General features: G+C 45.9%; 103 protein-coding genes, 2 tRNA genes, 2 pseudogenes and 1 riboswitch (2 of these 108 running past the window's edge). Of the genes and pseudogenes, 41 read left to right on the top strand and 66 right to left on the bottom strand.

Annotation, left to right across the window (positions count from 1 at the left end):
* From FE785_RS06560 to mutL, 8 genes are all read right to left on the bottom strand, one after another.
* Positions 1 to 219, bottom strand: partial view of an ATP phosphoribosyltransferase regulatory subunit gene (locus FE785_RS06560; RefSeq protein WP_138564988.1) — the 5' end (the start) only. The gene continues 951 nt to the left of window position 1, outside the view; 219 of the gene's 1,170 nt are visible here — the first part of the coding sequence; its start codon is at positions 217 to 219; its stop codon lies beyond the left edge, outside the window.
* Positions 220 to 281: 62 nt separating this feature from the next.
* Positions 282 to 473 (bottom strand): DUF2065 domain-containing protein, encoded by a 192-nt coding sequence (locus FE785_RS06565; RefSeq protein ID WP_138564989.1) that lies wholly within the window; start codon positions 471 to 473, stop codon positions 282 to 284.
* Positions 474 to 528: 55 nt separating this feature from the next.
* A complete protein-coding gene (gene hflC / locus FE785_RS06570) occupies positions 529 to 1,386 on the bottom strand; it encodes a protease modulator HflC (protein ID WP_138564990.1) in 858 nt (285 codons plus the stop codon).
* The gene (gene hflK / locus FE785_RS06575; RefSeq protein ID WP_138564991.1) at positions 1,386 to 2,630 is read right to left on the bottom strand and encodes an FtsH protease activity modulator HflK; all 1,245 of its coding nucleotides are present in this window, start codon (positions 2,628 to 2,630) and stop codon (positions 1,386 to 1,388) included. The genes hflC and hflK overlap by 1 nt, the downstream gene beginning before the upstream one ends.
* 255 nt (positions 2,631 to 2,885) lie before the next feature.
* Positions 2,886 to 4,196 carry a ribosome rescue GTPase HflX gene (gene hflX / locus FE785_RS06580; protein WP_138564992.1) on the bottom strand — a complete coding sequence of 437 codons (1,311 nt, stop codon included), beginning with the start codon at positions 4,194 to 4,196 and terminating at the stop codon, positions 2,886 to 2,888.
* A gap of 181 nt (positions 4,197 to 4,377) precedes the next feature.
* Positions 4,378 to 4,644 (bottom strand): RNA chaperone Hfq, encoded by a 267-nt coding sequence (hfq, locus tag FE785_RS06585; RefSeq protein WP_238696228.1) that lies wholly within the window; start codon positions 4,642 to 4,644, stop codon positions 4,378 to 4,380.
* A 321-nt stretch (positions 4,645 to 4,965) separates the two neighbouring features.
* Positions 4,966 to 5,931, bottom strand: a complete 966-nt coding sequence (gene miaA / locus FE785_RS06590; RefSeq protein ID WP_138564993.1) for a tRNA (adenosine(37)-N6)-dimethylallyltransferase MiaA — start codon at positions 5,929 to 5,931, stop codon at positions 4,966 to 4,968.
* Between the two features lie 47 nt (positions 5,932 to 5,978).
* The gene (gene mutL, locus FE785_RS06595) at positions 5,979 to 7,874 is read right to left on the bottom strand and encodes a DNA mismatch repair endonuclease MutL (protein WP_138564994.1); all 1,896 of its coding nucleotides are present in this window, start codon (positions 7,872 to 7,874) and stop codon (positions 5,979 to 5,981) included.
* Positions 7,875 to 8,149: 275 nt separating this feature from the next.
* Between mutL and apbC the strand changes: the two genes are divergently transcribed.
* The gene (gene apbC, locus FE785_RS06600; RefSeq protein ID WP_138564995.1) at positions 8,150 to 9,274 is read left to right on the top strand and encodes an iron-sulfur cluster carrier protein ApbC; all 1,125 of its coding nucleotides are present in this window, start codon (positions 8,150 to 8,152) and stop codon (positions 9,272 to 9,274) included.
* 111 nt (positions 9,275 to 9,385) lie between these two features.
* On the opposite strand, the gene FE785_RS06605 is transcribed toward apbC, so the two are convergent.
* Positions 9,386 to 9,703 (bottom strand): STAS domain-containing protein, encoded by a 318-nt coding sequence (locus tag FE785_RS06605; RefSeq protein ID WP_138564996.1) that lies wholly within the window; start codon positions 9,701 to 9,703, stop codon positions 9,386 to 9,388.
* A gap of 248 nt (positions 9,704 to 9,951) precedes the next feature.
* Between FE785_RS06605 and metG the strand changes: the two genes are divergently transcribed.
* The 10 genes from metG to FE785_RS06655 all read left to right on the top strand — a co-directional run bounded on the left by metG (position 9,952) and on the right by FE785_RS06655 (position 19,607).
* A complete protein-coding gene (metG, locus tag FE785_RS06610; RefSeq protein WP_138564997.1) occupies positions 9,952 to 12,033 on the top strand; it encodes a methionine--tRNA ligase in 2,082 nt (693 codons plus the stop codon).
* A gap of 103 nt (positions 12,034 to 12,136) precedes the next feature.
* A complete protein-coding gene (gene rsxA / locus FE785_RS06615; protein WP_138564998.1) occupies positions 12,137 to 12,712 on the top strand; it encodes an electron transport complex subunit RsxA in 576 nt (191 codons plus the stop codon).
* A 15-nt stretch (positions 12,713 to 12,727) separates the two neighbouring features.
* Positions 12,728 to 13,360 carry an electron transport complex subunit RsxB gene (rsxB, locus tag FE785_RS06620; RefSeq protein ID WP_138564999.1) on the top strand — a complete coding sequence of 211 codons (633 nt, stop codon included), beginning with the start codon at positions 12,728 to 12,730 and terminating at the stop codon, positions 13,358 to 13,360.
* The gene (gene rsxC, locus FE785_RS06625; RefSeq protein WP_138565000.1) at positions 13,357 to 15,459 is read left to right on the top strand and encodes an electron transport complex subunit RsxC; all 2,103 of its coding nucleotides are present in this window, start codon (positions 13,357 to 13,359) and stop codon (positions 15,457 to 15,459) included. Before rsxB ends, rsxC begins: the two co-directional genes overlap by 4 nt.
* Positions 15,452 to 16,480, top strand: coding sequence for an RnfABCDGE type electron transport complex subunit D (locus tag FE785_RS06630; RefSeq protein WP_138565001.1), 1,029 nt, complete (start codon positions 15,452 to 15,454; stop codon positions 16,478 to 16,480). The genes rsxC and FE785_RS06630 overlap by 8 nt, the downstream gene beginning before the upstream one ends.
* A 17-nt stretch (positions 16,481 to 16,497) precedes the next feature.
* Positions 16,498 to 17,133, top strand: a complete 636-nt coding sequence (rsxG, locus tag FE785_RS06635) for an electron transport complex subunit RsxG (RefSeq protein ID WP_138565002.1) — start codon at positions 16,498 to 16,500, stop codon at positions 17,131 to 17,133.
* Positions 17,126 to 17,881: an electron transport complex subunit E gene (locus FE785_RS06640; protein WP_138565003.1), complete on the top strand. Its 756-nt coding sequence runs from the start codon at positions 17,126 to 17,128 to the stop codon at positions 17,879 to 17,881. Before rsxG ends, FE785_RS06640 begins: the two co-directional genes overlap by 8 nt.
* Positions 17,882 to 17,893: 12 nt before the next feature.
* Positions 17,894 to 18,526, top strand: a complete 633-nt coding sequence (gene nth / locus FE785_RS06645; protein WP_138565004.1) for an endonuclease III — start codon at positions 17,894 to 17,896, stop codon at positions 18,524 to 18,526.
* A gap of 117 nt (positions 18,527 to 18,643) precedes the next feature.
* Positions 18,644 to 19,075, top strand: a complete 432-nt coding sequence (locus FE785_RS06650) for a DUF1841 family protein (RefSeq protein WP_138565005.1) — start codon at positions 18,644 to 18,646, stop codon at positions 19,073 to 19,075.
* A gap of 19 nt (positions 19,076 to 19,094) precedes the next feature.
* A complete protein-coding gene (locus tag FE785_RS06655) occupies positions 19,095 to 19,607 on the top strand; it encodes a ribonuclease H family protein (protein ID WP_138565006.1) in 513 nt (170 codons plus the stop codon).
* Positions 19,608 to 19,618: 11 nt separating this feature from the next.
* Here the strand turns inward: FE785_RS06655 and FE785_RS06660 are convergent, their stop codons facing one another.
* Positions 19,619 to 20,785 (bottom strand): fused response regulator/phosphatase, encoded by a 1,167-nt coding sequence (locus tag FE785_RS06660; RefSeq protein ID WP_138565007.1) that lies wholly within the window; start codon positions 20,783 to 20,785, stop codon positions 19,619 to 19,621.
* A 33-nt stretch (positions 20,786 to 20,818) separates the two neighbouring features.
* Positions 20,819 to 23,386, bottom strand: coding sequence for a sensor histidine kinase (locus FE785_RS06665; protein ID WP_138565008.1), 2,568 nt, complete (start codon positions 23,384 to 23,386; stop codon positions 20,819 to 20,821).
* 154 nt (positions 23,387 to 23,540) lie between these two features.
* Here FE785_RS06665 and FE785_RS06670 point away from each other — a divergent pair, with 154 nt between their 5' ends.
* Complete coding sequence (locus FE785_RS06670) at positions 23,541 to 24,008, top strand: peroxiredoxin (protein WP_138565009.1); 468 nt, start codon at positions 23,541 to 23,543, stop codon at positions 24,006 to 24,008.
* Positions 24,009 to 24,063: 55 nt separating this feature from the next.
* Here the strand turns inward: FE785_RS06670 and dbpA are convergent, their stop codons facing one another.
* The 3 genes and pseudogenes from dbpA to glnS form a co-directional block, all read right to left on the bottom strand.
* The gene (gene dbpA, locus FE785_RS06675; protein WP_138565010.1) at positions 24,064 to 25,455 is read right to left on the bottom strand and encodes an ATP-dependent RNA helicase DbpA; all 1,392 of its coding nucleotides are present in this window, start codon (positions 25,453 to 25,455) and stop codon (positions 24,064 to 24,066) included.
* 82 nt (positions 25,456 to 25,537) lie between these two features.
* Positions 25,538 to 25,972, bottom strand: a complete 435-nt coding sequence (locus FE785_RS06680; protein ID WP_138565011.1) for a DUF3010 family protein — start codon at positions 25,970 to 25,972, stop codon at positions 25,538 to 25,540.
* Between the two features lie 27 nt (positions 25,973 to 25,999).
* A pseudogene (glnS, locus tag FE785_RS06685) lies at positions 26,000 to 27,680 on the bottom strand (glutamine--tRNA ligase).
* Between the two features lie 311 nt (positions 27,681 to 27,991).
* Between glnS and FE785_RS06690 the strand changes: the two are divergent.
* Positions 27,992 to 28,270 (top strand): hypothetical protein, encoded by a 279-nt coding sequence (locus FE785_RS06690; RefSeq protein ID WP_138565012.1) that lies wholly within the window; start codon positions 27,992 to 27,994, stop codon positions 28,268 to 28,270.
* A 25-nt stretch (positions 28,271 to 28,295) separates the two neighbouring features.
* Here the strand turns inward: FE785_RS06690 and FE785_RS06695 are convergent, their stop codons facing one another.
* Positions 28,296 to 29,453, bottom strand: a complete 1,158-nt coding sequence (locus FE785_RS06695; protein ID WP_138565013.1) for a DUF3095 domain-containing protein — start codon at positions 29,451 to 29,453, stop codon at positions 28,296 to 28,298.
* A 35-nt stretch (positions 29,454 to 29,488) separates the two neighbouring features.
* The gene (locus tag FE785_RS06700; protein WP_138565014.1) at positions 29,489 to 31,924 is read right to left on the bottom strand and encodes an HD domain-containing phosphohydrolase; all 2,436 of its coding nucleotides are present in this window, start codon (positions 31,922 to 31,924) and stop codon (positions 29,489 to 29,491) included.
* Between the two features lie 306 nt (positions 31,925 to 32,230).
* Here FE785_RS06700 and FE785_RS06705 point away from each other — a divergent pair, with 306 nt between their 5' ends.
* From FE785_RS06705 to FE785_RS06735, 7 genes are all read left to right on the top strand, one after another.
* Positions 32,231 to 33,949, top strand: a complete 1,719-nt coding sequence (locus FE785_RS06705; protein ID WP_138565015.1) for a sensor domain-containing diguanylate cyclase — start codon at positions 32,231 to 32,233, stop codon at positions 33,947 to 33,949.
* A gap of 317 nt (positions 33,950 to 34,266) precedes the next feature.
* The gene (locus FE785_RS06710; RefSeq protein WP_138565016.1) at positions 34,267 to 34,737 is read left to right on the top strand and encodes a hypothetical protein; all 471 of its coding nucleotides are present in this window, start codon (positions 34,267 to 34,269) and stop codon (positions 34,735 to 34,737) included.
* A 165-nt stretch (positions 34,738 to 34,902) separates the two neighbouring features.
* Entirely contained in the window at positions 34,903 to 36,057 is a 1,155-nt protein-coding gene (locus FE785_RS06715; protein ID WP_138565017.1) for a GGDEF domain-containing protein, read from the top strand.
* Between the two features lie 59 nt (positions 36,058 to 36,116).
* A complete protein-coding gene (locus tag FE785_RS06720) occupies positions 36,117 to 36,827 on the top strand; it encodes a DUF3581 family protein (protein WP_138565018.1) in 711 nt (236 codons plus the stop codon).
* Between the two features lie 160 nt (positions 36,828 to 36,987).
* Positions 36,988 to 37,186, top strand: a riboswitch (cobalamin riboswitch).
* Positions 37,187 to 37,411: 225 nt separating this feature from the next.
* Positions 37,412 to 39,295 (top strand): TonB-dependent receptor plug domain-containing protein, encoded by a 1,884-nt coding sequence (locus FE785_RS06725; protein ID WP_168188924.1) that lies wholly within the window; start codon positions 37,412 to 37,414, stop codon positions 39,293 to 39,295.
* Positions 39,296 to 39,344: 49 nt separating this feature from the next.
* Positions 39,345 to 39,959 (top strand): cob(I)yrinic acid a,c-diamide adenosyltransferase, encoded by a 615-nt coding sequence (cobO, locus tag FE785_RS06730; RefSeq protein ID WP_138565020.1) that lies wholly within the window; start codon positions 39,345 to 39,347, stop codon positions 39,957 to 39,959.
* Positions 39,956 to 40,840, top strand: coding sequence for a cobalamin-binding protein (locus FE785_RS06735; RefSeq protein WP_168188925.1), 885 nt, complete (start codon positions 39,956 to 39,958; stop codon positions 40,838 to 40,840). The genes cobO and FE785_RS06735 overlap by 4 nt, the downstream gene beginning before the upstream one ends.
* Before the next feature lie 7 nt (positions 40,841 to 40,847).
* Here FE785_RS06735 and FE785_RS06740 read toward each other — a convergent pair whose 3' ends face one another.
* Genes FE785_RS06740 through FE785_RS06760 form a run of 5 tightly spaced genes read right to left on the bottom strand, consistent with a single transcriptional unit; the run spans position 40,848 to position 46,057 of the window.
* The gene (locus tag FE785_RS06740) at positions 40,848 to 41,048 is read right to left on the bottom strand and encodes a hypothetical protein (RefSeq protein WP_138565022.1); all 201 of its coding nucleotides are present in this window, start codon (positions 41,046 to 41,048) and stop codon (positions 40,848 to 40,850) included.
* A gap of 15 nt (positions 41,049 to 41,063) precedes the next feature.
* On the bottom strand, positions 41,064 to 41,849 hold the full coding sequence (kdsB, locus tag FE785_RS06745) for a 3-deoxy-manno-octulosonate cytidylyltransferase (RefSeq protein WP_138565023.1): 786 nt from the start codon (positions 41,847 to 41,849) through the stop codon (positions 41,064 to 41,066).
* Positions 41,850 to 41,898: 49 nt separating this feature from the next.
* Positions 41,899 to 42,099, bottom strand: coding sequence for a Trm112 family protein (locus tag FE785_RS06750; protein WP_138565024.1), 201 nt, complete (start codon positions 42,097 to 42,099; stop codon positions 41,899 to 41,901).
* 59 nt (positions 42,100 to 42,158) lie between these two features.
* A complete protein-coding gene (lpxK, locus tag FE785_RS06755) occupies positions 42,159 to 43,220 on the bottom strand; it encodes a tetraacyldisaccharide 4'-kinase (RefSeq protein WP_138565025.1) in 1,062 nt (353 codons plus the stop codon).
* Positions 43,217 to 46,057 carry a DNA internalization-related competence protein ComEC/Rec2 gene (locus FE785_RS06760; RefSeq protein ID WP_138565026.1) on the bottom strand — a complete coding sequence of 947 codons (2,841 nt, stop codon included), beginning with the start codon at positions 46,055 to 46,057 and terminating at the stop codon, positions 43,217 to 43,219. The genes lpxK and FE785_RS06760 overlap by 4 nt, the downstream gene beginning before the upstream one ends.
* Here FE785_RS06760 and FE785_RS06765 point away from each other — a divergent pair.
* On the top strand, positions 46,041 to 46,559 hold the full coding sequence (locus FE785_RS06765) for a DUF2062 domain-containing protein (RefSeq protein ID WP_138565027.1): 519 nt from the start codon (positions 46,041 to 46,043) through the stop codon (positions 46,557 to 46,559). The two genes, FE785_RS06760 and FE785_RS06765, sit on opposite strands and share 17 nt — an antisense overlap.
* Before the next feature lie 61 nt (positions 46,560 to 46,620).
* Here FE785_RS06765 and FE785_RS06770 read toward each other — a convergent pair whose 3' ends face one another.
* Together FE785_RS06770 and FE785_RS06775 are read right to left on the bottom strand one after the other, a co-directional pair.
* The gene (locus FE785_RS06770; protein WP_138565028.1) at positions 46,621 to 49,008 is read right to left on the bottom strand and encodes a Lon protease family protein; all 2,388 of its coding nucleotides are present in this window, start codon (positions 49,006 to 49,008) and stop codon (positions 46,621 to 46,623) included.
* A gap of 173 nt (positions 49,009 to 49,181) precedes the next feature.
* The gene (locus FE785_RS06775) at positions 49,182 to 50,393 is read right to left on the bottom strand and encodes an ammonium transporter (protein ID WP_138565029.1); all 1,212 of its coding nucleotides are present in this window, start codon (positions 50,391 to 50,393) and stop codon (positions 49,182 to 49,184) included.
* Positions 50,394 to 50,591: 198 nt separating this feature from the next.
* Here FE785_RS06775 and FE785_RS06780 point away from each other — a divergent pair, with 198 nt between their 5' ends.
* The 4 genes from FE785_RS06780 (at position 50,592) to greB (ending at position 54,112) form a co-directional block, all read left to right on the top strand.
* The gene (locus FE785_RS06780; protein WP_138565030.1) at positions 50,592 to 51,581 is read left to right on the top strand and encodes a 1-aminocyclopropane-1-carboxylate deaminase/D-cysteine desulfhydrase; all 990 of its coding nucleotides are present in this window, start codon (positions 50,592 to 50,594) and stop codon (positions 51,579 to 51,581) included.
* Between the two features lie 227 nt (positions 51,582 to 51,808).
* Positions 51,809 to 52,936: an NAD(P)/FAD-dependent oxidoreductase gene (locus FE785_RS06785; protein WP_138565031.1), complete on the top strand. Its 1,128-nt coding sequence runs from the start codon at positions 51,809 to 51,811 to the stop codon at positions 52,934 to 52,936.
* A 163-nt stretch (positions 52,937 to 53,099) separates the two neighbouring features.
* Entirely contained in the window at positions 53,100 to 53,579 is a 480-nt protein-coding gene (locus tag FE785_RS06790) for a hypothetical protein (RefSeq protein WP_138565032.1), read from the top strand.
* A 41-nt stretch (positions 53,580 to 53,620) separates the two neighbouring features.
* Positions 53,621 to 54,112: a transcription elongation factor GreB gene (greB, locus tag FE785_RS06795; protein ID WP_138565033.1), complete on the top strand. Its 492-nt coding sequence runs from the start codon at positions 53,621 to 53,623 to the stop codon at positions 54,110 to 54,112.
* Between the two features lie 98 nt (positions 54,113 to 54,210).
* Here the strand turns inward: greB and FE785_RS06800 are convergent, their stop codons facing one another.
* A complete protein-coding gene (locus FE785_RS06800; RefSeq protein WP_168188927.1) occupies positions 54,211 to 58,173 on the bottom strand; it encodes an EAL domain-containing protein in 3,963 nt (1,320 codons plus the stop codon).
* Between the two features lie 120 nt (positions 58,174 to 58,293).
* A complete protein-coding gene (locus FE785_RS06805) occupies positions 58,294 to 58,923 on the bottom strand; it encodes an arylesterase (protein ID WP_202978288.1) in 630 nt (209 codons plus the stop codon).
* A 179-nt stretch (positions 58,924 to 59,102) separates the two neighbouring features.
* Here FE785_RS06805 and FE785_RS06810 point away from each other — a divergent pair, with 179 nt between their 5' ends.
* Positions 59,103 to 59,624, top strand: a complete 522-nt coding sequence (locus tag FE785_RS06810) for a hypothetical protein (protein ID WP_138565035.1) — start codon at positions 59,103 to 59,105, stop codon at positions 59,622 to 59,624.
* A 115-nt stretch (positions 59,625 to 59,739) separates the two neighbouring features.
* On the opposite strand, the gene FE785_RS06815 is transcribed toward FE785_RS06810, so the two are convergent.
* The 3 genes from FE785_RS06815 to hrpA form a co-directional block, all read right to left on the bottom strand.
* A complete protein-coding gene (locus tag FE785_RS06815) occupies positions 59,740 to 60,681 on the bottom strand; it encodes a glutathione S-transferase family protein (protein WP_138565036.1) in 942 nt (313 codons plus the stop codon).
* 204 nt (positions 60,682 to 60,885) lie between these two features.
* Entirely contained in the window at positions 60,886 to 61,887 is a 1,002-nt protein-coding gene (locus FE785_RS06820) for a sensor domain-containing diguanylate cyclase (protein WP_138565037.1), read from the bottom strand.
* A 141-nt stretch (positions 61,888 to 62,028) separates the two neighbouring features.
* Complete coding sequence (gene hrpA, locus FE785_RS06825) at positions 62,029 to 66,048, bottom strand: ATP-dependent RNA helicase HrpA (RefSeq protein ID WP_238696230.1); 4,020 nt, start codon at positions 66,046 to 66,048, stop codon at positions 62,029 to 62,031.
* Positions 66,049 to 66,297: 249 nt separating this feature from the next.
* On the opposite strand from hrpA, the gene FE785_RS06830 reads away from it, so the two are divergent.
* Positions 66,298 to 67,002, top strand: a complete 705-nt coding sequence (locus FE785_RS06830; protein WP_138565039.1) for an MBL fold metallo-hydrolase — start codon at positions 66,298 to 66,300, stop codon at positions 67,000 to 67,002.
* Between the two features lie 166 nt (positions 67,003 to 67,168).
* Here the strand turns inward: FE785_RS06830 and FE785_RS06835 are convergent, their stop codons facing one another.
* The gene (locus FE785_RS06835) at positions 67,169 to 67,594 is read right to left on the bottom strand and encodes an FKBP-type peptidyl-prolyl cis-trans isomerase (protein WP_138565040.1); all 426 of its coding nucleotides are present in this window, start codon (positions 67,592 to 67,594) and stop codon (positions 67,169 to 67,171) included.
* Positions 67,595 to 67,680: 86 nt separating this feature from the next.
* Here FE785_RS06835 and dnaQ point away from each other — a divergent pair, with 86 nt between their 5' ends.
* The gene (gene dnaQ / locus FE785_RS06840) at positions 67,681 to 68,382 is read left to right on the top strand and encodes a DNA polymerase III subunit epsilon (RefSeq protein ID WP_138565041.1); all 702 of its coding nucleotides are present in this window, start codon (positions 67,681 to 67,683) and stop codon (positions 68,380 to 68,382) included.
* A 19-nt stretch (positions 68,383 to 68,401) separates the two neighbouring features.
* Here dnaQ and rnhA read toward each other — a convergent pair whose 3' ends face one another.
* On the bottom strand, positions 68,402 to 68,857 hold the full coding sequence (rnhA, locus tag FE785_RS06845; protein WP_138565042.1) for a ribonuclease HI: 456 nt from the start codon (positions 68,855 to 68,857) through the stop codon (positions 68,402 to 68,404).
* Positions 68,858 to 68,935: 78 nt separating this feature from the next.
* The gene (locus tag FE785_RS06850) at positions 68,936 to 69,724 is read right to left on the bottom strand and encodes a class I SAM-dependent methyltransferase (RefSeq protein WP_138565043.1); all 789 of its coding nucleotides are present in this window, start codon (positions 69,722 to 69,724) and stop codon (positions 68,936 to 68,938) included.
* Between the two features lie 87 nt (positions 69,725 to 69,811).
* On the opposite strand from FE785_RS06850, the gene gloB reads away from it, so the two are divergent.
* The 3 genes from gloB to FE785_RS06865 all read left to right on the top strand — a co-directional run bounded on the left by gloB (position 69,812) and on the right by FE785_RS06865 (position 74,473).
* Positions 69,812 to 70,597, top strand: a complete 786-nt coding sequence (gene gloB, locus FE785_RS06855; protein WP_168188928.1) for a hydroxyacylglutathione hydrolase — start codon at positions 69,812 to 69,814, stop codon at positions 70,595 to 70,597.
* On the top strand, positions 70,581 to 72,398 hold the full coding sequence (locus FE785_RS06860) for a LysM peptidoglycan-binding domain-containing protein (protein ID WP_138565045.1): 1,818 nt from the start codon (positions 70,581 to 70,583) through the stop codon (positions 72,396 to 72,398). The genes gloB and FE785_RS06860 overlap by 17 nt, the downstream gene beginning before the upstream one ends.
* Before the next feature lie 158 nt (positions 72,399 to 72,556).
* Complete coding sequence (locus FE785_RS06865; RefSeq protein WP_138565046.1) at positions 72,557 to 74,473, top strand: lytic transglycosylase domain-containing protein; 1,917 nt, start codon at positions 72,557 to 72,559, stop codon at positions 74,471 to 74,473.
* Between the two features lie 447 nt (positions 74,474 to 74,920).
* On the opposite strand, the gene cysS is transcribed toward FE785_RS06865, so the two are convergent.
* A complete protein-coding gene (gene cysS, locus FE785_RS06870; protein ID WP_138565047.1) occupies positions 74,921 to 76,297 on the bottom strand; it encodes a cysteine--tRNA ligase in 1,377 nt (458 codons plus the stop codon).
* Positions 76,298 to 76,524: 227 nt separating this feature from the next.
* Between cysS and FE785_RS06875 the strand changes: the two genes are divergently transcribed.
* From FE785_RS06875 to FE785_RS06885, 3 genes are all read left to right on the top strand, one after another.
* Complete coding sequence (locus FE785_RS06875) at positions 76,525 to 77,121, top strand: peptidylprolyl isomerase (protein WP_138565048.1); 597 nt, start codon at positions 76,525 to 76,527, stop codon at positions 77,119 to 77,121.
* 96 nt (positions 77,122 to 77,217) lie between these two features.
* A complete protein-coding gene (locus FE785_RS06880) occupies positions 77,218 to 77,721 on the top strand; it encodes a peptidylprolyl isomerase (protein ID WP_138565049.1) in 504 nt (167 codons plus the stop codon).
* A gap of 144 nt (positions 77,722 to 77,865) precedes the next feature.
* Positions 77,866 to 78,642: a UDP-2,3-diacylglucosamine diphosphatase gene (locus FE785_RS06885; RefSeq protein ID WP_138565050.1), complete on the top strand. Its 777-nt coding sequence runs from the start codon at positions 77,866 to 77,868 to the stop codon at positions 78,640 to 78,642.
* 80 nt (positions 78,643 to 78,722) lie between these two features.
* On the opposite strand, the gene FE785_RS06890 is transcribed toward FE785_RS06885, so the two are convergent.
* The 5 genes from FE785_RS06890 to FE785_RS06910 all read right to left on the bottom strand — a co-directional run bounded on the left by FE785_RS06890 (position 78,723) and on the right by FE785_RS06910 (position 82,713).
* Entirely contained in the window at positions 78,723 to 79,064 is a 342-nt protein-coding gene (locus tag FE785_RS06890) for a hypothetical protein (protein WP_138565051.1), read from the bottom strand.
* A 34-nt stretch (positions 79,065 to 79,098) separates the two neighbouring features.
* Positions 79,099 to 80,361 carry a dicarboxylate/amino acid:cation symporter gene (locus tag FE785_RS06895; protein ID WP_202978289.1) on the bottom strand — a complete coding sequence of 421 codons (1,263 nt, stop codon included), beginning with the start codon at positions 80,359 to 80,361 and terminating at the stop codon, positions 79,099 to 79,101.
* Positions 80,362 to 80,449: 88 nt separating this feature from the next.
* The gene (locus FE785_RS06900) at positions 80,450 to 80,746 is read right to left on the bottom strand and encodes a rhodanese-like domain-containing protein (RefSeq protein WP_138565052.1); all 297 of its coding nucleotides are present in this window, start codon (positions 80,744 to 80,746) and stop codon (positions 80,450 to 80,452) included.
* Between the two features lie 177 nt (positions 80,747 to 80,923).
* Positions 80,924 to 81,427, bottom strand: coding sequence for a phosphatidylglycerophosphatase A family protein (locus FE785_RS06905; RefSeq protein ID WP_138565053.1), 504 nt, complete (start codon positions 81,425 to 81,427; stop codon positions 80,924 to 80,926).
* Positions 81,428 to 81,501: 74 nt separating this feature from the next.
* Entirely contained in the window at positions 81,502 to 82,713 is a 1,212-nt protein-coding gene (locus tag FE785_RS06910) for an argininosuccinate synthase (RefSeq protein WP_138565054.1), read from the bottom strand.
* Between the two features lie 93 nt (positions 82,714 to 82,806).
* Here FE785_RS06910 and asd point away from each other — a divergent pair, with 93 nt between their 5' ends.
* Together asd and FE785_RS06920 are read left to right on the top strand one after the other, a co-directional pair.
* The gene (gene asd / locus FE785_RS06915; protein WP_138565055.1) at positions 82,807 to 83,703 is read left to right on the top strand and encodes an archaetidylserine decarboxylase; all 897 of its coding nucleotides are present in this window, start codon (positions 82,807 to 82,809) and stop codon (positions 83,701 to 83,703) included.
* 9 nt (positions 83,704 to 83,712) lie between these two features.
* Complete coding sequence (locus FE785_RS06920; protein WP_138565056.1) at positions 83,713 to 84,051, top strand: P-II family nitrogen regulator; 339 nt, start codon at positions 83,713 to 83,715, stop codon at positions 84,049 to 84,051.
* 73 nt (positions 84,052 to 84,124) lie between these two features.
* Here FE785_RS06920 and FE785_RS06925 read toward each other — a convergent pair whose 3' ends face one another.
* Genes FE785_RS06925 through FE785_RS06945 form a run of 5 tightly spaced genes read right to left on the bottom strand, consistent with a single transcriptional unit; the run spans position 84,125 to position 88,440 of the window.
* Complete coding sequence (locus FE785_RS06925) at positions 84,125 to 84,895, bottom strand: hypothetical protein (protein ID WP_138565057.1); 771 nt, start codon at positions 84,893 to 84,895, stop codon at positions 84,125 to 84,127.
* A gap of 28 nt (positions 84,896 to 84,923) precedes the next feature.
* The gene (locus FE785_RS06930; protein ID WP_138565058.1) at positions 84,924 to 86,393 is read right to left on the bottom strand and encodes a sigma 54-interacting transcriptional regulator; all 1,470 of its coding nucleotides are present in this window, start codon (positions 86,391 to 86,393) and stop codon (positions 84,924 to 84,926) included.
* Complete coding sequence (gene glnL, locus FE785_RS06935; protein ID WP_238696231.1) at positions 86,394 to 87,455, bottom strand: nitrogen regulation protein NR(II); 1,062 nt, start codon at positions 87,453 to 87,455, stop codon at positions 86,394 to 86,396.
* A gap of 17 nt (positions 87,456 to 87,472) precedes the next feature.
* Positions 87,473 to 88,144, bottom strand: a complete 672-nt coding sequence (locus FE785_RS06940; protein WP_138565059.1) for a metal-dependent transcriptional regulator — start codon at positions 88,142 to 88,144, stop codon at positions 87,473 to 87,475.
* A 38-nt stretch (positions 88,145 to 88,182) separates the two neighbouring features.
* Positions 88,183 to 88,440 carry a hypothetical protein gene (locus FE785_RS06945; RefSeq protein WP_138565060.1) on the bottom strand — a complete coding sequence of 86 codons (258 nt, stop codon included), beginning with the start codon at positions 88,438 to 88,440 and terminating at the stop codon, positions 88,183 to 88,185.
* A 136-nt stretch (positions 88,441 to 88,576) separates the two neighbouring features.
* Between FE785_RS06945 and FE785_RS06950 the strand changes: the two genes are divergently transcribed.
* Positions 88,577 to 89,344: a Rossmann-fold NAD(P)-binding domain-containing protein gene (locus FE785_RS06950; protein WP_138565061.1), complete on the top strand. Its 768-nt coding sequence runs from the start codon at positions 88,577 to 88,579 to the stop codon at positions 89,342 to 89,344.
* A 142-nt stretch (positions 89,345 to 89,486) separates the two neighbouring features.
* Complete coding sequence (gene upp, locus FE785_RS06955) at positions 89,487 to 90,122, top strand: uracil phosphoribosyltransferase (protein ID WP_138565062.1); 636 nt, start codon at positions 89,487 to 89,489, stop codon at positions 90,120 to 90,122.
* Between the two features lie 93 nt (positions 90,123 to 90,215).
* On the opposite strand, the gene FE785_RS06960 is transcribed toward upp, so the two are convergent.
* The 15 genes and pseudogenes from FE785_RS06960 to FE785_RS07030 form a co-directional block, all read right to left on the bottom strand.
* Positions 90,216 to 90,291, bottom strand: a tRNA-Lys gene (locus tag FE785_RS06960).
* A 35-nt stretch (positions 90,292 to 90,326) separates the two neighbouring features.
* Positions 90,327 to 90,402, bottom strand: a tRNA-Lys gene (locus tag FE785_RS06965).
* A 282-nt stretch (positions 90,403 to 90,684) separates the two neighbouring features.
* Positions 90,685 to 91,382 (bottom strand): annotated as a pseudogene (gene queC / locus FE785_RS06970) (7-cyano-7-deazaguanine synthase QueC).
* Complete coding sequence (gene ybgF, locus FE785_RS06975) at positions 91,383 to 92,342, bottom strand: tol-pal system protein YbgF (protein WP_168188929.1); 960 nt, start codon at positions 92,340 to 92,342, stop codon at positions 91,383 to 91,385.
* A gap of 23 nt (positions 92,343 to 92,365) precedes the next feature.
* Entirely contained in the window at positions 92,366 to 92,968 is a 603-nt protein-coding gene (pal, locus tag FE785_RS06980) for a peptidoglycan-associated lipoprotein Pal (RefSeq protein WP_138565064.1), read from the bottom strand.
* A 67-nt stretch (positions 92,969 to 93,035) separates the two neighbouring features.
* The gene (tolB, locus tag FE785_RS06985) at positions 93,036 to 94,442 is read right to left on the bottom strand and encodes a Tol-Pal system beta propeller repeat protein TolB (protein ID WP_238696408.1); all 1,407 of its coding nucleotides are present in this window, start codon (positions 94,440 to 94,442) and stop codon (positions 93,036 to 93,038) included.
* A gap of 109 nt (positions 94,443 to 94,551) precedes the next feature.
* Positions 94,552 to 95,601 (bottom strand): cell envelope integrity protein TolA, encoded by a 1,050-nt coding sequence (tolA, locus tag FE785_RS06990; protein ID WP_138565065.1) that lies wholly within the window; start codon positions 95,599 to 95,601, stop codon positions 94,552 to 94,554.
* A gap of 2 nt (positions 95,602 to 95,603) precedes the next feature.
* Positions 95,604 to 96,059, bottom strand: coding sequence for an ExbD/TolR family protein (locus FE785_RS06995; protein ID WP_138565066.1), 456 nt, complete (start codon positions 96,057 to 96,059; stop codon positions 95,604 to 95,606).
* A 25-nt stretch (positions 96,060 to 96,084) separates the two neighbouring features.
* The gene (gene tolQ / locus FE785_RS07000; protein ID WP_138565067.1) at positions 96,085 to 96,783 is read right to left on the bottom strand and encodes a protein TolQ; all 699 of its coding nucleotides are present in this window, start codon (positions 96,781 to 96,783) and stop codon (positions 96,085 to 96,087) included.
* A 183-nt stretch (positions 96,784 to 96,966) separates the two neighbouring features.
* Positions 96,967 to 97,977, bottom strand: a complete 1,011-nt coding sequence (ruvB, locus tag FE785_RS07005; protein WP_138565068.1) for a Holliday junction branch migration DNA helicase RuvB — start codon at positions 97,975 to 97,977, stop codon at positions 96,967 to 96,969.
* Positions 97,978 to 98,610 carry a Holliday junction branch migration protein RuvA gene (ruvA, locus tag FE785_RS07010; RefSeq protein ID WP_138565069.1) on the bottom strand — a complete coding sequence of 211 codons (633 nt, stop codon included), beginning with the start codon at positions 98,608 to 98,610 and terminating at the stop codon, positions 97,978 to 97,980.
* A gap of 74 nt (positions 98,611 to 98,684) precedes the next feature.
* A complete protein-coding gene (gene ruvC / locus FE785_RS07015) occupies positions 98,685 to 99,206 on the bottom strand; it encodes a crossover junction endodeoxyribonuclease RuvC (RefSeq protein WP_138565070.1) in 522 nt (173 codons plus the stop codon).
* Positions 99,207 to 99,278: 72 nt separating this feature from the next.
* A complete protein-coding gene (gene nadA, locus FE785_RS07020; protein ID WP_138565071.1) occupies positions 99,279 to 100,385 on the bottom strand; it encodes a quinolinate synthase NadA in 1,107 nt (368 codons plus the stop codon).
* Between the two features lie 12 nt (positions 100,386 to 100,397).
* Entirely contained in the window at positions 100,398 to 102,182 is a 1,785-nt protein-coding gene (gene aspS / locus FE785_RS07025) for an aspartate--tRNA ligase (protein WP_138565072.1), read from the bottom strand.
* A gap of 87 nt (positions 102,183 to 102,269) precedes the next feature.
* Entirely contained in the window at positions 102,270 to 102,977 is a 708-nt protein-coding gene (locus FE785_RS07030; RefSeq protein WP_138565073.1) for a DUF502 domain-containing protein, read from the bottom strand.
* A 270-nt stretch (positions 102,978 to 103,247) separates the two neighbouring features.
* Here FE785_RS07030 and FE785_RS07035 point away from each other — a divergent pair, with 270 nt between their 5' ends.
* Positions 103,248 to 104,048 (top strand): prepilin peptidase, encoded by an 801-nt coding sequence (locus tag FE785_RS07035; RefSeq protein ID WP_138565074.1) that lies wholly within the window; start codon positions 103,248 to 103,250, stop codon positions 104,046 to 104,048.
* Between the two features lie 129 nt (positions 104,049 to 104,177).
* Here FE785_RS07035 and FE785_RS07040 read toward each other — a convergent pair whose 3' ends face one another.
* The gene (locus tag FE785_RS07040) at positions 104,178 to 104,468 is read right to left on the bottom strand and encodes a DUF3579 domain-containing protein (RefSeq protein WP_138565075.1); all 291 of its coding nucleotides are present in this window, start codon (positions 104,466 to 104,468) and stop codon (positions 104,178 to 104,180) included.
* A 415-nt stretch (positions 104,469 to 104,883) separates the two neighbouring features.
* Between FE785_RS07040 and FE785_RS07045 the strand changes: the two genes are divergently transcribed.
* The gene (locus FE785_RS07045) at positions 104,884 to 105,969 is read left to right on the top strand and encodes a 3-deoxy-7-phosphoheptulonate synthase (RefSeq protein WP_138565076.1); all 1,086 of its coding nucleotides are present in this window, start codon (positions 104,884 to 104,886) and stop codon (positions 105,967 to 105,969) included.
* A 91-nt stretch (positions 105,970 to 106,060) separates the two neighbouring features.
* Here the strand turns inward: FE785_RS07045 and thiL are convergent, their stop codons facing one another.
* The 8 genes from thiL to glyA all read right to left on the bottom strand — a co-directional run bounded on the left by thiL (position 106,061) and on the right by glyA (position 113,319).
* Complete coding sequence (gene thiL, locus FE785_RS07050) at positions 106,061 to 107,077, bottom strand: thiamine-phosphate kinase (RefSeq protein ID WP_168188930.1); 1,017 nt, start codon at positions 107,075 to 107,077, stop codon at positions 106,061 to 106,063.
* Between the two features lie 111 nt (positions 107,078 to 107,188).
* A complete protein-coding gene (gene nusB, locus FE785_RS07055; protein WP_138565078.1) occupies positions 107,189 to 107,671 on the bottom strand; it encodes a transcription antitermination factor NusB in 483 nt (160 codons plus the stop codon).
* Positions 107,671 to 108,132, bottom strand: coding sequence for a 6,7-dimethyl-8-ribityllumazine synthase (gene ribH, locus FE785_RS07060; protein WP_138565079.1), 462 nt, complete (start codon positions 108,130 to 108,132; stop codon positions 107,671 to 107,673). Before ribH ends, nusB begins: the two co-directional genes overlap by 1 nt.
* A 139-nt stretch (positions 108,133 to 108,271) precedes the next feature.
* Complete coding sequence (gene ribBA / locus FE785_RS07065; protein WP_138565080.1) at positions 108,272 to 109,390, bottom strand: bifunctional 3,4-dihydroxy-2-butanone-4-phosphate synthase/GTP cyclohydrolase II; 1,119 nt, start codon at positions 109,388 to 109,390, stop codon at positions 108,272 to 108,274.
* Between the two features lie 60 nt (positions 109,391 to 109,450).
* A complete protein-coding gene (locus FE785_RS07070; protein ID WP_138565081.1) occupies positions 109,451 to 110,101 on the bottom strand; it encodes a riboflavin synthase in 651 nt (216 codons plus the stop codon).
* A gap of 54 nt (positions 110,102 to 110,155) precedes the next feature.
* A complete protein-coding gene (gene ribD, locus FE785_RS07075) occupies positions 110,156 to 111,358 on the bottom strand; it encodes a bifunctional diaminohydroxyphosphoribosylaminopyrimidine deaminase/5-amino-6-(5-phosphoribosylamino)uracil reductase RibD (RefSeq protein ID WP_138565082.1) in 1,203 nt (400 codons plus the stop codon).
* A 41-nt stretch (positions 111,359 to 111,399) separates the two neighbouring features.
* Positions 111,400 to 111,867, bottom strand: coding sequence for a transcriptional regulator NrdR (gene nrdR / locus FE785_RS07080; RefSeq protein ID WP_138565083.1), 468 nt, complete (start codon positions 111,865 to 111,867; stop codon positions 111,400 to 111,402).
* A 180-nt stretch (positions 111,868 to 112,047) separates the two neighbouring features.
* Complete coding sequence (gene glyA / locus FE785_RS07085) at positions 112,048 to 113,319, bottom strand: serine hydroxymethyltransferase (RefSeq protein ID WP_138565084.1); 1,272 nt, start codon at positions 113,317 to 113,319, stop codon at positions 112,048 to 112,050.
* Positions 113,320 to 113,800: 481 nt separating this feature from the next.
* Here glyA and ettA point away from each other — a divergent pair, with 481 nt between their 5' ends.
* Positions 113,801 to 115,343: the 5' portion of an energy-dependent translational throttle protein EttA gene (gene ettA, locus FE785_RS07090; RefSeq protein ID WP_138565085.1), read on the top strand. Its footprint extends 128 nt past the window's final position; only the first 1,543 of its 1,671 coding nucleotides appear in the window; its start codon is at positions 113,801 to 113,803; the stop codon falls past the right edge of the window.

Here is a 115,343-nt window from a genome sequence, read left to right on the forward strand (position 1 = left end):
ACTTTCCTGGTCGGTAAAACGACAAGTTTCCACGGCCATATGCCCAGCAGTACCGGTCAATAATGAGTCAGTGAATTCAGCGATTGGCGGTAAAACCAAATCAAAACCGGACAATTCAAAACCATCGATTAATTTACGACGATAAAGTTCCAATTTCTGGGCTTGTGGAGGAAGGAGGTCTTCTAAACCTTCGGGCGTAAACCACGTAGATTGTTGCATGTTAAAAGCTTCTTTTTGTTTATTGATATCAGTTGGACTCGTTATTATAAATCAACTTGCCGCTATTCACTAAAAAATAGCAGCAGAGCCAGACCAATCACAATGGAAATCAATCCCATTTTACGTAACTCGCGCTCCGACAGTAGAATGGCTTGCGCCATAATCTTGCGCCAAAGATCGGGAAACGCAAAGGGCAGCAACCCTTCGAGGATAAAAACCAGCGCGATGGCTGCGATCAAAGTTGATTCAAACATAGGCCACAAAAAAGGTGGGATGCCCCACCTTGATTAATTTAATTAAGTTAACGACTTATTTTGTCGAATCGTTGAAGTAGTGGAAGAAGTCAGACTTAGGATCCACCAATAAAACATCCGACTTATCTTTGAAGGCTGTCTGATAAGCGTTGATACTATGATAGAAACCATAGAACTCGGCATCTTTGTTATAAGCCTTAGCGTAGATATCAGCCGCTTGGGCATCACCTTTACCGCGCAAGATCTCAGCTTCGGAATAAGCCTCTGCCAAAATTACCACACGCTGACGGTCGGCATCGGCGCGAATCTTCTCAGCAGCCTCTGAACCTTTTGAACGCAAGTCCTTGGCAACACGATTACGCTCGGCTTCCATTCGACGATAAACCGATTCACTAACATCTTTGGCTAGATCGATACGCTTGATACGAACGTCTTCGATTTCAATACCGAAAGAATCCGCCGCTTTAGCGGTTGTGTTTTTGATTTTCTGTGCAATCTCAACACGCTCACCGGAAATAACTTCCTTAACGGTACGGTTACCGAATTCCGCACGCAGACCATCTTTAACAATCTGACCTAAACGCATACCCGCTAAACGATTATCCCCGTTCATAGTGGTATAGAACTTTTCAACATCCTTAATACGCCATTTAACAAACGAATCCACCTCAAGGTTTTTCTTTTCACTGGTCAAGAAACGCTCTGCCGCGGAATCCAATGTTTGTAGACGTGAATCGAATTTGCGTACATTGTTAATAAACGGTGTTTTAAAGTGAAGACCCGGTTCAACATCCGCCTTGACGATTTCACCAAGACGTAAAACCACACCGGTTTCCCACTGGTTCACCGTATAAACTGAGCTACTACCGATAAATAAAACGGCCGCCACAAAAATGGAAAGTAATGATTTCATTAACGTAGCTCCCTATTTCTTAAGTATTCACGAATATTCGGACGACTATTGCTTGAGCTATTGGTTGTCGAACTGTTGCTGGTTCCTGTTGCAGGATTTGACTGAGTATTGGCTTCAACCTTAAAAGGGACACTCACCTGGTTTTGATTAACCATTTTGTCCAATGGCAAATAAAGCAGGTTATTGCTGCTGTCAGAGCCGACAAATACTTTACTGGTCTTACCTAGCACTTCAGATACCGCATCGATATACAGACGTTTACGAGTTACTTCCGGTGCCTTTTGGTATTCCACCAAAATACTGCTGAAACGCGCCGCTTCGCCTCGCGCCTGAGCAATCACACGATCGTGATAAGCGCTGGCTTCTTCCAATTCACGGGCCGCTTTACCACGTGCCTTAGGCAAAATGTCATTCGCATAGGCTTCCGCTTCGTTAATCAAACGCTCGCGATCCTCACGCGCCTTAACGACATCAGCAAATGCAGACTGAACCTGTTCTGGTGGCTGAGCATCCTGCAAGTTCACACTGGTGATCATTAAACCGGTGCTGTAGGTATTTAGACGTTCTTGCGACAGCTCCTGAACACGAGCCACGACTTCGTTACGACCTTCGGTCAAGACAAAGTCCATCGTGCTCTGCCCAACCACTTCACGCAACGCACTTTCCACCACGGAACGCAATGTCTGATCTGGATCGGAAACATCGAACAGGTATTGGTTGGCACTCTCGATTTGATATTGCACCGCGATTTTCAAATCAACGATATTTTCGTCTTTGGTCAACATCAAAGATTCATTCGGCACATTACCAGCACGGTTACGCGTATCAGAACGGTAACCAATCTCCGCGGTACGGATCTGGTCTACGTTAACAACACGTACGGTTTCGATCGGGTAAGGCAAGTGCCAGTGCGGTCCGGCTTTGGTCTCTTCGACAAAAGCACCAAAGCGGGTAACAACACCACGCTCGGCAGGGTCGACGATATAGATACCGGAAAGCATCCAGACAACAAAAATGACTGCAAAAATTACCGTACCACCGATACCACCTAATCCGCCACCACTGTTATTACCGAACTTGCTGCCAGCACCACCTAAGATGCTTTGCGCTTTTTTCAGTAACTCATCAATATCGTCATTATTGGATTTTTTTGGTGGTTTAGGGTCATTACCATTACCACCGGAACCGCCACCTGAGTTACCCCAAGGATCTTGTCCCGACTTACCTGGTTCATTCCAAGCCATTAATCTTTACTCCATTGCTTTCACATTGGTTAGGATTAGAACATTTATTGATGCAATATTCTAATATTGAAAATCTTTCGCTTATTTTAGAGTTTAAAGAGGCAAAAGTCACCTATTAAACGGCTTTATAGCTCTGCTAATGCGTATTATGACCAACAAAGCCTTGCCCTATCAGGGATTGATGAGCTTTGCTCGATAAATAACCATTATTTTTAATTCTTTACAGAGCGCCATTAAGACTTGATAACCTTTATTTTAGTGGGCTAAATCAGCTTCAATCAACTGTGTTGAAAGCAGCTGCGGCCAATCGCGGATACTCTCCCACTCCTGATCACTCAAAATCATGGTAAAACAACTATTGCCTTGTTCATCAAAACCTTCTTCAACGATTGTGCCCAACTCATAAAGCTGAGCGCGCTGTTTTCCGGCGGCAACATCAAGCACCAACTTAACCTTAATAAACTGGCCTTTGAAAAAAGACCCGACCGCTTCCATCAACAGATCGACACCCAAACCTTGCTGAGCCGAAAGCCAAACCCGCTGAGCAACACCGTTTTCATCATAATCGATCTTTGGATCTACTGCCGGTTCAAGCAGATCGATTTTATTAAACACCACCAACTGCGGAACATCGGTGGCCCCGACCTCATCGATAACCTCATAAACGTCCGCCATTTTTTCATCGCGATGCACATCGGCCGCATCGACCAAATGGATCAATAGACTTGCTTCACTGGTTTCTTCCAAGGTAGAACGAAATGCGGTCACCAAATCATGCGGGATATGGCGGATAAAACCGACCGTATCGGCAAAAATAACAGGCCCTGCACCCGGCAAATGAACACGACGCAAGGTCGAATCAAGCGTCGCAAAAAGACGGTCTTCGGCGTAGACTCCGGCCGAAGTCATAAAATTAAACAGAGTTGATTTGCCGGCATTGGTGTAGCCCACAATGGTAATGGTCGGCAGCTCTGAGCGTTTCCGCGAACGCCTACCCAAATCACGCTGTTTTCTAACGCGCTCGATTTTGGCTTCAAGCTGTTTGATACGGCCTTGTACCAAACGACGGTCGGTTTCCAACTGGGTTTCACCCGGACCGCGCGCACCGATACCACCTTGCCTATCCAAATGGCTCCAACCTTTTACCAGTCGTGTCGCCATACGCTTTAACTGTGCCAGCTCAACCTGCAACTTCCCTTCATGGGAACGCGCACGCTGGGCGAAGATATCCAGAATCAGACCGACACGGTCTAGAACCTGACACTCCACCAGTTGAGACAAATTGCGTTCCTGCGCGGGAGACAGGGCATGATTAACAATAACGACATCGGCTTCATAAAGCGCTACGGCCTGTTTAACTTCTTCGGCCTTACCTTTACCGATAAAATATTTGGAGTCGGCAGTTTGCCGTTTTGTGGTGAGAAGAGTGCAGATTTCCGCACCGGCAGAATCAACCAGTTCATAAAACTCATCGAGTTCTTCACGGTCAGATTCATTATGAAAATCAACATGAACCAGAACAGCACGCTCCAGCTCACGCCGTTCAAGGCGATCAAATAATTCCATTTGGGTTTTCTAACACCATCCTATAGTCAAACTGGCGCGCACTTTAACAAATTTATAAGCGAAGTGAAATCAACCCAAGGAATTATTATTGCTTTAGTTGTCATCAAACAGAGAATTCAACGACAAAACAAAACTTTTATAATTGTTTTCGGAATCAATATGATTCGAAAGCCTATTGCAATTATGCTTCGGCTTCAGCGGAATCATCTCCGCCAGTTTCATAAGGTTTTGGATCACGCATCGGAACAATAGTTGAAATAGCGTGCTTATAAACCATCTGCGTTACATTGCTGCGCAACAAGACAACGAACTGGTCAAAAGAGTCGACTTTACCCTGTAGCTTCACACCATTAACCAAATAAATCGAAACACTGATGCGTTCTTTACGCAACGCGTTCAAATATGGGTCCTGAATCGGCAGTGCTTTAGCCACTTTTTTATTCTCCATGATCATTCCTATTTTTTGTCATTTTATTTTATATTTATCAGCCATTGCTCTCCCCTAGCAGACAACAACTGAACTTGACCGATAACCCCTCTTACCGGCTTTGCCAAATCAATATAGCACCACTGTAACAAGCCGTTAAATCAGGCTTTAACTAATACCATTATGAATTGAGCAACTATTAAGCGAAGAGCATACCACAGTAAGCATTTTTTGTTTTATCAATTAGTTTTATTTACAAATAAGCAAAACCTTATAAACACTTAGTTACCATTAAACACATCTTGCCGCCCAACCTCTTGGCTACTTAATCCGTTACCCTGGTTACTCGCCAATAGACCGCTCTAACAACGCCATGGTTTTCTCGACACGCTGTTCGGGCGTGGTTTGGTACGGATCGATTTGCAACATACCGCTTTCTTTACGCAACCAAGTCAACTGGCGTTTGGCCAGCTGCCGTGTTGCCACCACTCCTTTATGAATAAAGGTTTCATAATCGTACTCGGCCTCTATAAAAGACCAGGCTTGACGATAACCGACACTGCGAATCGAAGTCATATCCGCATTCAGGTCACCGCGTTCATAAAGCGCTTTGACTTCTTGCAAAAAACCGTTTTCCAACATCGCCAGAAAACGCTTCTCAATCTGCTTATGCAGATTAGCGCGATCCTCTGGAATCAATGCCACTTTCAACAAGGTAAAATCCGGCAAACCTTTTTTCGGCTGCCGGCGAAATTCGGTTAAGGATTTGCCGGTAACCTCATACACTTCTATGGCACGAATCAAACGTTGCGGGTCATTAGGGTGAATGCGTTCAGCCGATTCGGGATCAACCTGCTGCAGACGTTGGTGCAGACTTTGCGGGTTTTCTTGCCACTGCCGCTGCAACCCTTCGCGCACCGATTCATCCGCTGAAGGTAAGTCCGACATACCCTGCTGCAACGCATTGAAATACATCATGGTTCCGCCAACCAATAACGGCAGACGATTACGCTGATAGATTTCGTCCACTAAGCGTTTCACATCATCGACAAATTCAGATGCCGAATAGGACTCACTGGCATCATGCGTGTTTATCAAATGATGCGGTACCGCCACCAACTCAGCCGCACTCGGCTTAGCGGTTCCTATATCCATCTGACGATAAATCAGTGCCGAATCAACACTAATGATTTCAACCGGCAACTGTTTCGCCAGCAACATCGCTAGCTGGGTCTTACCCGAGGCGGTCGGGCCCATAATGGCAAGACATTTTCGTTGAGCAATCAATTGCTCGAGCAACTCATTCATAATAACTCTATCTATCAATTAAGATACCGCAAAGAACCGGATTCGCTTTACTGACCACGCATAAACAGGCTGTCCAGCTGATCCATGGATAACTGCACCCACGTAGGCCGACCGTGGTTACACTGGTCGGAGCGCTCGGTCATTTCCATCTCGCGTAACAAAGCGTTCATTTCCGGCAGTGTCAACTGACGATTGGCACGTACCGAACCGTGACAAGCCATGGTCGACAAGATGTGATTGATTTTCTCTTCGATGCGATCGCTTTCGCCGACAACAGCCAGATCGGCCAATACATCTTCTAACAGACCGACAATATTGCTTTTTGCCAACAAGGCCGGTACCGCCGTGACCTTGAGGTTTTCCGGCCCCAACGCTTCAAGGGTAAACCCTAAGCGCTCAAACCAATCGGCAAACTCCTGCCAGACTGACATTTGCGATGTTTCCAAGGCTACCGACATAGGCACTAAGAGCGGTTGTGAAATCAAACGGTCTTGCTGCCATTGCTTTTTAAAGCGCTCATAGACAATTCGTTCATGCGCTGCATGCATGTCGACCAACACCATACCGTGGGTACTTTCGGCGAGAATAAAGACCCCATGAAGCTGCGCCTTGGCAAAACCTAAACGTGGCATTTGTGCAGAGGCACTGTCTGCGTCGCCAGCAAAGCCTTGTGACTCGCTCAGTGTCGCACCTGCCTGCTGATTCTTATAATCGGCAATCGCATTAGCCAGATTGGCATTATAGGCTGGCGCAGCGTCCTCAACTCGCGATTGCATATTCGCCGTTGGCGATTGAAACTGCATTGACTCCTGAATGGAAGGTGAAGCATTTGTATTATTAACAACAGCCTGCCCCCAACTGGCATTACCCGCAACCGTCGATTTAGAACCCGCTGCCATAACCTGATCTAAAGAAGCGCCACTACCGGCTTGTGCGACCAACGGTTTGGCGACCGCTTCACGCACACTGCGACGCAAAAAATCATAAACCCAACGTCCGTTGGCAAAACGCACTTCATATTTGGCCGGGTGGACATTGACATCAACCAGCTCGTGCGGGATTTCAATAAACACCAAATAAGCAGGGTGCCGGCCATGATAAAGCACATCCGCATAGGCCTGTTTCAAAGCGAAAGAAAGCAAGCGATCACGAACGATTCGACCATTGACGAAAACATACTGCATATCGGTCTGACTGCGATTAAAGGTCGGTTGACCGACCCACCCGCTGACCTTGATATCTTGCGCGGCAAAGTCAATGCGCAGCGACTGGTCGACAAAACCGGCTCCCATCAACTGGCTTAAACGTTTTTTCAAACTGACCTCATCGGTTACCGCAAAGACCTGACGCACCACCTTATTGTTGTGAACCAGCTTAAAACCGACTTCTGGACGACTTAACATGACCCGCTTGACCAACTGTTCAATATGGGAAAATTCAGTGCGTGCGGAACGTAAGAACTTCTTTCTTGCCGGCGTGTTGAAAAATAGATCGGTAACATGCACCGCGGTACCCGGGTTTGCCGCCTTAGGCTGGGGTTCGGTCCAACGTCCGTCACCTTCGGCGGCAAGCCCCCAACCGGCCGACTCGTCTTGGGCACGACTCACGATTTCAAAACGTGAGACCGAACTGATACTGGCCAAAGCTTCACCGCGAAAACCCAAGGTTGCCACGGCCGCCAAATCGGCGCCGGTTTTGATTTTACTGGTCGCATGTCGACTCACTGCCAACAACAATTCGTGCTGCGGAATCCCGCTGCCGTTATCGATGACACTAATCTTTTTTTCACCCCCCTCATCAATCAGAATATCGACTTGCGTCGCCCCTGAATCGAGTGCATTCTCCAGTAATTCCTTGACTACTGAAGCGGGCCTTTCCACCACCTCACCGGCAGCGATTTGGTCAGCGAGATAACCGGGAAGCTGTTCTATGACTTGTCTCATTAAGAGGCAAAACCTTTTTGATTTGAAAACGAATTAAACACTAACTCACTTAGTGTGATTTTGTAGATATTGAGATTATAACAAGGCAGTTTTTTTTCGCGATGCATTCTCAATAGAAAATAGCAAATATTACGTCCTGTGCCCTTAAGCTATCCTTGATAACCCCCCTAATTCTTATAGGAACCAAGAAACCACAATGATCTGACGTTTTTTAGTCGCGCTAAGACCTGTTAAAATAGACCAATCAGATCAATCGAAACGAGACTAACAACTTCATGGGCATTTTAAACGCTTTATTTGGCAACGGCATCTCCGAAGTCATGCAACAACAGATTTCCGATAAACTGGCACTGTGCATCGATTCTATCAGTCAACAATCACTACAAGAGTTGAAAGCGGTTAGCGAACTGCAACTGAAAAAAAGCAAACTAAACTGTCGAATCGACATGCCCTATGCTTGTAAAACGCTATGGCCAAGCATTGAACAGAACCTGAGCCATGAACTTTGCCAAATTGACGGTATCGATGCGGTGCAATGCGAATTCAGCACCAAGATTGTTGCCCACGATGCGCAAAAAGGGGTTAACCCGCTAGAAAACATCAAAAACATTATTGCCGTTGCTTCCGGCAAAGGTGGCGTTGGTAAATCGACTACTGCGGTCAACCTGGCTTTGGCATTGCAACAAGAAGGCGCTAATGTCGGTCTGCTTGATGCGGACATCTACGGACCAAGCATCCCGACCATGCTAAACATCAAAGACAAACCGCAAACCAATGACGGCAAAAGCATGCAGCCGTTGATCGCCTATGGCTTACAAGTCATGTCGATTGGCGCTCTGATTGAAGAGGATTCACCGATGATCTGGCGCGGCCCGATTGTCACCCAAACCCTTTCACAACTACTCAAAGAGACCAATTGGGACAACTTGGATTACCTGATTATCGACTTACCGCCTGGCACGGGTGATGTGCAGTTGACTCTGGCTCAACAGATTCCGGTAACCGGTGCGGTAATAGTCACAACGCCACAGCAAATTTCCCTGATTGATGCCAAAAAAGGCTTGAAAATGTTTGAGAAAGTGGAGATTCCGGTACTCGGCATTATCGAAAACATGAGCACTCACATCTGCTCGAACTGCGGACACGAGGAAGCCATTTTCGGTTCTCATGGCGGCGAAAACATGGCCAAACAGTATCAAGTGGATTTCTTGGGCGCCCTGCCTCTTGAAAGTCGAATCCGTGCCGAGGCCGACAGCGGCAAACCGACCGTCACCGCAGAACCAAGCAGCGATATCGCGCAAAAATACCGCCATATAGCCCATCAAATCGGAGCTAAAATCGGTATCAAAAAACGCAACTACGCCAATCTTTTCCCGAATATCGTTATCGAAAACAAATAAACGCCGACAACCTCCAAATAGTCACTTGGAGGTTTGCTTAATTTTTTCAGAACAGCGATTTGCTTGACAAAGCTCATGGCAAACCGGACTTGGAATTCCTTTAGAAAGCCTTTAAGACTCTTCATTAAGGCGCTGCATGGAAAACAGCTTATTGAATTGGGCAACCTGGAGAATTCGATAAACGGTGTCATTGATATTAATCAATTTGACCTTACTGCGATCTCCGCCTGTCTGCTCACGCAACAATAACAACATTCCCAAAGCAGAACTATCCATATAAAGCGTTTTTTTAAAGTCGATAACAAAGCGGTTTTCCGGCTCGTAATATTCGGCGCACAAACGCTTAAACTCTTCATACTGACTCACCTCAAAACTGCTTGCCAAATGAATTGTTAAAGTCTGATCTGCATAGTTTGATTTAAGTGCCATAGACCACCGAAGGAAAATTGAATAAATCGTGTTTTTACGTATCTCTACAGTATAGCGTTTTTGCTGGATGGATAACAGCGGAATTTCATCTGGCTTGCGCTAATTCATTCAATATGCGGCACTCATTGTACTATCGGCATTTTTTAACCGGTTTTGGCAAAGTTTAGGCATACAAAAGCCATAAAAATCACTATAATATGCGGCTAATTTAACAAATTCATAAAACCCACAATTTGCGGAAGTTAAGAATGTCACAAACGCCACAATCTCCGAGAAAGATTTTAATTACAAGTGCCCTACCTTATGCCAACGGTCCAATTCATCTTGGTCATCTGGTTGAATATATTCAAACCGATATCTGGTCACGTTTCCAGAAAATGCGCGGCCACACTTGTACTTACGTTTGTGCAGACGATGCCCACGGTACTCCGATTATGCTACGTGCCGAAGCCGAAGGCATTACCCCGGAAGAATTGATTGCCAAATCATCGATTGATCATCAGCAAGATTTTGCCGGTTTCAATATCGCGTTTGACCACTATGGCAGCACCAACTCGGAACAGAACAAACAACTTTCGCAATCGATTTACCTAAAACTGAAAGAACAGGGTTATATCTCTCGCAAAACCATCTCGCAGTTTTATGACCCGGAAAAACAGATGTTCCTGCCGGATCGTTTCGTCAAGGGAACCTGTCCGAAATGTAAAACCGAAGATCAATACGGCGACAACTGTGAAGCCTGTGGCGCGACCTATAGCCCGACAGACTTGATTGACCCTAAATCAGCCGTTTCCGGCGCGACTCCGGTAGAAAAAGAAACCGACCACCTGTTTTTCGAATTGGGACAATTTGAGCAGATGCTTAAAGAGTGGACAAAAGCCGGTCACCTGCAGGCGCAAATTGCCAATAAGCTGGATGAATGGTTGGAAAGCGGACTGCGCGGTTGGGATATTTCTCGCGACGCGCCTTATTTCGGCTTCCAGATTCCAGGTGAAGAAAACAAGTTTTTCTATGTCTGGCTGGATGCGCCTATCGGTTATATGTCGAGCTTTAAAGAGTATTGTGAAAAATCCGGTTTGGATTTTGATGAATACTGGAAAAAGGATTCCAATGCCGAACTGTATCACTTTATCGGTAAAGACATTATCAACTTTCATGCCCTGTTCTGGCCGGCGATGTTATCCGGTTCCGATTACCGCACCCCGGACGGCGTTTTCGCTCACGGTTTCTTGACCGTTGACGGGCAGAAAATGTCGAAATCGCGCGGTACTTTCGTCATGGCGAAAACCTATCTGGATTACCTGAACCCGGAATATCTGCGTTATTACTATGCCGCTAAACTGACTAGCCGTATTGATGACATCGATCTGAACTTGGAAGACTTCGCCCAGCGCGTCAATTCCGACCTGGTCGGCAAGGTGGTCAATATCGCCAGCCGTTGTGCCGGATTTGTGGTGAAAAAATTCGACGGCAAACTGGCTGAATCTTTATCGGCAGATGCGCAGACACTTTATCAGAGCTTTGCCGATAAATCGGAAACCATCGCTGATCTATATGAAAAGCGGGATTACTCGCACGCCATGCGTGAGATTATGGCATTAGCCGACAAGGCCAATGAATACATTGCTGAAACCGCACCTTGGGTCTTAGCCAAAGAAGAAGGCAAGGAAGCCGAGTTACATGAATCGGTTTCTGTCGGTATCAACCTGTTCCGCGTTTTAATGAGCTATTTGGCGCCGGTTATTCCAGCTACCGCTGATAAGGCCTTGGCTTTCTTGCAACTGGACAGCTGGCAGTGGCAAGCGGTGGCGACACCCTTACTGGGTCATGAAATCACTAAGTTCAAGCCACTTTTAACCCGTTTGGAAATGGCCGATATTGAAAAAATGATTGATGCCTCTGCCGCTTCGCTAGCCAATACAAAAAGCAGCGCACCGGACGGTAAAAAAGGCGATAGCAAACCGGCGAAAAAAGCAGCATCTGCGGACTATGACGCGATTGCCGAACAAATCACTATCGATGACTTCGCCAAGATCGATTTGCGCATTGCCAAAATCGTTAATGCCGAAGCCGTACCCGAAGCCAACAAACTGCTGAAACTGACATTGGATATCGGCCTGGAACAGCGTCAGGTGTTCGCCGGAATCAAATCGGCCTACGAACCGGAGCAATTAATTGGTAAGCTAACCGTGATGGTGGCCAACCTGGCGCCGAGAAAAATGCGTTTTGGCGTTTCTGAAGGCATGGTATTAGCCGCCGGACCGGGCGGTAGCGACCTTTATGTGCTGTCTCCTGACTCGGGAGCGACACCGGGCATGCGCGTAAAATAAAACACTGAAAGGGGTCAATCGATTATTTATTGACTAATTGATCGATTGGCTCCGATATGGTGCTCTCAATCACGAGCAAACAACTCAACGAGGTAAGACCTGAATGCAAGATTATATTCTGATTCTGATCAGCACCGTTCTGGTGAATAACTTTGTATTGGTCAAATTCCTCGGTCTATGCCCTTTTATGGGGGTTTCTAAAAAAACCGATGCCGCGCTGGGTATGGGCTTAGCGACAACTTTTGTATTAACCCTGTCTTCGGTATTGAGCTATCTGATCTACAACTACCTATTGGCGCCTTTTAATCTGGAGTTTCTTCAGACCATCGCCTTTATCCTGGCTATTGCTGCAGTGGTCGGCTTTACGGAAATGGCAATCCATAAAACCAGCCCGATGCTTTATCAGGTTTTAGGGATTTATCTGCCCTTAATCACGACCAATTGTGCGGTACTCGGTGTCGCCCTGCTGAATGTCGGGGAAAACAACAGCTTTCTTGAATCGGCATTTTACGGTTTTGGCGCAGCGATCGGTTTTACCTTGGTAATGGTGTTGTTTGCCTCCATTCGTGAACGTATTGATGTCGCCGATGTACCCACCCCTTTCAAAGGCGCACCAATCGCTTTAATTACCGCCGGTTTAATGTCGATGGCCTTTATGGGATTCGGCGGCCTGGTATAGATGGAGTAGTCGAGCGTGTTTGAAGCCCTAATCATATTTATCAGTCTTGCTTTGCTATTTGGCTTATTGCTTGGCTATGCTTCGGTGCGCTTTAAAATCGAAGGCAATCCACAAGCCGAACAAATCGATAAGATCCTGCCTCAAACCCAATGTGGACAATGCGGTTATCCGGGTTGTAAACCCTATGCAAACGCCTTGGCTGAAGGCGAGACCGAAGTCAATCTATGCATTCCCGGCGGCACTGAAGTGATGCTGCAAATTGCCGAAATCACCGGCATGGATCCGAAACCGATGGAAAACACCGAGGGAGACCATAAGGTCAAAGAAACCGCCTATATCGATGAAGACATCTGTATCGGCTGTGTTCTTTGCATTAAAGCCTGTCCGGTAGATGCCATAGTCGGCGCAACCAAGCTCATGCATACCGTTATCCAAAAAGAGTGTACCGGTTGCGAACTTTGTATTCCGGTTTGCCCGGTTGATTGCATCGAGATGTTACCGGCTCAGGTTTCCACACAAAACTGGCAGTGGCCGCAACCGCAAACCCTGGGAGCCGCGAGTGCGGAAAAAACCCTTAGCGAAATTTATCTACAAGACGCAAACGATAATGCTGACAGCTCGGATAAAAAGCCAGGAGCCTCTCTATGACCCTGAAGCCGCAACCGCTACTTGGCAAATATATCAACGAATTGGTCGCCTTGCTAAAACCGCTTTATCCGATGGCGAAACGTTGGTTACACCGTTTTAACGGTGGTGTTTATCCGGCCTATATGAAAAACCTGTCGGCGGATAAACCTATCCACGAGATGATTATCCCGCCCAAACTGATTATCCCGCTGCAGCAGCAAATCGGCCAAAGTGCGGAGCTGCTGGTAGAGATCGGTGAGCAGGTGAAAAAAAACCAGCTGATTGCCAACTCTTCCAAAGACGCCGGCAAGGCTCTGGTGGTTCCGATCCATGCTCCGACTTCGGGGGTTATCCGAGAAATCAGCGAACAGACATTGCCACATCCTTCCGGGTTGAAAGACATTTGCATCGTACTTGAGCCTGACGGCAAAGACGAGTCGATACAAAACGTACTTGGCGTCGATGGTAAGGCGCCGCAATCGCCGCAAGCACTCAAAGATATTATTCTACAGGCCGGTATTATCGGTATGGGAGGAGCAGGCTTTCCTACCTATGCCAAGATTCCCAATGAAAAAAACCGTGTGGAAATGGTGCTGATCAACGGTGCCGAATGCGAACCGTTTATTACCTGTGACGACCTGCTTATGCAAAATGAGGCCACCTCGATTATCGAAGGGGCTGTAATTACCGCTCAAGCTCTAGGCGCCCCCAAAATCGTCTGCGGTATTGAAGCCAATAAACAAAAAGCCCTTGAAGCAATGCGCCATGCCGCCAAACTGGCTGAACAAAATGATCACTGCGACATTCCTATTGAAATCATTGAAGTGGAAACTGTCTATCCGATGGGCGGTCAGGAACAGTTGATCTATGAACTGACCGGTTATGAAGTTCCGCACGATAAACATGCCATCCAGGTCGATTTATTGATGATGAATGTCGCCACCTATGCGGCGATTTATCGTGCCGTGCATTACGGTGAACCGCTCACCTGCCGTTTGGTGACCATCACCGGACTGGAATTAAATGAATCCTTCAATATCCGAGCCATGATCGGTACACCGTTTGACACCTTGATTGGCGCCGCCAAGCCAAAAAGACAGATCGATTTCAGCGCCATTATGGGCGGTCCTATGATGGGCTTTAGGGTTGCCAGCAATCAGGTACCGGTGCTCAAAACCACCAACTGTGTATTGGTCAATCGACCGGAACCGGAAAAACTGCAAATGCCTTGTATTCGCTGCGGTGAATGCATGGATGCCTGCCCGATCAACCTGCTACCTCAGCAGATGTACTGGCACGCCCAAGCACAAGAGTTTAATAAGGTTGAAAAACTCAATGTCTTTAACTGTATCGAATGCGGTTGTTGCAGTTATGTCTGTCCAAGCAATATCCCTTTAGTGCAGTATTACCGTCACGCCAAATCGGAAATCCGTCAGCTTAATCAGGAAGCTGCCGCCGCTGAAGTCGCAAAACAACGTCATGAATTCCGTTTAGAGCGTTTGGAACGTGAAAAACAGGAACGCGAAGCCCGTCTCAAAGCGAAAAAGGCCGCTGTCAAACAACAGCTGCAAAAACAGAATGATGCCGATAAAGCCGAGCAAGAAAGCGCTGGCAACACACCGGCTTCGGCTGCCGCTAAAGCACGTGCTGCGGCCGCCAAAGCTGCGGCGGCCAAACGCAAGCAAACTTCCACAGAAGCGACTTCCGATACGGATCAAACACATGACAAAGCGATCCCGGCGGCACGACGTCGTGCGATTGAAGCGGCGAAAAAAGCCAGCGCCAAAGCCGCGGCAAAAAACGCTAGCGATTCGACAACGACAAAACAATCAAGCGCCACTGACGAGCAAGCCGACAAAAAAAACCAAGCAAAACAGGCCGCTATGGCCGCAGCCAAAAAAGCCGCGGCCAAACGTGCTGAACAAAAAAAATCCGCCGATGATAATAATTTAGCCCATGACTACGGCACAGCAAACAACAGTGCTTCAACAGAAGCAAAAACCAAACCGGATGCACGCCAGCAGGCAATTGAAAAAGCGCGCCAGAAGGCACGTGAAATGGCAGCGAAAAAAGCTGCCGAAAAAAACTCAACTCCTAAAGAGGCCGATGATAATGACTAGTGCTATCAGCTCTTCACCCTTCGCACATAATAACCAATCGGTGCGTAAAGTGATGCTACAGGTTCAGGTAGCGGCATTTCCAGCACTGATGGCGCATATCTACCTATTCGGCTTCGGCATAGTGATCCAATGGTTTTTGGCGGTTTTCACCCTGATTCTTGTGGAAGCGGTTATGCTCAAACTGCGCAATCGCCCGGTCATGCCGTTTCTCACCGATATGAGCGGCTTGATCACGGTGACCGGTTTGGTATTTTGTATCCCTCCGGAATCACCTTGGTGGGTAATTGTCAGCGGTTGCAGCTTTGCATTAATTATCGGTAAACACCTCTATGGCGGCCTTGGTTATAACCCTTTCAACCCGGCCATGCTCGGCTACGCCTTTTTATTGATCTCCTTTCCGGTACAGATGACACAATGGACACTACCGGTCAATATGCTGGCCGATACACCGAGTCTGCTGGAGTCGGCTCGCTATATTTTCTCGGGTATGCCGCAAGCAGCGGTTGATGCAATGACCGGAGCCACGCCTTTGGATCAGATTCGTACCGGCCTGTCGCAAGGTATTGCGGTGCAGGATTCGATTGCAGACCACTACACCACTTTTTTCTGGGAATTGAATAGCTGGAATCTGATCAACCTGGCGTTTTTAATCGGCGGTATCTGGATGCTACTGAGCCGAACCATCAGCTGGCAGCTGCCGGTGGGCTTCTTAGCCTCGCTGGCATTGATCAGTTTTATTTTCCACAGTATTGATCCAAACACCTACCCGACGGTTGGCTTCACATTGCTGTCCGGTGGAACCATGCTTGCGGCATTTTTCATTATTACCGACCCGGTTTCAGCCAGCACCACACCTCGCGGTAAACTGGTGTATGCATGCGGTATCGGTATACTGGTTTATGTGATTCGCAACTGGGGGGCTTTCCCTGATGGCATTGCCTTTGCGATTTTATTGATGAATATCGCCGTCCCCTTGATTGATCAGTACACACAGCCACGAGTATTTGGTCATCAACGTTAGACCGGAAAGAGATTGTTATGAGTAAACCAAACAGCACAACAATTTTTTATGCGATGTCGCAAGCTTCCGGCAAGCTGGTCGTATTTATTCTGCTCAGCATCAGTTTTTTGTTGTTGGTGCACTACTTCAGCACGCCCATTATTCAACAAGCCAAGCAGGACAACCTGATCAGCAGTTTCAATCAGGTACTGCCCAGCAATGAGTATGACAATGATCTATTAGCCGATCAGATTCAGATTACGGATCCGCAAGTGCTAGCCAAGCTGGGCAGCGATGAACCGATTAATGTCTATCGCGCCTATAAAAACCAACAACCAGTGGCGCTGATTTACACCACTTACGCGAATGACGGCTATAACGGTAAGATTGAGATCTTGGTCGGACTATATGCCACCGGCAATATCTCCGGGGTTCGTGTACTCGATCACCGTGAAACCCCAGGATTGGGCGATAAAATCGATATTAGCAAAAACGATTGGGTAATGGGCTTTGCCAATAAGAACCTGCATGATGGCACTCGCTGGGCGGTGAAAAAAGATGGCGGAGATTTCGACCAGTTCACCGGTGCAACCATTACCCCTCGCGCCGTGGTTAAAGCCGTCTATAACAGTCTGCAAGCGATGCAGCAACTTGGAGGCGAACTCTATGAGTGAGACAAGTGTAAACAACGACACAAGCTTAAGCGGCAACACGATCAAGACAAAACCGAACCTTTGGCAACGCTATCAACCGATAGTGGAAAACGGTCTGTGGAAAAACAACCAGGCACTGGTAGCCCTACTTGGATTATGTCCACTGCTGGCCGTATCCAATAACGCCATAAACGGTCTCGGTTTAGGCTTGGCAACCTTGGTGGTACTAATGATCTCCAACGGCCTGGTATCCACCATCCGTTCTTATGTGTCCAATGAAATTCGTATTCCGGTCTACATCGCGATTATCGCCACGGCAGTGACCGCGATTGACCTGCTGATGAATGCTTACTTTCATACCCTACATGGCATTTTGGGCATTTTTATTCCATTGATTGTTACCAACTGTGCGATTTTAGGCCGCGCCGAAGCCTATGCATCAAAAAACCCGGTCGATAAAGCGTTAGTGGACGGTTTCTTTATGGGAGTGGGCTTTTTGCTTGTGTTGGTATTGCTGGGTGCACTCCGCGAATTGATTGGTAACGGCACTTTATTTGATCAAGCTCACCTGATGTTTGGTGAGGCCGCTCGCAGCTGGACCATTCACTTTGCAGACGATTTCCAAGGCGTACTGCTGGCGGTACTGCCACCGGGCGCTTTTATCGGTTTGGGACTGCTGATTGCGCTTAAAAATGCCATTGATGCTAAACGCCGTAAGATTCAAAACGCCATTGAAATCCCGGTCGCCATCAACCCGAATAAACCTTAATGATTTTTCAGTATGAATAAAGCCAAAAGACTCGAAATATTCCAACGCCTGAGCGAAGCCATTCCGGAACCGGAGACCGAACTCAACTACAGCACCCCTTTTGAATTGTTGATTGCGGTGATCTTATCGGCGCAAGCAACCGATAAAGGTGTCAACCTGGCTACCGACAAACTGTTTCCGGTAGCCAATACACCGGAAGCGATCTTCGCCCTGGGCGTTGACGGGCTCAAAGAATATATTAAAACCATCGGTCTGTTTAACACCAAGGCCGCCAATGTGATTAAAACCTGTCAGCAATTAATCGAACGCCATAACTCCGAGGTTCCCGATAACCGTGCCGATTTGGAAGCCTTGCCGGGGGTCGGTCGTAAGACCGCAAATGTTGTCTTAAATACCGCTTTTGGCCAACCGACCATGGCGGTGGACACGCATATTTTTCGCGTCTCCAACCGTACTAAAATCGCACCGGGCAAAAATGTCCTCGAAGTGGAAAAAAAGCTGTTAAAAAACGTGCCCAAAGAGTACATAATCCCCGCGCATCATCTGCTGATTCTGCATGGCCGTTATACCTGCGTTGCCAGAAAACCACGCTGTGGCGCCTGCTGCATCTATGACCTATGTGAATTTAAAGAAAAGACCGCTTAAAAATAGTCTTGACCTAGCTAATTGAAATAGAGCGACAATTGATAAGGTCTACTCAATTAAAGCCCCTTGAAGTGAAGCCAATACAGGATAATGCATTGGCGGTGAAATGAGAGAATTATGTTTTACACCCAAGAAAGAGACAAGTTACGCCAATTCTATGTCGATACCTGGCGTAAAGCCCGCATGAATGCCCCACTCGATGCGATGGAAACACTGGTGGCACGAGTGATAGAAATGCACCCGGAATATCACGCCATGCTGGAAAATGAAAAACACCTCGGCAATGAATATAAACCTGAAGATGGTGAAACCAACCCGTTCCTGCATATGGGAATGCATCTGGGATTACAAGAGCAGGTCGCGCTGGACCGCCCTGCTGGTATTCAGGCGGTTTATCAGCAATTAGGCGAACGTCTTGGCGATGTGCACAGCACCGAACATGCGATGATGGATTGCCTTGCCGAATCTTTATGGGTCTCACAACGAGATCAAAGCTCACCGGACGAACAGGCTTATCTGCGATGTTTGCAAAACCTGTTACTCAAATAGACAGCTTGATAGCGCAACCATGAACAAACAAGCGATACATATCTACTGCGATGGCGGCTACGAAGCACACAACGACACCGGTGGCTGGGCTTATATTATTTATCAGCGCAAAACCAAGCCACCACAAAGCATCAAACGTTTAAGCTCTTCAGACTACCGAGAACTCAAACGTAACAGCGGCTGGCAAAAACACACCTCAAGCCTGGAGATGGAATTGCAAGCCGCCCATCAAGCATTGCTCGCCATACAAACCTCGAAAGAGATACCAACAGACATTACCCTGTTTACCGATTCGCGCATTATCATCGAAGGCTTAGAGCAGAAATATTCGATCTGGCAAACCAATAACTGGCAAGTGAAATCAGGCAAAACCGTCGTCTATAAAGAGCTCTGGCAAGCGTTGGCAAACTTAACCAATGAGCTCAATGTCCACTGGCAATGGGTCAAGGCACACAGCGGCATTCACGGTAATGTCGTAGTTGACGAATTGGCGACCCAGGCTCGCCTAGACAAGAAGCTCTACATTGCCTAGCGCAGGTAGATTCAATTCGAATAGTCAGCAATCAGCTGGACAATGGTTAGATCATCGACAATCTTTTCGCCATCGGCAAATTGTTCAACCTCAGTGGAAATTGATTCCAAACTGAGTTCATTTGCGGCAACCTGTTGCAATAAAGCTTTTAAGCGCTGTTCACCAAAACGTTCGCCTTGCGGGTTTAACACATCTTCAATACCATCAGAATATGCAAAGATCATATCACCTGGATTAAAGTGGATACTGGTCGGTAAAGGGGAGTGTTGTTCACAGCTCAACACCCCTAAGGCGACCGACATAGAAGCGATTTTCTGGTAACTGCCGTCCGCTTTAATAAGCACGGTATCGGGCATGGCAAAATTCCATACCGTCACATTTCTGGAGTGTTTATCCCAATCAATAAAAGTCGCCGCCAAAAAATGCTGTGACGGTAGCTTTCGATAAAGCTCGTTATTGATTTTTTCCAGAACTGCCAGCGCAGAGGCGCCCTGCTCGTTTTGAGTATAGAAGAGCGAAGAGACCAATGGCCCGGCAACAGCCGCATTCAACCCATGGCCGGTAAAATCACCGACCAGCAGGTGTTGATGATTAAAACGATTCAGTGTCGATAAGATAATATCGCCATTGGACGCCTCGACCGGAGAAATCAATTGAGATAAATTATCGCTAACAAATCGGTTATCTTCACGCATACAGCGAATAATTTGCTCAAGATGATTGCGCTCCCTCTGCAACCGTTGGTTGTTCACTTCAATGATTTTACGGGCCTCATTCAAGGCTAAATGGGTCTGAATACGGGCCAATAGGATCGACTCGGTAAACGGCTTGGTAATATAATCAACCGCGCCAATCTCCAAGCCATAACGTTCATCATCGGTGCCTATCAATGCCGTCAGAAAAATCACCGGCAACTGAGACGCTTTAGCGCTCGCTTTGAGTTGCTGACAAACCTCGAAACCGGACATCTCCGGCATATTAATATCCAGCAAAACCATATCAGGCAGCTCTTCTATATGACACTGCTCAATAAAATCCAAACACTGCCGACCGCTTTCCAAACAAGTCACTCGGTAACGTTCATCAATAATATCTTCCAACAAAGCACGGTTCATCGGCTCGTCATCAATCACCAGAATGTGGCTGTTCGCCGCATCAGAGATTTGTTCGCTTATCATGGATAGACCCTTTATGATTTTTTCAATGCCACATCAGGCACCGATGGATAATTTTCTGCTCATGCTCAGTGGTAAGGTGAATTTGAACACCGCCCCCTGAACCTGATTGTTTAATCGCCAGTTCTCTACCCAGATTTTACCGTTATGCGCTTTAATGATTTCTCGACAAATCGCCAAACCTAACCCCGAACCGGATTGATTCAGGGATTGACTTCGATTATGAACAAAGCTATCAAAAATCGTTTCCATCTCTTTTTTATCGACGCCACAACCATTGTCTCGGACACTCAGCGTAATATGGTCATTTTCCGCTGACTCCGCCTGGATTACCAAAGACCCACCTTGAGGAGAATAACGAATAGCATTACTCAATAGGTTGGAAACGACCTGTTCGACGCGATGCTGATCGAAATAAGCCATATAGTCGAGACGGTTCAGTTCCAACTTTATCTGCTTTTGTTCAATCGCGTCTTCTTGCTCGGCAACACAGTTCTCAATTACCGGTTGCAGGTTCTGGTATTTAAAGTCATAGCTCATCGAACCATGATCCAGTTTAGCGGTATCCAGCAGATCATTGAACAGCACCAGCAGCCTTTCAGCACTGACTTTAATATGGTTAAAATAACGCGCCAACTTTTCCGTGCTGACCGAATCAATGCGCTCTTCCCCCATACGCGAATAATTAAGAATACCGTGTAAGGGTGTGCGGATTTCATGTGACATCTTGGCAACGAATTCGGTTTTCACTTGGTTGGCGTAGACCGCTTCGGCACGAGCGTTATCCATTTGTGATTCCAAATGTTTGCGAATGGTGATATCTCGCATCGCCAGATGTATCACCGGAGTGCCGAAATATGCAATTTGCGTGACCACCACATCACACCAGAACTCTTCCCCGGTCGCTTTACGGCATAACCATTCGAAACGATATCTACCATCAAGCAGGCAAATTTCCAACATGCGCAAAGCTTTGCGAATCGAATTTTCGCCATCCGGCTGGTTTTTCGGCATTAGCTTATAGGGATTGGTTGCAAAAAATTTCAGTTTATCGTCATAGCAGAACATATCCAATGCCGACTGATTACAATCCATCAAAGACTTACCGGAAAAAATAAAAATGCCGTCAGCCGATTTTTCAAATAACGCCTCAAAGGTATTTTTCTGCTCTCTCAGCTCCTGGGTATGCTGCTGCAAGGCTTCTTGCAACTGCTTGTTATCGAGGCTTAATGCACGGTAAGTCAAACGTTCCGTCAAATCACGAACAAAGGCACCGATAACTTCTTTTCCGGACATGGTGATGCGACTCGCACTGATCTCCACCGTAATCCGTGTGCCCCGCTTTTTTTGGAAGGTGGTTTCAAACAGCAACTTGTCTTTAGGCATTATGCCAAAACACAGCTTTTTGGCTTGGAAAAAATCATTTTCGGTATCGATATCACTTAAATGCTTTTTGATAAGCTGTTGTTTTTTATAACCGAGCATCTTACAGGTCTCTGCATTGACATCGAGGATATAACCATCACGATTGAGCAATAGGAAGCCCTCCGAACTCTGCTTCACCAATGCCTGATACTGTTTTTCATTGTCTCTAATGGTTTTTTCGGTTTGCAGTGACCGATAACGCAACATCAAAACAAAATAACTCAGCAGGCTTAAAATCAAACTGATAACCGTACCTATCAGCCAATTGAAAGACCGTGTCTGGAACTGCGGGTTATTGAATTCGGGTAATTGGGTTAAATCACTAGTCAATGTAAGGGACCAGCTACGACCACTAAAAGGCAGATAGAATTCATAGGTTTTCAACCAATCGTCATCCGCAGTATGATCCTCGATAGCAGAACCATAAAGGATATTTTTTGAATAGTTATCCCGAATCAGCCATTGAAGACTTTTCTCAAGCAGGTTTTTATTAATCACATAATCAATCAAGCGTTGCATATCCATCACCAAGACCGCAAAGCCCCTCAACAACCCCTCTTTACCATAAATCGGATGGAAAATAGTGACCTGTTGAGACGTTTCATTCCCCTGTAGACCTGGAGCCATACTAATGGGTGACTGGGTAATATCAGCAATATAAGCGGCCTCTTTGGCGGCTTCATCCGAATAAATATCAAAACCGAGCTCAGCCTGGTCGCTGGGCAGAGGATATATATATTTGATGACTGCGAGCTGCCCTTCCTGTATGGGTTTTTCTTGATTTGTTGAATGAATATGAAAACGATTGAATCCCTGCGCAAGCATATTGTTTTGCAGGGCTTGCCGCTCACTCGCCGAAATGATTTTTATCCACTGTAACGCTTTGACATGTTCCGTTGAGACCGAAACCACCTTGGCAAAACGGAGGAACTCCTGATAGCTCATTGAATCGGTCAATTTAAAGGCCGCCGCTAAACTATCAAGTCGTTCAGATTCTCGTACCAAAGCCTGTTGCAGGGATAGATAAGCTTTGGAGGCATATTTATTGACCTGACCTTCAAGCTCGTTGCGACTGTTTTGTTCAGCATATTTTTGCCATTGAAAAGTCAACAGTAGTCCACCGAGCAAAACACCCAGAGAAATACTGTAAATAACCTTTTTAGATAAATTGGCAAACACTGGTATTCCAACTAATACGTATATTTAATAGATTGAGTTTATCTTAACGTAACTTATCAAAAATACGAATGAAAACTCCATGATTGAATGCAGATATTTATTCGCGAATTGATTAACATAGCTCAGCAAACTTCGAATAAAAGAGGATATTTCTATGCTTAAAATTGGCGATCAAGCACCAGATTTTAGTAGCCCGAACCAAGATAACCAGATTATCAATCTGGCCGGATATCAAGGTAAACGCAATGTTGTGCTCTATTTTTACCCTAAGGATGACACCCCGGGCTGCACTATTGAAGCCAATGAATTCAGCGCCTTGATCGAACAGTTCAGCGCCGCCGATGCAACCATTATCGGCGTTAGCAAAGATGACTGCGGCAGCCATCAGGCATTTATCAAGAAATACAATTTGAGGTTGGACTTGCTCGCCGACACCTCAGGTGAGCTCTGTGAAGCTTATGGCGTATGGCAGGACAAACAGAAACATGGTGAAACGGTTAAAGGCATTGTACGCTCTACCTTTGTCATTGATAAACAAGGACAGATCGCCTATGCCGAGTACAAGGTTAACCCGGAGGGTCATGCACAAAAGGTACTGGAAAAAACCCGAAAATTGAACTAAGCCTTTAACCAGCTGTCAGTAATTGCTATCAAATTGCTGACAATCTATTGGTCTGCTACTGCACACGACCGACTTTGAACTTTCGCCCTTTTATCTTGTTTTGATTCAACTCGCTAATAACTTGCGCCTCATAGCCACGCTCAATCGCGACATAGCTCGAATGGTCGACCACATCGATCTTGCCGACATGCTCACCGGAAATCCCGGCTTGTTTGGTAATCGCCCCAAGAATATCGCCACGACGCACCTTTTCCTTTCTGCCACCGGAAATATACAAAGTGATATAAGGAGGCATCGGACAAGCGGCGCGCTGTTTATCCAAACGCTCAATTGATTCATATTCCAAGGCATAGCCTTGGTAATCACTCAAATGATCAAGCTTATAACGCTCTTTTTCGGTAAACAGCGTAATGGCTTTACCGGCCAAACCAGCACGGCCTGTGCGCCCGATACGGTGAGTATAGGTTTCCTGATGACGCGGCAATTCATAATTGATAACCGCCGGTAAAGCACTGATATCCAAACCACGTGCCGCCACATCGGTCGCCACCAAAAAGTTGGTGCTATGGTGCTTAAAACGCATTAAAACCTGTTCACGCTCACGTTGCTGCATATCGCCATGTAAAGGTACCGCATCAAAACCACGCTGATTCAAAAATTCCACCACTTCGGCAACCAACGCCTTGGTGTTACAGAAAATCATCGCATGATCGAACTGGTTGACGCTTAGTATTCGCTGCAACGACGGCAACTTATCTTTGTGGTGACACATATAAAACAGCTGTTCGATGGTCTCTATATCGTGATGCGCCTCGACCGTGACCTGCATCGGATTTTTCTGAAAACGGCGGCTGATATATTCGATATCATCCGGAAACGTTGCCGAAAACAGCATGGTCTGGCGCTGATGCGGAGCATCTTTAAGCAGCTCTAACATCTGTTCTTTAAAGCCCATCTCCAGCATTCGGTCGGCTTCATCCAGCACCAGAGTATTGATATTGGCCAAAGACAGATTGCCTTTGTCAATATGGTCATTTAAACGTCCCGGAGTCCCGACAACAATATGAGCGCCGTTTTCCAAAGAAGCGACCTGCGGACGCATCGGCACCCCGCCACTCACAACCACAATCTTGATATTGGCTTGAAAACGGGCCAAACGGCGCAGCTCCTCGGCCACCTGATTTGACAACTCACGAGTCGGACAAACCACCAGAGCCTGAACCGACAGCTCGGACACTTGCAGACGATTTAATAACGCCAGGCCAAACGCGGCGGTTTTGCCGCTTCCGGTTTTTGCCTGAGCGATCAGGTCATGCCCTCCCAAAGCGATCGGTAATGCCTGCTCCTGAATAGGGGTCATATGGTGATAACCCAGCTGCTGCAGGTTTTTTAACTGCGCAGGCGGTAAATCAAGGTGCAAAAAAGAAGATTCAGTAATATCTGTCATGGTTTCGGTTACCAGAGAATTAGGCTAAAAAATAAGTATCTATATACAAGGCCACGTCGGCCAGCAATCCGTTAAATGGTGCTTACCACTCGTGCTTGCCGGCATAGTAAGAAAAAGCTGCCAAAAAAGCCTGTTCCTGAAACTTCTTCAAACCGGTTTCAGCAAAACTGATTGGCAAAGGATAGCGCTTCAAATTGGTCTTTTGTTCGGTCGCCGACATAAGCACGACCTTTAAATTTTCCGCCAGTTGAATAGCCGCTTCCAATTTAAATCCGTTAGCCCCACCGGCAAACTTGCCCTTTTTCATGCGTTGCTTAATTACCACCACATCGATCTGATAATCCTGCATTAGCTGGACAAAAGTCTTTTGGAAATACTGCAGATCTTTGGCACTGTCCGGATCGCTGCAATTGATGCGGCGCACTCGGCAATCCGGCAGATGAAACATCCCCATCTGCTCGCTTAATAGACTGATTACCGCATCATTTCCGGTTAGTTCAACACCACATATTTTCATTTGTCAGCTCGTTTATTATTGATTCAATTACTGCGACCAAGTATCGCGCAACGCAACGGTAAGGTTATAAACCTGTTTATCGGCGGCGCGGTTATCACGGCAGAAATAGCCTTCACGCTCAAACTGATAAGCCTTTTCATACTCGGCATCTTTTAGCCCCGGCTCAACAAAACCGTTTTTAACCTGTAAGGATTCAGGATTAAGAACGGCTTCAAAATCATCCGCTTTAGCCGGATTGGCAACACTGAATAAACGGTCATAGATTCTGAATTCGGCCGGCAAAGCTCGGCTCGCTTCGACAAAGTGAATAACACCTTTTACCTTTCGGCCATCAGCGGGGTTTTTACCGTGGGTGTCCGGATCATAGCTGCAATATACGGTCGTGACATTGCCGTTTTCATCCTTATCACAACGCAAACCTTTGATGACATAAGCATTACGCAAACGCACCTCTTTGTCCAGGGCCAAACGCATGAATTTACCGTTTGGCGCCACTTCTTCAAAGTCAGCACGGTCGATATAGACTTCACGGCCAAAAAAGATCTCACGTTTGCCCATCGCTTCATTTTGCGGATGAACAGGAGCCATCAAGGTTTCCGGTTCACCTTCGTAGTTTTCAATAACCAGTTTGATCGGATCCAACACCGCCATAGAACGTGGCGCAACCTTATTCAAATCATCTCGCACGGCGGCTTCAAGAATGCCCATTTCGGTCATGCTGTCGACTTTGGAGATACCGATTCGCTCAGCGAAATCACGGATTGAAGCTGGCGTATAGCCGCGACGACGCATACCGGAAATGGTTGGCATACGTGGATCATCCCAGCCTTCAACTAGCTTATCATTAACCAGTTGATGCAATTTACGCTTCGACATTACCGTGTATTCCAGATTTAAGCGTGAAAACTCATACTGGTGCGGACGATCCGGTCTTTTGAAATCATCAAGGTGATCCAATACCCAGTCATAAAGACGGCGATTGTCTTGGAACTCCAAGGTACATAAAGAGTGGGTAATCCCTTCGATTCCATCCGAGATACAGTGTGCATAATCATACATAGGATAAATACACCAAGCATCACCCGTTTGATGATGATGAGCGTAACGCACACGGTATAAGGTCGGGTCACGCATACACATAAACGGGGAAGCCATATCGATTTTGGCACGCAAGACACACTCACCTTCTTGCATTTCACCGTTTTTCATTTTTTCGAAAAGAGCCAAATTCTCTTCTACTGGAGTATCGCGATAAGGGCTGTCTTTCCCCGCTTCCGTCAAGCTACCACGGTATTCACGGGTTTGATCGGCATCAAGAAAACAGACATAAGCCAAACCTTTATTGATCAGCTCCACCGCATACTGATAAAACTGATCGAAGTAGTTTGATGAATAGCAGATATCACCCGACCAGTGAAAACCTAGCCAAGACACATCACGCTTGATAGATTCGACATATTCTAAATCTTCTTTTGCGGGGTTAGTATCGTCAAAACGCAGATTACAACCACCTTGATAGTCCTCTGCAACACCAAAGTTTAAACAGATCGACTTTGCATGACCGATATGCAGATAACCATTTGGTTCAGGCGGAAAAACGCGTTTGCACGGTATCATGTTTATGAGAGGCTAAATCTTCATCAATAATATTGCGAATAAAGTTAACTGGACGGTTGACCGTTTTGGCCGAATTATCATGATTACTCATCGAAAAGTGATTACCTATATGCGAAATATGCAAAACATTCTGGGTCAATAAACGATCGCATTGAAACGGTTTATAACCGTTTGTCAGATGCCTTAAGCGATGTTTAGACCGGTTAATTTTGTATGAAAAAATATTGCGCACAATTATAGCACTATTTCTGGCTTCGCTTAACGACAAACATAGCTATCAACTTGCTTTAATTTCCTGACCGGAGGGTTAAAAAAGCCTGGAGAATTACTCATCAGTCGTGACATCAAAACCTTTGCCGTTTATATTGAACGTGAATTTATCCAAAAACACGAGTACACATTATGAACAAACGCCTATTCTCCATTCTATTCTGCACGATATTCTCATTAAGCATCAGCGCACCGGTTTATGCGGAAAAGCCTGCATGGGCAGGTTCAGGAAAGCCTCCGACGGCTGAACAAAAACAGCAACATAAAACCATGATGCAAAACAAAAACGGCGACAAGGATGACAAGCAGAAAACAGAACTGGACGAGACAACTGAAGCGGAGAAAAGCATCGATAAGAAAATCGAAGACGTCAAAGAACGAACTCGTCCATGGTGGCAGATTTTTGATTAATTAAGATCAATCCAGACCCGCCCTCTTACTGGGCTTGCCTGATCTGTTGCTTAAGATGTTTGGCGGCCATTGCATAGCCGCCATCAGCACTGTCGACAAAATGAATATGATTCGTGCCGCTTTGCTCGACCAGACAGGTGATAATCGCGGAATGGGTTTGATGACAACCATAAAACAGTACTCCGCGCTGATAAGCCTTCTCCAACCACTGCAATAACACATTCAACTGTTCCTTATTGGCAGACAAAACCGCACGATAGGCATCGTCGATTTTTTCAAAATCGCTGTTATCGATTAAATCCTGTTTGTAATCCCCCCAGTTATAACCGTTGTACTCGATACCAAAACGCATCCAAACAGAGCCTATTACATTTTCCAAGCGGATAACAATCGGCCTTAACCATTGCTGCCAAAGGCTTTTGCCAAAGCTGTGTCCGGCGGCCTCCATTTTCAGTTTCGGACCATTAAAACTCAAGTTCAAACCTTCAACCGATAACGGCTTGGCATTTTTTGCATCCAATAGCCGATCCATGGCTGTGGCCAACTTTCGATAAAGTCGCAATGTTTTTTGGGGGTCTTGATGGCGAGATTTGACAATTAAACTAAATGTCACCTCTTTTTGTGACGGTATCTCATTCCAACGACACTCAAAACCAGAAAAATCGACTTTAACCGGAGTGTCTTGCGCCAATTCAAAATCGGCTTTGCTTTTAATCAATGCATCGGCCTCTTCCAAGCCGCCCCCCATAAAAAAGAACTGCAACAGGTTTTCGGTTCGGTAAAAACGGCTCACCAAGACATCATTGTTTAGCTGACTGCATGGCACAATACCAACACGCAACTGCAAACCACCGGTGTGTTCTGCAAGCTGCTGACAACCACGTAAAGCGGACTTGACCGTTTCGATCAATTCAGGAGGCACACAAAAGCTGGCGCCATCGCCACCAAATACATAAGGAATTTTTCTTGGCTTACAGGCATTGACTACGGCGGCAATGGTACTGCCCCCAACCGCATTGATATCACGATATTTACCGGCATCAATCGCTTTGGTGGAATTGACCACATCGGTTATTACCACAAACCAATCTTCGGGAATCGGTTGGTAATTATGGGTATCAAGAGTTTGTTGAAACGCTTGCAGCGCAGGAATTGTTTCCTCGAAGTTGGTGGCCTTTGACATAGTGGTCGATATTCCTTACAGCGTTTAATACATCATTAATGAAACTGACTGCCGGTTTGAAGCGAATTGTCGATAGTCAGTTCGAAATCGGTGATTTGACTTTCACTCAAACGGTGGTTGTAGCGTTTATAGATCCCTTTTTCAAAGAAAAAACGCACCAATTGCCCATCGATTTCACCACGATTGACCATATCACTTAAAATATGCGAAACCTGTTTAATGGTCATCGGTTTCTTATAAGGTCGAGCATTTGATGACAGGGCCTCATAAAGATCGGCAAGCACCATAATCTCATCTTCTAGCGTCAGTTCCGCAACGGTTAAACCGCGCGGATAACCTTTACCGTTTAATTTTTCATGATGGTTCGCGGCAATATCGATAATACGGCCATATTTCTCAGGAAACGGCAACGTCTTGAGCATATCCAACGATAAACGCGCATGATCCATTATTCGCTTGCGCTCCGCCTCATTCAAAGTACCGCGATTAATGCATAAATTCATCAATTCATCATCATCGACCAGTGCGAATTTACTGTCGACTTTATCGCTATGAAGAAAATAATAGCGCTCAGCTATCGCTCGAATTCGCTGCGCATTCTCTTCCAGCAACGATTCTTCTCCGGAATTCATCTGCACTAAAAAGTCAAAATCCTCATCCAGTAAAGCGAGTTTAGCGGTTTGCTGTTTACGAACCTCATCAATGCTGAACGGCTGTCCCGAGAGTTTTTCCATGGATTCAATCAGCACACTCTGCTTGGCTAATTGAAAACGTAAACCAATCAACTCGATGCGATCAATATTTTTTTGCAACTTGGTCGCCTTATGCAACACAGCCTCCGGCGTGGCAATCTTACCGATATCATGGACTAAAGCGGCGATCTTGATTGTATGCAAGATTTCGGCACTGTAACTCACATCACCATAAACGCTCTGGTCTTCATTAATCGCTTGGGAAATCAGTTGAGCCAATTCGGCGACCTGCATAATATGCAAGCCGGTAAAGCTGCACTTTTCCTCAAAGGCGACAATGATGGCTGTGGCGAATGCCTCAAAAAGTTCTTCCATCTGCTGGACCAATATCGCATTGGACAGGGATAGAGCTGCCTGGGAAGCCAGCGCCATGGCATTGGCCTGCTCTTCAACCGAAAAGGCGACAAAATCGCCATCCGTATCGATTTTATTAATTAACTGTAAAACTCCTAATAACTCATTGTCTTGGGCCAATAAAGGCACGACTAACATGGAGTGAGAGCGATACCCGGTGGTTTGATCGAACTCACGCGTGCCGCTAAAATCGAATTCGGTATTACGGTAGACATCGTTAATCAACAAGGGGGCTTTATTCAGGGCACAAACCACCGCGACCATGCTTGTATTGGCTTTGCCGTCGCGATAAAGTGACAAATTGGGCCAATTCAACTCGCCAGCGGTATCTCTCAAATAAATACCCAATTCGTTATTGCGCACCACGCTAAACTCAAGCTCTTGCTTGTCTTTATTGAAATGGTATAGGGTACCGGCATCCGCTCCGGTAAATTTCATCGCTTCATCCAAAATCAAATCCAGCAGTTGATTGGGATTGTATTCGCCCGATAACGCTTGAGAGATTTTCAGCAATGACGCCAACTGCTGCTGCGAACTGTTATGCAGATGATTGGCGTTTTCGATTAACGCCGTCTGTTCTGTAAAAACTCTCACCACTTGATCAGAATCCAAAAAGCCGGCGATACGATAAGGCAAGCTACCTTTAAACAGCGCCTGAATTTCTTCTTTAATCTGTTTTTCGTAACAAGGTTTCAAATGGAACAGATACACATCAATCGGTTTTTCGATCGCGGACAACTGCTGCTGCAATGTTTTTGGTGTCAGATGCCTACTGACCTCTGCCAAGCCGGACATATAACTCGGAAACGAAACCTCGATAAACAAACTGGTTAAATTTTCAGTAGTCGTGATTGCCTCGGTTAGGTCTTCCGATAAATAGGTGTCTGAAGACAAAATACAGGCTTTATTTTCATGGCGGATGATAAAGCCGCAAGCACCTTCGACATGATTGGTTGAAAAAGCCTCAAACTCAATATCCTGTAAATAAAACGGCCGCTTCGTTTCAATTTCAATAAACTCAATACAGTTTTTATCATAAACAGGATGCTTGATATTCTGAAATGCCGGCCAAATGACATCATTGAACATATGCATTTTGACCGCTTGCAAGGTTTGCGATAAGCCATAAATTTTCAGTGGCTTGGAACGCTGCATAAAATAGGTTTCGACCATAAACGGTAAATCGCGAATATGATCAAAGTGAGCATGAGTCAATAAAACGTGTTCAATATTGGCGCAATCGTCTCCGAGTGGCACCACAACATGGCCCGCATCAACCAAAATATGCTTGCCTAGCTTAAAACTACAACAATGTTCTGTCGAACTTGCGCTGCCATGAGCACCCAGAACCTCAATACCTAACATGAAACACACCCTTAAACAGAAAAGACACACTATATTGCAACCGCTTATTCAAGCCTGGCATCTATAGCTTTTCTTCATTTAAACACAGCGATGATTGTTTCTCTAATCAAATCGGTTCTAAGTGGCAGAATCATTTAAATGAATGGCTTTACCCTAAGCTCGAATATGCAGATCTTAGAGGGCAATGAATCAAGACTTATAATAACCAGTTGAAAAAACATATTTTTTCCTGTTTTGCCCTGTACAGGGTTATCAACTAGAATAGAATGAAAGTGATGCAACCTATTTTGAATTTAGAGGTATTAGGTGGAAATAATTACCGCGACCTACAGTTTTTCCCTAGTCAGTATCTCCGTTATGATGGCGATATTGGCCTCTTATGTCAGCTTTGACCTGGTCGGCATAACCTGGCAGGAAAAAAGCAAGCAAAACTACTTTCTCTGGCTGCTATTAAGTGCCAGCGTATTAGGTACCGGTATTTGGACAATGCACTTTATCGGCATGTATGCTTTCAAACTGCCAATGCTGGTCCATTATGAGGTTTCATTGACAGTATTGTCGTTATTATTGCCGATTGCCGGTTCATTGATCGGCATGTACATCATCCACTATTGCCATAGACCTAGCTACAATATTACCGCCGCTCTGATTATGGGCAGTTCGATTGCCGCCATGCACTATCTGGGGATGGCAGCATTTCATACCACAGCCATCATGTCGCACAATTTAAATTTGGTGCTCATCTCCATTATTATCGCCTTGGTCGCTTCTTGGTTGGCGATACAGATATTTGTTACCGCTCACCTGAAAAAAGTCAAAATCCATCTACTTACCCGCTTGATCATCGCGATTATTATGGGGGCAGCCATCTCCAGCATGCACTACATCAGTATGGAAGCGATTAGCTTCTACCAACCTAGTGCCTTGCCCGAAAATAACAGCGATTTCCATAGTGGTGAATGGTTCATCCAGGGAGAAAGTGTTTTCAATCTGGTTATTTTCACGTCAACCCTGCTATTGGTCAGTGCGCTATTTTTAAGCCAACTGAAACAAGCAATGAAAAAACAACTGCAGGAGCAACTCGGTTTAATTAAAGTGTCCGAACAACAGTTAAGACAGTTGATTGAAAATGCCCCGGACGGCTTTTTCATCCATGACTTGGAAGGAAACTTTATTGATGTCAACAAATCCGCATATACGTCACTTGGGTACTCTAAACAAGAACTGCTTGAAAAAAGCTTATTCGAAGTCGAAGTCAGCCTGACAAGAAATGAATTCAAAGAAGGTATTGCTCCGCTGCTTAGCGAAGGTCAGGCAATGGTAGTGGATGGTTTGCATCGTCGAAAAGATGGCAGTGAGTTTCCGGTCACAGTGAACATACAAGCCTTCCAAAAAGCCGGTGAAGTCTTTGTTTTTGCTCTTGTCCGTGATATGACCGAGAAACAGAAGGTTCAGGATTACATGCAAAAACTGGCGATGACCGATGAGTTGACCGGCCTTGCTAATCGCCGCTCCTTTATGGAGAAGCTCAACAAATATTTATATGAAGCCTATAAAACGAATACCCCATTTGCCGTCGCCATTCTCGATATTGATCATTTCAAACAAATTAACGATACCTTCGGTCATGATATCGGCGATCTGGCTTTGGAACAATTTGCCCAACATACCAAAGATTTCTTTCGTCAGGAAGACACGGTTGCACGTTTAGGGGGAGAGGAATTCGCCGTCATCCTGCCAAACTGTTCTATTGAAAAAGCGCTCCAACTTACAGATGACTTTAGACAGCTCGTCGAACAATACGCACTGCACTTTGAAGAACGCTCTTTGCAGTTCACCATCAGTATTGGTCTGAGTTATATACAAACAGAGGACACCTCGTTAGATGCGACACAAATCCTTAAACAGGCTGATAGAGCGCTTTATAGCGCAAAAGAGAGCGGTCGCAACAAAGTGGTTTTGTTTGACAACGAACAAGACTCCCTCATAGCCGATAGCCCGGAAACACTTAGTAAAACCCAATAAACATTTTTTTCGCAGGCGCTTTATAGAGTTTTATTCACATGAAAACTCTAGCCTTTTATGCCAATAAATATCCCTTATAAATATGCTCAAGCAAACAGGTCTTCATAGACCATGACTTCAGGCTTATCGCCCTTTAAGCAAAATACTATTGAGCAACCATGATGCAAAACCGGTGTTTTTTTACAATAGAATCGACTGATAATAGAAAACACTTTTATAAATTTTTTATTATCTATTTCATAGATTTATTGAATTTTACCCGTGTCCTAAAAAACGATATTCTGAGCGTCCTTTTCTCGAAAAAGGAGTGCCCTCTTATGACTATCCTGAGTTTTATAAACATCAAGTTTTTTCGTCTTAACTTGGTCGGTTTAACCAGTCTACCCAATGGTAAATTCGTGCTTAGCATGATGCTGACTATCCTCTCATCTACAAGCCATGCAGCCGAATATCAAACCATTGAAAAAAACAAGATGTTGAATGCGTTTGATCAATTTGTGGTGTCGGAAACGGCGGCTAAAAATTGCCTGCTTCCGTCACAAGAAGAATTTTCCAAATTTGACGCCAACTTTGATGTTGTCAGCAATTTTGCCTTTTTGGAAATGAGTCAACAGTTCCCCTATATCCAGCAACAAAAAATTTCTGAGACACTCGCGCTCAAAGCCCGTGCCTTAAGCTTACGTACCGAACACAAAATTAAAGCCCGCGGCTGCCAAGACCCGGCAATCCAAGCTATCTTACAACGTTATCAGATGCAGGCCCGATGGGAACCGGCAATCGGTTTCTAGCTTATCTCCCGCTCTCCTCCTAGAGCTCTCTATCACTTACCAATCAGTTTTGGTGAGTGATAGTTTTTTAAGCCTACTCCCATAAAAAATAAAGGGGTTTACGTTAGGCTTTATGCTAGAATTTTATGATATTTATAGGTAAATTTAGCAAAAGCAGGGAAGCTGATGATTGAAATAGGTTATAGCACTTACAAAGTAGCGTTATTTTCGCTCATGATCCTATTTATTTTCTCGATTCTATTAATTACCAAGCAATTACGCACCTCCACTTTTCCTGTGGAAATTCCTTCATTAAACACCTTCCGTATCTACCACCTAGTTGGTTTGCTGGCTTGGACCGGTACTTTTTTTAATGAAATGGACATCTATCGTGTCGGTATCGACTGGACTGGAACCGGGTATATCCTCACGACATTACTATTGCTTCTGGTTGCTATCGACGACGTCCAATCAAAATGGATTCAGCGCCTGATCATTGCTGCACACATTGCCTTTACCGCTTTTATTTTTACCAATGATGACTTATTTCTCGCCGTTGAAACACTAAGCTGGTTCGGCCTCATCGTTTACACGGTGATCATGTTTTACTTTATCAAAAAGGCCGTCAAGTTCCGCAATAAAGGCTATTTGATGTGCGCTTTTGGTCCGTTTTTAATAGCCATGATGACACCTTTTCAATTACACGCGCTCTACATCCAACATGATGTTTACCTCTCATACCAATTGGGCGTCATTCTTCTGCCGGTTGCTTTCATATTGGTAGGGTTAGGTTTTGTGACCACTATCCTGATTAATGAACACCAACTTCTGCAGTCCATGGCGTTTAAAGATCCGCTGACCGATATGCTGAACCGAAGAGGCTTGAACCACTCGTTGGTTTACATTTCAGAGATAAATAAACGCAAAAACACACCTATTAGCATCATTCTTATTGATATCGATGAGTTCAAAAAAATTAACGATAATCATGGCCACTCAGGGGGGGATGCCGCCTTGCAACAGGTCGCGGCAATGCTCTTGGAAACAGCCCGTAACAGCGATCTTTTCTGCCGTTTAGGCGGAGATGAATTTATCTTGATCATGCCGGAAACCGATAGCGAATCAGCCAAAATGGTGGCCGAGCGAATGCAAGACAAAGTCGCTCAGACAGCTATTGAAGTTTTCAATAAAGAATTTAATGTCACCCTGAGCATGGGCATTACAACCAAGTATGGCGAAATCGAACTGGATCAATTGATCCATCAAGCCGATATCGCCCTTTATCAATCCAAGCGCACAGGACGAAACCGTATTTCAGTATCCGAACATGCGAACAACTAGGTGCTATACTAATAGCCTTAGCAACGCCTATTAGCAAACTTTAAACAGAACATGCCCTTATGTATTTAAATGATTTTCACCGCATTGAAAACAACAATGTTTTCATTACACCACAACAAGCCAGCCGTTTTGCCAAAGAAATCTCCGATGACTTCAACCCTTTGCACAACGCGGACAACAAACGTTTTTGTGTACCTGGCGATTTATTATTCGCCTTGGTTCTGGCTAAAAACGGTTTATCGCAAAAAATGACATTTCAGTACACCGGCATGGTGGGTAAAGAAGCCGCGCTGCGTTTTCCTGATACCGATGAGTCACAATTCACTATTACTGACACCAACGACAAAAACTACCTCAATGTTGAACGTGGCGGCGAAAACATTAAAGAGCTGAATATCATCGAAGCTTTTTCAAAGGCTTATGTTGCGTTTTCCGGTCTCAGTTTTCCACATATCCTGGTACCATTAATGCAGCAGCATAATGCCATGATCAACCCGGAAAGGCCGATGGTGATCTATGAGAGCATGGCTTTTGATTTACAGCAACTAGACATGACTAAACCTGAACTCAAGCTTAACGACAGCCAGCTTGAGGTCAACGGTAAACGTGGCCAAGTAACAATGAAGTTTGATATTCTTGATCAAGGCCAGCTTATTGGAACCGGACTAAAAACCATGGTTTTGGGCGGCCTAAGGGAGTATGACCAAGATGCCATTGATAATCTGATCGCGGTCTATGAAAGCGCCAAGTCAGACTATAAAGCGGCTTAGCTGGCTAGATAGAAGCTAAATTCGCCTCAGCTAATCACGTACTGGCTGAGGCGGAAAAACCCAAACTATTGCAATGCGTTACATCCCCTCCAGCACTTCAATCGGCTCTCATTTCGTTTCATCATCCATAATTCAGATTGATATTTAAGTGCCATTTACATACAATTCCCTTTTTTCAGGTGCATGGCTAGCCATCTAGCCAAGTTAAACGGGAAGACAGGTGCGATTCATTCAATTCCTGCGCTGCCCCCGCAACGGTAATAGAGAAAACCGACAAGAACACCATTGGAGCCTCGCTCTGAGAAGGTTGTTGGAAACCGCTCTTAAGCCCGGATACCGGCCTGAAAACAGTGCTTGGATTTTTCAAAATTAATTCAGCACTTTACCCGATTGCGGTGGGCAATACGGAGATAAAGTTGTTTTCAGAAATACCCTTATCTTTGCAGAGTCTGCAGACCCTGCCCGTTTGCCTTCGTTCATTACGTTTTATGAATTGAAGGAATAACATGAACTTTACTTTAAAACTGAGCCATCTCAGTCTTGGCATATCCTTAGCATCCATTGCCTTTACAACACAGGCTGCTATGCAAACAACATCAACCTTATCTGATATTTTTATTACCTCAAAAGATAAGCGCACCACTCTACATAGCTATGCGACCCGTATTTATACAGCCAACGATATTCGCGAAAGTGGCGCCCAGAACCTGAGTGAATTTCTATCGCAAAACACACAGATTCAAGTACAACCGGCTTATGGTAATCCTTTTAGCTCGTCTTTGGATTTAGCGGGCTACGGCATAGAAAGTGGCCATGAAAACATTCAGATCATTGTCGACGGCCATAGTTTGAACAATATCGATGGTGCCGCGGTGCAATTGAATAACATTGATTTAAACTCAATTCAATCGATTGCCATACTAAGAGGAGCCGGTTCGGTATTGAGCGGTAATAACAGCAGCGCCGGCGCGATTATCATTAAGACAACAAATCCATTAGAGACAAAGCAAAACATCAATCTAGAGGCTTATCAATCCGCCTACAATGAATCCAATAAGACCCTGAATATCTATGAAAAAGGTCAGCTAGATAACCTTAAACTGGCCACACATATCCATGCCAACCAATACCAGAATGACGGCTCCATTATCGTTAAGGCTGATGGCCGCAAAAACCAATCCGAGAGTCGCACCCTTTCTTTAGGGCTGAATGGCGAATATAAAACCAGTCAATTTAACCTAAAGGTTGAAAACAGCGCTTCAGACCTGATTTATGTCGGTTCCACAACTTTGGCGGACTTCCAACAAGATCCCGCCACGGCACAAACCAACGGCACCCATCAAGATTTTGAGCGTCAAAGCTATCAGGCAAAATGGCAACAACAACTAAACAAAAACCATACATTCGCTTACAGTTTGCTACAAACCAGACAAACCTCTCGTTATATCGATTATGGCTCTCGTAACGACTATCTGAGCAATAAACATAAACTCGAACTGAGCAGTCATTGGCAAGACCTTGCCGTACAAGCCGGCTTCAATAGCACCCAAGCCTACCGGGACAGCCAAGGCTGGAGTAGCAATAGAACTCACCGTGATGATCAGGGACACTTTGCACTTGTCAATTACCAGTTCAATAATCAACTGACGGTGAACGCCGGTGTTCGTCAACAGTCTTTCGACTACCACTACCAAAGCAGTACCGCCGATAACCAACGTAGTGACCGCTTAAATGCAAGCAATATTGGTGTTAATTATCAAGTCGATAATCATTCCAACTGGTACGCCAATTACAATGAGGGGTTCTTGGCACCCAACATCGACCGATTCTTCTTATTCAACGGCAGTTTCAACGGTTTTATTGAGCCTATGACGAACCAGAATCTGACCATCGGTTACAATCAAACAACGCAAAGTTTTGATTTTGAAATCGAAGCGTTTAACAACCGGTTGAAAAATGAGATTTACTATAACCCGGCTACTTTTCAAAACACCAACTTGGATAACAGCCATAAACACGGCTTAAACCTGAATGCTAAGCTGTATTTGAATAAGCTCAACCTAGGTGCCGGTTACAGTTATGTCAAAGCGACAATCGAGTCTGGAAGTTATGCCGGAAAAATCTTACCTGGCGTTGCTGAAAATACGCTAAGCCTATTCGCTCAATATGATATGGACAATAGCCAACTGTTTTCTGCTTTACCAACACAGAGCTTGCGCCTGGAACATAAACAAACCAGTGCCCTTTATGCGATATCTGACTTTGACAACAGTTTAAGGCGTCATCCAGGCTATCAAAGTACCGATATCAGCTATAAACTGGCAAATAAAAACCTAAGCATCACCTTAGGTGTGAATAATCTGTTTGCGCACAAAAATGGTCTTTATGTTGCCAGCGCCGGTAATATCAAGGTCTACCCGACTTTATATGAGCGCCGTTACTTTGCCCAGCTTAATTTCGCGCTTTAATAAGCAAGATAAATAGGTAAAAAAAACAAGTCCATAATAGGTGTTAGAAATGACAAACAAACCCCCTTCAAAACAGGATCAGTATCACCAAAAACGCATGCAACGTAAAAAGGCGCAAATTGATGCGTCCATAGCCAAGGCGGATATTGAAAAAGGTGTCATGTTGGTGGTCACCGGTAATGGCAAAGGCAAATCGACCTCCGCTTTTGGTATGGTGGCACGTGCCTTGGGGCATGGTCTTCGCGTCGGTGTTTGTCAATTTATCAAAAGCCGAACCGACACCGGTGAGGAGGCTTTTTTTCGCCAACAGGAAAATGTTGAATGGCATGTTCTTGGTGACGGTTTTACCTGGGACACCCAGGACCGTCAAGGCGATATCGATAGCGCGAAACGTGGCTGGCAAGTAGCAGAAACAATGTTGCAAGACAGCCGTTTTGATCTGGTGGTTCTCGATGAACTCACCTATCTGTTAAGTCTCGATTATCTTGATAAAGAACCGGTTCTGTCGGCACTAGCCAAGCGTCCTGCACAACAGCATGTTGTGGTCACTGGTCGCTCCGCCATTGTCGAACTCAAAGACATGGCCGATACCGTATCCGATATTCGTGATGAAAAACACGCCTATACCAGTGGTATTAAGGCACAACAAGGTGTCGATTGGTGATTCAGATCGCACCGTTTTTAAATCGTTATGCTAAAGCCGTTTTGCTGCTGTGTGGGCTAACCGGCTTTAGTGCTAATGGGCTGGCAAATAGCGATAGCAACCGTGATATTCAACGTATTGTCAGTCTCTCCCCACATTTAACCGAACTGGTTTATTCTGCCGGTGGCGGTGCAAAACTGGTTGGCGCTATCGAATATTCCGACTACCCAGCGCAAGCCAAAAGCTTACCGAGAGTAGGCAATTATCAATCCATCAATATCGAGCGCATTATCGCCTTAAAACCGGATCTTATTCTAAGCTGGAAAAACGGCAATCGAGCGCGAGATATAGAAAAACTGCAATCTTTAGGTTTTAACGTTTGGCAAACCCAGACCAATAATCTAGAAGATATCGGTCATTTGATTGCCGCTATCGGTAAACGCTTAGGCACAAAAAAAATCGCTGAAAATAAAAACCGGCAACTGCAAAAGACTCTACAGGACCTAAGCCAACAATATGCTCAGCGAGAGAAAATTTCGACCTTCTATCAACTATGGCAACGCCCGCTGATGACCGTTAACGGTTCGCACTTTATTAGCTTGGCGTTAAATATTTGCGGTGCCGAAAATATTTTTGCCGAACTGCCTTTAATTGCACCGGAAGTCAGCATTGAAAGTGTTATTAACGCCAATCCAAAACTGATTTTATTAGGCGGACAAAAACAGTTTCAGCAAAGCTGGATGCAAGACTGGCAAACCTATGATTTGATTAGCGCGGTGAAGAATCAACAAATTTACCGACTCGATAATAACCTACTGCAAAGACCGACCGAACGTTTTATTAAAGCCCTTCCAGAACTATGTCGAACAATTGATCAAGCACGCCTAAAGATGGATGAATGACAATGGATTATGGATTTGAACTAAACAGATAGTAGATCAGATAACCGCCATACATGACAATCATTACCAGACTCAATAAGGTAATCGGCCTTAAGCCTTTCTGCTCGACTTGAATACCTTGTTTGGCTAATTGGCGTTGACGCCATTTATGTTTGATTAACCAGTAGAAAAAAACCACTACCGCCAATAATGTCAGGTATTTAAGCATAATAAAAAGTTGGGATCATTTAAAATTTTCAGCGCTCAATTTCTGGCGCACCTTAATCAAGTCCGATTCGGTATCGACACCGATTCCGGCATCCATTAACGCATCCAAAACAAGAATTTTCTCGCCATGCCATAAAACTCTTAGCTGCTCGAGTTTCTCCACCTGCTCCAGATCGCAAGCCGGCCAAGCAACATACTGCTTAACAAACCCTGCTGTGTAGGCATAAAGCCCGATATGGCGCTTATAATGCCAATTGCTCGGCATCTGCCTGTCTGTTAAGGCAAACTCGTCGCGCGCCCACGGCAACGCCGCTCGGCTGAAATTAATCGCATAGTTGTGCGCATCACGCGTGACTTTTACCGCATGCGCATCAAACACCGTATCGATATCCTCAATCGGCTCGCAAAGTGTTGCCATGTGCGCCACCACACCTCGATCATTGAGCTGATTGGCCAAACCTTGTGCAACCTGATGAATCAATTCCGGAGGCAACATCGGTTCATCGCCCTGGACATTGACGATCACTTCATTGTCATCAAGCTGCAAGAGATCAATGACTTCCGCGATACGCTCCGTACCGGATTGATGATGATCAGAAGTTAGACAGACCTCAGCACCAAACGCCAAACAAGCTTGCTCAACCTGCTTAGATTCCGTGGTAATGATAATGCGCTCAGCACCGGACTTTTTGGCTTGCAGCCAAGTCCATTGAATCATTGGATAACCATGGATATCCATCAGCGGCTTGCCCGGTAAACGGCTCGATTGGAAACGCGCAGGAATAATAACGGTGAAGGACACGCTTAACTCACTTTAAAAATCAACAACAAGAACAGATAAAACAGTACGCCTAGGCTTTTTGCTTGCGGTATTTTTCCACTTCGTCGCTACTTAATTGACGCGCTTCATCTTCCAATAAAATAGGAATACCATCTCGCACGGGAAATGCCAGATTCGCGGCTGTAGAAATCAGTTCCTGATTCGCTTTATCGAAAATCAATTTGGTTTTACTTACCGGACAAACCAGAATATCTAATAGCTTTGGATCCATTTCAGCCTCTTTTAACGTCTACAAAATTAAGACGTATTTCAATATCGTGCTTAATTAAATCAAGCATTCACTTGATTAAGAATTTGATTAAACAGCTCATCGGAACAGTGCGGTGCAATTTGCAAATACCACCAATGGCTCTCGTCTTGAGCAAACGTTTGACATTTTACCGCATCTTTTTCCGTCATAAGCAAAGGTTTTACAGTTAACGCCGACAGATCTTGTTTCAAGGACTTGCTGCCTGAACCTAACAGTTGATCAAAATCTTGCTTCTGATAGGCATAATGATCGGCAAAGGCCTTGGCTTCAACCGTCAATCCTAAACGCTCTAAGCTATTGAAAAACCTTTGTGGATTGCCTATACCGGCAATAGCGATAACCTCGGGATATTGCGCGACAAACTCTTTGATGGAAAGCCTTTTTTGCGGATTGCCGACCTGACGAAAACCGATCGGCTGTAATTGCATGGCATAGGCGTTTTTCTGCTCAACGTCTAATTCAGGAATAGCCTGGTTTTCATCAAGACCGTTCCAAACGGTAAAATCGACTTTGGCGATACGCTGCATCGGTTCGCGTAAAGGGCCTGCCGGTAAACACCACCCATTACCAAAACCACGCTCGGCATCAATCAAGACAATCTCAATATCACGCGCTAGGCCATAGTGCTGTAAACCATCGTCACTGATAACCACATCACAATCATATCGCTCATTCAGTAATGCCAATGCTTCAGCACGCCGTGGAGATACCGCAACCGGACAACCGGTCTGCTTCGCCAACATATAAGGCTCATCGCCGACCTCCATCACAGAGGTCTGAGCACAAACCAATTTAGGCCAGTGAGCATTATTAGCGCCATAACCGCGACTGAGAATGCCGACAGAGATTCCCTGCCGTTTGAAACGCTCAACCAACCAGAGAATAAACGGCGTTTTTCCACTGCCGCCAACGACCACATTACCGACCACAATAACGGTCTGCTTTGCTTTTTTGCTTTGAGGGCTCTTCGCCACCTCAAATTGTTTCAGTCGACGGCTTGCTTCCCAACAGACAAGCTGACTCAAAGGCCATAACAACCGGCTTTGCCAATTACGTTTTTTCCAAAAGGCGGGCCAACTCACTGATAAAAGATTCCTTGCTGTGTTGCATTACAGCGATGATGATACCATTTCATAAGCTTTTTGCGGGCTTGGTAACCTAATTTAATTTGTTCGTCAAAGACAAAACTCAAGGCGCCGGAACAAGCGGTATTCCACCACTTGACCTGCCTCTCATGCGGAGGTTCTTTATCACCGAGCTTAGCCGAACTGTTCGAGCCAGTTTGATTGTGAGCAATATCATATTGATCTGTCTGAGTTTGTCGTCTTTTCTCGCTATAGTCTTGAATACGTTTTAAAGTCTCCTTAGCCGGAAACTGGTAACGGTTTTTGTAACCCGATGAAAATACGATATGCTCAGGTTTGACCGCATCCAACCAATCCGCTGAAGTCGAGTATTTGCTGCCGTGATGACCCGCTACCAATAGATCTGCATTCAATTTTTCAACGTCAGTATCAAAGTGCTGCATAATCCGCCGCTCCACTTTGACACTCGCATCTCCCATCAGTAGTGCTGAGCTTTGTGAATTCGAGACCTTGAGCACACAAGAGCTGTCATTATCTGACAGACTGGTTTTCAACATCGCTCTAGTCGGTGAAATGAATTCGAACCTTACGCCATCAAGTAGCCAGCTTTGACCGGCAACACAAGCTTGCCAAACAGGCGTGTGCCCGTTATTCATTATGGATACGGGCATTTTTTCGACCTGCCCGCTGACCAATTGCTTGACCGGAATGGCGTTAACAAGAGAGGGTATCCCACCGGCGTGATCGTTATCGCTATGGCTGATAATCAATTTATCTATTTGCGGCCACTGCTTAAATTTCAGATAAGGCAAAATCGCAATATTTGCGGCATCTGTTGTCCCCCACCTGGCACCACTATCATAAACAACAAGATGACGTTGGGTTGCCACTACCACCGACAACCCTTGACCGACATCGATTATGGTCATCTCGAAATGCGCCGCTTCAGCTTCACCGCTAAAAGCATCCATTGGCTTTGCAAAAGGCGCCTCCATTCCAGCCTTGATCGTTTGATTTTGGCTGACCAGAGGCCAAATTAAAATCAGCAACATCACAACCGGTAACAGCAATAAACTGTTTCTTTGTAAGGGTCTGGCCAATATTTTCAGTCTGGATTGCGCTGCGTTAACAAAAGTATTCTGCTCTTCGGTTGTTGCTGAGATGTCTTCCCGCCCACTATCCAAAACAACCACGTCGGTTTGAGCTTGAGTTTCTGCCATTATCAACAAACCGAAAAACAACGCCATTGCCATCAATAACCACCCGATTGACACCTGAGGGTACTGCAAAACCAGATGATGTGTTAATGACCACTGTTGCAGTTGTTGCAGATACAGCCATATCCCCTGCCAAATAAAATCGCTTATTTGCCATAAATAGGATGACATAAATTCATTGACCGCTGACATCAATGTCGTGCCAAGCAATAAAGGTAGTCCCAGTAAACTGACGACAGGCACCACAAGCAAATTTGCCAACCAACTTAATAAGGGTAATTGGCCAAAATAAAACACCACAAGCGGAGCCAATCCCCAGGTTAAAAACCACTGCACCGCAATAAGCTTTTTAAAATATCCCGCCTGTTTAAATACTTGTAAACTGATAAAAATAATCGCCACTGCGACAAACGATAGCCAAAAGCCAACCGTTAATAGCGACATCGGGTGCCAGATGACGATCATTAACGCCGCTAAGGCCAAAGCACGCCAAGGGTTAAAATGACGTCTAAAGAAAACGAATATCAATAAAGCCATTACCATTAACCAGGCTCGCTGGGTCGGTATTGACGCGCCGGAAACCAACAGATATAAAGAAGCTAACAGTAAAGCGCCGCTTGCAGCCAAAACAGGGCGGTTCAGGCTTTCAAAACGATACAGATATACCCACCATAGGCCTCTGAATAGTAGATAACCTAGCATTGCCATAATGCCCATATGCAGGCCGGATATGGCCATTAAATGGGTGGTGCCGGTTTGCCTGAATACTTGCCACTGTTCATCGCTGATCAGACTTTTATTGCCCACCAACAATGCTTGATAAATTGCCGCCAAAGAAGGATTTTCGGCAGACTTAGAAATTAGCTCGGAGATACGGTATCGCCAACTATCCGCTGCAAAAATCGATTGGGAACCGAGTTTTTTGGCGCTCGCCAGTGCCAGCCCATTTTTATTGTATTGCACGCCACTGATATAACCTTTGGCGCTAATGCCCTGCTGCAGGAGCCAAGCCTCATAATCAAGCGCACCTAAATTCATGGCGCCATGATTCTGTTTTAATTTAGCGACAAACTGCCAGGATTCGCCTAATTTGGGTAATGATTGTAATACGGATAACTGCTTGTCACTTAAATACCAATTCAGTTGCAGCTTGGGCTGGATAAACTGGTAATTCAGCCGCGCGTTCTGATTGACCGGTTTATCGCTGATGGCTTTTATAGCATCGGTTTTCACGGTGAATTGAAGTTTATGGCGTGATCCGCTCTTCTGATGCTTGACAGGTTCGACCAACTTACCCGAAACCAGCACTGCGCGGTCATAATAGTTATCTGGAATCAAGTTAATGAAAAAAGCCTGCGAAAAAACCATTATCAAGCCTATAATAAAGGCTGATACCGAATTTAGCCCCCAACAGAGCCACTGGCGGTTTTGCTCTAAAATTCGGGCTGACAAGGGCTTGGAATTTGACATACGCCAAGCAAACACTAAAATTCCAAGCAGCACACAGAAAACGGCCAGTTGAAACTGTTCAGCGGGTAATTCCGACCATTGGAATCCCCAGATAACAGTGAACAGCAAAATAATGACGAACTGAATAAACATGCCGAAAAAACTCATTAAACGTTATCTTCCCCACCCGGATAAAATCAAAAAAGCCAAAGGCTTAGGTGTTCTGGGTGAATGGCTGCATAACCCCAATATCTGGCATTTAAATCGTCACAGCGTATCCAAGGCTTTTATTATTGGTCTGTTCTGGATGTCTATTCCGATTCCTTCGCAAATGATCACCGCCGCAATCAGTGCAGTACTGTTTCGTGCCAACTTGCCGTTAAGTGTCGCTCTGGTCTGGATCAGTAACCCGATTACCATGGGGCCTATTTTCTATTTCAATTATTTGGTCGGCACCTGGATTCTGGGTACAGAGGCCGAAGAAGAGTTAGGGTTTGAACTCAGTTGGAACTGGATTATCCACACCCTCGGTGATTTATGGCTACCGCTCTATTTAGGCAGCGCGGTAGTAGGAATTGCGCTAGGGATTTTGGCCTATTTATTGATTCAATTGGCCTGGCGTATGCATGTTATACAGAACTGGAATAACCGCAAACAAAACAAGTCATAACAAAACTCGCAGCGATTGCTAGATTGACGTGAAACGGCGCTGCAATCGGTGTTAATCGTCATTACGATTTTTCGTTCATAGCCTCCAAAGCCTGCAATACCTTGGCGTTGACGCTGCCTTTGGTAAACTTACCCTTTTTCGTCAAACTCCCCGCTTTCAAACCGGTAAACAACGCCACCGCATCATCGATATGTTTCACCGTATAGATATGGAAACGGCCGCTTTCCACCGCCTCGCGCACTTCGGCATTCAACATTAAGTGGCCGGCATTAGCCTGCGGAATCACCACGCCCTGAGTTCCTGTTAACCCCCGGGCATAACAGATTTTATAGAACCCTTCGATTTTCTCGTTAACACCGCCAATCGGCTGAACCTCACCAAACTGGTTTATCGAACCGGTGATCGCCAGATCCTGCCGCATCGGCAACTGTGCAATCGATGACAACAACGCCAATAGCTCGGCGGAAGACGCAGAATCACCCTCGACTCCATTGTAGGACTGCTCCATCACAATCGAGCCACTGAAACCCAAAGCACGCTTTTTCATATAACGACCACGTATATAACCCGATAAGATCAGCATTCCTTTGGAATGGATCGGCCCGGCCATCTCCACTTCACGCTCGATATCGACCACCCCTTCATCACCGGCTGAAGCCTGTGCGGTAATGCGCACCGGTTGGCCGAAAGTCTGACGGCCAACCGTCAATACCGTCAAGCCGTTAACCATACCGACATGCTCGCCTTGAGTCAGAATCAGTACCTGCTGTTCAGTAATTGCGCGGTGATAATATTCCTCCACCAAACCGGTATGAAAATCACGTTGCTGGATAGTCGCTTCAATGGTGTTACGGTTGACTGTCTGTTCACCGCGAGCTCGTGCATAGGCATTGGCCTCAGCCAAAACATCTCGCAAAATCGCTTTATTGCTATAGATACGACTTTCATCCTCAGCCATTCGTGAGGCATACTCAATCAAACGCTCATAGGCCGAAATATCCACCGGTAAGTCATCCCATTCTTCGATTTCGGATGCCAACTGTTTGGCCAAGGTCAACTCATGTTCCGGAGTACGGGTCAGCTCAACTTCAAATTCAACCTGAACCTTAAATAATCGGCTGAATTGCGCATCAATATCCTGCAGCGCATAAAAATGTGCGGCTTGACCAATCAATACCAAGGTCAGATTCAACGGGAAATCCGGCAAGTGATAAGGCGCAACATTGCTGCTTGAAGGCACTTCAAAAGTCAGCTGCTTGCTCATTAAGGCCGCCTTCAGGTTAGACCAGATTTCAGGATCTTTAAGAACCGATTGCACACTCAACATCAAATAACCGCCATTGGCTTTTTGCAACAGCCCGGCCTGATGGCTCATCGCCAAACTGACCGTATCAGTAGCATTGGCGGCAGCCGAATTAATGGTGTAACCGAACAATTTCGGCATAGATGCGTTTTGCTCATAAATAATCGGGGCATGTTTGACATCACGATTATCAACCAGCAGATTCACCTCATAGATAGACAGACCTTGCTGTTCTGACAGTAGCTCATCCAAACTGGAAATATTGTTGGCGGTCACCTCATCGCTGCTTTGATCCCAGAACAAATGCAGTTTGGAGACAATGCTTTTTTGCAATGCATCCAGGTAAGCAATCACTTCCGGCGTTTTACCAAATTCCATTTTCAAGGTCTTGATATGCGGATCGAGATGCTCATTGGCGACCTCTGTATTGAGACGCTTACCGGCATCCAAATATTCGTGCTGTAAAAACGGGAAGTGTGTCAGCCCTTTATTCAAAGCCTCTTCAATCTGATCAAACGCCTTAATAAAATGCTTTTGGGTATTTTCATCAAAGGTTTTCAATTCGGCGGCACGATAGGTCTTATCATCAATAATCGCACTCAGGACAAAGTTGTTTTCGGTCTGCGAAATCGACACACTAAGCTGTTCGGAAAGCTCAAATGCCGGCATCAACACCGCCTCTTGCTTGGCAGCGAGTTCGTTTTCCAGCTGCTGACTGCGCAACTGATAAGCGTGTCCATCAAACAGAACCGGCAACTGGCTTTTCAACGAGGTGATAAACGCCTCTACCGCATTCTTGAAGGCAATCCCCAAACCTGCCTCGAAATAGAGATACTGTGTCTTATTGGCTTCACTGAAATCCGAAACCAAGACCACGTCTTTCGGCACAGGTTTCAATTTAGCCGATTCACGCAACATTGCCTTGGTCATACCGATACGACCAATCCCCGGTTCGCCCATAATAAAAATATGGTTGTGATTGCGCTTCATATGCAAACCGAAACTCAGCGACTGATAAGCACGCTGATGGAAATGCTGCATGAAATCAAGCACTTCGGCATCCTTACCTTTGCTTTTATCGACTTTAAACGCTTTTTTACTTAATTTGCTGTATCGGTATAACTGCGAGACTTCAAGTTTTTGCATAAAACTCAATCAACCTTTCTGACAGGGGCTCTTCGAAATGCGAGGCAATTTTTTGAGCATTTTGACTTGTTATTTTTCATTCACTATAACAAAAAAGCCCGCATCAGTAGCGGGCTTTTTTCGTTATAACGGCACAGAAAAACCGCACCGCATATTTTTTATAACTAAATCAATTAGTCACGCGGTGGGTTGGCATGGATACGGTGAATAGCGAGGTCGGCACCTTGATACTGTTCGTCCTCGTCCATACGTAAAGTCGCAACCTTGTGAACGAATAGGTAAACAATGTAACCACCAACAAATGCCACCAGAATACCTAAACCGGTACCGATCAACTGAGACATCATCGAAACGCCACCTAGACCGCCTAATGCCGTCGAACCGAAGATACCTACCGCAATCGCACCCCACATGCCGCAAAGCCCGTGCAGTGGCCATACACCTAACACATCATCGATTTTCAGTGTTTTCTGTGTCCAAGTGAATGTCTTAACAAACAAGGCACCGGCAACCAGACCGATAACCAAAGCCCCTAGCGGACTGACCACATCGGAACCGGCGCAAATCGCTACCAAACCGGCCAAAGGACCGTTATGAACGAAACCTGGATCCTTGTCGCCGACAAATGTCGCCGCCAAAATACCACCGACCATCGCCATCAGCGAGTTCATCGCTACCAGACCTTGAATACCTTCAATCGCCTGTGCCGACATCACATTGAAACCGAACCAGCCAACAGAAAGAATCCACGCTCCCAGCGCCAAAAATGGAATGCTTGATGGCGGATGCTGTTCTTTAATACGACCTTCTTTATCATAGCGGTTGTGACGTGCGCCTAAAACGATAATCGCCGCCAGCGCAATCCAACCACCGACAGAATGGACCACAATAGAACCGGCAAAATCATGGAAACCGGCACCAAACTGTTCTTCAAGCCATGCCTGAATGCCGAAGTTGCCATTCCATGTAATCCCTTCAAAGAACGGATAAACAAAAGCCACAATCAAGAAAGTCGACAACAGCACCGGATAAAAACGCGCACGCTCGGCAATACCACCGGAAACGATAGCCGGAATCGCTGCTGCAAATGTCATTAAGAAAAAGAATTTAACCAGCTCATAACCGGATTTTTCGGTCATCGCTTGAGTTAATTGACCATCGATATTGAAACCAAGGAATACGCCATAAGCCATTCCGTAACCGATAAAGAAGTAAGCTACGGTAGAAACCCCCAGATCACTCATAATCTTAACCAAGGCGTTAACCTGGTTTTTGTGTTGCACCGTACCGACTTCCAAAAAAGCAAAACCGGCATGCATAAATAAAACGAGTATTGCACCCAATAAAATAAACAATACATCCAAACTGGTCGTTAGCTGTTCCATGTTTCTCCTCGCAGCATCGAATAAGGATTATTTAAGAGCTCAAAATCAACTGACAAAGACATCCATTCTTTTTGTTTTTTGTTTAGAATGGCGTTAATCATTTAGACTTGAATTTAAATTCCGTAAGTATCTTTACTAGGTTTTTAAAATAAAAACCATTTCCCGACAAAAATTTCGGTGAATTGTATCAAAATTCCAATGAATTTAGCGAAAACAACAATAAAAACGCCATTAGTCCCTATAGAATTTTTATTGCCTGAAAACCCGGCAGAAAGCATAGCTTGTCAAATATTTATCAAACGCGAAGACCTCAATCACAGCGAAATTTCCGGTAATAAATGGCACAAGCTAAAACATAACCTAATCCGCGCCAAACAATTAAATTGCAACCAACTTCTGACCTTTGGCGGCGCCTTTTCCAATCACATCGCCGCGACCGCTGCGGCAGGCAAAGAAATGGCGATGCCAAGCATTGGCATTATTCGCGGTGACGAACTTGCCAATGCTCCCCAAAAGTGGAGTCCAACCCTGCTCGCCGCACATAAAAACGGCATGCGATTTGAGTTCGTCAGCCGTCAAACCTATCGTAGGCGTGAGCAACCAGATTACCAACAGAGCTTATTGGCAAAATACCCGAACAGCTACCTGATTCCCGAGGGTGGCAGTAATGAATTGGCGCTATTGGGGTTTAAAGAGCTAATGACAGACATTAATCAACAGTGCCCGGATTGGACTCACCTCTACTGCGCGGTCGGCACAGGGGCAACGCTGGCTGGGATAATCCGTTATGCCAATGCCGGTTTAGATAAACCGAGAGCGCGCCAAATTTTTGGTATCGCCGTACTAAAACAGGCAACTTACCTGCTTGCACCAATCCATCATTGGCTGAGCTGTTCTCTACCGAATATGGATAAGACTAGCGAACAAAACGATGAGCTTGTTCACTGGCAACTGTTAACCCAATATCACGGTGGCGGCTATGGCAAACAGAGTGACGTCGACGCCCAGCAACAGCTCGCCTTTGAAAAACAACACAACATCCCGCTTGATCCAGTCTATACCGCAAAAGTGATCAAGGCCGTACAGCAAGAATTCGCACAAAACCGCATCCCGCCAAAATCAAAAGTCATTATCCTGCATAGCGGCGGTTTACAAGGCCGCAACCCTGACATTAACCTTAAGCTCTAGCAAGACTATGAAAATTTTACCGTTTTCTAATTTAACCTCTTTTATCTAACCGGGCTTTTACGTATGATGACAGGGTTAAAAATTTTATCTGTCGCTAAAAACTGGACTGAAATGAAACAGCTTTCATCCCATCTATTGGCGAACAATTACAAACGACCTGGTCACTCCACAAATAAAAAAATCAATGGCCGGGCGAATAATCAGTAGAGTAATCAGAGAACCGCCCTATGTTAAACATTACGATTCTAGGCAGTGGCTTTGCTGCCTTGACCGCAATCAAGCGCATCCGAAAATTGACGCCGTCCGCAAATATCACCGTTATCGCCCCTAAAGAAGAATTCCTTTATTACCCTAGCTTGATCTGGATTCCTTCAGGCCTGAGAAAAGGTGATGACCTGCGTATCAATTTGCACAATTTCTATAATCGTCAGCGAGTGCAATATGTGGAAGCCAGTGTCGAAAACGTGGTCGAGAATGGTCGTAAGGTAATCACTTCAGCCGGCGATTTCAAAAACGATGGTTTGATTATCGCTACTGGCGGTCGCTTTATCAAAAAACTGCCGGGCATCGAGCATGCCATTACCCCATGTGAAGGTATAGATGCAGCCAATCAGATAAAACAGCGCCTCGAACAGATGGATGGCGGGACCATTGCAATCGGCTTTGGCGGCAACCCCAAAGAGCCAGCGGCGATGCGCGGCGGGCCTATGTTTGAATTCCTTTTCGGCATCGACAATATGCTCAGACAACAAGGACGCCGTGAAAAGTTCAAACTGGTGTTCTTTAACCCGGCTCCCGAACCGGGCAAACGTCTCGGGCCGAATGTTCCGGCTAAAATCACCGAGATGATGCATAAACAAGGCATCGAAACCAAGCTCGGTCATAAAATGGTCGGCTTTGAAGAAAACCTGGTGAAAACCGAAGGCGAAGAGTTTCATGCCGATTTGATTCTGTTTATGCCGGGCATGACCGGCCCCGCGTGGTTGGCCAATAGTGACTTGCCGCAATCCGAAGGCGGTATGATCAAAGCCAATATGTATACTCAGGTAGAAGGTCATCAGAATACCTTTGTTGTCGGTGATGCCGGCAGCTTCCCGGGCCCTGACTGGCAAGCCAAACAAGCTCACGCAGCCGATCTGCAAGCCAAGGTGGCGGCACACAATCTTGTACAGACATTAAACGGTCAAGATAATCTGCAAAGTTTCAAACATGAACTGGTTTGTATTGTCGATACCCTAAGCCACGGCATCCTCATCAAACGCAGTGAAAAAGGCTGCATGATGTTACCGCCCTGCCGTTTAATGCATTGGGCAAAACGCGCCTTTGAATGGTTCTACCTGCGCCAATACCGCTAATCATAAATAGCCCGCTGGAGAAACAGCGGGCTATTTAGCACAGCTTCACAATTTCAGCGCATTTATCTTTCTTGCTTATTCTTTATTGTTACACTGGACTCTGATTTTTCAGAGGGTAATAATATCCCTAAGTCTCCGTTAAAACGTTAAAGGTTAGTCAGCAATGCTTGTTAAAAGATCTATCAACCACTCAACCTTAAACAGCAACCGCTATTTTTTTGCGGCTCTACTTAGCCTGCTGCTGACATTTGCACCGAGTTCAGTCTATGCCGAAAAAGCCAATCCATCAGCTCAAATCTCGGCCGACCAACGTTTACATAGCGATTTAGTGCTGAGCGCACTACAACTGGATTTTTATAATGCTCGCTGTCGAGGACTGAGCATTGCCCGTAACTTCAACCGCGTTAATCGTCTGTTTGTCACCAAATACAGTCTGACCGCAAACAACTACATTAAAGATTTTATCGCCGAAGATGTGCGTGAAGAAAAAATGCGCCAGGAGATTCTCTTTAAACGAAATCTCAGTAAAATGGGCGGCTGCGATAAAGCCAAGGATGCCGGTTGGATAAAAGAGATTCATGACCACTTTAAAGCGCTTTACCGTAAAGCCGAAACCTCCAGCTGGTTTCCCGAGACTTTATAAACAAACCGACAATATCCGCACAAACCATAAAACACAAACCCATGAACGATAGAGCCAATCTAATTACCCGAGAAGGACGTGTTGCCCTAGAAAAGGAGCTTGACTACCTTTGGCGCATAGAGCGTAGAGAAACCACTCAAGCGGTAACCGAGGCGGCCGCTCATGGTGACCGTTCCGAAAACGCCGAATACAAAGAAGGCAAACGTAAATTGCGCGAGATAGACAGACGCTTACGTTTCCTGCGTAAACGCTTGGAAGTGGTCAAGGTGGTTGAATATTCGCCCCAACAGGACGGCAAGGTCTTTTTTGGCGCTTGGGTGGAACTGGAAAACGATGCTGGCGATATCCGACAATACCGAATTGTCGGGGCCGATGAATTCAATCCTGACAACAACTATATCAGCATCAACTCGCCTATGGCTCGGGCTTTAATCGGTAAACAGGTCGATGATGAGGTGATCGTTAATACACCCAGTGGCCGATCAACCTGGTATATCAATCAGATCCGGTATCAGACCGGGTTCGACCAATAGCGTCATATAATGCCCAGACGGCAATGGCTATAACCCGGTCACTTCTCGGGTATTTATCACTGATATACTGACATACTCTTAGCTTCTGGCCTGTTTCCTCACTCGAGCACACTGATGGTATCAAGCAACTCAATCAAATTCGCTTTGATTTCCTTCAGCTCGACTAATTGCTGCTTCATGAGCTTTTCATCGGTTTTATTTTCAATCACCTCATCTGCCAATTCGTGCAACTGATGATGGAGGATTTCAACACGGTCATAGGCCTCGTGTTCGAATATTTTCTGCGATTCTTTTGCTCTAAGCCATTTACCGAATTTACAGTTTTCCGGAGACAACTCCATGCGGTTCAATGGCGTATCATGCAGCAAATGTTTTTCTATATTCAGAACCCATGAGCTGATTGAAAGTTTGGCTTTCAGAACCTGTTTTTGCCATGAGTCCAGTTCTTTCAAGGAAGCCCAACGTGGATGCACTTGCCATGATTGCAACCATTCCAGCGTCGTACTTTCATCCATCGGCCGACTGATGGCATAGCCTTGAATCACCTCAACACCAAGCATCAATAACAACTCGATATGCTCGCTGGTCTCTGCACCCTCGGCAATGACTTCCATATCGAACGCTTCGGCCATGGATGTAATGGCTTCAATGATGCTTACGCTACTGGGGTCGACAAAAACGCCTTTGATAAACTCCTGATCGATTTTAACTTGATCAACTGGAAGATTTTTCAGGTAATTGAGAGAGGCATGACCCGTTCCAAAGTCATCGATAGCGAACTTGATTCCCATGCGCCGTACATCAAAAATCGCATTGATCGCTTGTTTCATATCCCCGAGCGACGAACTTTCCAAAAGTTCCAAGGTCAACTCGGAATAATGCAATCGCGGAAACTTGCTGAATTTAGCCTGTAGCTTGTCAACCAACCCTTCTTGCAGAAGATAGTCGCTATCAATATTGATGCTGATGGCACATTGCCCATACTGTCGTTTGATTTTGTCCAGAAAAGCCAACGCCTGATCGAGCACGAACTCGGTCAATTCAATGGTTTGTCCTTGCCTTTCTATCTCATCCAGAAAACGAATTGGGGTCAAGAATCCTTTACTCGGATGGTTCCAACGTATCAGCGCCTCAAAGGCATGGGCAAACTGGGTTTTAAAATTCACTTTAGGCTGGAAATAGACTTCCAGTTCTGCACGCTCAATCGCCTCCAGTACATCAAACTCACTGTTTAAGCTATCCCAAGTGTGATGATAAATTCTGTTTTTTCCGAGCTCTTTTGCCTGATACATGGCCAAATCGGCCAAGCGGATCAATTGTTCGGAACCGACATCACGAAATTGGTCTTCGGGCTGAAGTTCGGCAACACCGATACTGCTGGAAACCTGTAATTTATGACCCTCAAAATAAACCGGTTCCAGGCTTGAGCTAAGTAAACGCCGCTCGATCTTATCCAGACCAGAGGATGGATTACGGTTAACCACCACCAACACGAACTCATCCCCACCTATTCGTGCGACCGTATCGCCTTCACGGACAATTTTTTGAAACCTGTCACCAATCACCTTGAGCAAGTAATCTCCGGCAGGATGACCGTATTCATCATTGATTGCCTTGAAGCCATCCAAATCAACAAAATAGACCGATACGGAAACGTTTTCACGATGTGAATTGGCAATCGCTTGGGAAATACGGTCTGACAATAAAAAGCGATTCGGCAGACCGGTCAAGGCATCATAGTGGGCCATTTTTTCCAGCTTTCGTTGCGATTCCTTCTCAAAGGTAATATCCGCCATTAATGCTATAAAATATTCGATCTCGTTATTTTCATTGCGGATGATGGTTATTTTCAGCCTTTCAGGGTAGACCTCTCCGTTTTTGCGTCGATTCCACAACTCCCCTTCCCAAGAATCCCTTAACAGCAGGTGGTTCCAAAGTTTTTTATAAAACTGACCATCTTGATGGCCTGAACTCAAAATACTCGGATTCTTGCCAATGACTTCTTCTTGCGCATAACCGGTGATCTTTTCAAAACGCCGATTGACCTGAATGATTTCGTTTTGATTATTGCAAATGATAATCCCCTCGTTAGCGGCATTAAATACCGAAGCCGCTTGTCGTATCTTCTGCTCGGAGAGAACTCTTTTAGTGATATCGACAACCAACCCCTCGACAAAAATCAGCCGGTTGCCTTCATAAACGCCACTTTGATGGATGAAGATGGTCTTTTTCTTTCCGCTTGGCGTAAAAAACGACAACATAATATGGTCTTGGGTCACATCTTGATCCATTAATCTCTTGACCGATTCTTGACCCTTTATTATCGATTCCGGTTCCCAATTGACTGCTTCACACCAATATTGCCCCTGTACCGCAAATACCGGCTGTTCGAAGAGGGATGTAAAACCGGCCGAAACATAATTTAAAACCCCTGCCTCACCATTGTGGGAAAACACCATGTAGCCTTCACCCAAATGGTCAAGTAAGCGTTCGAACTTCTGTCTTTCAGATTGGATGGCACAACGGTCCCTATGCTCTTTGATCAAACGCCAGGTTTCATTACAAATCAACTGAATGACATCAACGTCCTTTTCCGTGTAATCCGTCGGTTTATTGCCGACTCCGGCCAGCATCACCACCTTACCTTGTTCGAGCACAGGCAATGAAACCATTCTTTGTAAAAAGGCGTGCCCCTCAGGCATGCCTTTTTTAGGTGGATAAGAAGCATAATCATTAATCACCAGGGATTTTTTCAGCCTCGCCGCTTCCGCCCATACACCGGCTTTGTCGACCGGATAATGTGTTTGATAATCGGACACATTACAATAATTCTGTGTGGTGTTGCTCGACCAAGCGACCAGTTCGATGATCTGTGCTTCCTCATCCAGGAAATGAATGAAACTGATTTCGGAATTGGTCAGCTTTTCAATTTCTTCCATAACATATTGCATGAAATCACGCTCATTCATGGACTCGAATTGGTTGGGCATCTTCAGTAGCAGCTCATCGATCAGATGCTGTTTATCAAGCACCTGTTTTTGCTCGAAAATCTGTCGACGCTGCTGCTCTGTTAAAACCAATGAGATAAGAATCGATAAAAATACCGTTATCAACACGGCGATGGAGAAACCGTAAGCCTCCCACATGGTCTGCAAATTAACCGGATTCTGATCATAAGGCGCCAACCGCAATTCCCGCAGAAGGTTTTCAAAACCGAGATAGTCCTGAGGCGCGATAAAACCGGAGATTCCGGCTTGGATCGCCGCAGGGTGATCATGCCTTAGATTAAATAGAGCGACAGCGATATCCCGAACCAAATCGTCGGGCAGCCCGGGTAAGACAATAATTGGCCACTCAGGATACAAGTTAGTAGACAGTAGATGCGGAAAGCGCTCTTCTTTACGCTGGTTAAGCACTCGAATTTGTCCAAGTTGCAGCTGATTGTTGTCCAGCCAAGACTCCAAAATTCCCGTTCGCACAAACCCCGCATCAACTTCGCCCTGTAAAACGGCTTCTACTACGGCATCTTGTTGATGCCGAACATCGAATACAATGTCATCAACATCAACCTCCTGCTGTTTTAGTTCATACAGCGGAATGCGGTAGCCACCGGCATGATTGTATGAAGCGATAGCCACCTTTTTTCCTTGCAAATCATAGAGATTCGCTATCTTGGCATCGTTTCGGGTAAAAATGACGCCGCCGAGAGATGACATGGTCTGATTCTTGTATGAGCGCTGTACAGTCGCCGTAATCCCGTTCAATTGGGTTTCATTGCGAATCAATTCATAAAGATTAGGATTAACAAAGATAATATCAATCTGTTTGTTTTTTACGCCATCAAGCATGGACTTTGCATCCAAAACTCTCAAAGAGACATCAACGCCATCGAGTTTTTCTGACAGATAGTCTGCAAGTTTTTCATATTGCTCAACCACCTTATCCTCATCTCGATATTGGAACACGGCAAACACGATACTGTCTTTAGCATAGGTTATCGATGTCAGAAATAGCAGATACAGGAAGAATACTGTCTTATAGAATATTTGAAAAAATTTCATAAAATGAGATGACATAAGCGGTTAAGCCAACGCTTTCCACCGCTTGCCAATTACTACCTTTTTTATTTGATTATCAATGTATGAACATTCGTTGCCAGATTGATGTTTCATAGACTGAAACTATTCAAGCGCACCGTATTCTTGTAACGCAAAATAAATTTCCTCTGCCAAAACGGCATACCCCTTTTCATTGAAATGCACATAATCGGACTTCATTGAAGCGCGCATTAATAAAGAACCGATCACATCATCCAGCAACGGAACCCGATATTGTTCAGCCAGTTCCTCATATAAAGGCAAGGTGCCGCCAAACAGTTTTTTCTCGGGCATCCCCACCAATAACACACTGGCCCCACTGTCTTGGATCAACCCTATCATGGCGGCCAAATTCGCTTTGGTTTTTTCCAATGGGATTTTGCGCAACACATCATTGCCACCTTCTAGCAAAATCACCAAATCAGGTTGATGCAACTCAAGCACCTTGGGCATTCTTTCCAGTCCTTGTGCGCTGGTTTCACCGCTAACGCCTTCATTAATCACTTGCAGTCCGGTCAATTCACCCAATACACTCGGGTAATCCTCGCCTTTCTTGACTCCGTAACCTTCTGTCAGGCTATCACCAAAGGCGACAACCTTAGCCTTCTGATGCAAGGCTGGTAATTGCGTTTGAGAACAAGCTCCCAGCAATAAGGCAAAAAACAGGACAAAACCTAAAACAGTTTTTGAGAAGAGCTGAAAAAGAATCTGCACAATACCCCCTAATCTTATAGTGAATTATATAGATACCACACTAAAACTCAGTATTTAATGACCATTACTCCCCCAAATTTATTCTATAAACCAGGCTTAATTTTTTCTATTATCGGCTGCCTGGAAAGCAGCGCTATAATCAATAACTATAGGAGCCTATTCAGGCAAAGGAGGTTATTATGAACCTATTAAAAACTTCTCTACTGGCCGCTACTATGGTCTTGAGTCAACCGGTACTATCTGCGCCTCCTGGCGATATGCCCCGTCATGGCCCGCAAGATAAATATGAACAATACCAAGACAATGATGATTTCCGCCACTACAAACAAGAAAGAATGCAGCATTATCGCAATGACCGCATGGTTCATGAATGTATTGAACGTGCGCGAAACAAACGCGATATCGGTTTATGTGTCAAAGATCATCAAGACGAACGCAAAGCCTACCGCGAGCGATATAAAGACCAATATAAAAATAGAGAGTCTTACCGCGATGATCATGATGAATATCGCAAGCAACGTCACGAGGAAATGCAAAACCTGAGCCCTGAAGAACGTGAAGCCAAACGCCAGGAATATAGAGAAAAATACCGCGAAGAATATAAAGACAAGTATCGCGATAAATACCGTCATGACGACGATGACCGTCCCTACCGCAGAGACGGCAATGGCCCGCATCGTATGATGCGCGATGACGATTAAACGAAACAATAAAAAAGCCCGACTCAATCGGGCTTTTTTATTGCCTTTATCACTACAAATGTATTACATGGCTAAATTGAATAACTCACTTACCTTGCTAACTTGCCTTACTCACTTACATAGCCAAATAATCGCCATCTCTACCATGTGGGGCATAAAAGTCTAACTCAGGACCGGCCGGAACAATGCCTGTCGGATTGATAAAGCGGTGACTGGCATAATAATGTGTCTTGATATGTGCCATATTGACCGTCTCGGCAATTCCTGCGACTTGATACAGCTCTTTGGTATAACCCCACAGATTAGGATAATCGAGCAACCGCTTCTTGTTGGTTTTGAAATGGCCGTAATAGACCGCATCGAAACGCACTAAAGTGGTAAACAAGCGCCAATCGGCTTCGGTGATCACATCGCCGACTAAATAACGCTGCGATGCCAAGAGCTGCTCCAGTTCATCCATGGCCGCGAACAGTTCATTATAGGCTTGTAGATATATCTCTTGGCTGGAGGCAAAGCCCGTTTTATAAACACCATTATTGATCTTGTCATAAACCATCTCGTTGATTTCATCGATCTGCGCCGCCAAATGTGGCGGGTATAAATCGATATCATGCTTGGCAAAAGCGTCAAAAGCGTTATTTAACATACGAATGATTTCAGAGGATTCATTATTGACGATGGTTTGTTGTTTTTTGTCCCATAAAACCGGCACGGTCACCAAACCGGAGAATTCAGGATCCGCTTTTAGATAGGTATCCCTAAGTTTTTCCAAACCATAGAGGGTATCACCGGTAGCACCGGCAAAATCTTCAGCAAACGTCCAACTTTCTTCCGGCATAACCGGGTGTACCACCGATACGGAAATAATATCTTCCAGCCCTTTGAGTTTTAGGTAAATCAGCGCACGATGCGCCCAAGGACAGGCATAGGAGACATACAAATGGTAGCGGTTCGCCTCAGCCGGAAAATCGCTTTCGCCCGAAGCGGTTATCCAGTTTCGAAAAGTTGATTCGGTGCGTTTGAACTCACCCTGCTCAATTTTTAATCCTAAAGCCATAATTAAACTCGATTAGTTATCTTTGTGTGACAAATTCAGATTGCTATCTGATTACTTAAGATACAGCTTAGAACTAGTTGCGCTTGGAATAAACCTAAGATCTTATAATTGAGTGTTCTGCTTTATTGAACAAAGCCTAGAGAAACGCAAAAACGTCATTGACAGATAATTCGCCAGATTCAGACAACACTGAATCCTGTGAAGTTATGCGGCAACAACGCAGTTTCGACCGCGCTCTTTTGCTTGGTAGACAAACCGGTCAATGCGGGAAAAGAAATCATCGGTTTCTTCATCTTTCTCAAATTCACTGACACCAAAGCTACAAGTGATGGTGAGCCCTTTACTGAAATGTAAACCCGATATCATTTCACGAAAACGCTCAGACAAGATATGAGCCTGATATAGCGTGGTTTCGGGTAGAATCATAACAAACTCTTCCCCTCCCCAACGGGCGATACAATCGTTCTCCCTTAGTTGCTCTTTAAGCATTCCAGCCAAACCGATCAACACCTCATCCCCCGTTTGGTGGCCGTGTTCATCATTGATTTTCTTGAAGAAATCGATATCGAGCATAATCATCGATAACGGATGGTGGTAACGTTTCGCACGAGCGACTTCGTTATTTAAGGTGATTTCAAAATTGCGCCGATTACCAACCTTGGTCAAGGCATCGGTGGTAGACAGGGTTTCAATCTGTTTGATTTTGTATTCAAGCTGCTTATTGCTGAATTCCAGTTCAGCGTTCTTATCTTCAAGCAGATACTCTAAAGACAGATTGCCTTGCTTCAGTAACTGGTTTTTTTTCTTTAGATCATTTTCAGCGCGGATGCGGTCATCGATATTAAGGTGCGCACCAATCATTCGGCTGACTTGCCCGTCAGCAAAACGATCGACGATTTTGGCCGCATCTTCTATCCAGAGATAATCGCCGTCGGCTTTTTTACAGCGGTACTCTATTTTATAAAGATCGGATTTGCCGGTGGTATAGGCTTCAAAGTGTTCCATGACCCTTGCATAGTCATCCGGATGAATAACATTCTCCCAAGTAAAGACATCTTCAGCGAAGCTGCCGACATCATAACCGAGCATACGGTACCAACCCGGACTGCGTGACACATGTCCGGTTTTGGCATCCCAATCCCAAACGCCTTCACGGATAATATCCAGAATGGCATTAAGGGTATGGTTAACCATTTTGCTGCTCATTTGAGAGTATGTTCTTTTCACAACATAACCTACATAACCACACAATGTACCTGTCTTTATATACCTTAGCACCTGTGATGTAAAGAGGTTTAATTGTTATAAGACTATGATTTAAGACCGATAATCATGCCATAAGCCTTTTCATAGGGCTTTGAACATTTTCTCGAGACGGGGAATGGAAACCGGCTTGACGGTTTTCATCGGTTGTGAAAATAATGAAACCCGTAACTCTTCTAGCATCCAACGGATTTCGGTTACCTCTGCTTGAGATTGATACACCGGATCCTTGGCAAGCTTCTCATATTGCTCTAATAAGGGCTGGATTTCACGTATCGATCTTTGATCCTTAAGCGGATCCAAATCGAGCTTTTCCAGACGTTTTTGCAGGGCTTTCAAATAACGCTCTATCTGCATAAACCAATTATCCGGCGTATTGCGCACAAAATCTTTACTGATCAAACCATCGAGCTGCTTTTGGATATCGGCCACCGACGCCAACCAACGAGGATTGACCTTGCCGCGCACTTTTTTGGCAATCTGCTGGTGTTCAATAAAAATAGCATTCACCTGTTTGGCAATGGCTTGCGCCTGTAAAATCCATTCGCTTTTCACCTTTTCCAAAACAACTGCAAACTCCGTTTGCAAACGGATATTCTGCGGTTCAGGCAGCAACTGTTGCAAAGCCCTATCAATCACCTGCTGGGTCAAATCCTGACAAGTACCGTAAGGTGCATAACACAGACAGGCTTTTTTCAAATCGAGTTTTTTCTGCAAATACTTGAGTTTATCCGCCAGTAAACGTTCGAGCAGACAATAAACCGCTTCGGCGTGCGCCTGCATGGCGGTATCTTTATCGGCCATCAATTGCAGCGTGATTTGCCCTGACGATAACTGCAACGCCGGATAAACCAAAATCTGTTTGCCGTGGCTATTGATGGTTTTCGATTCCGGCAAATCACCGAAATCCCAATTTTCAATCACCTTCTCCGGCTTTTGACTGGCTTTTTGGTGTTGCTGGATCTTGGCATCCACCAGATGCTGGTAATCCTGCTTTAGGGTTTCCAAATCACCGCTTTCGGCAAGTTTTCGGCCCTTATCATCGCGCAGGATAAAAAACGGTTTAAGATGATCCGGCAACTCGGTGGCTTGGAAATCATCCAGCGATACCATCTGCTGGGCACGGCGATTCAACGCCCACACCAATTGATGCAGATACGGCATGACTTTTTTACCGTCGGCCTTTTTCTCAGGATTCATTTCCGCCAAGGCCAGATCGGCATATTGCGGTGCCGGAATAAACTGCTTACGCAAGCCTTTCGGTAAGGACTTGATTAGATAAACGGTTTTCTCTTTCAAAAGCCCCGGTGTCAACCAATCGAACTGTTCGGCATTGAACTGGTTCAAATTAGCCAACGGCAGGTTGAAAATCACGCCGTCACTCTGTTTACCCGGCTCGAAATGGTAATCCACCTTCAGCTTCAACGGTTTATCCAACTGTTGACCGAGCGCATTGCCCATCGCCACCTGATCGGGATAATCCTGCAATAAACTGGCATCGGCCTGCTGTTTCATCAACAGCTCTTCGGTCACAAACAGTGCTTTGATTTTTTCCGGTGCCGTTTTGCCGGTTTTTTTCAGCCATTTCTCAAAAGCCGGTTTGGAATAGATATGTTCGGGAATGCGTGCCGCGTAAAACTCATACAAGACTTCATCGTCAACCAAAAAATCCGGGCGACGTAATTTGTGTTCCAGCTTTTCAATATCGGCAATCAACTGTTGGTTGTGTTGATAGAACTCGGCATTCGTCTGCAACTGCCCTTCCACCAAACCGTGGCGCAGGAATATCTTATGCGACTCTTTCGGATTGATCGGCCCGTAATTACAGTGCCTGCGACTGATGATAGGTAAGCCGAAAAGCGTCACCGATTCATAGGCACCGACCTGACCGGCTTTTTTCTGCCAATGCGGATCGCTGTAACTGCGTTTGACCAGATGTGGCGCGAGCTTCTCCACCCAACGCACATCAATATTGGCATTGGTGCGGGCAAACAGTTTTGAGGTCTCGACCAGTTCGGCGGAAAGAATCCATTTCGGTTTCTTTTTAAACAGCACAGAACTCGGATGCAGAAACAGTTTGGTATTGCGCGCTCCCAAATAAGACTTTTCATCATCCCTTGTGGCGATATTGCCCAAAAGCCCTGCCATCAGCGATTGATGCACGGCAATCGAATGGATATCGCTGAGACGTTCGCTAACTTCGCCCTCTTGGCCTTGTGGACCTTTTTTGCGTACCTCTTCATAAAGGTGCAACTCACCAACCTTGATACCGATACGGCGCAGGCTCTGCTCCAACTGCATGGTCAACTCATGCCATTCACGCATACGCAGATAAGAGAGGAAGTTGGTCTTACAAAGCTTACGCAGTTTGTTCTGACTCAGATGACGGCGCTGATGCTCGTAAAAACGCCACAGATTGAGGAAAAAAAGAAAATCCGAACGCTCATCCTCAAAACGTTTATGCGCGGTACGAGCCGCTTGCATCGTGGTTTCATTAATATCGCGCGGGTCTTGAATACTTAACACCGCCGCCAGAATCACCACCTCGGCGAGCACATTGTTTTTTTGCGCTTCCAAAATCATCGCCGCGACCGATGGATCAATCGGCAATTTGGCGATTTGACGACCTTTTTCCGTGAGCTGGCGATTATCGTCAATCGCGCCTAACTCATGCAGCTGCCTAAAACCGTCATTCACGGCTTTATCAGATGGTGCTTCAATAAACGGAAAACGTTTGACCGCTCCGAGCTTAAGCTCGGTCATCGTCAAGATAATCGAGCTCAAGGCGGTACGATGAATCTCCGCATCGGTGAATTCCGGGCGCGATTTGAAATCATCCTCGTCATACAAACGAATACAGATACCATCACTGACACGCCCGCAACGCCCTTTTCGCTGGTTGGCGGAGGCTTGGGAGATTTTTTCCACCGGTAAACGTTGCACCTTGGAGCGCACGCTATAACGGCTGATACGCACCTGCCCCGGGTCGATGACATACTTGATGCCCGGCACCGTCAAAGAGGTTTCGGCCACATTGGTACTTAAAATAATGCGTCGGTTTGGTGAGGTCTGAAACACCTTTTGCTGCTCCGCCATCGACAAACGCGCATAGAGCGGTACGATTTCGGTGTTTTTCATTTTATGTTTGCGTAAAGCCTCGGTGGTTTCCTTGATATCGCGCTCACCGACCTGAAACACCAACACATCACCAAACGGGTCGTTCTGAGCCAGTTCATCAATCGCGGCGACTATGCCGTCGGTCATCTCCTGTTCGATGACATTACCGGCATCGTCTTCGAAAGACGCCAACGGACGATAACGCACTTCCACCGGATAGGTTCTTCCGGAAACTTCCACCACCGGCGGTTTTACGCCATTCACCTCAAAATGCTCGGCAAAACGTTGGGTATCGATAGTCGCCGAGGTGATAATCACCTTCAGATCCGGGCGTTTTTGAATGAGCTGTTTAAGAATACCAAGCAGGAAATCGATATTGACCGAGCGCTCATGCGCCTCATCGATAATAATCGCTTCATACTGATTCAAAAAACGGTCGTTCTGTACTTCTGCAAGCAAAATCCCGTCGGTCATCACCTTGATCAAACTGTGCTCTTTGACCTGATCCAAAAAGCGTACCTGATAACCGACCAGCTCACCTAAGGATGAACCGAGTTCCTCGGCAACACGTTCGGCAACGCTTCTGGCGGCGAGTCGACGTGGCTGGGTACAACCGATTTTGCCGTATTTACCTATGCCCGCCTCCAGACAGATCTTGGGAATCTGGGTGGTTTTACCAGAACCGGTCTCACCGGCAATGACCACGACCTGATTGTTTTTGATCAGCTCGACCAATTCGTCTTTTTTCGCCGCTACCGGCAAAGCGTCGTCATACTCAATATTGGGGATGGATGCCAAACGCTGTTCGGCCTTTGCCTGAGATTGACTCAACCAGTCCAACCACTTAGTCCACTGTTCGCTCTGTTCAAGCTGTCTGTCAGCCATCTTTGCAAAACCGAATTGATCAAACTGGCGTTGCAGACGAAAACGGTCTTTGATCAAACACTTGGCTAACTCAGGCTTGATGGACTTTAAAGAATTGGGCATAGGGCTATTAGGCATAAGGGTTTGAAACAATCACTGATAACTTGGTATAAGTAAATATTATCCAAATATAAAATAAATTAGATAGAATGGCTAAAGAGCAATGAAATCAAGCTTTTTTAACCAAATCGGAATTATCGATGCATTATAACAAAGCCAGTAAATGAGTCGTTAAAACCTGATGACTAAAGGCATGATTGATAACCTAATCAATACTCATACACACAACAAACAATCGTTTTAAGGTGATTTATGAAAATTAGACAACTGTTTGATTACGACACTTGGACCTATACCTACCTGCTTTGGGATGAAACCAGCAAAGAAGCGGCTATTATCGACTCGGTCAAAGAACAGGTCGAACGCGATATGCAACACATCAAAGAGTTGGGTTTAAATCTTAAATACGCATTGGAAACCCATATCCATGCCGACCATATCACCGCTGCCGGTCCGATCCGTGAGCGCACCGGGGCTAAGATTGTTGTGCATAAAAACAGTGAATCGCAATGCGCCGATATTCTTGCGGTGGAAGGCGATGAATTCAAACTGGGTGAGCAAACCATCAAGGTGCTGCACACGCCCGGGCATACCAATAACGACATCACCTATTTGATTGACGGTGCCGCCTTTACCGGCGATACCCTTCTGGTCAGAGATTGCGGGCGCACTGACTTTCAATTGGGCAGCAATGAAGCCATGTACCACTCGCTGACCGAAAAGCTATTCAAGCTAGCCGAAGACACTATGGTGTTCCCCGCGCACGATTACAAAGGTTTCAGCCAATCGACCATCGGCGAAGAAAAGCAGTTCAATAACCGAGTCGGTAACGCAAAATCCTATCAGGATTTCAGCACCATTATGGATAACCTGAACCTACCCAGACCCAAACGCATCGATATCGCCGTACCCGGCAATATGCAATGTGGTTTGAAAGATAATCCCACAGTTCAATAAATAAAAAACCCATAAAACAAAAAAGCCCGCAAATGCGGGCTTTTTTAATATCCAAACTCAATCAAAATCTTTCGCAAAATCTCAAGATCAAGGCAAAAGATTGGGAAGTTTACATCCAGTAAACGACCAATCTTTTAACGCAGAGATTGAGGGAATTGCGGAAGATTTAATGAACTTCGAGGACTTCGATTTTGTAATCTAGTGTCTTGTCCGCCAGCGGATGGTTCCCATCCAAATACACCTTATCTTCATCCACTTCGATAATACGGAAAATAATCGTTTCCCCATCAGGGTCTTCTGTTTCCACTGTTGAACCGACTTCGATTTCGACGTTGTCGTCAAAATTTTCCGGCCCGGCGAAAACGATCAAGTCTTTATTGGCGACACCGTAGGCTTTTTCTGGCGGAAGTGTCACCTTGGCTTCAAAACCGGCTTCTTCGCCTTCCATCAACTCTTCCAGACCAACGATGATTTCGCCTTCGCCTTGGATATAGATGACCGGATCGCCACCGAAAGTTGAATCCAGCAATTCACCTTTATCATCACGTAATTCGTAATGGAAAGTAACGCGGCTACCCTTTTTAATTCTCATAACTGAACCTTTTAAACTTTTAGCTAAAATTTGTTTTACAATGATTGGCGGTATTTTACCGTAAATTTGTGTAAAAGAGAGTAGGAATGCGTCAGATACTTTTAGATACAGAAACCACTGGTTTCGACCCGTTAAACGGCGACCGTATCATTGAAATCGGTGCGGTGGAAATGGTCAAACGTCGCCTGACCGACAACAATTATCATCAATATGTTTTTCCTGAGCGCAGTGTTCCACAAGAGGCGATAGAAGTTCATGGTATTACCGATGACTTTCTTGCCGATAAACCGATCTTTTCCAAAATCGCCGATGACTTTATGGAGTATGTCGCCGGTGCCGAGTTGATTATCCATAACGCGCCGTTCGATGTCGGCTTTATCAACCATGAGCTGTCATTGCTGCCTGATAATAAATGGGGCAGAATCGAAGACCATTGTGAGATTACCGACTCGCTGAAGCTGGCGCGAAAAATGTATCCGGGTCAGCGCAACTCGTTGGATGCGTTATGTAAACGCCTGTTTATCGATAACTCGAACCGTACCTTACACGGCGCTTTATTGGATTCCGAGATTCTTGCTGATGTTTATCTGGCCATGACCGGTGGGCAGACAGCTTTGCTGTTAAATGCCGAAGAAAGCCATAGCCAATCAGACGGTCAGAACAGTACGCAAATCAGAGCCGATCGTCCGGCATTGAAAGTGATTCGTGCGAGCAATGCGGAGATTATTCTGCATGATAAGAAACTGGAAGAGATTTCCAAAAAATCGGAACAATCGATTCAGTGGTAATGGCGCTCGGCGAAAGCGGCTAACGATTGCTCGCCATTAACTCGTCAATGGCCAAATTGGCGAGTTCATCGACCCTTTCGTTTTCCGGATGGCCGGAATGCCCTTTGACCCAGAACCATTCCACGTGATGACTAGTCATCGCCGCATCCAAACGTAACCAAAGCTCTTTGTTTTTTACCGGCTGATTGCTGGCGGTTTTCCAGCCCTTTCTTTTCCAGCCTGCCATCCATTGGGTGACCCCGTTTTTGACATATTGCGAATCGGTGGTGATCTTGACCTTGGTTGGACGCTTCAAGGCCTCAAATGCCTGAATCGCCGCCATTAACTCCATTTGGTTATTGGTGGTATTGTCCTGATAACCGTTCAGTTCCTTAAGGTGCTCGCCATAACGCAATAACACGCCCCACCCCCCGGGACCGGGATTGCCACGACAGCCCCCATCGGTAAAAGCTTCCAACCAGAAATCTTGCTGCATAAAACTCTATTCTTTAGTTTTCTATTGTTTTTCTTGTCTGTTTTTTTAAGGTCAATTCGGCTTATTGGCCATTAAGCCTTAACGGCGATTTTTCTCTTTATCGCGGTTATGCCAGTTTTTCGAACTCAAAGGCGCCCCTGATTTCAATCCGCGCCAACTCGGCAATTGCCATTTCAAACCGACCAAAGTGGGCATATCCACGCGTTTTTTTGCCACCAGACAATAACTGTTGCCAAAATTCAGACCGATACGGCATAAGGCGCGCTCGACAAACTCTATCGCTTTGACCCATTTCGGGTATTTTTGGTAGGCATTGAAACACATCACCGATGTATAACGCACCGATGTCACCTCATAACCCAAGACTTCGAGCCATTCGCCAATACGTGAAGCACGCCGAAAATGCGCCTGTTTGAAGTCTTTCGAACCGCTTAAATGCTTCATCCGAAACGACAGACAACCCCAAGGGTTAAAGCCGCTTAAAACGATATGGCCTTCCGGGCGTAGCATATTATCAACCTGACGCAATAAATAATAGGGGTCGTCGACGGCTTCCAGCGTATGCGGCAATAAAACCACATCGACCGCAGAGCGTCCGATCGGTAAAAAGTCGGTTTCGGCCTGCACCCAGTGGACCTGCTCTTTTTTTGCCGTTTCATGGGCGACCGATTCATCGATCATCACCTTGTCTTGAATGCGGCTATTGGCAAACAGGTTCTCCTGCGAGACACAGCCGAGCTGAACGGCAAAATAACCAAACAGGTTTTTCAACGCCTCATCGAGCAGATTTTTTTCCTGTTCGAACAAGCGTTTTCCACTATTACAGTGAAACCAGTGCTTAAGAAAATGTTGAAAACCTTTTGTCATGCTGTCAATTCACCTTTTCAAGCGAAAACTCTGCTTGTTTTTTGCTAGAATACAAAGCAATTATAGCAATTGCGAATGGCGCTATTTATGAATATCGTTGGCCTGCCTGCACTGGTAGACACCTATGAAAATTATATCTGGGTTATACACAATAACCAGCAAGCTTGGGTAGTCGATCCGGGCGAAGCCCGACCTGTGATCGATTACCTGCAGCAAAATGACTTGCAGCTTGCAGGAATTCTGATCACCCATAAACATGGCGATCACGTTAACGGCATCAACCAACTGGTGACGCAATGCGCCACAGTCGGTGATTTACCGATATACGGTTCCGCTTTGACGCCGCTGGCCGCCATTAATCATCCGTTGCAAGAAGGCGATGCAATCACTTTAGGCGACAGCCTAACACTCAAGGTGCTGTACACTCCAGGGCATACTGAAGACCATATCGCCTTTTACAATGAGAAGATGCTGTTTTGCGGCGACACTCTGTTTACCGCCGGTTGCGGCCGTATTCTAGGCGGCAGTATCGAACAGTTCAGCGACTCCGTTTTAAAGCTTCGCGAATTGCCTGATGATATCGCATTTTATTGCGGCCATGAATATACCCAAACCAATCTGGCTTTCTCACAGATTGTCGAGCCTGAAAATCAAGCGCTGCTTGAACGTATTCAGAACACTCATATCGATTACCCGCAAATTCTCACCGCGGCGCAATCCACGCTGGGTGAAGAAAAAGCCACCAACCCGTTTATGCGTTTCGATTTAAACCCGCTTAAAAAGCGATTGATTGAACGCGGTGCTGCAAATAATCCAGCCAGTTTGTTTGCCACCCTAAGAGCATGGAAAGACGACTTTGACCGCACCCACTAACTCACTCATTCCCGTTAATTCAATCGTTAAACCTCACCTGCTAAGTTTGGGTCTGATCAGTATTCTGACCTTGAATGGTTGTGTCTCAAACCAGAGTTTGCAGAGTTCATCGCAAAGCCAAACAAGTCCATTGCCCCCTCAGACTCAGGTGCCAGCGAACCAAAGCAATGGCTACGCCCATAATGAACGGGTCGACATCACCCCGGATCATCCGGTGGCCGATATTGAACAGGCCGTGGAAAAACAGCGTTTTGAACCGATTATCTGGAATGCGATGCGCGGCAACTTCGAGTTGAGTCGTCACTATTTGGGTCAATACAACGACTACATCAAGTTTTTTGAACAGCGCAAAAAACACTTGGAGCGGGTTTCCGAGCGTGCCGAGCCTTATATGTACTATATCTATAACCAAGTACAGAGCCGCCAACTGCCTTATGAACTCGCCCTATTGCCGATTATCGAAAGCGGTTTCAGACCGCATGCACGATCACACCAACGCGCGGTCGGTTTATGGCAGTTCATTCCCAGTACCGCTGAACTTTACGATTTGGATCGAAACTGGTGGTACGATGCCCGAAAAGATGTCGTATCCAGTACCGAAGCCGCACTGAGCTATCTGCAAAAACTCTATAAGCTGAATAATAACGATTGGTTACTGGCCTTAGCGTCTTATAACGGTGGCATAGGCAATGTCTATAAAGCGCAGCGTAAATACCGTAAAAAACATAACCTAAGCAACGACAGCAATCCGGATTTTTGGCAAATCAGGCCTTACCTGCCAAGAGAAACCCAGTCTTATGTGCCCAAGCTGCTGGCGGTGGCCCACCTAATCGAAAAAGCCGAAGACTATCAGCTCGCATTGGCACCGGTTGCCAACCGCCCTTTCTTTACCGTTATCGAACTGGAAAAACAGGTCGCCTTGAATCAGGTCGCCAGTTTATCGAATACGCCGTTGTCTCTTTTGGAATCGCTCAACCCGGGTTATCATCAGATGGCTACCCCGCCAAAAGGACCATTCAATGTTATCTTGCCGATTGACAATGCCCAGCAACTGCAACAAAAATTACCGAGTAACCCGCAGATTTATGCGGTGCAGTGGCAAAAATACAAGATTCGTTCCGGTGACAGCTTGAGTGTCATTGCGCATAAATTCAAGACCTCGACAGGTGCGATCAAGGCTTTGAACGGCATGAAGAACAGCCGCATCCGCGCCGGAAAAACCCTGTTGATTCCGATTCCGGCTGCTCTGGTCGATACGGTCAATAAACAGCTTGCCGGCAAACCATCGCAAGGTTCGGTAAAGTCCGCCAGCAAACCCAAACAACCAACCCATTGGCATACCGTCAAAGCCGGCGATTCGATTTGGGAACTGGCGCGCTATTACAATGTCTCCAACAGCACCCTGTGCCAGTGGAACAATATCGACATGAAAACGCCGCTGCGTATCGGTCAAAAATTGGCTATCTATAAAGAGCATTACCGCAAAAAGCTCAGCCATACCGTCAAGAACGGTGAAAACCTGTGGGTCATCGGTAACCGTTACGGTGTCAGCAGCAAGGACATTGCCGGTTGGAATGGTATTTCTCGCAAAAAACCGCTACAGCCCGGACAAGTCCTGACCATCTGGAGCAAAGGCGCCCCTAGTGAACATATTGTTAAATCGGGCGATAATCTTTGGTTGATTGCCAAAGCCAATCAGCTTAGTGCGAAGAAATTGGCCGAATTCAATCAACTCTCCTTAAACAAGCCGTTGCAGCCGGGTCAGGTCATTTTAATTCCAATAAATGACAAGCAAAGTTAGCGAATCGATTTGCGCTTAGCTACAATAGAAGCACATAAAATAAAACTAGCAGCAACGTCGTGTCAGTATCTTTATTTCGCCATTTTAGGCACAATCTCTTTCAGCCAGCCAAATCCAAAGTCACGCTCTTTGGATTTTTGCTCTGCCTGCTGAGTCTATTGCTAAGCAATTCCGCGCAAGCTCAAAAAAGCGCCGAGCTGAGCGCTCAACAAAAAGAGTATCTGCAAGCCTATAAAGCGATTAAACGCAATGACCGCCAGTCGATTGTCAGACACAAAAAAAACCTTAAAGACTATCCGCTAAAGGTTTATCTCGATTACCACGATTACCGCCTGCATATGGCAAACACCTCAAACAAACAGATCTTGGCATTTATCAACAACAATAAAGACAACTATTTAGGCGAACGCCTCTATAGCAAATGGCTCGTACACCTTGCCAAGAAAAAGCATTGGACCACCTTCTTAAAACATTACACCCCGCAAAAAAGCCAAGACTTGCAGTGCTACCATATTCAGGCTCTGGCGAATCGTAAACAACTCGACAAGGCTTTGACTCTAGCGGTAGAGATGTGGCCGCAAAGCAGTTATTTCAGCTCGGCTTGCCGTCCGGTTGATAAGTTGGTGCGCAACAAGAAGAAGCTTACCGGTTCGATGCTTTGGCAGCGTATTGATTTGGCAATGCAAAAACGTCAGACCAAACTGGCCAAAAAATTAGCGCGCGACCTATCGACTAAAGAACGCAAGATGCTCGATTACTGGCTTAAGGTCTATAAAAACCCGGCTTTGGTCAAAGAGCCTATGCCCAAATACATCGCCCCACAGGTTCGCGAAAAAATCTTTATTCAAGGCACACGTTATCTCGCCTCCAAAGACCCCCAAAGCGCACAGAAAAGCCTAAAGCGCTTTGGCGAACAATACGGACTCAATAGCGAAGAGTATGGCGAATTACAGCGTAAGATCGCACTGCGTACCGCCTATAAATACTCACCTCAGGCAAACGGCTTTTTAGATGAAGTCAATCAGAGCGAAGCCAAAACCGAAGACTCTCTGCGCTGGCAGGCTCAGGTGGCCTTAAAGACCTCCAACTGGCCGGAATTGCTGGAAACGATTGAGTTAATGCCGGCGGATATGCAACAGGATAAACAGTGGCTTTATTGGAAAGCGCGCGCATTAGAGGCTACCCAGCAAAACAAAGCTGCCAAAGTGCTTTATGAAAAGCTCGCCAAACAGCGTCATTATTATGCCTTTCTGGCCGCCGACAAACTCGATCTACCTTACCAGTTCAATCCAGATCCGGTTAAGGTGAAAAATACCGATTACCTGTTAAAAAAATACAAACAGCTGCAGCGTATTCAAGAGTTGATGGCGGTTGATTGGCCTTTGAGCGCGAAGCGCGAATGGTATCACCTGTTAAATAATGTCGATAACAACGAACTGCAGGCCATTGCCGTACTTGCTCATCAGTGGCAGGAACACAATCAGGCTATCCGCAGTTTGGCCAAGGCCAAAAAATGGCACGATTTGAATTTGCGCTTTCCCACGCCTTATAAACAACCGGTCATGCAACACGCCGATAAGAATAAAATCGATCCGGCCTGGATTTATGGCATTATGCGCCGCGAAAGCGCTTTTTCCGATGATATCCGTTCCCACGCCGGAGCGGTCGGTTTAATGCAGATTATGCCGGCAACCGCCAAATATATCGGCCGTAAGATCGGTGCCAAGCAAATCATTTACCGCAACCTGACCGACGCTCAGAATAATATCGAACTGGGCAGCGCCTATTTGAGTTACCTGAATGAGAAATTCAATGGTCACAAGGTATTGGCGACCGCTTCTTATAATGCCGGGCCAAAACGTGTCGATAGCTGGTTACCGGAAAACGGCACCCTTGCCGCCGACCAATGGATCGATTCGATTCCGTTTACCGAAACACGCAACTATGTCAAAGCGGTATTGGAATACACCACTATCTTTAAATCTATTCTCAATAAGCGCTATGATCGCCTGCGTGATTTAATGCCGGCGGTTTCCAAAAACGGTGTCGGTAAAACCGATCCAAAACATCCTTGATAAGCCTGTTTCAGACTCACATTATCGACTGATAAATGACGGGCAAAAAAAAGCCCAGGTTGGACAACCTAGGCTTCAAAATACATTATCTCATTAGAAATAATCAGAGGAGGATACTCATGAAGAAACATGAATGGCGCGTAGTATATTAGCGTTTTCTAATGTTGTCAAACTTAAAACGTATTTTTTTACAAAAAAATTGTAAATAAACCTATGTTTTTACTAATATTTTGCTCCACCAACCTGCTAAACCCCTTATAAACAGAGGGCTTCATCGATTTGCATATTATCTGATCCTTGTTAATTTTTTTTAACTTTTCTATTGTTTTTATCTATCGAGAGCGATTATTTGCTTAGAAACCCAATCCGGCATAAATTCCAGCGATAAAAAAACCGCTTGATCAAGCGGCTTTTTAATTTACGGGTTGCGATGTGTTTGATCGCTGATTAACTGCGGCGCCAAGTTGTGCCTTCGGCACTATCCAATAACTCGATTCCCTGCTCGGCAAGCTGGTCACGGATCTCATCGGAACGGGCAAAGTTTTTGTCGCTACGCGCCTGCTTACGCTCGGCAATCAATTGCTCGATCATGTCATCGCTTAGATCGGATGTAGAAGGCTGTGATTTGAAGAAACTCTCGGCACTTTCTTCCAGTAGACCGATCTGGTTGGCTAATTTAATCAATAACGCCGTTAAAGCGGCATCCTTACTCTTATTGACTTCCTTAGCCAGTTCAAACAGTACCGCCATCGCTTTCGGCGTATTGAAGTCATCGTTCATTACCGCCATAAAGTCCGCTTCAAAAGAGGTATCCTGAGCCGCAGCGGGCAGATTAGCCATATCAGCGCCTTCAATCGCCGAATACAAACGCCCTACCGATGCCTTGGCGATATCCAGGTTCTCTTCCGAATAGTTGACCGGGCTACGATAGTGGCTTGCCAATAGGAAATAACGGATCACTTCCGGGTGATAGACTTTCAAGACTTCACGAATGGTAAAGAAGTTATTCAATGACTTGGACATCTTTTCATCATCAATACGCACGAAACCACAGTGCATCCAGGTATTGACATAATGCTCGCCGGTGGCACATTCCGATTGGGCGATTTCGTTTTCATGATGCGGGAAAGACAAATCCATACCGCCACCATGGATATCGAAATGGTTACCCAGACATTTTGTCGACATGGCCGAACATTCAATATGCCAGCCCGGGCGACCGCCACCCCAATTGGAATCCCAGCTCGGTTCATTTTCCTTGGATGCTTTCCATAACACAAAATCCATTGGATCTTGTTTCATCTCGTTGACATCAACACGCGCACCTGCGGCCAGGTCCTCCAAGTTTTTACCGGATAGACGTCCATAAGCATCAAAGGCCTTGACCTTGAAATAGACATCGCCATTTGCCGCCGGATAGGCAAAGCCTTTAGCGATTAAGGTTTCGATCATATGGCGGATTTCATCCATATGCTCGGTCGCCTTCGGTTCCATATCCGGACGCAAGACATTCATCGCCGCTTCATCGGCGTGCATTTCATCAATCATACGTGTCGTTAAGGATTGAATCGATTCGGAGTTTTCCAAAGCACGCTTAATGATCTTGTCGTCGATATCGGTGATATTGCGCACATAGTTCACGTCATAACCCAGCGCGCGCAAATGACGCACAATGGTATCAAACACCACCATGACACGGGCGTGACCGATATGACAGAGATCATAAACGGTGACACCACAGACATACATGCCGACTTTCCCCGGATGGATCGGGGTAAACAGTTCTTTTTGACGTGTTTCAGTATTGTAGATATGTAAACTCATAATATTCCTATTTAAAGGACCCGCTTGGCAAAGCATCTATTAATTGGTCGGTTTTCAGTGCTTTTTCACCTTAGTTGTAAGGCATCAAAACATCAAACTCTGACGAAAATTTAAACTAAGCCTGACAATATTACGGTTTTGTCAGACATTGGCTTCAAGTCGGGCGATGCAAGGTGTTAGAATGCGTGTATTGTAACGTATCTCATAAAATAATTTTGGAGTGAATCATGTTAAGAAGAGTGTTTTTAACCCTGGGTGCTTTAGCGGTCTCAACGGTATTGAGTGTACCGGCAATGGCGCAATCCGAACAGGCGCAGAAAAGCTTCCCGCAGGTACTAATGGAAACCTCTGCCGGTACGGTGATGCTTGAGCTTTATCCTGATAAGGCACCGAAGACGGTGGAAAACTTTCTTGCTTATGTCAATGAAGGTTTTTATGACGGCACCATCTTCCACCGCGTGATCGGTAATTTCATGGTTCAAGGTGGCGGTTTCACCGAAGACATGAATAAAAAAATCACTCGTGCACCGATTATGAACGAAGCCGACAACGGCTTGCGCAACCGTATCGGCACCATTGCGATGGCACGTACCAACGACCCGCATTCGGCAACGGCCCAGTTCTTTATCAATGTTGCACAAAACAGCTTCTTGGATTTCCGTGAAAAAACACCACGAGCCTGGGGTTATGCGGTATTCGGTCGCGTTATCAAAGGGATGAAGACCGTGAATCAAATTCGCAGCGCGCGTACCGGCTTTGTTAACGGTATGAAAGATGTGCCGATTGAACCGATCACCATTATCAAAATGCGCCAAGTTAAATAAACAAACCGCTTTCATTTATTCGAGCCGCTTTTTAACTGTTAAATACAGTAAAATAGCGGCTTTTATTTTATTCAATAATTGTTAAGGAAAATCACTATGGCAAAAGTTCGCATTGAAACCACCATGGGGAATATCACCGTCGAACTCGATGAAGATAAGGCACCGATCGGCGCGGAAAATTTTATCCATTATGTTATGGACGGTTTTTATAACGGCACCATTTTCCACCGTATTATTCCGGGCTTTATGGTTCAAGGCGGTGGCATGTTGCCAGGCATGGATGAAAAAGACTCCGGTGAGCCGATCGAAAACGAAGCCGACAATGGTCTGAAAAACGAACGTGGAACTCTAGCCTATGCGCGTACCATGGATCCGCATTCGGCAACCACTCAGTTCTTTATCAACTTGGTGGATAACGGTTTCCTTGACCACACAGGTAAAAACACTCAAGGTTGGGGTTATGCGGTTTTCGGTAAGGTTACCGAAGGTATGGATGTCGTTGATGCGATGGCGAAGGTTGAAACCACCAACCGCCGTGGTCACCAGGATGTACCGGTTGAGGACATTTCAATCATCAAGACCGTTTTGATTGAAGACTAAATAACGTCTGACAAACGTCTCAATTGAACAACCATTAACCGCAATAAGGCCAGTCTGCACTGATTTATTGCGGTTTTTTATAGCCGCGAGTCAAGGCCGTTTTTTCTGCTGGGTAAGTTTTCGGTTTATTGCTAGAATGAGCCCATGAAAGTTGATACGCTACAATCCTCCCCTCCTTTTAGCCTGGTTATTGCCGATATTCACCTGCAGCCACACTCGCACCCTATCAATCGTGCCTTTTTGGATTTCTTGCACTCGCAAGCCCCTAAAGCGGAAGCGCTTTATATCCTCGGTGATCTGTTTGAGATGTGGGTCGGCGATGATATCGGCATGGAACACTATCAGGAGTTTGTCTCGGTCTTTAAACAGCTTAAAGCCCAAGGTGTCGAGATTTATCTGTTGTACGGTAATCGCGATTTTTTAATGAAACGCCGATTTTTTGCCGAAACCGGTATTGAAAAACTCGATGATATTGAGCTGATTGAACGCTATGGCCACAACTATATTATGCTTCATGGCGATAGCCTCTGTACTGACGACAAAGGCTATCAGAAAATGCGCCGTTGGTTTAGAAAGCCGTGGGTTCAATGGCTGTTTTTAAAGCTGAGCCGTCATCAACGCCTGAAAATCGGTCTATCGATGCGTCAAAGCTCACAACAGCATAGTCAGAATAAAAACCAATCGATTATGGATGTGAACCCTGAAGCGGTACAGTCGCTATTTACCGATTATGCTCCGACCTGCTTTATGCTGCATGGCCATACGCACCGCCCTGCTGTTCATCAGCACAACCTCAATCATGCCGATAAAAAACGTTATGTTCTCGGTGACTGGCGCTTAAATGGCAAAAAACAGGTCGATGCCGAAATCATTAAACTCGATGCGAGCGGCCCTCAGCTTGTCGATTTCCAACAGCTCTAGCAGGCATAAAAAAACCGCTATAAATGTTTGATAAATCACTTTAAAGCGGCTTTTTTCCAGCGGATGCGAACGTTGCTGTTTTAGTCAAAGCGCAAGAACTTAAACTCCAACTCACCATTTTCGCTCAAGGTAAAACGCACCTTTTCTTTGACTCTACCGGCTTCCTGAGTACCAGAGCAGGTCCAGGCAATTGCCCAATCATAAGCGTAGTCGCAACGATAAAGATTATCCTTAAGGTATTCCACCTGATCAACCGCGATATTACCGGCGTAGGTGGCGGCGGTACTGATATGTGACATATCCTGAACGAATTCATCGCTATACTGCGCTATGCGCTCATTAATCGCGTTTTTTAGCACAACCGACAAGCCTGCTCCCTGTGACAAGCCAGCACCGGCCAATTCGTTAATAACAATTTTCATGCTTTACCTTTCAAATCCCATCGATTAAGAGCGATTAAAACTCTCTTCGCGTTAGTACATCTTTTTCGCCTTCAGAACGTGCAATCACCACAGCACCTACCGAATCGCTGAATACATTGACCGCGGTGCGCATCATATCAAGCAATCTGTCGACGACCAATAGCAAACCAATTGCCTCCGCCGGCAGACCTACCGCAACCAGAATGATACTGATCGCCACCAGACTCGCCGAAGGAATTCCGGCCACACCGATGGAAGTGGTCAAAGCGATAAAGACAATCAACAATTGGGTAGTGAAGTCCAAAGGCACACCAAAAAGCTGGGCGATGAAAATGGCTGCAACACATTCGTATAAGGCAGTACCGTCCATGTTCACGGTTGCTCCCAAAGGCAGTACAAAACTGGTGACACGGTTGGAAACACCGGCGCGGTTTTCCACCGCATTCAAGGTGACGGGCAAAGTCGAAGACGATGAACTGGTTGAAAACGCTGTCAATAACGCCGGTGCCATCGCCTGAAAATGCAGCCATGGATTTTTGATACCGCCGACAAAACGCAAAATCAACGGCATCACTACCACTAAATGAATCAATAAGGCGATTGCCACCGTGGCAAAGAACAGCGCCAGATTGCCGAACTGATCGAACCCGGTTTTCGCCACCGAAGCGGCAACCAGACCGAATACCCCTAAAGGAGCAAATTTCATGATCAGGGCGGTGATCATCATCATCACTTCAAACACGCCCTGCCAGAAATTGTGCATAGTCTGCGCCAGGTCGCCTTTTAGTCGCGTCATAAAAAAGCCAAACAGCAAACTGAAGAAAATCAAACCCAGCATCTGTCCGGAAGCTGCCGCATCCACTACATTGGTCGGAATCATACGCAAGAACACATCAACCACATCACCGACTGATTTACCTTCTACCGCTTGCGAAACCTTTTCATTGGCTTCAATCACCGGCGCCGGATTATTGGAAACACCCGGTTCAATCGTGTTGACCAGAAACAGACCGATCATAATGGCGATAAAACTGGTGGCGACATAATAACTGATGGTCTTTATGCCCAAACGACCAAAGCCGCCTTGAGCACCGACATTACCGATACCGGTGATAATGGCGGAGACCACAAGCGGCACCACAATCATTTTCAATGCATTTAAAAACAGCGTACCGATAAAGGTGTAAACCGCTAACCAAGGAAGACCTAAAATAGTACCTTCAGTACCGGTCACGGATCCCATTATCGCGGCCAGAACCAAAGCAATTAAGATTTGCCAATGTAGAGCCAGTTTCATCAATTTCTCCTATTCGTTGGCCTAAAACAAAAAAAGCGCTGAAACCAGGTTTAGCGCTTTTTTGATTTGGAAGATTCCAGATTACGTTTTATACGTCCGGGCACTGCTGCCAGGCCATAAATGAACCCAGGTTATAGACTTCATTAAACTGCTGCGACAATAAGATCTGCATCGCCATATGCGAACGCTGACCAGAACGACAGAACACGATTACCGGTACATCCTTTTTCAACATGCTTTCCGCTAAACGATCGATATCCTGTAGGGGAATATTCATCGCGCCAGGCAGTTTAGATTCTGAATACTCTTCTGGAGTACGCACATCAACCAACTGGGCGTTTTTTTCTTTGATGAGACGCTTGGCGTCATCGCATGGAATGAACATCTATTTTTTACTCCATTTCTTACAATTTTTATTTGGTGCGTAATATACCCTAAATTCGTCATTTTTAACAGAAAAGCGTCATCATAACTTATTAAGTTAGCCCAAATTTTAATTATATTAATTCATTTAATTTATTGGATTTGCCGCGCAGTTTAAAGCAATTGACAGGCAACAAGTTTACAAAAACATGACAACGAAAAGATAACCTAACCAAATCACCAACGCGCTATAGACCGCCGCCAGGATATCGTCAAACATAATGCCAAAGCCGCCCTCAAGCTTTTCGTCGGCCCATTTAATCGGCCAGGGTTTGGCAATATCAAAAGCTCTGAACACGACAAACGCCGCCAGCCAATACCAAATATTCTGCACCGGCAACAATAGCAGCACCAACCAGATACCGACAAACTCGTCCCAGACAATGCCGCCATGGTCGTGTACCTTCATATACTCGGAGGATTTGCCACAGATCGCATTCCCGGCAAACAAACCGATAATAAACAACATCCAAGCCGCTGAGGGCGCCCAGACAATCAGTGGTAAAAACGCCAGCCAGCCCAACAAGGTACCGAAAGTCCCGGGCGCTTTGGGTGCCAAGCCGGAACCGAAACCAAAGCCGAGCATTAGCCATGGATTTTTACGCAATTCGGCAAAACGGGGGATACGAGGTTTATCTGACATAAATTTATCTTTTACAGATTGGCAAGCCTAAACAAAAAACGGCGTATTTAACGCCGTTTTCATTCAACTCAATATTACTTATTGCGTCGTTTGGCTGCGGTCTTGAGGCGCAAGGCGTTGAGTTTGATAAAGCCTTCCGCATCCTTATGGTTATAAGCGCCGCCGTCTTCTTCGAAAGTGGCTATGGCTTCGTCAAACAGACTGTTTTCAGAAGTACGGCCGACAATAATGACGTTCCCCTTATAAAGTTTCAAACGCACATTACCGCTAACGTTTTCCTGCGACTTATCGATCATCGCCTGAAGCATTTCACGCTCTGGCGCGAACCAGAAGCCGTTATAGATCATCTCGGCATATTTCGGCATCAACTCATCTTTCAAGTGCGCCGCATTACGATCAAGCGTCAAAGATTCCATGGCACGGTGTGCTTTTAGCATAATGGTACCGGCCGGTGTTTCATAACAACCACGCGCTTTCATACCGACAAAACGGTTTTCGACGATATCGTCACGACCGATACCGTTTTCACCACCCACCTTGTTCAAAAATTCCATAACGGTTGCTGGAGACATCTTCTCGCCGTTGATACCGACAATATCACCTTTTGCGAATTCAATATCCAGATAAGTCGGCTGATCCGGCGCGTTTTCCGGAGAAACCGTCCATAGCCACATATCTTCTTCCGGCTCGTTTTCCGGATGTTCGATAATGCCGCCCTCATAAGAGATGTGCAGCAGGTTGGCATCCATTGAGTAAGGTGATTTCTTACCTTTTTTCTTCTCAATAGAAATACCATGCTCTTCGGCATAAGCCATTAGCTTTTCACGCGACATCAGATCCCATTCACGCCAAGGCGCGATGACCTTGACTTCCGGCATCAATGCATAGGCGTTCAATTCGAAACGCACCTGGTCGTTACCTTTACCGGTCGCCCCGTGAGCTACCGCATCGGCACCCGTCTCTTTGGCAATTTCAACCAAGCGCTTGGAAATCAATGGACGCGCGATCGAAGTACCCAGACGGTACTCGCCTTCATAGATGGCATTAGCACGCATCATCGGGAAAACGAAATCACGCGCGAACTCTTCACGTAGATCCTCGATATAAATCTCTTTGATTCCCATCGCCTGGGCTTTGGCACGCGCCGGTTCGATCTCTTCGCCCTGACCGATATCAGCAGTGAAAGTCACCACTTCGCAGTTGTATTCATCTTGCAACCACTTAGCGATAATTGAAGTATCCAAACCACCGGAATAAGCTAAAACGACCTTTTTGATTTCTGACATGATGTCTTCCCTTAAACTAGATTCTGTTAATTGCGCGAATTATACATTAAAATCGCACTGTTATTAATGTTAGATAAGCCGGAAAACCAGATAATGTCCAAATTTTTTGACCTGATCAAGGTCACCCCCCAGTACCTTATTCCCAAACATATGCTTTCCAGTGCAATGCATTGGTTTATGCAGGTGGAAACACGCTGGGTCAAGAACATCACCATTAAAGCCCTAACCAAAATCTATGGTATTAATGTCAGTGAAGCGGCCGATGAAGATATTGAAAACTATCCTCACTTCAACGCTTTTTTCACCCGCGCCTTAAAACCAGAAGCGCGTCCAATCGATGACACGCCAAATAGCTGGGTCAGTCCGGTGGATGGCTTGATTAGCCAGGCGACTGCAATCAACGGCAACAAGATCATTCAGGCCAAATGCCACGATTACACTGTAGAAGCCCTGGTAGGCGGCGACATCGAATACGCCAAACAGTTTACCGACGGTGATGCCATGGTGATTTACCTATCACCCAAAGATTATCACCGCATCCACATTCCGGTCGATGCCAAACTGTTATCGATGACTTATGTGCCGGGAGACCTTTTTGCGGTAAATCCTGCCACCGTCCGACAGGTTGAAGGTCTATTCGCACGTAATGAACGACTGGTGATCCGCTTTGAAAATCAACAAGGCCCGTTCTGCTTAGTCATGGTCGGTGCGATTTTTGTCGGCAGCATGGAGACCGTCTGGCAAGGCAAAATCACACCGGAATATCAGCCGACTATCCAGCACTGGGATTATCGCGGGCAAAACCTGGAATATAAAAAAGGGGATGAAATCGGCCGTTTTAATATGGGATCGACCGTGGTTTTGCTGACTCCAAACGGTCAACTACCGGAATTAGGCAAGATAACCGTAAATACCCCTATTCAAATGGGTCAACATTTGGCAAAATATCCAGAACTTGATCGCCAAGAACATCAACTTACAAATTCCTAAGGAAGAAATATGAAACTGATTACAGCAGTCATTAAGCCTTTTAAATTAGACGATGTACGTGATGCACTTCACGAAATCGGTATTCATGGTATGACCGTAACGGAAGTCAAAGGTTACGGACGTCAAAAAGGTCACACTGAAATGTACCGTGGTGCAGAGTATGTGGTGGACTTTCTTCCTAAATTAAAACTGGAAATCGCCATCAGCGCTGATTTGGTTGATGCGGCCATGGAAGCGATTATCAATGCCGCACAAACCGGTAAGATCGGTGACGGTAAGATCTTTGTTACCAGCATTGAAGAGACAGTACGTATCCGTACTGGAGAAACAGGCAACGATGCGCTTTAATCAAGCAATCTGAGCCATAAAAAAGCCCGCTAAATGCGGGCTTTTTTGTTTTGCATTTTTTTAAGTGCAAGCTTTACAGGAACGAAACGCCGACGGTGTTTTTCTGCCAGGTTTCATTACTTGCTTCACCTAACGGAATAATCTCCCAGTCCCAAGTTGTTTGCGCTCTGGGTGGTTCAATATCCCACCAAGGATCAAATTCATCGACCACATCACCAGCCACATTAAACTCCCTGGAATTTCTATCGGCAATCAAACAGACCTCGCCGGAAAATTGCTTTAAGTAATTCAGATGGGCAACAATAAGTTGCTTACCAACAATATCGGCATCCTCTTCATTGAGGCCATAATCCGACATTAGCCACTTCACCGGAATTAACGGAATCTGCGTCACCAAGTTCAAAGAAACCACCAAATCGATTTGCGGATCATCCAACCACGCCTGTGGTTGCTGAACCATATCTCGCCCTGATGACAACCATTCCAACGATTCGGTGACATCATGCTCGACCAGACTCAGGTTTGGGTATTTGAGTGCCAATTTTCTGGCGGAATCCAAAAACACCAAATCGACCAGAATGACTTGCTGAAAACTTGCACAGAGTTCAGTTAAAGGGATATCGTTTAGAGAACCGGCTCCTAGAATCAGCACCTTACGCTTTTGTACCGCTCTATTCGCAGCTTGTAAAATGGCCTGCTGACAGTGCTCATAATGGGCATTCCATTGCGGTTGGCAACGTTTTGCACGCGCTGCCATAGCGATGGCTTCTTTTAAATAGCCCATTGTTTTAGCCTCTGTGAATTTCGTTGGCGTGGTCAAATATTGCCACATTTCCCAAATCATATAGAGCCCTTAAACAAGATTTGTACCATTAATCATCAAGACCAAGCGCTTGCGTCTTACGGGTTAGCGTATTACGCCCCCAACCTAGCAATACAGCCGCTTTTTGACGGTGATTGCCGCTCGCTTTCATCGCCACTTCAATCAGAGTACGTTCAAAAATCTGCTCGGCACTGGTGTGCAAGCCTTCTCGTCCCGATTTGATAAACGCTTCAGACCAGCGACGCAATGGGGTCTCCCAATTATCACCGGCGCAATCTTCCTGTTCTGACTCGCTCGGTTCACGCAGCTCCAATGGTAGGTCTTCCATATAGATGGTTTTATCCGGCGCCATAATCGTCAACCAGGTACACAGACTGCGCAACTGACGGACGTTACCCGGCCAAGGTAAGCCTGATAGAAAAGTGTTCACCTCTTTGCTCAAGTTCTTTTCTTCCAAACCTAGCGCTTTGGCTTCTTTTTCCAGATAGAAACGCAGCAGCAACGGTACATCTTCGGAACGTTCGCGCAAAGCGGGAACCTTGATACGAATAATATTCAGGCGATACAGTAAATCCTCACGGAACTTGCCTTCACGAACCAGCTGTTCCATATTCTGGTGAGTCGCCGCGACAATACGCACATTAGTCTTGATCGCGCTGCGTCCACCGACACGATAAAAACTGCCGTCGTTGAGGACGCGCAATAAACGGGTTTGTAAATCGACCGGCATATCCCCGATTTCATCCAAAAACAGGGTGATTTCATCCAAAAACAGGGTCCCGCCATCGGCCTGCTCAAAACGCCCGACGCGTTGGGAATGGGCACCGGTAAAGGAGCCTTTCTCATGACCGAACAATTCCGATTCGAGCAATTCACGTGGAATCGCAGCGGTGTTCAAGGCCACAAAAGGTCCTTCGGCACGCGGACTCAATTCATGTAACGCTTTGGCGACCAGTTCCTTACCGGTACCGGTTTCCCCGTTGATCAATACGGTGACATCCAGCTGCGATACGCGCCCTAACACACGGAAAACTTCCTGCATTGCCGGTGCGGCGCCGATAATATTCAATGGTTGTTTCTCTGAACGCGGTGAACGCTTGGTACGTTTAACACCACCTGATTGGAAACGTTTTACGGCGCGGTCAACCAGAGTAATGACCTCGTCGATATCAAAAGGTTTCGGCAGATACTCAAACGCCTTGTTCTGGTATGACTTAACCGCTGTATCCAAATCGGCATGCGCGGTCATAATAATCACCGGAATCTGCTTATCCAATTCATGCACGGCTTCCATAAAGGTCAAGCCATCCATATCCGGCATGCGCACATCACTCAGTACCGCAGAGGGTGGAAACTCTTCATAAGCTTTTAAGGCAACCAAAGGCGAGTCAAAAATCTTCACCAAATAGGGTTTGTCCTCCAGTGCGGCTTCGACTACCCAACGAATGGATGCATCGTCATCCACCACCCAGACAATCGGCTCTTGCCCTTCTACTGAATTAGAGGTTTGCTCACTCATCTACTTTTCCTTTTGATCTAGCGGCAGATAAACCGTAAAAACGGTATTACCGGGTTCGCTTTCCGCCACAATTAAACCGTCATGCTGACGTAAAACATTTTGTGCAACCGGCAACCCGATACCTGTACCGGACTTTTTACTGGTTACCATTGGATAAAAAATCGAATCAAACACCTCAATCGGAATACCGATCCCTTCATCCTTTATGGAGATGGTGGCAACCAGTGGATAGGTTTTTGCCCCTAAGGTGAATTTATGTTCAACTCGGGTACGGATAGTCAGAAACCCACCGGTGGTTTCCATCGCCTGAATACCGTTTTGGATCAGGTTCAACATGGCTTGAACCATGGCTTCAAAATCCATGGTTATATCAGGAATACTCGGATCATAGTCGAGTTTGATATAGACATTCTCGGGTTTTTCATTTTCTACGATCTTGAGGACATAGCGAATCAGCTCATGCACATTATGCGGTTCTTTGAGACCGCTTTTTTCCGGCCCCAACATTCGGTTGACAAGATTCTTAAGACGCAAGACTTCGTTGGAAATAATATCCAGGAAAGCCTGATCTTTTTCGTCGCCACTGCAGCGTTTTTGCAATAATTGGGTCGCTCCCAAAATACCGGCCAAAGGGTTCTTGACTTCATGTGCCAATGTTTTCACCAAAAGGTTTCCGGCTTCGTACTGGTGCCAGCGCTCATCTTCCTCAACAATACGGTGATGACGTTCGGTATTGTAGATTTCCAATAACCAACCGTGTTCATCTTGCAGTTCATAAGGAGAGATGGTGCAGCTGACACGCAGTTTCTCAAGTCCCTGGATATTGACCACATATTCATGCACAGTAATACGTTTTTCCGCAGTATGCGCCATATCATCAACCACACCGGGCAGTAATAGCGACCAGTGTTTGCCTTCCATACGATTCGGACTGACCTGAAAAATCTCACCGGCGGCGACATTCATAAATTGAATCGTCTCATTATGGTCAAGCCAGATGACCGCTGTTGTCAGCCCTTCCAGCATTTCATAAAAAACGGTCTGTTTTTTTATCAATTTCACTTTAACAATTCACCTGATTATTCTGAAACCATTAAGGCCAAGGCCAAACGGTAATCAATCGCATGCAGCGCTTTTTTATCAATGTCGACCAGTAAAGGGCCATTTAGTGGCGCCGCGTTTTTGACCTGCAATTCCACTCCGGTGGTCAAACCGATATTGGCCAAATAGCGCAACTCTTCCGGGCTGCGGTTTTTGATACGCTTGACAATACAGGAGTGGTTTAACTCAATCTCGGTTAAAGGCACCCAGTCATCGCTTTGCAGTTCGCCATCCACCCCCGGAATGGGTGAACCATGCGGATCATGACTCGGCTCACCTAAGTCAGACCACATGCGATTGGCCAATTTATCGGAAATGGCATGTTCAAGCACTTCCGCCTCTTCATCGACTTCGTCCCAAGAGTAGCCTAAACGCTCCACCAGATACTGCTCGAGAATGCGATGTTTGCGAATCATATTAAGCGCGATCTTGCGCCCCGATTCGGTCAAGGTCACGCCGTAATAACGCTCATAACGGATATAACCTTGCTCGGCGAGTTTTTTCAGCATATTGGAGACCGATGCTTGAGAAATCGCCAAACGCTCTGCAATCAAAGAGGTCTGTACGCCCTTATCGACACTTTGACTGCCTTCCAGTTTATAGATAATCTTTAAATAATCTTCCAGTGCTTTGGAAAGCTGGGTGCTCATAAAGTCATTCTCAGTATTTCTGTATTGCAGCCGCTCATTTAATATTGGGTGCTGTTCATCATTTCCCGGACAACTTCCGGGTCGGGAAACGCGAACAAGTACAATACAAAAAACACGATATAAAATACAAAACGGCTAATGCCTGCAAACGGCAATTTAGGTGTACTGATAATCGCAATGGCAACCCCAGATGCCACACTTCCCCAAGCTCCCAGAGTCGCTGCCAATAATGCCAATAACGCACCTATCGCCATCAAATAGTAATGCCAGCTAAACTTTGCTTTTTGCTGATTCATTGATAATATCCCTGCTAAATTCCTACTGGTGATTATTCTACACAGAAAAACCAATCACCGTGACACAACTTTTCCATTTTGGTGCAATTTTGCACAGGCAAAATACGCATAAACAAGCAAACATTGAGGTTATTGAATGAAAAATCCCGTTATTGTCATTGGCTTAGGTGAACTGGGAAGCGTGTTTGCACGCGGTTTCTTACGATTAGGCTACCCGGTTCAAGGTGTTACCCGCGACATGGATAAAGAGATCATTGCACAAACCGTACCAAATCCAGCCGCTGTGTTAGTTGCAGTCGGTGAAGCCGACATTCAACAAACCTTAGCCGACATTCCTGTCAGCTGGTCGGACAAGTTGATTCTGCTGCAAAACGAACTGTTACCGCGAGATTGGCAAGCCGCGGATATTAAAGAGCCAACGGTTATTTCAGTTTGGTTCGAAAAGAAAAAAGGTATGGACAGCAAGGTCGTGTTACCTTCGCCAATTTTTGGTGCAAATGCCAAGTTGGTATTCGATGCATTAGGTCAGGTTGATCTTCCTAGCTATATTGTCGATAGTGAAGACGAGTTGGAATACGAGCTGGTGAGAAAAAACCTATATATCTTGACCACCAATATTGCCGGGCTTGAAGTCGGTGGCAATGTAGCCGAACTGGCCGCCGACCATAATGAGGTAATGCGTGCGGTTGCCAATGATGTGCTCGATATTCAGCAGTGGCTGACCGACAAACCTCAGGACCGTGACCGCTTAATGGACGGTATGCTTGAAGCCTTTGACGGTGACCCGCAACACGGTTGCATGGGACGTTCGGCACCGGCACGCCTAACGCGTGCCTTAGGCTTTGCCGACCAGGCCGGACTAGAGGTTCAAACCTTAAGAGCGATTGCCGCGAAACACTTGTAAAACGATTCATCGGCATCCCTCTCATTAAAACCGCTGAAGAAAATTCTTCGGCGGTTTTTTTATAGACCACTAGCCGTTATCGGCCAATCTGTGTTAAGTTTGCTTTGCATGCAATGAAGCTACAGTTCCGATGGAGTCGTCTATGATCAAGGTACTCAACCAACCCCAACAGCCATTAATTGAAGAGCTGATCAATCGTCTACGCAACCAACACACCCAAGCCGCCGAGTTTCGTCAGATCATCGCCGAATTAACCCGCTTTCTGTGCTATCACGCTCTCGCCGATTTTACCATGCAAAAGCGTAGTATCGACACTTGGAACGGCCAACACAACTACCCTAAAATCGATCAAAGCCAACTGGTACTGGTACCAATTCTGCGCGCAGGCATGCCAATGCTGGACGGTGCTCAAGCGTTACTTCCCGATGCCGGCAACGGCTTTTTAGCGATGAAACGTGATGAGCTCACCCATATCGCCAAAACCTATTACAACCGCGTACCTGAATGCCATGGCAAAACCGTCTTATTATTGGATCCGATGCTTGCCACAGGAGGTTCTTTAAGCGATGCCATAGCGTTACTCAAAGCACAAGGTGCCGAGCGCATTATCAGCTTAAATATTATCGGTTCGCCAGAAGGCATTGAGCAGATTCAAAAACACTACCCAGAAGTCGATGTATTCATTACTCAAGTGGACGACTATCTCGACGAGAATAAATTTATTTACCCTGGTTTAGGCGATGCTGGTGACAGAGCTTTCAACACCCCTGAAAGCTGATATCTAACGCTTTTTTACTATCACTTATTCAAGTTATCAACAGGCAATAAAAAACCCCATAAGGCTCAAGCCATTACGGGGTTTCTTGGAATATGGTGGGTCGTGAGCGATTCGAACGCTCGACCAATTGGTTAAAAGCCAACTGCTCTACCGGCTGAGCTAACGACCCATAATATATGGTGTGCATTCCAAATCCGGAATAAATGGTGGGTCGTGAGCGATTCGAACGCTCGACCAATTGGTTAAAAGCCAACTGCTCTACCGGCTGAGCTAACGACCCGTTTGGAATGGGGCGTATTATACAAGCCTAGGCAAACTCTGCAAGCCTTTTTGTTAATTATTTAGCAAAAAATTTCAGGCTCGATTTGCGAATTACTGACAAACACTCTACAACCAATAAGTTAGCGTATTTCTGTACAACTGAGTAAAAATGATGATTTGTCGACAAGAAGCAAAAATCCGCTAAAAAAGCATTAAAAAAACGATGCCCTAGATAAACAATCAGAAGTGGCTGCAAATAATTGCCAGCAGTGACGAGTCTGCAGCCAGATAAGCGGACGCTTTAAGTTTGATACAGGGTTGGGTCGGCAATACCGGCTTCGATAAAACCTTGTTTACGCAAACGGCATGAGTCACATTTGCCACAGGCGTGACCTTGATCATCCGCCTGATAACAAGATACCGTCAAACTGTAATCAACCCCGTTGGCGACGCCCTGTTGAATGATTTGCGCCTTGGTCAAATCGATCAATGGGGTAAGAATTCTCATCTTATGGCCTTCCACCCCGGCTTTGGTCGCTAAGTTCGCCATGGTTTCATAGGCTGCGATATACTCAGGACGACAATCCGGATAACCGGAATAATCGACCGCATTAACGCCGATAAAGATATTATCGGCATCAATGACTTCCGCCAGCCCCAATGCATAAGAAAGAAATACCGTGTTTCGCGCCGGTACATAGGTGACCGGAATGACATCCTTATCAACACCATCGACCGGCACATCAATCGTATTGTCGGTCAAAGCGGAACCGCCGATGGCTCGCATATCAACATTCATGACACGGTGAGTTTTCGCTCCTAAATCCACCGACAGTTTTGTGCCGCATGAAGTTCGGCGCTATGACGTTGTCCGTAGTCGAAACTGATGGTATGACATTCAAAACCCTGGGCACGCGCAATCGCCAGAACCGTGGCCGAATCCAAGCCACCGGAAAGTAGAACGACCGCTCTTTGTTTACTGCTTAGCTGTGCCGCCATTTATTTCTCCAGACGCTTTTTCGCTGTTTCGGCTGCGCGACTGCTTGGACGCGAGGAGATAACTTCCTCATACATCACTTTGGCTTTACCAGGCTGATTCAGGTTGGCGAAGCAATCACCGGCACGCAACTTGGCATCAGGAACCTTAGGCGATTGTGGATAACTGTTGATAACTATCTGGAAAGCTTTTAAAGCCGATTCATTATCACCTTTGATCAAATAGCCTTCACCACTCCAATAAGCGGCATTACTCGCCAATTGGCTTTTTGGGTACTGAGTTAAAAAAGCCTCAAAAGCTTTAATTGATTCATCGTATTTTGACGCACGCATTAACGAAAATGCATTTTTATAAGCGAGCTGTTCGGCATCGGTCGGCTTATGCGTCTGAATCGGCTGCATCACATGCTCTGCAGGCGTCGCCGTTTCGGCTGGCTGCTCGACAAGCGCTGCTTGTTGGTTTGGTTGTGGCGTTTCAGGTTCAGTTTTAGCCGCCTGGGTTTGCTCCAGCGAAGTACTGGCTGGCGCCGCTGCTGGATTACTGTCTGTGGCGGCAGGCGCTTCCGCATTTGGCGCTGCCGGCGCTGTTATAGCAGGCATTGCTGGCGCAGCGTTTGATGCAGCCGGTGCCAACTGAGCATCAGTGGAACCATTGCCTTCCAGCACACTTAAACGCTGGTCGGTTTCACTATAACGGGCATCGAGTTTCTTTTGTAATAATTGCATCTGGCGCTTAAGACGATCATTGGCATCCTGCAACTGCTGAATTTCTCGCTGTTGATCTCCAAGTCGACGACTCAACTGCAATAAAACGGGATTTTCCATCATCCGTTCCAAACGCTGAACACGTTCATCCAGACTTGCGCCCTGCGCGGCATGACTCGGTGCCAAAGGCATCATCAATAATGCCGCCAAAGAAGAAACCAAGGCTTTTTGTTTAAAGTTTGAAAATGCTCTTATCATCTTATTTGCCATCTGTTTTGCGATTATTGAATTACAATTTCTACACGGCGATTTTTCGCCCATGCATTTTCATTACTTTCTGCGATCTGAGGGCTCTCTTCACCGAAGCTGACCACATTGATGCGTGCTTCGGCAACACCGAATAACATCAACGCCTGCGCCACAGCCTTGGCACGTTTCTCACCCAAGGCCAAGTTATATTCAGGTGTACCGCGTTCGTCGGTATGACCATTCAAGGTTACTGTCTGCTTTGGATTTTGCAACAGAATATCGGCATGATATTTGGCAATTTCAGTTGCCTGATCGTCCAGCTGATACTGATCATAACCAAAATAGATAATCGATTCCTGCAGGTTATCGACATCAACCATTTGCATACCGTTCAGATCACCGGCACCATTCAGATTACCACCGTTAACACCGTTGCGTTGAGCGTCAGCCGGCATCACTTCAACACCGCCTTTGTGATTTAGAGAACCCACTCCCGGCGCGGTATCTTGATAAACTTCCGCATCATTACCGATATTGCCTGCTCCAGGCGTACTTGGATTGCTGCTACAAGCCGCTAAACTGGCGATAACTGCAAACGATGCCAACTTTGCCAAATGATTTAATGGAGAATTCATCGATTCAATTCCTCTGTTAAATTGGATTTTTACTAAATTTATTAAACGAATTATCAAAACCTAAGCGTTAACGAGTCAAAAAAGGACCCCAGGCCGGTTCACGTACTTCACCGTCTTTGACCTTTAAGGTCTGAGAGGTTTTGCCATCAATCGCCACTACAGCGAGTTCGCCCTTGCCATTTTTATTCATCGCGTAGAGAATCATTTCACCATTCGGCGCGAAACTAGGAGACTCGTCCAGATAAGTATCGGTCAGCTTGGTGAATTCATTGCTGTATAAATCCTGCAATGAGATATGGAAACCGCCATTGCCGTTGACCACCGCCAGATATCTACCGTCCGGCGAAATTTCAGGATTGGCGTTATATTTACCTTCAAAGGTGATACGCGAGACCTCCATAGTATCCAAGAAGACCTGGAATACCTGAGGTTGGCCACGGCGATCCGAATTGAAATATAGCGAACGGCCATTCGGCGCCCAAGCCGCTTCGGTTTCGATCGACCAGTGTCGGGTTACTCGCTGCAATCGTTGAGTCGCCAAATCGAGAATATAAATATCCGCGCTACCGTCTTTAGATAGCGTCAAGGCGATCTTCGAACCGTCCGGTGACCAGGCTGGCGCACCATTAATACCTTTATAGTCAGCAATCACCTTACGGTAACGACCATCCAGGCTCTGGACAATAATATTCGAGCGCCCACTTTCAAACGAGACATAGGCAAGCTTACTGCCATCCGGCGACCAGCTTGGCGACATAATCGGCTGTCTGGAACGTAGGATAGGCTGAGGATTATGACCGTCAGCATCGGAAATCTCTAAGGTGAATTGACGCTTTCCAGCAACCTTTTTCACCGTCACATAGGCAATTTGAGTATTGAAAGCGCCGCGCACTCCGGTTAATTCCTCATAGATCAGGTCACTGATCTGGTGAGCCACCTGACGCAGGCTTGTTGCCGGGATATTACGCCAGCGTTTGCCGATCACCTGGTTCTTGCGCAACACATCCATAAAACGCATATCGATCTGATAAAGGCCATTGCCTTCGGCCACGACCTTGCCGATCAACATATTATCGATGTCAAGCGCTTTCCAATCGCTATATTCAATCTGTTCCGGTTCACTCAACAACATCGGAAAACTAGCCGGATTCAGCGGTTTAAAACGACCACTACGGCGTAAATCGGCCTTAACGATTGCCGCGATATCGACCGGTGCCTGCGTCTGCTGTGTTGCCGGATCGGTCGGCATCAAACTATTGCTCTCATAAGCGAACGGTACTATGGCAATCGGTAAAGCGTTTTCATAACTGTCGCTGATTTCGATGGTCAACTCCGCTTGAGCCTGCGGCACAAACCACAAGAGCAAACTTAGCGTGGCAATTTTCAATGTCTGCTGAAGGTTCTTCAACACGGCTGAAAGAGCCTGCTTGTTAACAGGGTTGGCGAAAAGGATCGATCGTTTTCTGGTTTGCACTGTTTTCAATGGAATCACCATTTGCTTGTTGGGGGTTGGCAAAATTAATTGTTACGTTTCTTACAATCAGCTCAATATAAAAGATTTGAGCTGATGATTCAGATATCGATTAAGGTTTAAACTCAAAAGTAATGACGCGTTCAAACAGTTCTTTTGTTGGTGGTTGCGGCAGTGGTTCGGCTCGATAAACGGCCTTTTCCGCAGCATCCTTGAACTGGTCATTGGCGAATTTATTACAGTTCAATACCTTCACACTGGTGATATTACCGTTTGGCGACTGGGTGATCTTCAGATCACACTGCGCCTGTTCGGAAATACGTGCCGGCGTCCGCCAGTTCTCTTTAACCTTGGCGGTAATGGAAGAAATATAGGTTTCACGCAACGACAACAACTGTTGACGTTTCTGTTCCGCACGCTGGGCACTGGCTTCGGCTTCCAACTGACGCTGTAGCTCTGCCGCGGCCTGCTCACGCTCTTTTTGTTGGCGCGCTTGCTCGGCGGCTTTTTCCAGCGCCTTTTTCTCTTCTTCTTTAGCCGCTAGCTGTTTTTCCAGCTCCTGTTTTTTCTGCTCTTCAGCCAGGCGCTGTTTCTCAGCAAGCTGTGCTTGTTTTTTCGCTTCCAACTGTTTCTTTTCAGCTTCTTTGGCTTGCTTCGCCGCCAGTTCCGCTTTACGTTTTTGTTCATCCGCTAAACGTTTGGCTTCATCGGCCTTTTTCTTTTCCAGCGCAGCTAAACGTTTCGCTTCTTCGATTTTTTTCTGTTCCGCTTGCGCTTTGCGTTTCTGTTCTGCCGCTTCTTGCTTGGCTTTTTCTGCGGCTTTGCGCTCCTGAACTTTTTGTTTTTCCAGCTCTTTCAAGCGCTGGCGTTCAGTTTCGGTCTGCTGCTGTAAACGTTTTTGCTCATCCAAACGCGCTTGCTGCTGAGCTTTTAATTTATCCAGCTGAGATTGCACCAGTGCTGCATCAACGGTAAAGGTCTGCATCGGCTCGGCCAAAGCCACTTGATTAGTGGTTTGATCATTATTGTCTTGCTCGGCCGACAGCTGAATTTTAACCGCGCTATCCTGCTCCCATTGCATACTGAATGCGAGCAAAATACTCAAGTGAAGCATCAACGCGAGAGAAAAGGCTTTCGGGTGTTTTTTGATAAATTTCAACATCGTTATTTCACCAATTCCGGTTCAGTCATTAATGAAACATTGGCCACGCCATTGGCTTTGAGCACACTGAATAAATGTACCACCTTACCGTAAGGTGCGGCACGATCGCCTTGAATATAAATCATCTGCTGTTTGTTCAACTGTGTTCTGGCCACCACTTCGGCAACCAGCGCCTGTATATCACGCGCACCGATAACCAAATCCGGGTTTTCCGAAGTTTTATAAAGTCCGTCCGAGGTGATGGTGATGACAAACGGCTTATTCGATTCGCTGACTGACGAATCATCTTTTTTCACTTCCGGAGTTTGCGGCAGATTGACACTGACTGCCTGCTGGACAATCGGCGCTGTCACCATAAAGATAATCAGCAATACCAAGGTGACGTCTATATAAGGCACCACATTGATTTCGGCCATTAGACGGCGTTTTTGTCTGCTATTACGAAAACCGTTTTGCATGTCTATTCCTGTCTATTGAATCCGATTACTGAAATGACTTGTTTTTCTGCGATTCAATGCTGTGCGCCTGACGCTGCAAAATCGTCAGAAAACCTTCGGCAAAGTTTTCGTATTCACTCAATAAACGATCGACTCGATTAGACAGGCGGTTATAAGCGATAACCGCTGGAATGGCGGCAAACAGACCGATTGCCGTTGCAATCAAGGCTTCGGAAATACCCGGAGCTACGGACGCCAAAGTAGCGTGCTGAACGTTACCCAATGATTGGAAAGCATGCATCACCCCCCAAACGGTACCAAACAGGCCGATATAAGGCGCAGATGAACCCACTGTGGCCAATAAAGACAGACGATGCTCAAGATAATCCGCTTCACGCGAAAAGGCGATTTTCATGGTACGTTGCGCACCGGCCATCAGGTCGCTCGCTTCGGAAACGCCTTGCTGCTGCAAACGCATAAACTCTTTGAAACCATCGGCAAAAATAATCTCCAGACCTTTGGCATTGTCGCGCTGGTTTTCAACACGGGTATATAAAGCGGTCAATTCTTCACTTTGCCAAAAAGCATTTTCAAACTCTTTGGCTTCACGCATAGCGTTCTTTACCTGATAAGACTTGGCAAAAGCAACTGCCCAGGCAGCGATTGACATCAACAACAGCAATAACATAACCATTTGCACTACCGGCGAAGCCATTAAGACCAGTTCTAACAGATCACTATCCATAATTCAGACAACCCTTTTGTTTATTTTCTTTATTTACTTGAGCGCGATTTGATCCAAATCAAACCACAAAATTCTTTGCTTTATTCTAACGATTTCTTATTAAAATCCAGTGACAATTTGCCTGCTGTCAATCTATTTCAATGGTTGGCGCAATAGTCATTAAAACAAAGCCAGACAAGATCATCAGTTTTCTTCCGGCATCACCACTTGCAGATGATTATAGGCACTTGAAGTCGCCACTCGTCCTCGAGGAGTGCGTACCAAGAAACCCTGTTGCACCAAAAACGGTTCAATAACGTCTTCGATGGTACCGCGCTCCTCGCCCAGAGCCGCTCCCATACTATCGATGCCCACCGGGCCACCGTCAAACTTATGAATAATCGTTTCCAAAAAGCGACGGTCCATCTTATCTAAACCGAGCTGATCGACTTCCAATAGATTAAGTGCCAGATTGGCAATGTCTTGGGTAATGACACCATCGCCTTTTACCTGAGCGAAATCACGCACACGACGTAATAAACGGTTGGCGATTCGCGGGGTACCCCGTGAACGTCGCGCCACTTCGGCAGCGCCTTCGGCTTCGGCGTGCATACCGAGAATATTGGCCGAACGGGTAACGATCTGGGTCAACTCATCGTGGTTATAGAACTCCAATCGCTGAACCAGACCAAAACGGTCACGCAAAGGCGACGTCAAAAGACCGGCACGCGTGGTGGCTCCAACCAGAGTAAACGGGGGAATATCGATTTTCACGCTTTGCGCGGCTGGACCTTCACCAATAACAATATCGATCTGAAAATCTTCCATTGCCGGATAAAGCACCTCTTCCACCACCGGACTTAAACGGTGAATTTCATCAATAAACAACACATCATGCGGTTCCAGACGTGTTAATACCGCCGCCAGATCACCTGGCTTCTCAATCACCGGACCGGATGTCTGACGCAAGGTCACGCCCATCTCTTGGGCGATGATATTGGATAAGGTGGTTTTACCTAAGCCTGGCGGACCGTAAAGCAGAACATGGTCTAAGGCTTCACCACGCATTTTGGCCGCATCCATAGAAAGCTGCAACTGTTCGCGCACCGCCGTCTGACCGATATACTCGGTAATCTGCTGCGGTCTGACAGTCGGCAAAGTGTAGATATCATCGGCAGTTTCTTGTGCGCCGATTATGCGATCGGTTTCAATCATCTACAATTTCACTCCCTGTAATGCGCGTTTAATAATGGCTTCCAATGTTAACCCTTCCTCAAAAGCCCCTGCAACCATTTTTTCCGCCTGATTGGCTTTATAACCCAAGGCTACCAAAGCATCGCAAGCGGACTGTTGCACCGAGCTGTTAAATAGCGGTGCAACAGGGTCTGTCGCACTCATGGTACTGCTCTGTGCCGGCTGATAATCCAATACACCGGATTCGACCACCGGCTTGAGGCGATCACGCATCTCTATCAATAAACGTTCAGCGGTTTTTTTACCTACCCCCGGAATACGGGTTAAAGCGGACACATCGCCTTGATCGACATGAGAACAGAATTCATTCACAGACATTGCAGACAAGATACCCAAGGCCATTTTGGCACCGACACCGTTAACTTTAATCAGCGTTTTAAACAGGATTCGCTCCGATTCGGAGGCAAAGCCAAACAGCAACATGGCATCTTCGCGCACGTGCATATGGGTCAGGATGGTGACATCTTCGTTGATCGCTTCAAGCTGATAGAAAGTCGACATCGGGGCTTCAATTTCATAACCGACACCCTGTACATCCAGCGTTAACATCGGCGGTTGCTTTTGCACCAACTGGCCTCTTAAAAACCCTATCACCCTGATCCTCTCCTAAGACTACTTATCGAATAGTTTTTCTATTGTTTGTATTGTATGAATCGTATGCCGGCCGCTTAAAACTTACTGCCTTTGGAAATCTGTTCCGGGTCTATCCCCAACGTCATATAGCGGTCATGACACAGAGCGCAGGCCAACGCATCGGCAGCATCTTCCTGCGGCGTATCGGTCAGCTTCAAGAGACGTTGTACCATAAACTGAACCTGATCTTTATTGGCGTGGCCTTTACCGACAATGGTACTTTTAATTTGGGTCGGCGTATATTCCATAATCGGCACATTCTTGATGGCCGCCGCGCACAATACCACGCCTCGCGCCTGTCCTAGGGTAATGGCAGACTTGGGATTCTTATAAACAAAAACCTTTTCCACCGCCATAATATCGGGTTGATACTGATCGATAATCTGACAGACCGATTCAAAAATATTCTTTAAACGCTGCGCCCCGGAAAACTTCTCGACACGAATCACACCACTGACCAGATAATTGGGATTGTAACGACCCGATTCGATAATACCAAAACCGGTTTTACGCGACCCCGGGTCTATTCCTAATATGCGATGTACTGAGGCTGGCACAATCTAATCACTCTGTAAAATTTAATGCTGTTACTTACAAAAAAGCGGGATCTGATCCCGCTTTATTCTAACCTAAGATGTCGACTTAACCAGCCCTGCTTGTCGGGAAAAATCCAACATTCGCTGCAATGAAACCAAGGCCTTTTTACGCACGGTTTCATCAATTTCCACCTGCGGTGCTTTATTGCGCAAACATTCGGCCAAGTTCTGCAAGCCATTCATCGCCATCCAAGGACAGTGCGCACAACTGTTGCAAGAATCGGTTTTACTACCGGTTGGTGCAATATAGAGCTGCTTATTCGGTGCCAACTGCTGCATCTTATAGAAAATACCGTAGTCGGTAGCAACGATAAACTCGTTATCGTCCATCTCCTGTACCGCATTGAGCAAGACCTTGGTGGAACCGACCACATCGGCCTGTTCAACGACATCGGCAGGTGACTCCGGATGGACAAGAACCTTGGCATGAGGATGCTCTTCACGCAAACGCTGCAGTTCAAACTTTTTGAATTCATCATGCACGATACAATGACCTTGCCAGCGAATCATCTCCACTCCTGTCTGCTGCTCAATCCAGTGACCTAGGTGACGGTCCGGCCCCCAGATAATCTTTTCTCCCTGTGCTTTAAGATGGGAGACGATCTGCAATGCATTACCCGAAGTCACTACCCAGTCGGCAATCGCTTTGACTTCGGCACTGGTATTGGCATAAACCACTACAGTATGATCGGGATATTGGGCGCAAAATTTGGCGAATTCATCGGCCGGACAACCGACATCCAAGGAACAATTAGCATTCAGATCGGGCATCAGCACGGTTTTCTCGGGGCTCAGCATCTTGGCGGTTTCACCCATAAAACGCACGCCGCAAACCACCAGCATATCGGCATCACTTTGCGCGCCGAAATTGGCCATTTCCAAAGAGTCGGCAACAATACCGCCGGTTTCTTCCGCCAACTGCTGCAAGGCATCATCGACATAATAATGGGCGACCAGCTTGGCATTATTGGCTTTCAGCAACTGTTTGATTTCATCAATCAACTCTTGCTTTTGCGCATTGTTCAACCAAGGTTGGGTGGGCGCATTCGCCGCTAGCTGCTGAATACGCCCTTCCAATGCCACCGGAATCTGATGTGCCGGATTTTCGGACTGCTGTTGTGCTGTTTCTGCAACGGACATGGTTTAACCCGATTACTTGTCCGCGCTACGCTGCGGCTTGCGGTAACGCAACAACAGATCTTCAAGCTGTGCGTTATCAACCATACCCGGCGCTTCGGTTAGAGGACAGGCAGCTGATTGCGTTTTCGGGAAGGCGATAACGTCACGAATTGACGGAATATCACCAAGAATCATAATCAAACGATCCAGACCGAACGCCATACCGGCATGCGGAGGACAACCGAACTTCAATGCATCCAACAAGAAACCAAACTTCTCTGTCGCTTCCTCATCTGATATCCCCAGTAGCTTGAATACCGCCGCCTGCATGTGAGTATCGTGAATACGCACTGAACCGCCCCCCACTTCAAGACCATTGATAACCAAGTCATAAGCACGTGACAGCATTTGATGCGGCGCTTCGTGGTTAAGGATTTCTTCGGTACTCGCTTTCGGTTGTGTAAACGGATGGTGGATCGCTACCATACGAGCGGTCTCTTCATCGGCTTCGAACATTGGGAAATCAACAACCCAAACCGGCTTGAATCGACCTTCAAGCATACCTAGGTCTTCACCCAACTTGACACGCAAGGCTCCCATCGCATCGTTAACCACCTTGGCACTATCGGCACCAAAGAATACGATATCGCCGTCTTCAGCGCCGACGCGTTGCATGATATCCATCACCTGATCCGGGAAGAACTTGATGATTGGCGATTGCAGACCATCCAAGCCGGCGGACAAATCATTGACCTTGATATAAGCCAGACCTTTGGCGCCGTAGATACCGACAAACTTGGTGTATTCATCAATCTCTTTACGAGATAGTTCTCCACCTTTCGGTACGCGCAAGGCGACAACACGACCATTCGGATCTTTTGCCGGTCCGGCAAACACCTTGAACTCGATATCCTGCAATAGATCGGCAATATCGACCAACTGCATATTGATTCGTAGATCCGGGCGATCGATACCGTATTTCTCAATGGCATCGGCATAGGTCATACGTGGGAAGTCACCATCAAATTCATAACCGATAGTCTCTTTAAAAAGGTGCTTAGCCAGCCCTTCCATCATATTCATAACCTGTTCTTCGGTCATAAACGAGGTTTCGATATCCAACTGGGTGAATTCCGGCTGACGATCGGCACGCAAATCTTCATCACGGAAACAACGAGTGATCTGATAGTAACGGTCAAAACCGGACATCATCAACAACTGTTTAAACAGCTGTGGCGACTGTGGCAAGGCAAAAAATTTGTTTGCATGGGTACGACTTGGTACCAAGTAATCACGCGCGCCTTCTGGAGTCGACTTGGTCAGGATCGGCGTTTCGATATCCATAAAGTTATTGTCGTCAAGATAACGACGCATAGCGCGAGTTACGTTATAACGCAGTTTTAGATTGTTCTGCATTTCATCGCGGCGCAAATCGATGTAACGATATTTCAAACGAGTCTCTTCACCGACATTTTTTTCATCCAACTGGAACGGGATCGGCTCAGCCATACTCAAAACATTGAGTTCACTGGCGACGATCTCGATTTTACCCGTGGCCATATTCGGGTTAATGGTACCTTCGGTACGAGCGATAACCTTGCCGGTAATTTGCAAAACACACTCGGCACGCAGTTTTTCAGCCTTAGCAAAGTTTTCCTCAGCATCGGGATTAACCACCACTTGCACCAAACCTTCACGGTCACGTAAATCGATAAAGATTACCCCACCGTGGTCACGGCGACGATGCACCCAACCTGCAACGGTAACGGTTTGGTCAATAAATGATTCTGTTACTTGCCCACAATACTGCGTACGCATATTTTAAAACCCTTTGTCTAACAGCCTTGCTGTCTTTGTTGTGATTGCCGATGCAATCGATTCAGTTAATTAATCCAACAATGCCGTTTAGGCACCGTCATTATTCAGTGTTTTTCTAGCCGGCGTTATGGGCTGGCTTGGCCCCGCTTCGATATCAATATCTATAGCCTGAACCTTGGTAATATTCTTTTTCGGTGCATCCGGCACAACCACACCACCGGATATCAGCATTTTCAAAGCGGCATCGACACTGAGGTTAAGTTCGATAATCTCATTACGTGAGGCCATAATAAAAAAGCCCGATGTCGGGTTCGGCGTGGTCGGCACAAACAGGTTAACCACATCTTCCAAACCGGTTTTCGTCTGCGCTTCACCACGACTGGTACTGGTTTGAAACGCCAGTGTCCACAGATCCTTGCGTGGATACTCAATCAAGTAGACTTTTTCGAATGTCTGATCGCCAGAGCCGAACACCGCCTCGGCAATCTGTTTTACCGCATTGTAGATTGAACGCACCAATGGAATTCTTGATAACAAGGATTCCCACATCGCAACCAAGCGCGTGCCTAAAAAGTTAGCGACGATCACACCGGTCACCAACACCAGCAACACCGACAGCAACAGACCGAAACCGGGAATATCCACGCCAAGATAATATTCAGGTCGATAGTGCTCAGGTATAAGCAACAACGTCTGATCAAACAGATCTACTAAAAACTTAATGACTGCAAAAGTCACCCCAAGAGGTAACCAGACAAGCAAACCGGCAATAAGATAACGCTTTAAAAAAGCCACTGGAGCCAACCTTGTTTAATCAGACAAAACAAACCTCATATTATAAAGGATTTCGCAATCGTTTTATAAAGGTTTTACCCTGTATTACAAAAACAATGTTTTTTAACCCAAAGGAAGGCTTTGTCGAACTTCCGCGTTTGCTCAAATCGTATTTTTAATATTGACTCACCAAATGACATTACTGACATTTTTTTGCTAAAGTAGCGAAAATAAAAGATCGGTCAAATACCGGCACGATTACTTTAATTCACAACAGTTAGGATTTTATGCATGGATGCGATCAGTTCTCTGCCTCTTGGTGGCCAACTCTTATTAAGCGGCATTATCGCCCTGGTGGTAGGTAGTTTTATCTCCATGCTCAGCTATCGTTTACCCAAACACCTGTTGGAAAACTCTGACGAACCCGTTCTAAAAACCATCAGTGTCGGCGGATCCAAATGCCCTAAATGCGGTAGCAACCTACCGTGGTACAGGTTGATTCCGGTTTTCAGCTGGCTTGCCAGCAAAGGCCGTTGCCATCATTGCGGCAACCCGATTTCCGCTCGCTATCCACTGATTGAACTGAGCACCCTACTGTTAACGCTTGCTTGTGTCTGGCAATTCGGTTTGGGGCTGCAAGGCATTGCCGCTATTGCATTTAGCTGGATTCTATTGACCATCAGCGTTATCGATATTGAACACCAGTTGATTCTAGACAACCTGAGCCTGCCGCTAATGTGGCTAGGTTTGCTGTTAAGTACTCAAGGCACTTTTACCGACACCAACAGCGCCATTTGGGGAGCCGCTACCGGTTATCTTTTATTGTGGCTGGTTTTCCACAGCTTCAAACTGCTGACAGGTAAAGAAGGCATGGGGTATGGCGACTTTAAACTGCTGGCCGCGCTTGGCGCCTGGTTTGGTATAGCCGCTTTGGCACAAATCATCTTAATTGCGGCCATTTCCAGCATTGTCATTACCGTTACTGCCATCCTTGCCAAAGGTAGAGACAAATCCCAGCCAATGGCTTTCGGCCCGTTCTTAGCCATTGCCGGTTGGGTCAGCCTGTTTTTCGGCAGCGAGCTCTTTGGCTAACCACCCTGTAAAATACCAGAAACTCAAGCACAAACAATAAAAAAGCGCGGCAACCTCTTGGTTAACCGCGCTTTTTATTGACATGCAAACCTGGCTAGAACAAATCAACCGCCTGTAATTTACCTGGAATTAACTGCCTAATTTCGATTCGACCATATCACAAACCTCGACCATCTTCAGACCGTTGGTTTTGACAAAATTCATGACATAATCAAACATTACCGGATTCTCATCCGCCAAATTTGTATCAATCACTAAACATTTCTGACCTTCAAACAACTCTGGGTGCAATAGATCAGAATATACCAGACGCTGTTTATCATAGGTTGCACCCATTGATGAAACACGGTCAATCCAATCACTCGGTCTAAATTTGCGTCCATCTTCTGTGACGCCTTGAATAACATACTTACAATGCACTTCGGCAACCCATCTATTGTTTTGTTTGTCTTTTCTTAAAATTGCGATAATTTTAGCATATTAAACCCAGCAATTAAGTAGCTAAATCCCCTAAAATCAATGTTTTTTATCTATGAATACCATTGACGCAAACTATAAATCCCAGTTTTTGATTATTTTTCAAACAGATTTGGATTTTTTTTCGATTTCATGGCACATCGAATGCGCTAAAGTGGCATAATATGGCGTCCGACTATTTATTATTAATTTATCTATCAATTTTTTATATAGTAGGGTTGGAAAAGGCTTGAGTAAGCACTATAGAGTTTTTACCCAAAACTCTAAAAACAATAGTAATTTACCAAATTCGACTTTTAACTCAATCCAAAGAAGATTTTTTTAAAGAGATTTAACACACTAGTAAGGCATTAAAAAGATGACGCAGTATCTAACAGACGATACCAGAATTAAAAACCAAGCTGAAGTTCGTTCCCCATTGGAACTTCACGAGCAGTATCCACTTAGCGAAGCGGCTGCTCAAACGGTTTATGATACGCGTCAGCAAATTCATAATATCCTTGCTGGACGTGATGACCGTCTGCTCGTAGTAATAGGACCATGCTCGATTCACGACCCGCAAGCGGCGCGTGAATATGCTGAGCGTTTAAAAACACAAATCGAAGCACACAAAGAAGACCTATTGATTGTGATGCGCGTGTATTTTGAAAAACCGCGCACTACAGTTGGCTGGAAAGGATTAATTAACGATCCGGATCTAAATGAGTCATTCCAGATCAATAAAGGTTTGGGCTTGGCGCGCAGCCTTCTGCAAGATGTCAATGAGATGGGCGTACCTGCTGCCACCGAGTTCTTGGATTTGATTTCTCCACAGTACATTGCTGATTTGATTTCATGGGGAGCGATAGGTGCTCGCACCACTGAAAGCCAGGGACACCGTGAACTGGCTTCCGGCCTATCCTGTCCGGTTGGTTTCAAAAACGGAACCGACGGCGGTTTCAAGATTGCGGTTGATGCGATTCGCGCCGCCAATAAGCCACACATTTTCATGTCGTTGAGCAAAGCTGGTCATTCCGCTATTTTTGAAACTTCCGGTAATGAAGATTGTCACGTTATTTTACGTGGCGGTAACGATGGCCCGAACTATGAGCCGCAATTTGTTGCCGAAGCGGTTAAACAGCTACAGCTAGCAGACGTGCAAGACAAGTTAATGATCGACTGCAGCCATGCCAACAGCAGTAAAAAACATAAAAACCAGATTATTGTTGCCCAATCCATTGCCGATCAGTTAGCGGCCGGTAGTGAATTCATTATGGGTGCTATGGTGGAAAGTCACCTGGTTGAAGGTCGACAAGATGTTGAACCAGGTAAGCAGCTTTGCTATGGTCAGAGTATTACCGACGCTTGTATCGACTGGACCGACAGTCTGGATGTATTGGAATCACTGGCCGCAGGTGTACGTAAACGCCGCGAAAAAAACCAGCATAAGCAAAAAGAAGCTTAATTCATTATTTGCTTCCAATAAAAAAGCCGAGACGCCAATTCTAGCTCTCGGCTTTTTTACATGTGCCGCTTTATAAACGCGCAAACAGATCTTAACTAAAATGCAAATAACCGCCGACCTTGTCGACTTGAAAAGGTTTCGCATTTAACTTCAATTGAATCTTGGATTGCTGACTTTCCGCCGCTAAACCAACTTCACCAATGACTGTTAATTTCACCCCCAGCAATTCCGCTACCGAATCCATTTCGGCGAAATCGTCTTTTTGTGCGGTAAAACAGAGCTGATAATCATCGCCACCATACAATACCGGCGACCAATCATCGCTTGCTTTAACATAGTTTTTCAGCGCATCGGATAACGGAATATCAGCAACCTCAATCACTGCTTGCAAAGGCATTGCGGATTTTACTGAAGACTGTTCAATAATATGGTTCAAATCAGCCAATAAACCGTCGGAAATATCGATGGCACTGGAAGCGTAATCCTTAATCAAATCGGCAATAAACACCTGCGGCTGCGGGCAATGCAACGCTTTCAATAACAGACTTTGCTGCTCTGCACTTAAGGCCTGCAAGACCTCAGCAGACATAGTGTTTAACGCAATCTTTAAACCGACCGCGGCATCGCCAATAGTATTACTTACACAAACCAAATCACCCGGTTGCGCCGTTGAGCGCAATACCGCCTGCTGTTTATCAACCCAACCTTGTGCCGTTACCGTAATCGTCAAAGGCCCTTTGGTGGTATCCCCGCCAATCAACTTAATATCATACTGTTCGGCAATCGCTTTTAAACCGGCACTAAATTCTTTTAACCAATCACTATCATTATCAGGCAAGGTCAAGGCCAACGAAAAAAACGCCGGAATCGCCCCCATCGCCGCCAAATCGCTGAGATTGACCGCGACCGCTTTCCAAGCGATATCGTAAGCTTTGGCATCACCCGGAAAGTGCACCCCTTTTACCAAGGTATCGGTGACCACCACCAACTGCTTACCCACAGGAACATCAAGCACGGCACCATCGTCACCAATGCCAATTTCGTCTTGCGAAAGCCCCGCACTTAAAGGCTTGAAACAGTCATCAATTAATTGGAACTCGTTTGCCAAAATCCATCTAACCTTATATTCATTAACCATCAGCCGAGCACTGATAAATGCTATTGATTCAACAACCTATAGCGATAAAAAAAGCCCCTTACGGGGCTTTTATCAATTGGCTTAAAGCCCCATTTCCAGCTTTCTCAACTGTTTGGCGACCTTATCCAAAACACCGTTTATATATTTGTGCGACTCTTCCGCACCAAAACGCTTGGCCAACTCGACACTTTCATTGATCACCACACGGTATGGAATTTCAATCTTGGTCTGCAACTCATAAGAACCAATTCGCAAAATGGCACGCTCGACCGGATCAATACGAGTGACGGCACGATCCAAGTAGTCGGCATACAATGTATCCAACTGTTCGGCATTGGCAGAGACTTCACTAATCAGCTCTTTAAACCAGTCAAATTCAAGACCTTCCAATAAACCGTCTTCATTAAACTGTTTGATGATTTGCGGGATCTCTTCATTGGTCATCTGCCATTGATACAAGCCTTGCAGCGCCACACGACGCGACTGACTACGTGCAGAAACCTTCTTTTCAGGTTCAATTACTTCTTCGCCTTGACCCGGCTGAATATCATTGATCGTTTTCATTAAAGCTGCTTCAACACATTAACCATTTCAATTGCTGCAAGAGTACATTCTTCACCCTTGTTACCCGCTTTAGTACCGGCACGCTCGATCGCTTGCTCAATACTGTCCACCGTCAATACACCGAAAGAAACCGGCACACCTGTTTGCAACTGGACCTGACCAATACCTTTAACGCATTCACCGGCCACATAATCAAAATGAGGCGTACCGCCACGAATCACCGCACCAACCGCAACAATCGCATCATAGTTACCAGATTGAGCCATCTTCTGAACCGCTACCGGAATTTCGAAAGCACCCGGAACCATTACTTTAGTGATATTCGCTTCATCACCACCGTGGCGTACAATCGTGTCTACCGCACCTTCAACCAGGTGATCTACAACGAAACTGTTAAAACGACCGACAACCAAGCCGATTTTCATACCTTCAGCGGTTAGGTTTCCTACAATGGTTTCCATATTCTTATCTCTCAAAACGGTTCAAAGGTGAGCGTCCAGCCAACTGGACTTTGATAGCGCGCTATTTTGCCATAATTTCACCATAAACAGGAACTTATTCACAGTTATTTAGCCGCCATCCAAATGCAATGAATTTGGTTTAACAGTCTTTCTTAGCGATAATTTCGCAAATTTCCAGACCAAAACCACTGAGCGCTTTCATCGGCATGGCCGAGCCGATAATCTTCAATTTCGACAAACCTAAATCGGCAATAATTTGCGCACCCAAACCATAGGTTTTGGCATCGTCTTCAACAATACGTTCGGGAGACTTGACCCCCATGTCTTTCATCTGATATTGCTGAACCTTATCCAACAGATCGGTCGCTTCTTCGTGTTTACGCAACACCACAATCACGCCACTGCCCTGCTCGACAATCTGCTGCATCGCCTTATGAATATTCCAGCCGCACTCCTGACGTTTGGAGCCGAACGCATCACAAAGCGTATCCAGCATATGCACGCGCACCGCGGTCGGTTGCGAGGCATCCAACTTGCCGTAAACCAACGCAAAGTGCGCCTTGTGCTCGACCACATCCTGATAACCGATTAATTTGAAATCACCATACTCGGTCGGCAATTTGCATTCCGAAACTCGCTCGATGGTCTTTTCGTTTTGCAGACGGTATTCGATCAAATCGGCAATGGTACCGATTTTAATATCATGTTCGGCGGCATAGGATTCCAAATCTTCACGGCGCGCCATAGAGCCGTCTTCATTCATAATCTCGACAATCACCGAAGCCGGTTCATGGCCTGCCAAACGAGCGAGATCACAGCCTGCCTCGGTATGACCGGCACGTGTCAGGACGCCACCGGGCTGCGCCATTAACGGAAAGATATGCCCCGGAGTAACAATATCGGCAGGACCGGCGTCGCTGCGCACCGCAGTCTGTACTGTAACGGCACGATCTGCCGCCGAAATCCCGGTAGTCACTCCTTCTGCCGCCTCAATAGAGACGGTAAAGTTGGTACTGTGCATATCGGTATTGTCTTTTACCATCAAAGGCAGGTGCAGTTGATTACAACGCTCTTTGGTCAGGGTTAAACAGATCAGACCACGGCCGTATTTCGCCATAAAGTTAATATCGGCAGCTGTACATGTGCTGGCTGGCACCAACAGGTCACCTTCGTTTTCACGATCTTCGTCATCCATCAGGATGACCATTTTGCCCTGCTTATAATCTTCAATCAGCTCTTCAATAGTATTTAATGGCATCGATACAGTCCGTTAAGTTATGCGTTGTTATTTTAATCAATTAAGTCAATTGGCTAAGACTTAGCTAAAGCCATGTTCGGCAAGAAATTCCGGCGTAATTTTGCTCGCTTGCTGAGCTTGCGGCGCGCTCAACATGCGTTCTAGGTAACGTGCAAGCAAATCCACTTCCAAGTTCACTTGAGAACCGACCGCTAAATATTTCATGGTGGTTTCCTGACGGGTGTGCGGCACTATATTGACATCGAACCGGCACTTTTCCACCTGATTCACCGTCAAGCTAATGCCATTGATACAGATCGATCCCTTAGCGGCAATGTATTTGCACAGCTCAATCGGGGCCTCTAACTGATAACGCCAAGAACGTGCATCCTGTTTAATCTCGACCACTTTACCGATTCCATCGACATGACCACTGACCAGATGACCACCTAATCTGTCCTGTAAACGCAAAGCTTTTTCCAGATTGACCGCGGCACCGACTTCCCAGTTATCCGCGTTGGTGACTTGGATTGTCTCAACGGAAACGTCGGCAATATAAAAGCTAGCGCCAAACTCAATGACCGTCAAACAGACGCCATTGGCAGCGATACTATCACCAATCTGTACATCGCTCATATCAAGCTTGCCGACCTCAATGGTCATTTTAAAATCACCACCGGTTGGCTCGACTTTAGCAATTCGGCCTTCTGCCTGAATAATTCCTGTGAACATAAATTGTCGCTTTAAATATTGAGTTAGTGTTTATTATAAATGGTCATGGATTGGCTATTTATCAAGTTTTGCCAGCGGCTTTGGCTGAAAAATACAATACAAATCATTTTCCAGATTTTGGCAACTAAGCATGGTAAATTCAATTTTCTCGTCCATGCGATGCATTTCAGGCAAGTTAAACAGGGCTTTTGCCTGATTACCTAACAGACAAGGAGCGATAAAGCTGTGTAACTCATCGACCAGATTTTGCTCAATAAATTTTCCGGCCAGCGTCGCACCGGCCTCAACCATTACATCATTAATCTGTTTTTCTTGACCAAGGTAATCAAGTACCCCAGCTAAATCAATCTGTTTTGCATTGGTTGCAGCTAAAGCGATAACTGAAATTCCGGCAGCCGTTAACTGCGCGGCCTTTTCCGCATTATCCTGAAAAGCCGTCTGAGTGCAAAAAATCAGTGTCTCCCCCGGCTCCGTCAGCAACTTTGCATCAGCTGGTATCTGCAACCGACTATCCAACACGACTCTTAATGGTTGTGCCAAAATCTCATCGAGATGATGTTCGGCCAGCCATTTTGCCTCCAAACGCACCGTAAGACTCGGATCATCGGCAAGTACAGTATTAATCCCGGTAATCAAAGCGCCACTTTGAGCACGTAATCGATGCACCTGCTGGCGTGATAAAGCCCCCGTGATCCATTTACTTTGCCCGTTATTTAACGCCGTACGACCATCCAGACTGCTTGCCGTTTTCAAACGCACATAAGGACGCTTGCATGACATACGTTTTGCGAAACCTAAATTCAATTGTTCGGCTTGTTGTTGCAAAACACCGACTTCCACCTCAATCCCCGCTTTGAGGAGCTTTTGCATGCCATCACCGGCAACCAGAGGATTAGGATCCTGCATTGCAACCACAACTCGCGCGACCTGTGCTTCCACCAAACCATCGGCACAAGGCGGCGTGCGCCCGTAATGACTGCAAGGCTCCAAGGTCACATAAGCGGTGCAACCGGCAATCTTAGCGTCGTTACCAAGCTGCTTGGCATCTGCCAAGGCCATGCGCTCGGCATGAGGTTGGCCGGCCTTCTTATGCCACCCTTGACCGATAATGCGTCCATCTTTGACCAACACACACCCGACCGCCGGGTTAGGCTTGGTTGAATAGCGTCCCTGCTCGGCCAGCTCAATGGCCAATTGCATATAGTAGACATCTTTCTCAATCTGGGAGGAAGGCTTATTTGGCTTTTGGCTAACCATCTATCATCCAATGACATCAAATATCAGTTGATTGTAATTGCTTATTTCGCTGCGGTGGTAACTTGAACCAAACGTTCAATCTCTTCTCTAAAGGCATTCACATCCTGGAACGAACGATATACCGAAGCAAAACGTACATAGGCGACCTGATCCAGTTCACGCAACGCATCCATCACCCATTCACCCAGTTGTGAAGAAGGGATTTCACGCACACCTTCAGACATCAAACGCTTGGTAATCTGACTGGCGATATGATCAATGGCATCACTTGATACCGGACGTTTTTCCAAGGCCTTGATTAGACCGCTGCGTATCTTTTCTTCATCAAAGCGCTCACGATTACCGTCGCTTTTAACCACGCGAGGAAGAGATAGCTCTGCCGATTCATAAGTCGTAAAACGCTCACCGCAAGAGATACATTCACGGCGACGACGGACTTGAACACCTTCGGTAGCTAAACGTGAATCGATGACTTTGGTATCTGCAGCATTACAAAATGGACAATGCATAACCTCTCCTAACTATACTGACAAGGCAAAAAACCAATGGTTTGATCGACTTGTTTTTTCTAAATTCTAAATACCAAAAAACCACCTAGCAAACTGACTTAAGGTGGTTTTAAGGTTTAAACAGAGGGGTAAAACCCTCTGCTATGATTTTTAAGCGATGCTTAATTGGCTATCGCCAGCTTATTTATATACCGGCTTAGCGGCACACAAAGCAGATACTTTTTCGCGCACATCGGCAATCACCGCTTCATCCCAAGACTCGCTGGACTGGTCACAAGCATCGATGACATCACACATCCAAGTCGCCAAGTTTGTACAATCGGTTTCATCAAAACCGCGGCTTGTTGCAGCCGGAGTTCCAACACGAATACCTGAAGTCACAAATGGAGACATTGGATCATTCGGTACCGAGTTTTTGTTAACAGTGATATGCGCTGCATCTAAAGCGGCATCAACCAACTTACCGGTTAGGCCTTTTTCAATCAGGCTCACTAGGAACAGGTGGTTTTCTGTGCCGCCAGAAACCACATCACAGCCGCGTGACATAAACACCTTAGCCATCGCTTGAGCGTTTTTCACTACGTTTTCCGCGTAAGTTTTCCATGAAGGTTCTAGACACTCTTTGAACGCAACCGCTTTTGCCGCCATCACGTGAACCAAAGGACCACCCTGACCACCAGGGAAAATCGCCGAGTTCAATTTCTTTTCGATTTCAGCATTTGCTTTACAGATAATCAAACCGCCACGAGGACCACGTAGCGTTTTGTGAGTGGTGGTTGTCACCACATCCGCAAATGGTACAGGGTTAGGATAAAGACCACCTGCTACAAGACCGGCAACGTGAGCCATATCCACAAATAGGTAAGCGCCTACAGAATCCGCAATAGCGCGGAATTTTGACCAATCGATCACCTGCGAGTAGGCCGAGAAACCGGCAATAATCATTTTCGGCTTATGCTCATCCGCTAGCTTTTGAACTTCGTCATAATCGATTTGACCGGTAACTGGGTCGATACCGTACTGAACCGCATTGTAGATTTTACCTGAGAAGCTAACGTGAGAACCGTGAGTCAAGTGACCACCGTGCGCCAAGCTCATACCTAGAACCGTATCGCCCGGCTCGCACAATGCCATATAAACTGCTGCGTTTGCCTGAGAACCAGAGTGTGGCTGAACGTTAGCGTAATCCGCGCCGAACAACTCTTTAGCACGATCGATTGCCGCTTGCTCGACGATATCCGCGAACTCACAACCACCGTAATAACGTTTACCTGGGTAACCTTCCGCATACTTATTGGTGAAGTATGACCCTTGTGCTTCCATAACACGTGGGCTGGTATAGTTTTCAGAAGCAATCAATTCAATATGAGACTCTTGACGATTTTCTTCATTTTTAATCGCATCCGCGATCAAATCGTCATAGCCAGCAATAGTCATATCTTTAGTGAACATTATTACGGTTCTCCGTCAAAAATTAGCGAAAATTCAATAAACGGGGATTTTAACCGTTTTTCTTCTAAATAACCAACGACTAAGACTAAAAACTCGGCAATTTTTCAACAAAAACCGCTATTCATTGTAGAAGACAATTTTTTAGCTACTAGATAAGGCGTGATTTAGCCATATCCAGATCAAGCTATTAAGTTCGATCCCATACATGAAAGCGGCGTTGATAAGGCGTTATTCTTTTGCAATCAAACGGTTAATCCATGCTTGCGCGATTCTATACCCATCACCGAAAACGCTTGGTTGGACCGATTTTGGTTTTTGCCAGCACTTGTCTGTAAATATAGCTCTTTATATAAACCGCTTTTTTCGGTAAAGTTGTCTGAAAATAAAAATCGAGGCCTATCGCCCGGCGGGACAGATTCGTCTAAGTGTTAGGCGACAACCTCGACAACAGATTATAAATGCAGAATTTCTAGGATTATTAATGGCTCAGTTCGTATATACCATGAACCGTGTGGGCAAAGTTGTTCCACCTAACCGTCACATTTTAAAAGACATCTCTTTGTCGTTTTTCCCCGGCGCCAAAATCGGTGTTTTGGGTTTAAACGGTTCAGGTAAATCCACCCTATTAAAAATCATGGCCGGCATCGACACCGAAATCGTTGGTGAAGCGCGCCCACAACCCGGGATTAAAATCGGCTATCTGGCCCAAGAACCACAACTGGATGACAGCAAGACCGTGCGCGGCAATATCGAAGAAGCGGTATCTGATGTGAAAGAGGCCTTGGCAGAACTGGATGCGGTTTATGCCGCCTATGCCGAGCCGGATGCCGATTTTGATGCTCTGGCGAAAAAACAGGCCGAAATTGAAGACCTGATCCAAGCCAAAGACGGTCACAACCTTGACCGCACCTTGGATATTGCCGCCGATGCCTTACGCCTACCTGAATGGGATGCCGATGTCAGCAAGTTGTCCGGTGGTGAGCGTCGCCGTGTCGCACTGTGCAAACTGTTGCTAGAAAAACCTGACATGTTATTGCTAGATGAACCGACCAACCACTTGGACGCCGAATCAATCGCCTGGCTGGAACGTTTCTTATTGGACTTCCCGGGAACCGTTGTGGCGATCACTCACGACCGTTACTTCTTGGACAACGCCGCGCAATGGATTCTTGAACTTGACCGCGGTGAAGGTATTCCGTTTGAAGGCAACTACTCTTCATGGCTGGAACAGAAAGAAAAACGCCTGGAACAGGAAGCCAAAACCGAAGCCGCTCGCATGAAAACCATCAAAAACGAGTTGGAATGGGTGCGCCAGAACCCTAAGGGTCGTCATGCCAAATCAAAAGCTCGTCTATCGCGCTTTGAAGAATTGAGCTCTCAAGAATCACAGCAACGCAATGAAACCAGTGAAATCTTTATTCCGGTGGCCGAGCGATTGGGTGAGAAAGTCATCGAAGTTAACCATATTTCCAAAGGCTTTGGCGACCGCTTGTTAATTGATGATCTTAACTTCCGCCTTCCGCAAGGTGGTATTGTCGGCATTATCGGTGCCAACGGTGCCGGTAAATCGACCTTGTTTAAAATGCTGACCGGTCAAGAACAACCTGATACCGGCAGTATCGAATTCGGTGAAACCGTCAAACTTTCTTATGTTGACCAGAGCCGTGATGCGCTGGATGACAATAAAACCGTTTGGGAAGAGATTTCCGAAGGCGACGATATCTTTATGGTCGGTAATATCGAAGTGAACTCACGCGCTTACTGCAGTCGCTTCAACTTCCGTGGCGGCGACCAGCAGAAAAAAATCGGACAACTTTCCGGTGGTGAACGCAACCGTGTGCATCTAGCGAAAACACTGCGTAGCGGTGGTAATGTTCTGCTATTGGATGAACCGACCAATGACTTGGATGTGGAAACATTGCGAGCATTGGAAGAAGCTTTATTGGAATTTGCCGGTTGCGCGGTGGTGATCTCCCACGACCGTTGGTTCCTGGATCGAATCGCGACACATATGCTTGCCTTTG

This window comes from Thiomicrorhabdus sediminis (assembly GCF_005885815.1).
GTDB lineage: Bacteria > Pseudomonadota > Gammaproteobacteria > Thiomicrospirales > Thiomicrospiraceae > Thiomicrorhabdus > Thiomicrorhabdus sediminis.

Bases quoted from the DNA above. Each gene is read 5' to 3' on its own strand.
- tolQ (WP_138565067.1), bottom strand. From the start codon at position 96,783: ATGGATAGTGATCTGTTAGAACTGGTCTTAATGGCTTCGCCGGTAGTG.
- ribH (WP_138565079.1), bottom strand. From the start codon at position 108,132: ATGGAAACCATTGTAGGAAACCTAACCGCTGAAGGTATGAAAATCGGC.
- FE785_RS06905 (WP_138565053.1), bottom strand. From the start codon at position 81,427: ATGTCAGATAAACCTCGTATCCCCCGTTTTGCCGAATTGCGTAAAAAT.
- FE785_RS06850 (WP_138565043.1), bottom strand. From the start codon at position 69,724: ATGACAAAAGGTTTTCAACATTTTCTTAAGCACTGGTTTCACTGTAAT.
- nrdR (WP_138565083.1), bottom strand. From the start codon at position 111,867: ATGCATTGTCCATTTTGTAATGCTGCAGATACCAAAGTCATCGATTCA.
- dnaQ (WP_138565041.1), top strand. From the start codon at position 67,681: ATGCGTCAGATACTTTTAGATACAGAAACCACTGGTTTCGACCCGTTA.
- FE785_RS06760 (WP_138565026.1), bottom strand. From the start codon at position 46,057: ATGAGTTTTTTCGGCATGTTTATTCAGTTCGTCATTATTTTGCTGTTC.
- rsxG (WP_138565002.1), top strand. From the start codon at position 16,498: ATGAGTAAACCAAACAGCACAACAATTTTTTATGCGATGTCGCAAGCT.
- FE785_RS06670 (WP_138565009.1), top strand. From the start codon at position 23,541: ATGCTTAAAATTGGCGATCAAGCACCAGATTTTAGTAGCCCGAACCAA.
- FE785_RS06875 (WP_138565048.1), top strand. From the start codon at position 76,525: ATGTTAAGAAGAGTGTTTTTAACCCTGGGTGCTTTAGCGGTCTCAACG.
- nadA (WP_138565071.1), bottom strand. From the start codon at position 100,385: ATGTCCGTTGCAGAAACAGCACAACAGCAGTCCGAAAATCCGGCACAT.
- FE785_RS06785 (WP_138565031.1), top strand. From the start codon at position 51,809: ATGTTAAACATTACGATTCTAGGCAGTGGCTTTGCTGCCTTGACCGCA.
- FE785_RS06880 (WP_138565049.1), top strand. From the start codon at position 77,218: ATGGCAAAAGTTCGCATTGAAACCACCATGGGGAATATCACCGTCGAA.
- upp (WP_138565062.1), top strand. From the start codon at position 89,487: ATGATCAAGGTACTCAACCAACCCCAACAGCCATTAATTGAAGAGCTG.
- FE785_RS06655 (WP_138565006.1), top strand. From the start codon at position 19,095: ATGAACAAACAAGCGATACATATCTACTGCGATGGCGGCTACGAAGCA.
- FE785_RS06930 (WP_138565058.1), bottom strand. From the start codon at position 86,393: ATGAGTGAGCAAACCTCTAATTCAGTAGAAGGGCAAGAGCCGATTGTC.
- hfq (WP_238696228.1), bottom strand. From the start codon at position 4,644: ATGGAGAATAAAAAAGTGGCTAAAGCACTGCCGATTCAGGACCCATAT.
- FE785_RS06810 (WP_138565035.1), top strand. From the start codon at position 59,103: ATGAACCTATTAAAAACTTCTCTACTGGCCGCTACTATGGTCTTGAGT.
- FE785_RS06830 (WP_138565039.1), top strand. From the start codon at position 66,298: ATGAAAATTAGACAACTGTTTGATTACGACACTTGGACCTATACCTAC.
- FE785_RS06945 (WP_138565060.1), bottom strand. From the start codon at position 88,440: ATGAATCAGCAAAAAGCAAAGTTTAGCTGGCATTACTATTTGATGGCG.
- FE785_RS06820 (WP_138565037.1), bottom strand. From the start codon at position 61,887: ATGAGCAGCAAAATGGTTAACCATACCCTTAATGCCATTCTGGATATT.
- miaA (WP_138564993.1), bottom strand. From the start codon at position 5,931: ATGAATGAGTTGCTCGAGCAATTGATTGCTCAACGAAAATGTCTTGCC.
- rsxA (WP_138564998.1), top strand. From the start codon at position 12,137: ATGCAAGATTATATTCTGATTCTGATCAGCACCGTTCTGGTGAATAAC.
- mutL (WP_138564994.1), bottom strand. From the start codon at position 7,874: ATGAGACAAGTCATAGAACAGCTTCCCGGTTATCTCGCTGACCAAATC.
- FE785_RS07045 (WP_138565076.1), top strand. From the start codon at position 104,884: ATGACGCAGTATCTAACAGACGATACCAGAATTAAAAACCAAGCTGAA.
- metG (WP_138564997.1), top strand. From the start codon at position 9,952: ATGTCACAAACGCCACAATCTCCGAGAAAGATTTTAATTACAAGTGCC.
- FE785_RS06775 (WP_138565029.1), bottom strand. From the start codon at position 50,393: ATGGAACAGCTAACGACCAGTTTGGATGTATTGTTTATTTTATTGGGT.
- FE785_RS06720 (WP_138565018.1), top strand. From the start codon at position 36,117: ATGTATTTAAATGATTTTCACCGCATTGAAAACAACAATGTTTTCATT.
- FE785_RS06565 (WP_138564989.1), bottom strand. From the start codon at position 473: ATGTTTGAATCAACTTTGATCGCAGCCATCGCGCTGGTTTTTATCCTC.
- nth (WP_138565004.1), top strand. From the start codon at position 17,894: ATGAATAAAGCCAAAAGACTCGAAATATTCCAACGCCTGAGCGAAGCC.
- cobO (WP_138565020.1), top strand. From the start codon at position 39,345: ATGACAAACAAACCCCCTTCAAAACAGGATCAGTATCACCAAAAACGC.
- FE785_RS06700 (WP_138565014.1), bottom strand. From the start codon at position 31,924: ATGTTAGGTATTGAGGTTCTGGGTGCTCATGGCAGCGCAAGTTCGACA.
- hrpA (WP_238696230.1), bottom strand. From the start codon at position 66,048: ATGCCCAATTCTTTAAAGTCCATCAAGCCTGAGTTAGCCAAGTGTTTG.
- FE785_RS06940 (WP_138565059.1), bottom strand. From the start codon at position 88,144: ATGAGCACCCAGCTTTCCAAAGCACTGGAAGATTATTTAAAGATTATC.
- FE785_RS06770 (WP_138565028.1), bottom strand. From the start codon at position 49,008: ATGCAAAAACTTGAAGTCTCGCAGTTATACCGATACAGCAAATTAAGT.
- asd (WP_138565055.1), top strand. From the start codon at position 82,807: ATGTCCAAATTTTTTGACCTGATCAAGGTCACCCCCCAGTACCTTATT.
- FE785_RS06715 (WP_138565017.1), top strand. From the start codon at position 34,903: ATGATTGAAATAGGTTATAGCACTTACAAAGTAGCGTTATTTTCGCTC.
- FE785_RS06950 (WP_138565061.1), top strand. From the start codon at position 88,577: ATGAAAAATCCCGTTATTGTCATTGGCTTAGGTGAACTGGGAAGCGTG.
- FE785_RS07035 (WP_138565074.1), top strand. From the start codon at position 103,248: ATGGATGCGATCAGTTCTCTGCCTCTTGGTGGCCAACTCTTATTAAGC.
- FE785_RS06660 (WP_138565007.1), bottom strand. From the start codon at position 20,785: ATGATAAGCGAACAAATCTCTGATGCGGCGAACAGCCACATTCTGGTG.
- FE785_RS07070 (WP_138565081.1), bottom strand. From the start codon at position 110,101: ATGTTCACAGGAATTATTCAGGCAGAAGGCCGAATTGCTAAAGTCGAG.
- hflC (WP_138564990.1), bottom strand. From the start codon at position 1,386: ATGAAATCATTACTTTCCATTTTTGTGGCGGCCGTTTTATTTATCGGT.
- FE785_RS06680 (WP_138565011.1), bottom strand. From the start codon at position 25,972: ATGAAAATATGTGGTGTTGAACTAACCGGAAATGATGCGGTAATCAGT.
- gloB (WP_168188928.1), top strand. From the start codon at position 69,812: ATGAATATCGTTGGCCTGCCTGCACTGGTAGACACCTATGAAAATTAT.
- FE785_RS06920 (WP_138565056.1), top strand. From the start codon at position 83,713: ATGAAACTGATTACAGCAGTCATTAAGCCTTTTAAATTAGACGATGTA.
- FE785_RS06650 (WP_138565005.1), top strand. From the start codon at position 18,644: ATGTTTTACACCCAAGAAAGAGACAAGTTACGCCAATTCTATGTCGAT.
- hflK (WP_138564991.1), bottom strand. From the start codon at position 2,630: ATGGCTTGGAATGAACCAGGTAAGTCGGGACAAGATCCTTGGGGTAAC.
- FE785_RS06800 (WP_168188927.1), bottom strand. From the start codon at position 58,173: ATGAAATTTTTTCAAATATTCTATAAGACAGTATTCTTCCTGTATCTG.
- FE785_RS06725 (WP_168188924.1), top strand. From the start codon at position 37,412: ATGCAAACAACATCAACCTTATCTGATATTTTTATTACCTCAAAAGAT.
- FE785_RS06605 (WP_138564996.1), bottom strand. From the start codon at position 9,703: ATGGCACTTAAATCAAACTATGCAGATCAGACTTTAACAATTCATTTG.
- FE785_RS06765 (WP_138565027.1), top strand. From the start codon at position 46,041: ATGCCGAAAAAACTCATTAAACGTTATCTTCCCCACCCGGATAAAATC.
- FE785_RS06900 (WP_138565052.1), bottom strand. From the start codon at position 80,746: ATGTTCATTCCATGCGATGACGCCAAGCGTCTCATCAAAGAAAAAAAC.
- FE785_RS06835 (WP_138565040.1), bottom strand. From the start codon at position 67,594: ATGAGAATTAAAAAGGGTAGCCGCGTTACTTTCCATTACGAATTACGT.
- FE785_RS06695 (WP_138565013.1), bottom strand. From the start codon at position 29,453: ATGTCAAAGGCCACCAACTTCGAGGAAACAATTCCTGCGCTGCAAGCG.
- FE785_RS06750 (WP_138565024.1), bottom strand. From the start codon at position 42,099: ATGGATCCAAAGCTATTAGATATTCTGGTTTGTCCGGTAAGTAAAACC.
- pal (WP_138565064.1), bottom strand. From the start codon at position 92,968: ATGAATTCTCCATTAAATCATTTGGCAAAGTTGGCATCGTTTGCAGTT.
- ruvB (WP_138565068.1), bottom strand. From the start codon at position 97,977: ATGATTGAAACCGATCGCATAATCGGCGCACAAGAAACTGCCGATGAT.
- FE785_RS06925 (WP_138565057.1), bottom strand. From the start codon at position 84,895: ATGATTTGGGAAATGTGGCAATATTTGACCACGCCAACGAAATTCACA.
- FE785_RS06640 (WP_138565003.1), top strand. From the start codon at position 17,126: ATGAGTGAGACAAGTGTAAACAACGACACAAGCTTAAGCGGCAACACG.
- FE785_RS06710 (WP_138565016.1), top strand. From the start codon at position 34,267: ATGACTATCCTGAGTTTTATAAACATCAAGTTTTTTCGTCTTAACTTG.
- FE785_RS06780 (WP_138565030.1), top strand. From the start codon at position 50,592: ATGAATTTAGCGAAAACAACAATAAAAACGCCATTAGTCCCTATAGAA.
- nusB (WP_138565078.1), bottom strand. From the start codon at position 107,671: ATGAAAACGATCAATGATATTCAGCCGGGTCAAGGCGAAGAAGTAATT.
- FE785_RS06690 (WP_138565012.1), top strand. From the start codon at position 27,992: ATGAACAAACGCCTATTCTCCATTCTATTCTGCACGATATTCTCATTA.
- FE785_RS06630 (WP_138565001.1), top strand. From the start codon at position 15,452: ATGACTAGTGCTATCAGCTCTTCACCCTTCGCACATAATAACCAATCG.
- greB (WP_138565033.1), top strand. From the start codon at position 53,621: ATGAACGATAGAGCCAATCTAATTACCCGAGAAGGACGTGTTGCCCTA.
- aspS (WP_138565072.1), bottom strand. From the start codon at position 102,182: ATGCGTACGCAGTATTGTGGGCAAGTAACAGAATCATTTATTGACCAA.
- dbpA (WP_138565010.1), bottom strand. From the start codon at position 25,455: ATGACAGATATTACTGAATCTTCTTTTTTGCACCTTGATTTACCGCCT.
- glyA (WP_138565084.1), bottom strand. From the start codon at position 113,319: ATGTTCACTAAAGATATGACTATTGCTGGCTATGACGATTTGATCGCG.
- tolA (WP_138565065.1), bottom strand. From the start codon at position 95,601: ATGTTGAAATTTATCAAAAAACACCCGAAAGCCTTTTCTCTCGCGTTG.
- FE785_RS06895 (WP_202978289.1), bottom strand. From the start codon at position 80,361: ATGAAACTGGCTCTACATTGGCAAATCTTAATTGCTTTGGTTCTGGCC.
- ribD (WP_138565082.1), bottom strand. From the start codon at position 111,358: ATGGTTAGCCAAAAGCCAAATAAGCCTTCCTCCCAGATTGAGAAAGAT.
- FE785_RS06890 (WP_138565051.1), bottom strand. From the start codon at position 79,064: ATGAAAATTGTTATTAACGAATTGGCCGGTGCTGGCTTGTCACAGGGA.
- hflX (WP_138564992.1), bottom strand. From the start codon at position 4,196: ATGGAATTATTTGATCGCCTTGAACGGCGTGAGCTGGAGCGTGCTGTT.
- ybgF (WP_168188929.1), bottom strand. From the start codon at position 92,342: ATGATAAGAGCATTTTCAAACTTTAAACAAAAAGCCTTGGTTTCTTCT.
- FE785_RS06815 (WP_138565036.1), bottom strand. From the start codon at position 60,681: ATGGCTTTAGGATTAAAAATTGAGCAGGGTGAGTTCAAACGCACCGAA.
- ribBA (WP_138565080.1), bottom strand. From the start codon at position 109,390: ATGCCATTAAATACTATTGAAGAGCTGATTGAAGATTATAAGCAGGGC.
- FE785_RS06790 (WP_138565032.1), top strand. From the start codon at position 53,100: ATGCTTGTTAAAAGATCTATCAACCACTCAACCTTAAACAGCAACCGC.
- cysS (WP_138565047.1), bottom strand. From the start codon at position 76,297: ATGAGTTTACATATCTACAATACTGAAACACGTCAAAAAGAACTGTTT.
- apbC (WP_138564995.1), top strand. From the start codon at position 8,150: ATGGGCATTTTAAACGCTTTATTTGGCAACGGCATCTCCGAAGTCATG.
- rsxC (WP_138565000.1), top strand. From the start codon at position 13,357: ATGACCCTGAAGCCGCAACCGCTACTTGGCAAATATATCAACGAATTG.
- FE785_RS06885 (WP_138565050.1), top strand. From the start codon at position 77,866: ATGAAAGTTGATACGCTACAATCCTCCCCTCCTTTTAGCCTGGTTATT.
- FE785_RS06910 (WP_138565054.1), bottom strand. From the start codon at position 82,713: ATGTCAGAAATCAAAAAGGTCGTTTTAGCTTATTCCGGTGGTTTGGAT.
- FE785_RS06740 (WP_138565022.1), bottom strand. From the start codon at position 41,048: ATGCTTAAATACCTGACATTATTGGCGGTAGTGGTTTTTTTCTACTGG.
- FE785_RS06995 (WP_138565066.1), bottom strand. From the start codon at position 96,059: ATGCAAAACGGTTTTCGTAATAGCAGACAAAAACGCCGTCTAATGGCC.
- rnhA (WP_138565042.1), bottom strand. From the start codon at position 68,857: ATGCAGCAAGATTTCTGGTTGGAAGCTTTTACCGATGGGGGCTGTCGT.